Source organism: Roseateles sp., from assembly GCF_036404855.1.
GTDB lineage: Bacteria > Pseudomonadota > Gammaproteobacteria > Burkholderiales > Burkholderiaceae_C > Pelomonas.
In genome coordinates this window covers 1-82,292 of sequence record NZ_DASWYS010000301.1, presented here as the reverse complement: position 1 = coordinate 82,292, position 82,292 = coordinate 1, and the positions used below count along the sequence as shown (strand labels likewise).

Here is an 82,292-nt window from a genome sequence, read left to right as displayed (position 1 = left end):
CACCTCGGCCTGGAACTGTGCGGTGCGCGCCAAGGCCCAGCGGTCGATCTCCAGCAGGTCCTTCAGCGGCACGGCGTGCTTCGCGGCGTCGAAGTCGCTCAGGTTGGCGAGCAGGAAGCGCAAGGTGTTGCGGATGCGGCGGTAGCTGTCGACGACGCGGGCGAGGATCTTGTCGTCGCCGGCGATGTCGCCGGAGTAGTCGGACGCGGCCACCCACAGGCGGATGATCTCGGCGCCCAGCTTCTGGCTCACCTCCTGCGGCTGGATGCCATTGCCCAGCGACTTGCTCATCTTGCGGCCCTGGCTGTCGACGGTGAAACCGTGCGTCAGCAGGCCGCGATAGGGGGCGCGGCCCTGCAGCGCGCAGGACAGCAGCAGCGAGCTGTGGAACCAGCCGCGATGCTGGTCGTGGCCTTCGAGGTAGAGGTCGGCCTCGGGGCCGGTCTCGTGCGCAGCACCGGCATGGCTGCCCTTGAGCACGTGCTGGAAGGTCGAGCCGGAATCGAACCAGACGTCCAGGATGTCGTTGCCCTTGGTGTACTGGGCCGCTTCGTCACCCAGCCAGTCGCGTGCGTCCAGTTGCGACCAGGCTTCCACGCCGCCCTGCTCGACGATTTGCGCCGCGCGCTCGATGAACTCCAGCGTGTTCGGGTGCGCTTCACCAGTGTCCTTGTGCAGGAACACGGGCAGCGGCACGCCCCAGGAGCGCTGGCGCGAGATGCACCAGTCCGGCCGGCCGGAGATCATGTCGTGCAGGCGCGCGCGACCGTTCTCGGGGTAGAAGTTCGTGGCCTCGATGGCGGCCAGGGCCGTCTTGCGCAGCGAATCGGGCGCCTTGTCCTTCGTGAACAGGCCTTCACCCTCGTCCATGCGCACGAACCACTGGGCGGCGGCGCGGTAGATGACCGGCGACTTGTGGCGCCAGCAGTGCGGGTAGCTGTGCGTGAGCTTGGACTGCGCCATCAGGCGGCCGTTGTCCAGCAGCGTCTGCGCGATGACGGGGTTGGCCTTCCAGATGTGCTGGCCACCGAACAGCGGCAGGTCGGCGGCATAGGTGCCGTTGCCCTGGACGGGGTTCAGGATGTCGTCAAAGGCCAGGCCGTGGGCGACGCAGCTCTGGAAGTCGTCCAGACCGTAGGCGGGCGCGGAGTGCACCACGCCGGTACCGTCGTCGGCGGTGGCGTAGTCGGCCAGGTAGACCGGGCTTTCGCGGTCATAGCCGGGATGCACATGGGCCAGCGGGTGCTTGAACCTCAGCAGCTCCAGCTTGCGGCCGGGCACGACGGCCACGACGCTGCCCTCCAGCTGCCAGCGCGCGAGGCATTTCTCGACCAGCGCCTCGGCGACGACGAAATAGCCCCTGGGCGTGTCCACCAGGGCATAGGGCAGCTCGGGGTTGAGGTTGAGCGCCTGGTTGGCAGGGATGGTCCAGGGCGTCGTCGTCCAGATGACGGTGAAGGCCTCCTTGGCCAGCGGCGCCACGCCGAAGGCAGCGGCGAGCTTCTCCGGCTCGGCACTCAGGAAGGCCACGTCGACTGCGGGGCTGTGCTTGTCGGCGTACTCGATCTCGAACTCGGCCAGCGACGAGCCGCAGTCGAAACACCAGTAAACGGGCTTGAGGCCGCGATAGACGAAGCCGCGCTCGAACAGGCGCTTGAGCACCCGGATCTCGCCGGCCTCGTTGACGAAATCCATCGTCTTGTAGGGATGGTCCCACTCCCCAAGCACACCCAGGCGCTTGAAGTCCACGCGCTGCTGGTCAATTTGCTCGGCAGCGTAGGCACGGCTCTTGGCCTGCACCTCGTCGCGCGGCAGGCCGCGGCCGAAGGTCTTCTCGATCTGGTTCTCGATGGGCAGGCCGTGGCAGTCCCAGCCGGGGATGTAGGCCGCGTCGAAACCCGCCAGTTGGCGCGCCTTGACGATCATGTCCTTGAGGATCTTATTGACGGCATGGCCCATGTGGATCTGGCCGTTCGCATAGGGCGGGCCATCGTGCAGCACGAACTTGGGTGCGCCGCAGCGCGCATCACGCAGGCGCTTGTAGAGGCCTTGCTCCTCCCAGGCCTTGACCCAGCCCGGTTCGCGCTTGGGCAGGTCGCCGCGCATCGGGAAGGGCGTCTCGGGCAGGTTGAGCGTGGATCGGTAGTCCGGGGTGGTCATGGCGTGCGGCCAGGCGGCGGGCCTGGCGGTCAGAAGGCGAGGAAAGGGCGAATGAGAGCGGCTGGGCGCCGCTTCAAATTCGGTCGCGCGTGGTCTGGCGGCGCTGGGCGGCGTGGGTGGCCAGAAAGGCGCGCGCTGCCTCGGTATCGGCGGCGATCGCGGCCGTCAGCGCGTCCAGCCCGTCGTAGCGGGCTTCGTCGCGTAGTTTGTGCAGCAGTTCCACGCGGGCGATTTTACCGTAGCCCCCTTCCGGCCCCAGCGGCCACTGCAGGCAATGGACTTCGAGCAGCACCCGGCCGGCATCTTCCACAGTGGGCCGGCGGCCCAGGCTGGCCACGCCCGGCAGCGGTTCGGGCGTCAGGCCATGGACGAGCACCGCGAAGATCCCCTGGGCGGCCGGCTTGTCGTGCGTGAAGCGCAGATTCAGCGTGCGAAAACCATTGGCGGCGCCGGCGTGGGATTCGCCGAGCTGGCGCCCGAGCTTGCGGCCATGCGTGACGTGGCCGGAGATGGCATAGGGGCGGCCCAGCAGCGATGCGGCGGCGAGCATGTCGCCCGCTGCCAGCGCCTCGCGCACGGCCGAGCTGCTGACGCGCAGGCCATGCACCTCATAGCTCATCATGCGGGCGACGTCGAAGCCGCGGGCCTGGCCGGCGGCATCCAGCGTTGCGTAGTCCCCCTGGCGCTTGGCGCCGAAGCGGAAGTCGTCCCCGACGAGCACATAGCGCACGCCCAGGCCTTCTATGAGGACCTGGCGGATGAAGTCCTGCGCCGGCAGCGAAGCCAGCCTTTCGTCGAAGGGGAGGATGACGACCTGATCGATGCCGCAGCGCTCCAGCTCGACCAGCTTGTCGCGCAGCGTCGCGATGCGTGCGGGCGCCAGCTCGGGCTTGGCGGCCTTGGTGGCGAAGAAGTCGCGTGGATGCGGCTCGAAGGTCAGCACGCAGGTGGGCAGGCCGCGATGCCTGGCCTCGGACTGCAGCAGCGCCAGCATGGCCTGGTGCCCCCGGTGCACGCCGTCGAAATTGCCGATGGTCAGCGCACAGGCGGGTGCGATGCCGGGATGGTGGAAACCTCTGAAAACTCGCATGGGCGGGATTGTCGGGGCTTCGCCCCTCGCGGCAACGGCTCCCGTGAGCGGCAATCCGGACGGCACGCCGCGCAGACACCCCGCCGCGGGGCGGCGGTTCAGCTCAGCTGACCTCGGCGGGGCTGTCGATCCAGCGCCATGCCCCGGGCTCGAGATCCGCGGGCAGCTTGAGCAAACCGAACTGTGGCCGGTGCAGGGCCTCGACGCGGTTGCCGACGGCGGCGACCATGCGCTTGACCTGGTGGTATTTGCCCTCCAGCAGCGTCAGGCGCAGCAGCGTCTCGTCGACGATCTCGGCGGCGTCGGCCTTGCTGGTCTCCGGCGGACGCTGGAACTTGCCCTCGGGCTCGCGCAGCTCCACACCGGCCAGCAGCTGGTCCACCATCGCCGAGGTCAACGGGTGCTTGCAACGCGCCTCGTAGACCTTGGGCACATGGTGCTTGGGCGAAGTCAGCTTGTGAATGAGCGTGCCATCGTCGGTCAGCAGCAGCAGGCCGGTGGTGTCCTCGTCCAGGCGGCCGATTGGTTGCACGCCGCGCTCGCGCAGCGGTGCGGGCAGCAGGCTCATGACGCTGGGGTGGTGCTTGGGCTTCTGCGAGCATTCATAGCCGGCCGGCTTGTTGAGCAGGATGAGCGCTTTTTCGAAGCAGGGCCACTCCTGGCCGCCGACCGTGAAGCGCAGCCCCTGGGTCTCGAACTCCGCATCGGGGTCGTCGACCACGGTGCCGGCCACCGACACCTCACCGTTCCAGACCAGCCCTGCGCACAGCCTGCGCGTTCCGAAACCTTGGCTGAAGAGAATCTGCGAGAGCCGCTGTTTCAAGGCTTTGCCTGGTCTTTCATCGGTTGAACGGTGCCGCAGTCACTGCCCAGCCAGCGGCCCTCGCCACTGACCTTGCTGGTCTCGGTCTTGCCCTGGCGCTGGTGGCGCACGGTGACGTCGTTGGTGAATCCCTCATTGCCCCGCAACGTGACGATGGCGTCACCTTCGGAGGCGGGGTCGGTGCAGACAAAGTGGGTCTGGATGGTGTTGCCGCTGCGCTTGACGTCCTGGGAGCAATTGCCGTGATGGGTCATGGGCGCCATGTTGCGCTCGGCCTGCTCCTTGGTGATGCAGGTCTTGAGGGTCATGGCGCCGCCGGACATGCTGACGTTCATGCCTCTTTGCGCCATCATCTTTTCCATCATCTGGCGCTGCTCGACGGGCATGTTCTCCATGGCCTTCTGCGCCTGCTCCATCTGCGCCTTGCGGGCCGGGTCGAGCTGGGGCGTCTGCTTGAATTCCCACAGCCCGGGTTTCAGGGTCTGGGCATGAGCGGCGCCGGCCAGGAGGCCGGCGAGCAGCAGGGCGGGGACGAACTTCATGGGGAGACCTCCAAGGTCAGGCGAACACCCCCGCAGTGTCCTGCATCCGCGCGCTGACTTCACCCAGGTGATGCATCGTGTCACCCCACTGCATCTCCATGACGGTCAGGCGCTTGAAGTAGTGGCTGCCGGCGTACTCGTCGGTGACGCCGATGCCGCCGTGCATCTGCGTGCATTGCTGGCCGACGAAGCGCATGGCGTTGCCAAGCTGCACCTTGGCCTGGGAAACCGCACGTCGACGTACCGCCGCGGCGTCGCCCAGTCGCAGCGTGGCGTAATAGCTCATGGAGCGGGCCAGTTCGAGCTGCATCTTCACGTCGGCGGCGCGGTGTCGCAGGGCCTGGAAGCTGGCGATGGGGACGCCGAACTGCTTGCGTGTGTTCAGGTACTCGGCGGTCAGCGCGAGGTACTTCTCCATGACCCCGACAGCCTCGGCCGCCTGGGCGGCGATGCCGATGTCCGCCGCCAGCTCCAGCAGGGACAGGCCCTGGTCCGGGCCGGCGATGAGCTGGCCGGGCGTGTTGTCGAGGTGGACCTCGCAGGCGCGCGAGCCGTCGTACAGCGAGTAGGGGCGCGTGTGGACCCCGGCTGCCGAACGCTCGACCAGGTAGAGGGCAATACCCTCGGGGGCGTCGTCGGCGCCGGACACACGGGCCGGCACGATGAATGCGTCGGCCATGTCGCCGGCAGGAACCAGGCTCTTCACGCCGGTCAGCTTGCCGTCGACGAAGCGGGTCGTCACGCGGTTCAGGCGGTAGCGCGACCGGGCTTCCTGGTGGGCCAGCACGACCAGGGCGTCGCCGCCAGCAATGCGCGGCAGCCAGGCGGCCTGCAGTTCGTCGGGGGCCTGGCTCAGCAGCGCCGGCGCGATCAGCGCACCCTGGGCCACGGGCTCAAGGACGAGGCCGCGGCCGAGCTCTTCCATGACCACCATGGCCTCCACGGCGCCGAAGCCCAGGCCGCCGTGGGCCTCGGGCACGGCCAACGCGGTCAGTCCCAGGCCGGCCAGTCCTTCCCAGACGCCCTGGTCGAAGCCACCGGCCCGCTCGATCTGCGTGCGGCGCTCGAAGCTGTAGTCCTTGTCCACGAAGCGTTGCACGGCGTCGCGCAGGGCTTGCTGGTCTTCGCTGAAATCGAAATCCATTTTGTGTGTCTCCCTGTCAGCCGAGCACGGTCTGCGCGACGATGTTGCGCTGCACTTCGTTGGAACCGCCGTAGATCGTGGTCTTGCGGACGTTCAGGTAATTGCCGGTCAGCGGGATGGCGTGGTCGGCACCGCCGATCCAGGCGCCACCCAGCCATTGGTCGCCCTGCCAACCGGCCTCCATGGCCTCGTGGACATGAGGCAGGGCCAGCGGGCCTCCGGCCAGCATCATCAGTTCGGTGTAGCGCTGCTGCAGTTCGCTGCCACGGATCTTCAGCAGGCCGGCCACGTCCAGCGGCTGTTTGCCGGTGCGCTCGCCGGAGAGCACGCGCAGCACCATCATTTCCAGGGCCACGACGTCGACCTCGCACAGCGCGATCTGGTCGCGAAAGCGCGTATCGTCCATCAGCCCTTCGGCCTTGGCGATGCGCTTGAGGCGCTCCAGTTCGCGCTTGGCGCGGTTCACGTCGGCGATGTTGGTGCGCTCGTGCGACAGCAGGTGCTTGGCATAGGTCCAGCCCTTGTTCTCCTCGCCGATCAGGTTCTCGGCCGGCACCTCGACGTTGTCGAACCAGACCTCGTTCACCTCGTGCTCGCCGTCCAGCATGATGATGGGCTTGACGCTGACGCCGGGGGACTTCATGTCGATCAGCAGGAAGCTGATGCCGGTCTGCGGCTTGCCTTCGGAAGAGGTGCGCACCAGGCAGAAGATCCAGTCGCCGTACTGGCCCAGCGTGGTCCAGGTCTTCTGGCCGTTGACGATGTACTTGTCGCCCTGTCGTTCGGCACGACACTTCAGCGACGCCAGGTCGGAGCCCGAGCCGGGCTCGCTGTAGCCCTGGCTCCACCAAACCTCGCCGCTCATGATGCCGGGCAGGAACCGCTGCTGCTGCTCCGGCGTGCCGAAGGCCATGATCACCGGGGCGACCATCACCGGCCCGAACGGCACGATGCGCGGGGCGCAGGCGAGGGCGCATTCTTCCTCGAACAGGTGGCGCTGCACGGCGTTCCAGCCCGGACCGCCGAACTGCTTGGGCCAGGCCCAGCCATGCCAGCCCTTGGCGCCCAGGATCTTGGCCCAGCGCTGCAGATCGTCCTTGTTCAGGCGCAGCGCGTGGCGCACCTTGTGGGCGATGTCGGACGGCAGGTGGGCACGCACCCAGTCGCGTACCTCGGTGCGGAAGGCCAGTTCCGCCTCGGTGAAGTTGAGGTCCATGTCTCGCTGTGTTGTCGTGATGGGGATGCCGGGCTTTTTAGCACGGTCGTTCGCATCCTGGCTGTCCGGCCAGGGACAGCACAGCGAGCCAGGCCCGAGAGGGATGTCGAGCTGTTTCCGTGCTCCTCGCCTCTGGGGTGGCCATGCGCCATGCCAGAGCTTTCAAGGCAGGTGATAAGGCACTACTTGAGGCGCAAGCCGCGAAAACGTTCGACGGCCGAACGTCAATGGGTCTATGCCGTGGCGCACCACCAGGCCGTTCACCGTGAACTTGGTGGTTTCCTTGACGGGCCAAGCTGCGCGGGCGGCAGCGGTATGAGCGCAAGAAACCCCCTGTGCCACCGAAACTTCATGGGGCTTTCCCCAGCAGCCCACCTTGCACAGGTGGGCGACGGCGGCGGTCGATTGAACGGCGCTGAACGAGCGTAGAACCTGATGCCCGCGAGATTCCAGATAACGCGCAACGAGCAGGGCCGTTGTGCGATTGAGGGGATAGCACCAGCTGAAGTGGTCGCAGATGAAGGCCAACTGCACCGAGCCCCTCTCACGGCCCGACGTCACGTCGTCCAGCATCTCGAGCACCGCAGGCCAATCCCGAGACGTCGCGAGTTGTTCGACCGCCTCGGCGTGTCGTTGATGCAGTCGCTTGAGCACGTCGCACTCAGCGGGAGTGCCGGTGACAAAGCTCCTCGACCGCAGCGCGTTGTCTTCCCAATGCCAAAGTGCGGTGAAGCTCTCTTTCCATGCCGCGCGTTGAGTTGTGGCGCTCCATACGGCGCGGAGGACTTCGCGCGCTGATTGCGCCCCGGTCGACAATCTGATGAAGTCTTGAAGGGCGCCGTCGCCAGCACCGGAAACCAGAACGCCCGCATTCGGCTGAGGTAGCCCCAGACTCGGGAGTTCGAATTCGTCCGTGCTCCAAAAATCCAGACCTGAAAACCGCCTGCGACGGGGGTTGCTGTTTGGGAGTGAGGCCTGCTCGGTGCCGAAGCCAACAGCAATGATGAGGATGTCAGCGTCGACGCTTTGAACGGCGTTCGTCTTCAGGTCCGTGAGGTCCACCTCGACCCAGGCTCCCGAAGGAACGCGACGCCAGTCAGACGCTTGGGTGTGGAAGCGGCATTGGATGCCTGCAGCAAGGAGATTGAGTGTCCTGTTCTGGAACTCCAGCGCCCAGTCTTCTGCAAGGGCTGCATGAAGCGGGGGGAACGCAACGGTGACGGCAGTGAAGCGCCTCGGGTTCTCTTCCAGAGGCCACACTTCGTCAGCCCAGTGCGTCGCAGGCCAGTCGTACTGGACGGGATCCAACCAGCGTGATGCCGAACGCGCCTGCAGAGACATCACGGTGCCGGCCTTCTCGACCAGAACAATGCGCTGAACACCGAGCTTGGCGGCGGTCGCGGCGGCCGTCAGACCGGCTGCGCCAGCACCCAAAATCACCAGTCGACTCGTTTGCGCGAGCTCACCGCTGTTCGCGAGGTGCTCCATCAGAAAATTCGCCCGGATGACCTGGTCTCTGATGCTGACCGGTGCGAATTGCCCTAGGCGATAGACGTTCGGCTCAAGTCGAAATTGGTCCAGGGGCGAAGTCATGACGACGAAGTTCCATCATCGAACTTCATCATCCGAATCGTTGCGGTATGCGGCGTCCAGAAACTCCTGTCGTTCATCTGGCGTCAAATCCGGTGTTGTGCGCGGCTCACCCTGCGTGGGCGTCATGCGGATGGGCTTCATCCCGGCCTCAGGCCAGCCGCGCTGAAGTTGGGCCGCGGCTCTTCCGACTGCAATCGTCAGTTCATTTTCAGTGAACGCCTCGCGGAATCTGTTGGGAATGGCCAGCACGGGCCAGTTCCGGTGATCCGCGATGCGGAGGAAGCGTCCGCTCGCCATGTCTTGGCTGGCGAGCCGCAGCAGAAACGGCTGCTCCCCTCGTTCTTCGGCTGCATTGGCTTCGGCCAGCGCCTGATCTTCGTCATGTCGCCACGTGTAGATGAAGCACGGACTGCGCTCGCCCTGTTTTTTCGCCAGGCGCGGCTGCGCCTGACTCGCCAAGCCAGACAGTCGGTAGTTCACCATCACCATGGCGCCCATGCTACTCCCGTGGCTCGTGCAGCTGACCACGTCCCTGCCCCCCGGTTCTGACGACGGGTGCCTGCAAATCCAGGCGCCTGGGACCGCGGCCCATGCCCTTGCCTCCAACTGCCTTCCACTGCCTCTCGCTGAGAGGCAAAGCCCTAGAGCTCACGGGATTCTGGCCGTCAGCTTCTTTCCGCCCCCGAAAAGCAAAAAGGCACTCCGCAGAGTGCCTTTCGACGTCAGGCCGGAGCCGGGCTCAGGCGGCCTTGGACTGGCGGCGGCGCAGGCCGGCAACGCCGAGGAGTGCCACGCTGGCCAGCGCCAGCGTCGCGGGTTCGGGCACGCTGGAGCCACCGCAGACCCCGGTGGCACTGACCGTGCTCGTGCACTTGGTACCGGCGGCGGCGAACAGCTTGAAGTAGTCGTCGCTATTGGTCAGCGAGCCGCGGTTCTCGGTGCCGGAGCTTTGCGTGAAGCCGCTGTTGTAGGCCGTGATCAGCCACCAGCTGGACGTCTTGCCTTCGCTGTTGACCAGGTTGTACGGGTTGCTCGTGTCCTTGATCATGTCGCCGTAGTTGCCCACCAGCTCCCAGCCACCCATCGTGCCGGCCACGGTGCCGGCCAGCGTCGGGGCGGTGGTGCCGGTCCAGCGGAAAACGGAGATGTCGACCGTCACGTCGCTGGTCTTGCTGCCCTTCGCGCAGGATCCGCTGCCGGCGACGGTGCCGATCACGGCGCCACCGCTGACGCAGCCGTATTCCGCCGCGCCCGTGGTGGCGGTGAAGCCCAGGCCGATGCTGTTCAGCACGGTCGAGGCGCTGAAGCTCAGCAGCACGCCTTCGGTGTTCTGGTTATTGTCCAGCGCGTGATAGGGCGAACCGTTGTCGGTGCCGGAATACATGCCCTGGCCGTTGCCGGACCACTGCGTCAGGGAGCCGCTGGTCCACTTGCCAGTTAGCTTGTTGTTGGTCGTCGCATTGCCGACGTAGAAGCCGGACATCTTGACGGTGTACGGGTTCTGCGCAGTGGCGGCGCTGTCGTTGATCGTCGCGGTGGGCGTGGTGTCCAGGCTCCAGTAGGCCTGGGCCGCGCCGCTCCAGGCCAAGCCGGCGGTGAGCGCCAGGAGGGCGGTCAGGCGAATGGAGCGGTTTTTCATTTGTTTTCCTCGGTGGACGCCAAGCCGGCGGTCAAACTTCAAGTTAGCCGAAGCAAATTCAATGCCAGATTGAAAAACGCCTTGCCGTTCAACGGCGTACTGAATTTCCACGCCTAGCTTGCTAAAAATTGTAAGAACAACCGACGCCCGCGGGGGGGGTCCAAACCCCTCAGTTGAGGGTGGCCAGCAGCTTCCGGGCATCGGCGGCCGAGGCGAAATTCACACTCGTCCGCAATGCGGCGTTCAGCTCGTCCCGGGCCTCGCCCTTGCGCCCGGCCTTGGCCAGCACCGCGGCCAGGTGATAGCGGATCTCGGGGACATCCGGCGCCCGCAGGCGCGCCTCGCGCAGCAGTTGCAGCGCCCGGTCACCATTGCCGGCCAGGTGGTTGGCCCAGCCTGCGGTGTCCATCAGCATGGGGTTGCGCGTGTCGACCTTGTAGGCCCGCTCGGCCATGGACACCGCGCCCGGGTCCTTGGTCGCCATCAGCACGTTGGCGAGGTTGTTCAGCGTCTCGGCGTGGTTGGGGCGCTGCTTCAGGATGGCCTCGTATTGCAGGCGGGCCGATGCAAAGTCGCGGCCCAGCAGGTTCTGCTGTGCGACGGCGCTGCGCACGGCCAGGTCGCCGGGGTTGCGCTTGAGCCAGGCTTCGCCGAGCTCGGTGGCCGCCTTGGGGCCGCTGTGAGTGCCGACCACCTGCATCAGCCGCGTGAGGCTGGCCTGGGATTTGTCGATGTCATGCGCCTTGCGCAGCGCGTCGATGGCGGCCGGGGCCTGGGCACGCGAGAGCGCGACGTCGGCCAGCAGGTTGTAGCCGATGGCCGACTTGGGCGCCGCCTGGATGACCTGTTTGGCGCGCTGCTCGGCCTTGGCGGCGTCGCCCTGGGCCAGCTCGATGCTGGAGAGCATGGCCATGGCCGGCATGAAGTCGGGGGTGCCGCTGAGGGCCTTGTCCAGGCTGTAGGCGGCGCCGCTGTAGTCCTTGATGCCGACTTGCTGGCGGGCAACTTCGAGCAGCCGGGGCGCGTCGAACGCGGCGCGGCGGGCGGCCTGGGTCAGCGTGGACTTGGCACCGACCGGATCGCCGTTGGCCGCCTGGGCGCTGGCGTAGGCCTGCAGGGCCTCAACGTCCTCGGGCAACTTGGCCAGCAGGATCTTGGCCGCGTCGATGGCCCGCGCAGGCTGGCCCTTGCGAACCTGCCAGGCGACGAGTGCGAAATTGGCCCGCGTCTCGCGGGCGCCGGAGGCGTCGGCGGCACTCTCCAGCCACTTCAGCGCCTCGTCGTCCTTGCCCTGACGCTCGTGCAGCAGGGCCAGCTCGAACAGCACGTCGCTGTTGCGCTCGTCGCCCTTCAGGAGCTGGCGCAGCCGCTTGTTGGCCGCGTCGAAATTGCCGGCGGCAGCGTCGATGCGGGCCAGACCGAGCTGGGCTTCCGTCAGCTTGGGATCGAGCTTGAGGGCCTTCTCGTAGCCGAGACGGCCTCCCGCGGCGTCGCCGGACTGGGTCTTGGCATAGGCCTGGACCATCAGCACGGTGGCGTTGTTCGGGTTCGATCGTGCCAGCGTGTCGGCCACGGCGAGCGCCTTGGGCATCTGGCCTTCGCGCAGATACACGGTGATCAGCGCCAGGCCGGCATGGGTCTGCTTGGGATCGGCCTTGTACGCCTTGGCAAGCTCGTCGGCGGCCGAGGCGACCTTGCCGCTCTGCAGCAGCGACAGGCCCAGGGCCGTGCGGTACTCGGGGGCGTCCTTGGCCCGAAGTGCCTCCTGCATCAGCGCGACCGCGCGCGAGTGCCGGCCCTGGCTCATGTGCGTCGACGCCAGCATCAGCAGAGCCTGACCGTCGCCGGGGCGGGCCTTCACGTAGGCGTCCAGCAGCTCGACGGCTCGGTTGACGTTGGGCTCATTAAGCGCGATCTGGGCCAGCAGTTTGGTCAGCGGGCTGCCAGGTCCTTGCTGGCGCGCGGCGAGCTCCAGGAAGGGCTTGGCCTTTTCCAGTTCGCCCAGGCCGTAGTGCGCCAGGCCGTTGAGCATCAGCAACTGGGTGCGATAGCGGATGTACTCGATGGGGACGGGGTCCAGCAGATCGGTGACCCGCTTCAGCGCTGCGCGCGCCGTGGCCTTGTCGTTGGCGCGTTCGGCCAACACGGCGCGCAGATAGGCGCCGCGCGGGTCGTTGAGCTTGAGCGCCTGGAGTTCGTTGATCTCGGCCAGCGCATCGGCGTCGCGGTTCAGGTCGACCAGCAGGCCGGCGCGTGCCAGGTGTGACTCTGCATGCTTGGGCTGGAGCTTGAGGGCCCGCTCGTAGGTGGACAGGGCCTGGGTGACCTGGCCGGTGGCATGCAGGATGGAGGCCTTCTGGTAGAGCGCCTCGGCGTTATCGGGGGCGAGCCGGAGTGCCTGATCGGCGGCGGCATGCGCCTCGGTGAACTGGCGGCTGCGCACGCGCAGGGGCACTTCGGCGAGCCAGGCGTTCACTTCGCCGGCATGGATGGCGCGCGCCTCCATCACGCTGGCCAGCGCCGCCTTCGTGTCGCCGATGTCGGACTGGGCCAGTGCACGCTCCAGCAACATCTGCTGGCGGATGCCGGGTGGCAGGCCGGTCGGCTGCAGGCGGGGGTCTTCCAGCACCTGAGGCTGCTTGCCCTGGGCGTTCAGGGCCATGGCCAGTGCGACGGCGACCTCGGCACGGTCGACGCCCAGCCGGATGGCCTCGGAGAGTTCGAATTCCGCCGCCGACGGCTCGCTGTTGGCCAGCAGCGCCTTGCCCAGCAGCACGTGCACGGGCAGCTGGCTCTTGTCTGCCTGCAGCGCGTTCTTGAGCTGGATGATGGCGCCGGGGATGTCGTGCTTCTCGTAGCGCTGCAGTGCGTCTTCGTAGAAGCGCGAGGCCTTGGCGGCATCCTGGGCCTGAGCGGCCGGCGCGCCGGCGGTCAGCAGGGCGACCAGCAGGGCGGAGAGCAGGGCGGTGTGAGAGGTCATCGAAGGGGCCGGCGAAGGAAGGCGCCGGATTCTTGCAGAAGCCCCCCCGTTGCGATCAGTAGCGCAGCTCCAGAGTCATGACGTCGTTCTCGCGCCGCATCTGAAATCGGCTCAGGAAGCTGTTGCCCAGCAGAACATGGCTCATGACGCCGGGGATGACGATGGCTTCGACGTTGCGCACCTCGACCTCGCCGACGCGCACGCTGCCGAGCTGGACTTGATAGGCAGGCACGACGCCGTTGGCGGTCTGCGTGACGACGCGTTTGCCGTACATGTAGCGCAGGCCGAGCTTCTCGGCTTCGATCTGGCTGATGGCCACGCTGGTGGCACCGGTGTCGACGAGAAAGTTGGTGACCTGGCCGTTGATCGTGCCGATGGTCGTGAAGTGGCCGCCATGACCCATGGGCATGACGATCTGGCGCTGCGGCGGCACGGTGGTCTGAGAGACGACGCGGCCGGGCGCGGCACCCAGGGCCAGCGTCTGGCGCCGGCCGCCGTATTCGACGACGGCGCGGCCGTCCTCCAGCGAAACCAGCTTCACCCCCATGACGGTGGCGCCCACAAAGACGGTGCGGGGCTCGCCATCGATGATCAGCAAGGCCGCGCGCGTGCCCAACGTGCCGTTGAGGTGTACCAGCTCGGGCGGCTGCGCCTGCGCCTGGGCCAAGGCCAGGCCGCCTGCCAGCAGAAGCGGCGTCAGGCGGCGCATGCTCAGTCGCGGAAGTTGTTGTAGGTCAGCGGCGTCTCGGCAAAGCTCTTCTTCAGGTGGGCGATGGCCGCCTGAAGATCGTCGCGGTTCTTGCCGGTCACGCGCACCGCGTCACCCTGGATGCTCGCCTGGACCTTGAGCTTGCTGTCCTTCAGCGAACCGACGATCTTCTTGGCAAGGGTGGCCTCGATGCCTTCCTTGATCTTGTACACCTGGCGCACCTTGTCGCCGCCCAGCTTGTCGACCTTCTCGGCCTTGTCGAGGAAGCTGATCACGACGTCCTGTTTGGTCAGCTTGCCGTACAGCACGGCCTCGATCTGTTCGAGCTGGAATTCGCTGTCGCCGGTGGCATGGATTTCCTTGTCCTTGAGCTCGACCTTGGCGCCCGTGCCCTTGAAGTCAAAGCGGGTCCCGATCTCCTTGATGCTGTTGTCCACGCCATTGCGGATCTTGACGTGATCGGGTTCGAGAACGGTGTCGAAGCTGGGCATATGCGGTCCGGGGAAGATGTCTGCGAAAATTTTGCCGCTTGCGCGCCGCGCAAGGCAGCCAAAAGTGTCCCATGTCCGCCGCCTCCACGACCCCCTCGAACGAAGTCCCCGGTCTCCAGATCGAGACTGACGTCAATCTGAAGCCTTACAACAGCTTCGCCCTGCCGGCCATCGCCCGGCGCCTGGTGCGCATCCGCGAGGCGGCCGACGTGCGCCGTGTTGTCGACCACCCCGACCTCGGGCGTGCACCGAAGTTCGTGCTGGGCGGGGGCAGCAACCTGGTGCTGACCCGGGACCTGGAAGCCGTCGTGCTGAAGGTGGAGATCCCGGGCATCCGGCTGCTGGAGGAACGGGCCGACGCCTGGATCGTCGAGGCCGGCGCGGGCGTCGTCTGGCATGAGCTGGTCACCTGGACCCTGGATCATGGTTATCCCGGCCTGGAGAACATGGCCCTGATCCCGGGCACCGTCGGTGCCGCGCCGGTGCAGAACATCGGCGCCTACGGCATCGAGGTCAAGGACAGGCTGGAGGCGGTCGAGGTCATGGACCTCGTCACCGGCCGGCCGGCACTGTTGCCGGCGGAGGTCTGCCGCTTCGGCTACCGTGACAGCGTCTTCAAGCAAAGCGATTTCGGCGGCCTGGCGGGCAAAAGCGTCATCACACGGGTGAGGTTTCGCCTCCCCCGGCCCTGGAAGCCGGTTCTCGGTTACCTCGAGATCGAGCGCAAGATGGCAGAAACCGGCATTGCGGCGCCGCAGGCGCGCCAGATCTACGACTGGATTTGCGCTGTGCGCCGCGCCAAGCTGCCCGACCCGGCCGTCATCGGCAACGCCGGCAGCTTCTTCAAGAACCCGGTGGTCACCGCCGAGCAGTGCCGCGACATCATCGGACGCGACCCCGGCATCGTTCACTATCCCATGCCGGATGGCAGCGTGAAGCTGGCCGCCGGCTGGATGATCGATGCCTGCGGCTGGAAGGGGAAGACGGTGGGGGGCGCGGCGGTCTACGAGAAGCAGGCCCTGGTGCTGGTCAACAAGGCCGACGCGCGTGGCGCCGAGGTGGTGACGCTGGCGCGCGCCATCCAGGAAAGCGTCTACGGTCGTTTCGGCATCCGGCTGGAGCCGGAACCCGTGGTGATCTGACGCCCCTGCCGGTGCATGCCGCCGGCAGCGCTCGGCGGGCATGCGCGAATGGCGCCGCCACCGCCCATGGGCTCGACCGCGTCCCGTCGCTGTCTGTCGCGGCCGGATGCCCGCCCGCGAAGGCTCTCCGAGGGCGGCTTACAGCCAGCTCAGCAAGCGTTGGACCCACTGGGGCAGCGGGCGGCCGGGGATGTAGTTCTGGCGGTATTGGCTGTGCATGTCGGGCTCCTCGGTTGAGTACTGTTGATTTATACAGTATCCAACCGAGGCCGTACATGGCCCAGCGCGTTTCTACCTACTCGAGTCGCGGCAGGCCGCCGCCCGACAGCAGGCCGACGCCGGTGTAGATGCCCAGCTTGCCGCGCGTGTCGCTGATGTCGAGGTTGCGCATGGTCAGCTGGCCGATGCGGTCGGCGGGGCTGAAGGGGGCGTCCTCGACCTTTTCCATCGACAGTCGCTCGGGCGCGTAGGTCAGGTTGGGGCTCCTGGTGTCCAGCAGCGAGTAGTCGTTGCCGCGACGCAGCTCGAGAGCCACTTCGCCGGTGACGGCACGGGCCACCCAGCGCTGGGCGGTCTCGCGCAGCATGATGGCCTGGGGGTCGAACCAGCGACCCTGGTAAAGCAGGCGGCCCAGCTTGCGGCCGTTCTCACGGTACTGCTCGATGGTGTCTTCGTTGTGGATGCCAGTGACGAGGCGCTCGTAGGCGATGTGCAGCAGCGCCAGGCCCGGGGCTTCGTAGATGCCGCGGCTCTTGGCCTCGATGATGCGGTTCTCGATCTGGTCGCTCATGCCCAAGCCATGGCGGCCACCAATCTTGTTGGCCTCCGCCAGCAGGGCCACCGGGTCGCGGTACTCGACGCCGTTCAGCGCGACCGGCACGCCTTCCTCGAAGCGCACCGAGACCTCTTCGGCCTTGACGACGACGTCGTCGCGCCAGAACGCCACGCCCATGATGGGGTTGACGATGCGGATGCCGCTATTCAGGTGCTCCAGGTCCTTGGCCTCGTGGGTGGCGCCCAGCATGTTGGAGTCGGTCGAGTAGGCCTTCTCCGCGCTCATCTTGTACGCGAAGCCCTTTTCCGTCATGAAGGCCGACATCTCGGCGCGGCCGCCCAGCTCGTCGATGAAGGTCTGGTCCAGCCAGGGCTTGTAGATCTTCAGTGCCGGGTTGGTCAGCAGACCGTAGCGGTAGAAGCGCTCGATGTCATTGCCCTTGAAGGTCGAGCCGTCACCCCAGATGTTGACGCCGTCGGCCTGCATGGCGGCCACCAGCATGGTGCCGGTCACCGCGCGGCCGATGGGCGTGGTGTTGAAGTAGGTGACGCCGGCGGTGCTGATGTGGAAGGCGCCGGCCTGCAGCGCGGCGATGCCCTCGGCAACCAGTTGCGCGCGACAGTCCACTAGCACGGCCTTCTCGGCGCCGTACAGCATGGCCTTGCGCGGGATCTCGTCGTAGTCGGGTTCGTCAGGCTGGCCCAGGTTGGCCGTGTAGGCGTAGGGCAGGGAGCCCTTGAGCTTCATCCAGTGCAGGGCCGCGGAAGTGTCGAGGCCGCCGGAGAAGGCGATGCCGACCTTCTGGCCGACGGGAACGGATTGCAGGATCGTGGACATGGTGATGCTCTCAGGCGACGAGGTTCTGCCACTCGGGGTGGCGCTGGATGTAGAGATGGACGTAACTGCAGGCCGGCACGACCTTGAGCCCCTGCTCGCGGGCCCACTGCAGGCCGGCATGGACGAGCTGGGCGGCCAGACCTTGGCCGCGGTAGGCCGCCGGCACGCCGGTGTGGGTGAAGACGACGCGGTCGCCGCTCAGTTGGTAGTCGAGCACGCTGGTGGGCGTGGTCGGCAGCGTGAAGCGCTGGCGCTCGGGTTCGTGCTGGGGCGTCATTGGGCGGCCGTCTTCAACGCGACGGGATGGATCTCGACCGACGCATTCGCGGTCGACACGTAGATGCTGCCGTCCTGGATGCTGATCTGCAGCTGCATGCTGCGCTCGGCCAGGGCGGCCAGGGCCTGCGACTGGTCAGCCGGGATCTGCCAGACGGTCAGCTTGGGCGCGCGGGTCAGCTTGCCCTCAAGGTTGCGCCACCAGACGTCCGTGCTGGAGGCAAAGCTGTAGACGCTGACCCGCTCGCTGCGGCCATGGGCCTTCATCAGGCGGCGGTCGTCGGGCTGGCCGAGATCGATCCAGTGCACGACGTCGCCCGTCAGGTCGAGCTGCCAGAGGTCGGGCTCGTCGACGTCGGACAGGCCCTTGGTGAACTCCAGCCGGCCGCGCATTTCGTCGGCAGGCACGTTCAGCGCGAACGCCAGCACCCGAATCATCAGCCTCTCCTCGGTTTCGCTCGGGTGGCAGGCGAGGGTGAGGTTGTGGTCGCCGTAGACATGGCGATCCATGTCGGCGATCTGGAGCTGGGCTTTGTAGATGGTGGCTTTGAGCGCCATGAGGAGGAGGTAACCAAGAGCAGCCCGCGATTATCGCGGTGAAGCCCATGGCATGATTCCGCCTCCCGTTTGGAACCTTCGCAACCCGAGTTGCGCCCTCGACATGAAACGCATCCTTCTCCCGCTGGCTCTGGTCATCGCCGTTTCCGCCCAGGCACAGATCACCACCAATACCAAGGCCAAGGTCGACCCGAAGAACAACAAGGTCAGCAACCCGGTCGTGGAGAAACCCAAGGTCAAGCTGATGACGCGCGACGAACTGCGCTCGTGTATCGACCAGCAGGAAAACAACAGCAAGGAAGCCGAGTCCATCAAGGCCGAGCAGAACGCCTACAAGGCGGGCGCCGAGCAGCTCAAGGCGGAGAAGGCCACCCTCGAAGCCGGCGAGGCTTCGCTGGCCAAGCAGGTCGGCGAGGTGAAGGCGGAACGTGAGGCCATCCTGAAGACCCACGAGACGCTGACCGCCGAGGCGCCCAAGCTTTCGAAGGAAGACCTGAAGGCCCGCAATGAGGCCTACCAGGCCCGCGCAGCGGCCTTCGGCCCGATGGTCGATGCCGTGAAGGCTGCCGACGCCGAGCAGGGCGTCAAGCGCAAGGCTTTCGGCGAGAAGGTCGACGCACTGGAGGCGCAGTTCAAGGTCATCGAGGAGCGCACCGAGAAGCACTTCGACGCCAACGACAAGTGGAAGGCCGAATGCCAGAACAAGGCCTACGACGAGAACGACGAGAAGGCCGTCCGCAAGGAAAGGGCGGCCGCCGCGGGCAAGTGATCCGCGACGCACGTTGACGACCGATGACGGGCCGCTTCCGGCAGGACGCGGCCCTTCTTGCTTTTCCCACCAGGATTCCCCAGGAGGCCCCGCATGAGCAACCCGCTGCTGCAGGACTGGACCGGCCCACACGGCTTGCCGCCCTTCGCCGAGATCGACCCGGCCCATTTCCAGCCCGCCTTCGATGTCGCCCTCGCCGAGCACCGTGCCGAGATCGACGCGATCGCCACCCAGGTCGAGGCGCCGAGCTTCGCCAACACCCTGGCCGCCTTCGACGCCAGTGGTCGCCGGCTGTCTCGGCTCGAGCACCTCTTCTACACGCTGTCCGCGTCGGCCACGTCGCCCGAGCTGCAGGCGCAGCAGCGGCTGCTGGCCGCGCCGCTGGCCGAGCACGGCAGTGCCGTCTACATGCACCAGGGCCTGTTCGCCCGCGTCGAGGCGCTGTTCGAGCGGCGAGAGCAGCTCGACATGACGTCCGAGCAGCGCCGCTTGCTGGAGCGCGTGCATCTGGACTTTCTGCGCGCCGGCGCCCGTCTCGCGCCCGAGGCCAGGGCGCGCTACGCCGCCGTCATGGCCCGGCTGGCCGAGCTGAACACGAGCTTCGCCCAGAACGTGCTGGCGGCCGAAAGCGGCTACCAGCTGCGCCTGACCGGCGAGGCTGAGCTGGCCGGCTTGCCCGCCTTCGTGCGCGCCGCCGCCCGGCAGGCGGCGGTGGACCGTGGCCTGGGTGATTTGGAGGGCGGCAGTGTCCACGTCATCACGCTCTCGCGCTCGCTGATCGTGCCCTTCCTGTCCTTCAGCGCCCGGCGCGACCTGCGCGAGCAGGCCTGGCGCGCCTGGGTGGGCCGCGGCGATGCCACCGGTGAGACCGACAACCGCGAGATCTGTCGCGAGATCCTGGCGCTGCGTGCCGAGCAGGCGCTGCTGCACGGCCACGCCTGCTATGCCGACTATGCGCTGGAGGACACCATGGCGCGCAGCCGGGAGGCCGTTATGGGCCTGCTGCAGCGTGTCTGGCATCCGGCCCTGGCCGCGCAGGTCCGCGAGCGCGAGGCCGTGCAGGGCGCCATGGCGGCGGCCGGCGCCACGCACACGCTGGAGGCCTGGGACTGGCGCTTCTATGCCGAGCAGGCCAAGCGCGCCCGCTTCGAGCTGGACGAGGCCGAGGTCAAGCCTTATTTCTCGCTGGACCGCATGGTGGCCGCCATGTTCGACTGCGCCACGCGCCTCTTCGGCCTGCAGTTCAAGGCGCGGCCCGACATCGCCGGCTACCACGCCGACGTGCGCGCCTATGAGGTCTTCAACGCCGATGGTTCGCTGCGTGGCCTGTTCCTGCAGGACAACTTCGCCCGCCCCACCAAGCGCAGCGGCGCGTGGATGAATCCTTTGCGCAACCAGAGCCGCGCGCTGGGCGCGACGCCCATCATCCTGAACAACAACAACTTTGCGCGCGGCGCAGCGGGGGAGCCGACGCTGCTCAGCTTCGACGACGTGCGCACGCTGTTCCACGAGTTCGGCCATGGCCTGCACGGCCTGCTCTCCAGCGTCGAGCACGAGCGCCTCGCTGGCACCCAAGTGCTGCGTGACTTCGTCGAGCTGCCATCCCAGCTCTACGAGCACTGGATGGCCGAGCCCCAGGTGCTGAAGCGCTTCGCCCGCCACTGGCAGACCGAAGAGCCCCTGCCCGACGCACTGCTGGCCAAGCTGCAGGCGGCGCGCCAGTTCGGTCAGGGCTACGAGACGCTACGCTACACGGCCAGCGCCATCGTCGACATGGCCGCCCACACGCTGCCCGCGGCGCCGACCGACGTGGTCGCCTTCGAGCGTGACACGTTGGCGAGCTGGCAACTGCCCGCAGAGGTCGGCATGAACCACCGGCTGACGCACTTCCAGCACTTGTTCAGCAGCGCGGGCTACGCGGCGGGTTACTACGTCTACCTGTGGGCCGAGGTGCTGGACTGCGATGCCTTCGACGCCTTCGTCGAGGCCGGCGACGTCTTCGACCCGGCCGTGGCGGCACGGTTGCGCGAGTGCATCCTGTCGGCCGGCAACAGCCGCGAACCGGGTGAGGCCTTCCGAGCCTTCCGCGGCCGTGACCCGGTCGTCGAGCCCATGCTGAAGGACCGCGGCCTGCTGCCGGCCTGACCGCGGCGCTGCGCCGCCGCGTCAGCGCGGCGGCTGCACGCCCGCCAGGTGCATGCCGCTGTCCAGCAGCAGCAGTTCGCCCGTCACCGTCCGGGCGCCATCGACCAGCCAGGCGATGGCTTCGGCGACGTCCTCGGGTGAGCAGGCGCGCTGTAGCGGCACGCCGGCCTCGTAGGCCTTGAGGCCTTTCTCGTAGCCCTCCTGTCCCACGCCCTGGACGAACCAGCGCGTGGTGATGAGGCCGGGGCAGACGGCGTTCACGCGCACGGCCGGCGCCAGGGCACGGGCCAGGTGCAGCGTCATTGCATTGACGGCGCCTTTGGAGGCGATGTAGGGCATGGACGATCCCACGCCCAGCGCGCCGGCCACGGATGACACGTTGACGATGCAGCCCTGGGCGGCCTTCAGGTGCGCCACGCAGGCTCGCACCATCTGGAAGCTGCCCAGCGCGTTGACGCCCAGGATGTGCTGGAAGGTCTCTGCATCCAGCGCATCCCACTCGGCCGCCATGCCGAAGACCGAGACGCCGGCGTTGTTGACGAGCGCATCCAGGCGGCCCCAGCGGTCGATGACGGCCTGCGCGAGGGCGCGGCAGTCGGCGTCCTGCGAGACATCGCCCCGCATCACCCACACGTCGGCCCCCGCCTCGCGGCAGGCCGTGGCGCTGGCTTCGGCCTCCTCGGCACTGCGCGAGTAGTTGACGAGCAGGTTGTAGCCCCTGCGCGCCAGCAGCAGTGCGGTGGCGGCGCCGACGCCCGTGCCACCACCGGTGATCAGCGCGACCTTGCGTTCCATCGTCATGTGCGTTTCCCCGAGGTGTACTGCCGGGGCAGTCTAGGGCCTGCCCGTCGCTGGGGCGGCTAGCGTTCCGGCCGACACCAGAGCCAGGTGGCCACGGCAAGCATCAGCGCGGGCGCGCCGATCTTGGCCGCCAGGTGCACTGGCGACAGCACCAGCACGACCGCGCTGGCCACCATCATCCCGCTGGCCAGCCACTTGGCCCGGCGCGGCACGATGCCGCGCTCCCGCCAGGCGCGGATGCTGGGGCCGTGGCGCGGATGTTCGAGCAACCAGACCTCCAGCGCCGGCCAGCCCTTTCCGGCGGCCCAGGCGGCCAGCAGCAGGAAGGGCACCGTCGGCAACACCGGCAGCACCACGCCGAGCAACGCCAACGCGAGGCTCAGTAGCGCCAGCACCCGCCACAGCAGCTTGTGCACTGCGCTACTTCAACCCACCGCTGAGAAACTGCTGCAGACGCTCGCACTGCGGACGCAGCAGCATTTCCTTGGGGTTGCCTTCTTCCTCGACGCGGCCCTGGTGCAGGAAGAGGCAATGGTTGGAGACCTCGCGGGCGAACCCCATCTCGTGAGTCACGACGATCATCGTGCGGCCCTCGGCTGCGAGGTCGCGCATGACCTTGAGGACCTCGCCGACCAGCTCCGGGTCCAGCGCGGAGGTGGGCTCGTCGAAAAGCATGACTTCGGGGTCGACCGCCAGCGCGCGGGCGATGGCCACGCGCTGCTGTTCGCCGCCCGACAGCTGCGCGGGGTAGACGTCGGCGCGGTGCGCGACGCCCACGCGCGCAAGCAGCGCTCGTGCGCGCTCGATGGCTTCTGCCTTGGGCTTGCCCAGCACGTGCACGGGCGCCTCGATGACGTTCTCCAGCACCGTCATGTGGGCCCACAGGTTGAAGTTCTGGAACACCATCGCCAGCCGCGCGCGCCAGCGCTGCAGCTGCTTGGCATCGACGGCCTTCAGGCTGCCGTCACGGTCGCGTGCGAGCTTGAGGCTCTCACCGCCCAGGCTGAGCTGGCCCTCGTGCGGCTGCTCCAGCAGGTTGAGGCAGCGCAGAAAGGTGCTCTTGCCCGAGCCGGAGGAGCCGATCAGCGTGACGACGTCGCCGCGGCGGGCGCTCAGTGAGATGCCCTTGAGCACCTCGCGCTCGCCGAAGCGCTTGTGGATGTCGGTGGCCTGGAGTTGGATCGTCATGTCAGTTCTTCTTTACGGGCCGCGCGCTGGACCGTCGCCAAGCCAGCCCGCACGAGTGATGCCGGCGGCTCGATGTCGCGACCCTCGCCGTCCCCCCCGAGGGGCCGACCGGACCTGCCCGCGTTCAGCGGGGCCGGGTGGGGCGAGGGCGTCATGTCATGCGCCGAGCAGCTTGCCGGTGCGCTTGGCCTCGCGGCCCGAGACCTTGGCCACGCGCATGCCGGCAAACGCGAAGCGCAGGAAGTCGCGGGCGAACAGCAGCCCGTCGACGGGACTCTTCAGCTCCGTCACTTCCGCCGTGATGGGGTCGATGACATGGGCGAGCACTTCGCCAGCCTTGACCTCGGCGCCGACCTCCTTGAGGAAGGTCAGCACGCCAGGCTTGGGGGCGTAGATGGGCATGCTGCCGGCCAGCGGGCGCGCCTCTCCCTGTGGCGCGGGCAAGGCCGGCTTGTCGCCGGCGATCAGGCCGCGCCAGCGCAGGAAGTCGATGATGTTCTTGGCGTCGGCCGCCGCCAGTTCATGCGTCACGTCGGTGGCGCCGCGCAACTCCACCGTGACCGACATGCAGGCCTGCGGAATCGGGTGCTTGTCGCCGAAATGCTTGGCCCACTTCCACCACACCTGCGAGCAGGCTTCGTCGAAGGGGTTGTCGCCCGAGTCCTGGGCCAGCAGCGTCACGCGGGCGCCGAGGAAGCGCGCCAGCGGCTCGCAGTCGGGCCAGCAGGGCGTCTCGGTGTAGAGGTGCATCAGCGCCTGGGCGTCACAGTGCAGGTCCAGCACGATGTCGGCATCGCAGGACAGGCCCATCAGCGTGCGGCGAAGGGACTGCAGCTCGGTCTCCACGGGCGCCGCGGTCACGGCGGCCTTCAGCGCACGCCGCAGCGAGGCGACGTTGGCGGCTGCGTCGGCCCCCAGTTCAGGCGCTGCGGCGTCGGCCGCGGCGGCGATCTGGTCCGGGTAGTGGCGGTTGAAGTTCTCGCCCGTGGTCTGTTCGAAGCGGCCCAGGTGCAGGTGCAGCAGGTGCTGGCTCAGGCCGATGGGGTTGGCCATGGGCACCAGCACGATCTCGCCAGTGACCTGGCCGGCCGCGTCCAGCGCGTCGAGCTGCTGGCGCAGGTGGTAGGCGACCAGCATGCCGGGCAGTTCGTCGGCATGCAGCGAGGCCTGGAGGTAGGCCTTGCCTGCAGCGCTGCCGGGCTGACCGTAGTGCAGCGAGACCAGCTCGCGCTGGGTGCCGGGGGCGGGGGAGAGCAGGGGGTGTCGGGTGACTTGCATGGCGGTGTGCTTTAGCGGCTCATCATCGGCTTGAGCCAGCGCGCTTCGGCCCAGCGGAACAGGCCGACCAGGCCCAGCGTGAGAACGAAGTAGAAGGCGCCTGCCGTGATGAAGGCTTCGAAGGGCAGGTAGTACTTGGCATTGACGGCGCGAGCGGCGCCGGTCACGTCCAGCAGCGTGACGACGCTGGCCAGTGCGGTGCCATGCAGCATGAAGATGGCCTCGTTGCCGTAGGCCGGCAGCGCGCGGCGCAGCGCTGCGGGCAGCACGATGCGGCGCAGCATCAGGCTGCGGCCCATGCCCAGCGCCTTGGCGGCCTCGATCTCGCCAGCCGGTAGCGCGCGGATGCTGCCTGCAATGATCTCGGTGGTGTAGGCGGCCGTGTTCAGGGTGAACGTCAGCCAGGCGCAGAAGGAGGCCGACGACAGCCAGGGCCAGGCCCAGCTTTCGCGCACCGCATCGAACTGCGCCAGGCCGTAGTAGCACAGGAACAGTTGCACCAGCATGGGCGTACCGCGGAAGGCATAGGTGTAGACCCAGACCAGCCGCGACGCCCAGCCCCTGGAGACGGTGCGCACGACGGCCAGCGGCAGGGCCAGCAGCAGGCCGCAGGCCAGTGACAGCGACAGCAGCTTCAGCGTGACGAGCAGGCCCGACAGGTAGAGCGGGAGGTTCTCGACGATGGCTTCGAAGTTCACAACTGGCCCTCCTTCACGCCGATGGCCAGACGCCGCTGCGCCCAGCCGAAGGCGAGCTCGGACAAGCTCGTGAAGACGAGGTAGATCAACGCCACGGCGAGGTAGAAGCTGAAGGGTTCGCGCGTGGTGCCGGCGGCCTGCTGGCCGCGCGTCATCAGGTCGGACAGGCCGATGATGGACACGATGGCCGTGCTCTTGAGCAGCACCAGCCAGTTGTTGGAGACACCCGGTAGCGCATGGCGCAGCATCTGCGGCAGCGTGATGCGCCACAGCACCTGGCGCGGGCTCATGCCATAGGCAAGTCCGGCCTCGCGCTGGCCCGGCGGTACGGCCAGGAAGGCGCCGCGGAAGGCCTCGGTCAGGTAGGCGCCAAAGATGAACCCGATGGTCAGCACGCCGGCAAGGAAGGGATCGATGTCGATGTAGTCCTCGTGGCCCAGCATGGGCGCGACCGTGTTCACTGCCACCTGGCCGCCATAGAAGATCAGCAGCATCAGCACGAGGTCGGGCACGCCGCGGATCAGCGTCGTGTAGGTGGCCGCCACGCCCTGTGCGATGCGCGAGCGTGACAGCTTGGCCAGGGCGCCGCTCAGGCCCAGCAGGGCCGCGATGGCGAGGGAGGACAGCGCCACGGCCAGCGTGATCGCGGCGCCTTGGAGCAGGCTGGGGAGGAATCCGTGCAACAACATGGGAAGTGCGTCGGCGCCCGGGGGCGACCGTGTGGGAAGCGCCGTGCGCGGTCAGCGCCAGCGTCGCGCGTTACTGCTTGGTGCGTGGCGCGATGTCGTAGTCGAAGTACTTGCCGGCCAGCTTCTTGAACGTGCCGTTGGCCTGCAGCGCGTCGATGGCGGCGTTGAACTTCTTGCCCAGCGTGGCCTCGTCGGCCTTGCGCATGCCCACGCCCGTGCCGACGCCGAAGATCTTGTCGTCCAGGATGGCCGGGCCGGCGAAGGCGAAGCCCTTGCCCTCGGGCTTCTTCAGGAAGCCGAAATCGGCGGCGGGCGAGTCCATCAGCGTGGCGTCGATGCGGCCGCTCTTCAGGTCCAGGAAGACCTGATCCTGGCTGCCGTAGCGCACGATCTCGCTCTGCGTGAACGTCTTGGCCGCGTAGGTCTCGTGCGTGGTGCCGCGCTGGACGCCGATCTTCTTGCCCTTCAGGCCTGCGGCCGTGGGATCGAGCTTGGTGCCAGCCTTGGCGACAAGGCGGGCCGGCGTGTTGTAGTAAGGCTTGGAGAAGGCGATGGTCTTCTGGCGCTCCTCGGTGATGGAGACGCTGGCGAAGATGGCATCCACCTTGCGCGACTGCAGGGCGGGGATCAGCCCGTCGAAGTCCTGCTGCACCAGCGTGCACTGGGCCTTCATCTCGGCGCAATAGGCCTGCAGCAGCTCGATCTCGAAGCCCTTGAGCTTGCCGTCCGGCCCGATCTCGGAGAACGGCGGGTAGGCGCCCTCGACGCCAATGCGCAGCTTCTTCCACTCGGGGGCCTGGGCCTGGGCGAGGCTTGTTGCGGCCAGCAGGGCCAATGCGAGCAGGGAACGTTTCTTCATGTCGGACCTCTCGGGTGAGACGGGTTCAGCGGGCGACCTGAGGCAGCCAGTCGCGCAAGGCCGCAAGGGTAGCAGCCGGGTCCTCCTCCTGAGGCACATGGCCGAGGTTCGGGAAAACCACCAGCTGGCTGCCGGGGATGGCCTTTTCAAACGCCTGGCCCCAGCGCGGTGGGATCAGCCGGTCCTTGCCGCCCCAGAGGATGAGAGTGGGTACCTTGATCTCGGGCAGCCGCTTAACGGGGCCGGGTGCGACCTGGTCCATGCGCCGCATCAGCGCGACGCGGTTGCCCTCGCGCAACGCCAGCTCGTAGTAGCGGTCCACCAGCGCCGCGCTCACCTTGCCCGGGTCGCCGTAGACGTCGAGCACGCTGTCCTCGATGGCGCGGCGCGGCAGCAGCCAGCGCATGGGCTCGCGCAACACCGGCGTGCGCGCGATCCGGAAGCCCAACGGCAGGGACTCGGGCACGAAATCGAAGCCCGCCGCGTCCACCAGCACCAGGCCGGCGACGAGGGGTGGGTCGGCCAGGGCCAGTTGCCAGGCGATCTCGCCACCCAGCGAATTGCCACCGACGATGGCCCGGCCCACACCCAGGCGGGAGAGGAACTGGCGCATGAAGGCGATGTAGCGGGCGTCGCTGTAGTCGTTGTCGGCGTTCGGGCCCGTCAGGCCGAAGCCGGGCAGGTCGAGGGTGATGACGCGGCGCGTGGGCTTGAGCTCGGCCACCCAGCCTTCCCAGGTGTGCAGGCTGGCGCTGGTGCCGTGGATGAGGACCAGGGGCAGGGGATCGCCACTGGGGCCTTCGTCTCGGTAGTGGACGAGCAGGCCGTCCAGCTCAACGAAGTCGGACGGTGGCGGCGCCCAGCGCGGCACCAGGCTTTCCAGCGAGCGGTCGGGCGCCTTGCTGACGGCAAAGCCCAACGCCGCCAGCATCAGGAGGATGCCGACGGCCTTGAGCAGGAATTCCGTGACGCGGCTGCTCACTCGACGGGACTCAAGTCCGGCGCCAGCGACTCGCGCTCGTCGAAGACGAAACAGCCGCCGTGATAGTGCTTGCCGCCGGTGTCCTCGAAATACTTCAGGATGCCGCCGTCCAGTTGCCAGGCAGTCAGGCCTTGCTCCTCCAGCACCATGGCGGCCTTCTCGCAGCGGATGCCACCGGTGCAGTAGCTCACCACCGTCTTGCCAGCCAGTTCGTCGCGGTGGGCGGCCAGCGCGTCGGGGAAGTCGCTGAACTTGTGCAGGCGCCAGTCGATGGCACCGTCAAAGGCGCCATGGTCGACCTCGAAGCCATTGCGGGTGTCCAGCATGACGACCTCGCGGCCGGCGTCGTCATGGCCCTGGTCCAGCCAGCGTGCCAGCGTCGCGGGTGGCAGTGCGGGAGCCCGCGCCGCCCGGTCAGGGCGGACGGCGGGACGGTTCATGCGGATGATTTCGGCCTTGACCTTGACCTTCAAGCGCTGGAAGGGCTGGGCCTCGCTCCAGCTTTCCTTGGGCACCAGCGCCGCGAACCGAGGATCGGCGCGCAACTCGTCCACCCAGGCATTCACGGCGTCGGCCGGGCCCGCGAGAAAGAGGTTGATGCCTTCCTCGGCGATCAGCACCGTGCCCTTGAGGCCCAAGCTGTCGGCCCGCGCGTGCAGGCGCTCGCGCAGCGCGGCCGTGTCGGCCAGCGAGACGAAGAGGTAGCAGGAGATGTTGAGGATGGGTGCGGACTGCATGAGGGACTGGATTATCAATCCGCCCACCGGGAGGCGATGGCGCGTACCTGGTCCAGGCAGGCGTCCAGCGCTTCGACGACGCGCGGGTCGAAATGGCTGCCGGCACCGTCCCGGATGAAGGCCAGCGCCTCATCGTGGGTCAGGGCCTTCTTGTAGGGCCGCACGCTGATCAGCGCGTCGTAGACATCGGCCACGGCCATCAGCCGCGCGGCCAGTGGGATGGCCTCGCCGGCCAAGCCGTCTGGGTAGCCGCTGCCGTCCCATTTCTCGTGATGGTGCCGGGCGATCTGCTTGCCGAAGGTCAGCATCAGGCCGGCATCGTCGCCGAGGCGGTCGATGGCGCGTTGCAGCAAGTCGGCACCATGCTCAGCATGGGTCTTCATGATCTCCCACTCGTCGGGCGACAGCCGGCCCGGTTTGAGCAGGATGCCGTCCGGGATGGCGACCTTGCCGATGTCGTGCAGCGGCGCCGCCTTGGCCAGCTCGTCGATGGCGAGTTCGGTCAGGTCGGCTGGGCCATCCGGCTGGGCGGCAAACCACTGCGCCAGCGTGCGCACGTACTCCTGGGTTCGCTGAATGTGGTTCCCGGTGTCGGCGTCGCGGAACTCGGCCAGGCTCACCATGACGAAGAGCGTGGTGTCGCGCAGTCGCTCGACCTCGCGCCGGCGGGCGCCGAGCTCGCCGCTCAGCTCGGCGTTGTGGCGCAGCAACTGGTCCTCGGCGAGCTTGAGCTGCAGATGGGTGCGCACCCGGGCCCGCACGGTGGCCGGGTTGAAGGGCTTGTGGATGAAGTCGGCGCCGCCAGCCTCGAAGCCGGCGCTCTCGTCCTCGGGGCGGGTCAGGGCGGTCAGGAAGATGACCGGCACGCGGCGCGTGGCCGGGTCGGCCTTGAGCTGGCGGCAGACCTCGTAGCCGTCGAGCTCCGGCATCATCACGTCGAGCACCACGAGGTCGGGCGGCTGGCGACGGCAGATCTCCAGCGCCTTGGCGCCGCTGACGGCGAGCTGCACGCGGTAGCTGGGCTTGAGCACCTGGGCCAGCAGTGTCAGGTTGGCGGGCGTGTCGTCGACGACGAGGACAGTGGCCTGCGTGGTCGGCTGAGTGAAGGCATCGGCCGGTTGTGGAGGCTTGGGCGGCATCATCGTCATGGTTTCGCTGCGTCCTGCATTGCGCCGCGCAGCGCGGCCTGGGCTCCATCGAAATCGAAACGCTGCATGGCGCCGGCCAGGGCCTTGGCCTGGTGGGCAGGCAGGGCGTCGATGATGGCGGATTCGTGCTGTTCCCAGAGCGTCAGCGCCTGGCTGTCGGCTTCGCCGAGCAGGGCGTCGAGTTCGTTGAACAGCGCCGCCGAGGCCATGCCGCCAAGGGCCGGGGCGGGCGCGGTGGACAGTGGCTGCTCAGCCGGCAGCGGGCGCTCCAGGTCCAGAAGGCGGCGCAGCGTGTGCGGCAGCAGCGGTTTGGCCGCCAGCGTCTCGGCGCCCTGGCGCCGGGCGCGTTCGCGCAGTACCGGCGTGTCGAACGCGCTCAGCAGCACCGTGCGCCGCGCGCGCGGCGGGCCGCTCTGGGCGAGTCGCGCCAGCAGCTCGCCGCCCTCCATGTCCGGCAGCACCCAATCGATGAGGACGAGGTCGTAGGGCTGGTCGGCCGGCACGGCCACGAGGCGGGCCAGTGCCTGGCGGCCCTGGCCCAGCACGTCCACGCGGGTCGACGGCGCCAGCGACTTCAGCAGCGCCACCAGCGCATCGTGGCCGCTACTGTGCGCCGCCTGGACCAGCAACATGCGACGCGCCACCGGCAGCGGTGGCAGATTGAAGCCGGGGCAGGGCGAGGGCGGCAGCGTCAGCTCGAACTCGCTGCCCTGGCCCGGTGTGCTGCGTGCAGTGAGCGAGCCACCCATGCGCTCGGCCAACGCCCGACAGACGGCCAGGCCCAGGCCCGTGCCGCCAAAGCGCCGCGTCGCGCCGGCTTCCGCCTGGGCAAACGGCGTGAACAGCCGGGCGAGCTGCTCGGGTCCCAGTCCCACCCCGCTGTCGCGCACCCGCAGCACCCAGCCCCGGGCAGCGTCAAGGGCCACGCTGAGCCTGACCTGGCCGCTTGACGTGAACTTGACGGCGTTGACCAGCAGCTCCGTGACGAGCTGGGTCAGTCGCACTGCGTCGCCGCATCGTGCGCCCGCCTCACCCAGCAGCTCGGGTGCGATCTCGCAGATCAGGTCCAGGTGCTTGGCCTGAGCTGCCGGCCGGACGGCGTCGAAGGCGTGGGCCAGCAGCTGTTCCAGGTGCAGCGGGTCGGCACCCAGTTGCATGCGACCGGCATCCAGGTCGGCGTAGTCCAGCAAGCCGTCGATGAGCTTGACCAGCGATTCGCCCGCCGTGGCCACCTCCTGCAGCCGCGCACGCTGGTCGGCCGGCAGGCGGCCTGCCAGCAGCAGCCGTGTCTGGCCGAGCACGGTGTTCATCGGCGTGCGGATCTCATGGCCGATATTGGCGAGGAAGTTCGACTTGGCGCGCGACGCCGCCTCAGCCGCCGCGCGTGAGCGCTCCAGCTCGATCACGCGGGCGGCGACGAGGTCGTCGGCAGTGGCCAGGGCGCCCGCGGACGGTGCGAGCTGCGTCAGGCGCCCGAGCTGGCGCGACAGGCTCCACAGCGCGACGCAGAACATGGTCTGGCACAGCGCCAGATTGGCGATCAGCGGCCAGCCCTCGACGAGCCAGATCGGCGGCGTGCCAAGGAAGCGCACCAGCGTCGGGGGGGCCAGCATGATGGCGAGCAAGCCCAGCGAGATGCGCAGCGCTTCGCGGGCACGCCAGGTCGTGAACAGCAGCAGGGTGCTGACCATGGCCCAGGGCGCGAAACTGCCCAGGGTGTACAGGCTGGGCCCGGGGCCGTCGCCCAGCGTGAAAACCAGCATGGTGACGCTGAAATAAAGCGCAAGCAGCGTGACGCCGCTGCGCTGCCAAAGGGGCAGCCGCTGCGGCTGGCGCCACACCAGCAGCGTTAGGGCCGCGAAGGCGGTGACGATCAGCGGGTAGGCGATGCGGTCGCTCGGTTCGATGACGCCCGTCACCGCCTCGCTGGTCCAGGCGAGCAGCGCCGATGCCACGACGATGGCGAACAGCCAGCGCGTGCCCAGCGGGCCGAGGACGATGAGCCCGGCCCTCATGCGCCCCCCTGCGTCGAAGGCCCCAGGGCCTGGGCCGCGGCATCGAAGTCCAGGGCCGCCAGCGCGCGGTCCAACAGCTGCTGCCGTTCGGGGTCGAGGCCGCTGGAAGCGCCGTGGGCCTGCCACCAGTCCAGCGCCCGGCTGTCGCTGTGGGCCAGCAACTGCCGCAGCTCCTCGACATTGCCCGGCCCGCTGGCACGCGGCGCGGCCGTGTCCCAAGGGCGGACGAGGGCCGCCTGGATCTCGGCCTGCAGCAGCTCCAGACCGGCCCGGACGTGCTCCAGTTGCCCCGCCGCAGCGGCGTCGGCGGCGACCGCGCTGCGCTCCAGCGCCAGGGCGGCCTGCTGCAGCGGCCGGGCGCCCAGCGTCGCGGCCAGGCCTTGCAGGGTGTGTGCCGCGCGCCGCAGCTCCGCCCACTCCCCCCGCCCCAGCCAGCCGGGCCAGGCAGCCAGACCGTCCGCGTACTGGTCGGCAAACCCCTGCAGCGTGCGGTGATAGAGGGCAGTCTGGCCATCGAACTGGCGCAGGCCGAGCTGCAAGTCCAGCACCAGTGGGGGCGGCGTGAGTGGGGCGGGCGGGCGGTATCGCTGCAACTCACGCACCAGGCGACCCACGTCCAGAGGCTTGGCGATGTGCCCCTGCATGCCGGCGGCCACGCAGGCGGCCCGTTCCTCAGCGAGGGCGTGGGCCGTCATCGCGAGCACCGGCAGCTTCTCGAAGCCGGGGAGTTCACGCAACCGGCGCGTCGCACTGAGTCCATCGAGGACGGGCATCTGCAAATCCATCAGCACGAGGTCGTAGGCGCCCGGCCCGCGGGCCTGCAGCCGGTCCAGGCACTGCTGGCCGTTGGCGGCGAGATCGACCTGCGCCCCGCGGCTGCTCAGCAGGCGCAGCGCGATCTCCTGGTTGACGGGGTGGTCCTCGACGAGCAGCACCCGCAGCCCGTCCAGCGACTGGTGGTCCACGCTTGCGGTGCGGTCGCCGGGCCCGTCGCCCAGCAAGCGGCGCAGCTCCCCGGGCAGCAGTGGCTTGGGACAGAGGGCACGTGCACCGAAGGCGCGCGCCTGAGCCGGCTCATCGCCCTGGCCAGGCGGGCTCAGCACGGCGATGCGCAGGGCCGGGTGCTCGCGGCGCAACTGCGCCAGCAGTTCGGCGCGTGTGGCGCCCGGCCCGGGCAACTGCCAGTCCAGCAGCAGCCAGTCAAAAGGCTGGCCGGACTGGCGGGCCTCGGCCAGCGCCGCCAGCGTGCCGGCCACGTCGCTACTGGCGGCCAGCCCCGCGCCGAGACCGAGGTGGCGCAGCAGGGCCAGCGTCGCTTCGCGGCTATCGACGCGGGCCATGGCGAGCAGCAGACGCTGGGGGCGTAGCGGCGCCGGTGGCTGGCCGTGCGGATCCCGCGGCAGCGCGAGATGGATCTCGAAGCTGCTGCCGCGGTCTGGCTGGCTGCGCACTATCAGCCGGCCGCCCATCAGCTCGACGAGGCGGCGCGTGAGACCCAGGCTCAGGCCGGAGCTGCCATGGCGGCGCGTGAGGGATGGGCCACTCGGCGCCGGCTCGTGGAACAGGCCATCGAGTTGCTCGGCGCTCATGCCGACGCCGCTGTCCTGCACGGTGATGTCGAGCGGCACCGGGCACAGTTGGTCGCTCGGGCGGGTGGCCAGGCGCAGCAGCACGTGGCCGGACGGCGTGAACCTGAGCGCGTTGGACAGCAGGTTGACGAGCACCTGCTGCAGGCGCTGCGCGTCGCCGCGCAACTGGCCGCGCTCACCCAGCAGGCTGGCGTCGGGCCAGTCGCAGATCAGCGCCACGTCGGGGTTGCCGTGAAGCTGCCGCACGCGCTCGATGGCATGGGCGACGACGTCCTCCAGCCGCAGCGGCTGCGACTCGATCTGCATGTGGCCCGCCTCGATCTTGGAAACGTCGATGGCGTCGTTAATCAGGCCAAGCAGGCTGCGCGAGGCGGCATCGGCGCGGGTCAGCAGGTCGCGCTGCTCGGGCGTGAGCTGGGTTTGCAGGGTGAGCTGGGTCATGCCCATGACGGCATTCATGGGCGTGCGGATCTCGTGGCTCATCTGGGCCAGGAAGCGAGCCTGGGCCTCGGCCGCCCCGCCCCTGCCTCGTCGCCATGCGAACAGACACAAGGGCGGCAGCGTGAGCAGCAAGGCATTGATCACCAACGCGGCGTCGATGGCCGCGCCGCCATTGCCGCGGAGGCTCCAGAGCAGCAGGAAAAGCACGGCCAGCGCTGCCATGGCAAGCCAGAGGAGACCGAGCGTGAGCGTGCGCAGAGGCATTGGACGGTGGTGTGGACGGGACGATTATGGAAGTGCGCAATGCGCGAAATGTGCGACGGATTTCCTACACGGTCCCTGGGGAAAGCCCAGGGCTGGGTTGTGGCGTGGGGCTTGACGCTGCGGTTATCCTGGGCTGCCATGCCCCTCATCCTCGTCGTCGACGATCAACCCAGCAATATCCACGCGCTCTACCAACTGCTGGTGGATGAATGCGAAGTGTCCATGGCCACCGGCGGCGCCGAGGCGCTGGCCTATTGCGCCCAGCAACTCCCCGATCTCATCCTGCTCGACGTGCTGATGCCCGACATGAGCGGTTACGAGGTCTGTGACCGCCTGAAGGCCGATCCGCGCACGCGCGGCATCCCCATCATCTTCGTCACCGTTCAGGGCAGCGCCGACGACGAGGCCGAGGGCTTCGCCCACGGCGCTGTCGACTACATCCCCAAGCCCTTCGTCGACGTCGTCGTGAAGGCGCGCGTGCGGACTCAGCTCGCGCTCAAGCTGGCCTCGGAGAGCTTTGCGCGCTCGCAGATCGAGCTCTTCCAGCGCGACAAGCTGGCCTCTGTCGGCCGCACCATCGCTGGTATCGCCCAAGAGCTGAGTTCGCCGCTGGGCAACGCGTTGATCTCGGCTTGCACGCTGCAGGACGACCTGGCCCAGTTGCGCGGCCTGTCACAGGCCGGCAACATCAAGCGCAGCGACCTCGACAAGCACCTGCGCGTCAGCGAGGAGAGCGTTGGCCTGGTGCTGTCCAACCTGCAGCGCACGCTGTCCATCGTGGATTCCTTCCTGCAGTCCACGGCCGACAACTTTGGCGACCAGCGCCGCAGCTTCTCGTTGCTGGAACTGGTGCAGGAGGTCGTCGCTAGCCTGGCGCCGGTGCAGGAGACCCACCAGGTGCGCTGCGTGCTCGACGTCGGGGATGACCTGCACCTGCTGAGCTTCCGCGGCGCATTGGCCAAGGTGCTGACGACGCTGATCTTGAACGCCGTCAAGCATGCCTACCGTGAGGCCGGTGGCGAGGTGCACCTGCGCGTGCGGCCCCTGGGGGCCGACCAGCTCGTCATCACCGTGCAGGACCACGGCGTCGGCATTCCGGCGGGCATGCTGGGCCGCGTCTTCGACCCTTTCTTCTCGACGCGTTTCGGCCTCAATCGCAGTGAGCCGGGCCTCTATATCGTCCGCAACCTCGTCACCTTCGCGCTGGGGGGACAGATCCAGGTCGAGTCCACGCCCGGCGTCGGCACGACGGTGAGACTGACGCTGCCGATGATCTCGCCCGAGGCGCGGCGCTCCGCGGGATAGGCGATGCGGGCTTTGCGGCCACGATGGGCGCTGCTGGGCGGCCTGCTCCTGGTGCTGGCGCTCGGGCTGGTCATTTCACTCCTGCAGAAGTCGTCCGGCCAGGACGAGCGCAACCCCATCGTCATCGGCATGCTGCACGCGCTCAGCGGCCCGATGGCGAAGAGCGAGGCGCCGCTGGTGGCGGCCGTCAAGATGGCGGTGGAGGAGCTCAACGCCGGTGGCGGTCTGCTCGGCCGGCGCGTGGAGCTGAAGATCGAGGATTCGCGCTCCGACCCCCGTGTCGCGGCCGCCGCCGCCGAGCGCCTCATCGGCTCGGACCGTGTGGTGGCCCTCTTCGGCTGCTGGTCTTCGACCTGCCGGTTGGCCGTGAAGCCGGTCGTCGAAACCCACCGCCACCTGTTCTTCTATCCGGCCGCCCACGAGGGCATGGAGCAGTCCGCCCACATCGTGTACACCGGCCCGACGCCCAACCAGCAGGCGCTGCCGGCGACGGACTGGGCCATGCGCAGCTTTGGCAGGCGGGTCTACCTGGTCGGCACGGACGGTCTCTACCAGCGCCGCCTGGGGGCGGTGCTGCGTGATTTCGTCCAGTTGGGCGAAGGCCAACTGCTGGGCGAGCGCTATGTGCCGCTGGGTGCGAGCGACATGGGGGAGGTCGTGGCCGACCTGCGCCAGCTCCGGCCCGATGTCGTCCTCAGCGCGATCAGCGGCGACAGCAACCAGGCCTTCTTCGACGCCCTCGTCGCGGCCGGCCTGGGTGATCTACCCTTGTTGTCCCTCGGCGCCGCGGAGCCCGAGATGAAGGCCTTCGATGGCGGGCGGCTGGCCCGGCATTTCAGCGCCTGGAGCTATCTGCAGGCCCAGCCCGGGCCGGCCAACGAGGTCTTTCTGGCGCGGTTGCGGCGCAGCCAGGGCGAGGCCACCCAGGCCAGTGACCCGGCGGTGTCGGCCTATGTCGCCGTGCAGCTCTGGGCCGCAGCGGTGCGAGAGCTCGGCAGCCCGCAGACCGATGCCGTCAACACCAACGTGCTGCACCAGTCCGTGGTCGGGCCACAGGGCTCGGCGGCGGTGGACAGCCGCAGTCGTCACCTGTGGCGTCAGTTGCGCATCGCGCAGGTCAAGCCCGACGGCCGGCTCGACGAGGTCTTGGTCCTGCCGCGCTACATCAGGCCCGAGCCGTGGCCGACCTTCCGCTCCACCGAGCACTGGGTGACCGAGATGGTCCGGATCGAGGTGCAACATTGAGCGCCGCAGCGGCACCGACCGCCATCGAGTCGCCAGGGCCGGCCTGGCGCGTCGGGCCTGCGCTGTTGCTGGGCTTGGTGCTGCTGTCCATCCTGCCGCTGGGGGTGGTGGGGCTGTGGCAGCTCGTGAACTTCGAGCAGCGCTTGCGCGAGACCGTGACCGAGGGGCTGATCGTCCTGTCGCGCAAGAAGGTCTACGAGATCAACGAGTACCTCAACGAGGTCCAGATCGATGGCCGTCTCGTCGCGCAGGCCAGCGATGCCAGCGAGCTGCTGGCGCAGCGTGCTGATGCCGCGGCGAGCCGTGTCCCCGCGGCCAGTCGGGCCTTCTTCGAACGGCTCTACGACACCGGCAAATACCTCAACCTGATGCTGGTCCAGCCCGATGGCCGCATCAGCTTCGCGATGAAAGCGCCGACGACGCCGGGGCCGATGCGCCTGGACGCCAGCGACTTCGAGGGCAGCGAGTTGTTTGCGGCCCACCGCCGCGCGATCGGCCAGCTGGATGCGCAGCTGACGTCCGTGCAGCGCCTGCGCGGCGAGGAGGGGCAGACCCTCTTCTTCGTCCACCCGGTGGTGGTCAACGACCGGGTGCTCGGCAGCGTCGTGCTGCAGCTCGGCCTCGAGCGGCTGCTGCGCGTTGCGACCGAGCGTTCGGGTCTGGCGCTGGCCGGCGAGACGGTGCTGGTGCGGCGCGACGGTGACAAGGCCGCCTTCATCAACGACCTCCGGCGCGCACCGAGCCAGAGCCTGACGGGTTCCATCGACCTCGCGGCGCCCGACGCGCCGCCCGCGCTGCGGGCCCTGCGCGGCGAGAGCGGCAGCGGGCTGATGCGGGACTACGCGGGCGTTGAGGTCATCTCGTCTTGGCGCCATCTGCCTGCGCTGGACTGGGGCATCACCGTCAACCTGGACGCGGCCGAGGCCTTTGCGCCGGCGCATGCGCTTCGCGATCGCCTGTTCGTTGCCTTCGGTCTGGCCTTGCTGCTGGCGCCGGCGCTGGGGCTGCTTCTGAGGCGTCGCATCGTCGAGCCGGTGGAGATGCTCAACGCAGCCGTCGCCCGCATCGCCGGCGGCAAGCTGGACGAGCGCGCGCCGGTCTGCGGCTTCCGCGAGTTCCGCGAGCTGGCGCGAGGTTTCAACCACATGACCGAGCAGTTGGTCGTCGAGCGGCAGCTGCTGGAGGCGCGCGTGGAGCAGCGCACACGTGCGCTGAATGACAGCGAACAGCGCTTCCGCGGCGTCTTCGAACGGGCCCAGGTCGGCATCGCGCTGTGCGACGCGCAGGGCACCATCCTCGACGTGAACCAGGCGCTGACAGCCATGCTCTGCCGCGAGGCCGGCGAACTGCATGGCGCCAAGCTCGCCGACCTGCCCGACTTCCGCGCGGGGCGCGTGCTTGGCGGTGAGCTGAGCAGGCTGGCCGGCGGGCGGATGGAGCATGTGCGCTTCGAACGCGGCTTCGCACTGCCTGGCGGCGGCGAGCTGTTCGTCGACGCCAGCGCGAGCGCCATCCGCGACCGGCGGGGCCGCCTCGTCAACGTCGTGCAGATGCTTATCGACGTGACCGAGCGGCACCGCGCGGAGGTGGAGCTCGTGCGTGCGCGCGTCGCAGCCGAGGCGGCCAGCCAGGCCAAGAGCGACTTCCTGGCCAACATGAGCCACGAGATCCGCACACCGATGAACGGCGCGCTGGGCATGCTCAACCTGCTGATGCGCACCGAGCTGTCGCCGCGTCAGCATGACTACGCCAGCAAGGCCCGCACGGCGGCCCAGGCGCTGCTGGCCGTCATCAACGACGTGCTGGACTTCTCCAAGGTCGAGGCCGGCAAGATGGAGCTGGACCCGCACCGTTTCGAGCTCAGCGACTTCATGCGGGAGCTGGCCGTCATCCTGTCGGCCAACGTCGGCGCCAAGGACATCGAGGTGCTGTTCCGCCTCGACCCACACCTGCCGCCGGCCCTGGTCGGCGATGCGATGCGGTTGCGCCAGGTGCTGCTCAACCTGGCCGGCAATGCGCTCAAGTTCACCGAGCGGGGCGAGGTGGTGCTGGGCCTGAAGCTGCTGGGCGAGGAGGGCGGCCGGGCGCGGCTGCGCTTCGAGGTCAGCGACACCGGCATTGGCATTGCGCCCGACAAGCTGGAGCACATCTTCGAGGGCTTCAGCCAGGCTGAGCAGAGCACCTCGCGGCGCTACGGCGGCACCGGGCTGGGCCTGGCGATCAGCCGCCGCCTGGTCTCGCTGATGGGCGGCGAGTTGCGGGTGGACAGCCACGTCGGCGAGGGCAGCCGTTTCCATTTCGAGCTGTCGATGGAGAGTGCACCGGCCGGTGGCGACGAGGCCGACCCGGCCCAATGCGGCCTCAAGGTCCTCATCGTCGATGACAACCCCATGGCCCGCGAGGTGCTGCAAGGCATCGGCGCCAGCCTGGGCTGGGACTGCGACCTGGCGGCCAGCGGCGAGCAGGCGCTGGACCTGGTGCACGAGGCGGCCGAGCGGGGCGAGCCCCGTTACCAGCTCATCCTGATGGACTGGCGCATGCCGGGGCTGGACGGCTGGGAAACCGCGCGCCGCATCCGCGACAGCCACGAGTCGGATGCGCCGGTCATCATCATGGTCACGGCCCATGGCCGCGAGTTGCTGGCGGAGCGAAGCGAGCAGGACATGCAGAGCCTGGGCGGCTACCTCGTCAAGCCGGTCACGGCGTCGATGCTGTACGACGCCGTTGCCGAGGCCACCGGTGGGCAGCCCCTGCAGCCGCAGCGCGATGCGTCCGAGGAACAGCGCCTGGCGGGCATGCGGTTGCTTATCGTCGAGGACAACGCCTTCAACCAGCAGGTCGCCCAGGAGCTGCTGGAAGGCGAGGGCGCGGTGGTCACGCTGGCCAGTGGCGGGGTGGAAGGCGTGCACCTCGCCCTCGTGGCCGAGCCGGCCTACGACGCCATCCTGATGGATGTGCAAATGCCCGACATCGACGGCTTCGAGGCGACGCAGCGCATCCTCGCGCGTCGGCCGGACAGCCTCGTCATCGCCATGACGGCCAATGCGATGGAGGCCGACCGCCAGGCGTGCCTGGCCGCCGGCATGCGCGACCATGTCGCCAAGCCGGTGGATCTGGCGCAACTGGTTGCCTGCCTTTGCCGCTACGTCGGACCCGTCTCGCCGGCGACCCCCGCCAGCTGTGCCCTGCTGGAGCCCGAAGCGGCGCTGCGGCGGCTCGGCGGGCGACAGGCGTTGTACGACCGTCTGGTGAAGTCATTCGGCCAGGATGGGCCGGCGGAGATGGAAGCCCTGGACCGGCATCTGCGGCAGCAGGCCCGCAACGATGCCCTGCGCACGCTGCACACCTTGCGCGGCTTGGCCGGCGTCGTCGGTGCCAGCGCGTTGGCCGCCGAGGCGGGGCGGCAAGAGCAGGCGCTGCGTGACGGTGCCGCGGGGGAGGCCCTGGATCTGGCAGCCCTGCGTGCGCTGCTGGGCGAGAGCCTGGCCGCGCTGGCGGCGCTCACCGCGGCCGCACCGCCTGCGCCCGTCGGCCCGGCCGCGCCGTCCGGCGTCGGCGGCGACCCGCTCGCGGCCCTGCGCCGGATGCGTCAGCTGCTGATGGAGCGCAACATGCGCTCGGTCGCCGTCAGCGAACAGTTGGCGGCCGCCTATGCGGACGAGCTCGGCCCGGAGGTGGCGTCGCTCGCGGCCGCAGTCGCGCGGCTGGATTTCGCCAAGGCGCTGAAGGCCTGCGACCAGTTGCTGGATCGTCTCAATCCGCGCTGAGCTGTTCACGGGAACGACCTCGCGGGCAAAACCCGTTCCCACGTGCCGGACGGGGGTTGGTGGGAGTACAATGAGAATCATTCTCATCAAACCGACTGCCTGTCGATCTGCCCATGTTCGAGCCGCTGTCCTCCAGCCTCGCCGCCGCCCCTGCCGGACAGGCGCTGACCGTCGAGCAGGTGCGTGCCCCCCAGCATTCGCCGGAGTGGGCCGCCTGGCTGGCCGACCTGGGTTTCATGCCGGGAGAGGCCGTGCGCGTGCTGCGCCGCGGCGCCCTGCGCACGAGCAACCTGGTCGTGCGCGTCGGGCAGTCGACGTTTGCGCTGCGCCACGCCGAAGCCGATTGCATCGCCGTGACGACGCGCCGTCATGACTGAGGCGGTCGTCCACGTCCATCGCGGCGGCAAGCTCGTCGCCCTCGTCGGCAACCCGAACTGCGGCAAGACGGCTCTTTTCAATGGCTTGACCGGGAGCCACCAGAAGGTGGCCAACTACGCTGGCGTCACTGTCGAGCGCAAGGAAGGGCGCCTTGTCACGACCGCGGGCAAGACGCTGCGCCTGCTGGACCTTCCCGGCACCTACAGCCTGCATCCGCGCTCGCCCGACGAGCGCGTCACCTGCGACGTGCTGGCCGGACGGGCCAAGGGCGAGAAGCGGCCCGACCTCGTCGTCTGTGTGCTGGACGCGACCAACCTGCGCCGCAACCTGCGCCTGCTGCTGGCCGTGCGCCGCATGGGCATGCCCGTGGTGGTGGCCCTGAACATGGCCGACCTGGCTGCCCGCCGCGGCCTCAAGATCGATGTTGCGGCGCTGGGCGCGCAACTGGGCCTGCCCGTCGTGCGCACCGTCGCCATCCACAAGGAAGGCCTGGACGAGCTGCGTGCGCTGCTCGACAGGCCCGAGGTGTGGGAAGGTGCGCCCATCGCCGCCGGGCAGCCCGACGACGACCACGCCGTTGTCAAGACCTGGCTGCGCGCGCTGGACCTCGACCATGAACTGCCCACCCTGCCCAGCGACCGCGTGGACCGCGTGCTTCTGCACCCGGTGGCCGGCTCAGTCATCCTGGCGGTGCTGCTCTTCCTGCTCTTCCAGGCCGTGTTCTCCTGGGCCGAGAAGCCCATGGCGATGATCGAGGCCAGCATGGCCTGGCTGGGCGAACAGGTGGGCAACTTCATTCCGCCCGGCTGGTTCCACAGCCTCATCGTCGACGGGGTCATCGCCGGTGCCGGCGGCGTGCTGGTCTTCCTGCCGCAGATTCTGATCCTGTTCTTCTTCATCCTCGTGCTGGAGGAGTCGGGCTACCTGCCGCGCGCCGCGCTGCTGCTGGATCGGCTGATGGGCAGCGTGGGCCTGTCCGGCCGCAGCTTCATCCCGCTGCTGTCGAGCTTCGCCTGCGCCATCCCGGGCATCATGGCCACGCGCTCCATCGCCAACCCGCGCGACCGCATCGTCACCATCATGATCGCGCCGCTGATGACCTGCTCGGCGCGGCTGCCGGTCTATGCCTTGCTGATCGGCGCCTTCGTGCCGCAGCGCACGGTGGCCGGCCTGGAGCTCCAGGGCCTGGTGCTGTTCGGCCTGTACCTGGCCGGCATCGTGGGGGCGCTCGCCATCGCCTGGGTGCTGAAACGCTTCACCAGCGCGGGCCGACTCGTCCGGCCGCTGATGATGGAGCTGCCGAACTACCACTGGCCGCACCCCCGGTCCATCGCTGTCGGCCTGTGGCAGCGCGCGATGATCTTCATCAAGCGCGTGGGCGGCATCATCCTGGTGCTGACGCTCTTGCTGTGGCTGCTGGCCAGCTTCCCGGCGCCGCCCGAGGGTGCGACGGGCGCACCCATCCAGTACAGCGTTGCCGGCTGGCTGGGCGCGGGCCTGGCGAAGATCTTCGAACCTATCGGTTTCAACTGGCAGATCAGCCTGGCGCTGGTGCCGGGGCTGGCGGCGCGCGAGGTGGCCATCAGTGCGCTGGGCACCGTCTATGCGCTGTCCGCCACCGGTGACGAAGCCGCGCAGGCTCTGGCGCCGCTGATCGCCCAGAGCTGGAGCCTGGCGACGGCGCTGTCCCTGCTGGCCTGGTATGTGTTCGCGCCGCAGTGCATCGCGACGCTGGCCGCCGTGAAGCGCGAGACCGGCGGGTACCGGCTGCCGCTGATCATGCTGGCCTATCTGTTCGGGCTGGCCTACCTGGCCTCGTTCATCACGTACCGTGTGGCGCTGATGCTCGGTGCCGGCTGAGGCTCAGGGCGGTGTCGGCCGCGTCGGCACGCCGGCGCTGCAGACGTCGACGTGGCCCGGGCTGTGCACGAACCAGCCGCCGCGATAGCGCCGGGCGTCCAGCAACCGGGTCCAGGTGGCCGACTCGGTCTTCAGCACCTGCAGCGCCGGCCGCTCGGCCGCCGGCACTTCGGCCAGCAGGCGCACGCGCAGGATGCCGGTGCGCTGCTCGGGCTTGTCGTAGAAGCCCAGGGCAGCGCTGCCACGGGGCAGCGCGGACAGCAGCTCCATGCCCTTGATGACGCGGCCGACCACAGTGATGTTCAGGTCCAGGCCGCGCGGCGCATGGCCGATCACGACGTAGAGCTCGGTGCCGTTGCTGGAGTCGACGGCGTCGCTGCGGCCGGCACCGACCATGCCGTAGCAATGTGCCAGCCAGGCCTTGCCGGCCTTGGGATCGGCGGCGACGGGAAAGCCATCCGCGAACCCGGTACGCGGCGCCCAGCCGTCCACGTCGGGCAGCTTGGCGAAGCGGGCGGCCTTGCCCACGCGGTCCAGCGGCACCGAGAACTCGGCCGGCAGCTTGGCCGCCGCGCCCGCGGGCAGCGGCCTGGCCTTGGCGGCGTCCTCGCCGTCGGGGTCACCCCACTGGGTGACGAAGTTGTCCTGCACGCGCACGATTGCCAGGCCGTCCCAGTAGCCGCCCCGGGCGAGCGCGCGGATGTTGGCCGCATGGGCCGGCGCGAAGCGGGGTGCCAGCTCGATGAGGACCTGGCCCGAAGCGAGCTCCATGAGCAGCGTGTTGTCGGGATCCAGTGCGCGCCAGTCGCCGGCAGGCGATGAGGTCAGGATCTCCGCGGCGGTCTTCTTCTTGGCGGGGGGCTTGGCGGGCGCGGCCGCGGCGGCGCTGCACATCAGGCCGGCCAGGGCCAGAACGAGGGCGGTGTGTTTCATGGGCGCGGAGCTTAACGGCTGCCCCGGCGCGCGGGCCGCCTACAGCTGGGCCAGGCCCTTCCAGAGCATGTAGGCCGCGAGTGCGAACAGCAGGCCCGCAAACACCTTCTTCAGCTGACCCACGTCCATCGCGTGTGCCGCGCGGGCGCCCAGCGGCGCCATCGTCACGCTGGCCACGGCGATCACCGCCAGTGCCGGCAGGTAGAGATAGCCCAGGGCACCCGGCAGGGCCGGCGCCAGCCCCCAGCCGCCGACGACGTAGCCCAGCGTGTTCGCGACGGCGATCGGGAAGCCGAGGGCGGCGCTGGTCGCGACGGCCAAGTGCACCGGGATGTTGCACCAGACCATGAAGGGCACGCTGACGAAGCCGCCGCCGGCACCCACCAGGCCCGACAGCAGACCGATGCCGGCGCCGGCGCCGAGCTGGCCAGCCGTGCCGGGCATCTGGCGACTGGGCGCAGGGCGCCTGTTGCGCAGCATCTGCCAGCCCGAGAAGCTGACGAAGGCCGCGAACACGAGGGCCAGCCAGGCGCCCTTGATCAGCGCGAACAGGCCCGCGCCGGCCATCAGGCCGCCGAGCAGGATCCCCGGGGCGAGGCCCCGGACGAGGTCCCAGCGCACGGCACCGCGCTTGTGGTGGGCGCGCACACTGGACAGCGACGTGAACATGATGGTCGCCATCGAGGTCGCGATGGCCATCTTGACCGCCAGCCCGGCCTCGACGCCGCGCTGGCCCAGGATGAGAGTCAGGAAGGGCACCATCAGCATGCCGCCGCCGATGCCCAGCAGGCCGGCCAGGAAGCCTGCCCCGAGTCCGAGCGCCAGCAGCTCGATGACGAGAGGGGCCGTCACGTCGAATGCAGCCGCTTCAGCACCGCCCGCCATTCGTCTGGCGTGACCGGCGTGATCGACAGCCGGCTGCCCCGCTCCAGCACGCGCATAGAGGCCAGCTCGGGAGCCTCACGCATCTCCTTCAGGCTCAGCAGCCGCGTCGTCTCGCGCCAGCGCACGTCGACGTGCACCCAGCGTGGCGCCTCGGGTTTGGACTTGGCGTCGTGGTAGGGGCTGGTCGGGTCGAACTGCGTCGCGTCGGGATAGGCCGCGCTGCAGACCTCGGCGAGACCCGCGATGCCGGGCTCCGGACAGGACGAGTGATAGAAGAGCACACCGTCGCCGAGCTGCATGTCATCGCGCATGAAGTTGCGCGCCTGGTAGTTGCGCACGCCGGTCCAGGGCAGGGTGCCGGCCCGTTGCAGGTCGAGGATGGAGGCCTCGTCGGGCTCGGACTTCATCAGCCAGTAGCGCATTGCTCCTCCGCAGGGACAAGACGTCGTGCCTGCCCCAGCGGAACCCGAGGCACTGGCTTTGCCAGACCGCCGAGTTCAACCCCTGGCGGGGGCCGGCGAAGCCGGTAGGGGGGCTCGTGAAAAGAGGTGTCCACCGCGATCCGGGGGCCGAGATCCTGAACACCCAGGGGTAATCAGGTGGGCGAGGTCAGCCGGACTTCGGGTTCATCTGACGCGAGACGATCACGCCCGTCCGGAATTTTCCAAGCCCTTGCTCATAGAGCATCGGATGAAGGAAATAAAAGCCCGTCGGTGCGGTGGACGGGGGTGATTCTAGAACCTGCAAAGGTGGCTAGGATGCGGCGCCGAAAAGAGATGAGCTTCAGGGAGGGTTTCATGAATCAGGCGGACTTCGTGCACATGGTGCGCGTGAGCGAGCAGGCCAGTGCGCAGGACAGCCGCGCCTACCGCCGCGGCGTCGCCGCTTTCGCAGCCCTGGGCTACGTCTGGGTGCTGGGCTGCCTGGCGCTGGCGACCGCTCTGGTGGCCTGGTTGCTGCCGCAGTTGCTGCATGGGCGCTTTCGCATCGGGCTGCTGTGGGGCCTGCTGGGAGCCCTGGGCCTGCTGTGGGCGAGCCTGCGGGCACTGTGGGTGCGCCTGGATGCCCCCGACGGCATGCCCCTCACGGCGCGCGAGGCCCCGGTGCTGTTTGAGGCCCTGGAGCGCATCCGCAAGAAGATCCACGGGCCGCCCATCCATGCCGTCTACCTGGACGCCGAGTTCAATGCCAGCATCCGGCAGACGCCGCGTTGGGGGCTGCTGGGCGGTGCGGTGAACACGCTGACTGTTGGCCTGCCGCTGCTGATGGCGCTGGACAAGCCGCGCCTGTACGCCGTGCTGGCGCACGAATACGGGCATCTGCGTGGCAATCATGGGCGCTTTGCCGCGTGGATCTACCGCACGCGGCAGTCGTGGCTGCGCCTGCACGACAGCATGCGCAACGACTCCGGCATGGCCGCGGCCGCCACGCAGGCCTTCCTCAACTGGTACTTTCCGCGCTTCGCGGCCAAGACCTTCGCGCTGGCACGCCAGGACGAGTACGAAGCCGACCGCATCGCTGGCCGCCTGGTGGGTCACGAGGCGGCAGCGGCGGCGTTGGTGGAGATCGAGGTGCGGGGCGCCTGGCTCCAGCAGCAATTCTGGGGTGACCACTGGCGCGGCGCGGCCGAGGCGGCGCTGCCCGTCGGGCCATTCAAGGTGATGCGCGCGCAATTGCTGCAGCCGCCCGAGCCCGGCTTTGCGGGCGAGGCCCTGCGTCAGGCCCTGGCGCGCGTCAGCGACCTGGACGATACCCACCCCAGCCTGCGTGACCGCGTGGCCTCGCTGGGTGCCCAGGCGGTGCTGCCGGAGTGGTCACGACGTGGTGCGCTGTCGCTGCTCGGCGAAGGGACGGAACGCTGGATTGCGCATTTCGATCGCCAATGGTGCAAGGACAACGCCGGAGACTGGAAACAGCAGCACGCTTGGCTGGTTCGCGTGCGCGAGCGGCTGCAGGCGCTGGCGGCTGCGCGGGCGACCGGCAATGCCAATGACCTCGTCGAGGAGGCCAGGCTGCGCCGCTGCCTCGATCGCCATGCGGACGTGCGTCCGCTGTACGAGCTCGCGCTGCAGCGCAGCGCGGAGCACCCGGGCGCGCTGCTGGGGCTGGCGGCGACGCTGACCCAGGGTGACCGCGTGGCCCGGCTGCAGGTGCTGCAACGCCTGTGGGATGCGGGTGGCGACCACCGCTGGTGGGCCGCTCGCCAGGCCGTCGATGAACTGGAGACGCCGCGTGCGGGCCTGGTGCATGACGCCGCCGCGCTCAAGCTCTGGCGCGAGCGGGCCCGGCAGGCGGAGGCGGGGGAGGAGCGGGCCTGGGAGGAGCTGCGCCAGACACCGTACTTCGGCCAGATCACGCGGCACGATCTGTCCGCGTTCGAGCTGGGAGAGGTGCAGGCGGAGCTGGCACGTTGCAAGCCCGTCGCGCGCTGCTGGCTCGTGAGCAAGACCCTGCGCGAGTTCCCGCGCCGCCGGGCCTACCTCGTCTTCGTCGAGCTGCCGGGCATGGCGGACGAGGACCGCTTTGCGCTGTGCCGTTGGCTGGAGGGCAACCTCAGCCTGCCGGGGCCGGCGCTTGCGCTCTGGGCGGGGGAGTCGCCGACGCTGGACGAGATCCGCCGTGGCGCCTTCGAGCCCATCCACCCGCGCATGCAGGCGTAGGCCGGGCGCCTAGAGCAACTGTCCGTCGTGTTCCAGCGCCTCGTCCAGCCTCTTGACGAGGGCATCCAGCTCGGGCCCCGAGGCCGCCGAAGGAGCCGCGCGCGGCGCTGCCTCCCGGGGCGTCTCGGCGAGCTGGTAGGCGAGGTTGAGCGCCGCCAGCACGGCGATGCGCTCGCGTGCCTTCACCTTGCCGGCGTCTCGGATGGCGCTCATCTCGCGGTCCACCTGCGCCACGGCCGCGGTCAACGCGGCCTCGCCGCCGTCGGGGCAGCCAAGCAGATAGCTCTGGCCCATGATGGTCACTTCCATCTGCTTCATGGCTGCTCCTCCTTCGGGGTCTCGGCGGGCAGGCGCTCCAGCAGCGCGTCGACGCGCGCGCGCGCCGCGTTCAGGCGAGAGCGCAGGCTGTCGCGCTCCTGCGTGATGGCGGTCAGCTGCACCTGCAGCAGCAGGTTTGTGCGCAGGATTTCGTCGTGGCGAAGGAGCAGGCGCTCCACGCGGTCGGTCAGGTCGGTCAGGCTGGCCATGGATGGGCGGGTGTCAGGCGGCTGCTGATTTTAGGTGGCGACCGTAGTCGCATTCGTCGACCACGGCGCAAACGTTGCATAACGGCTTGCGCGCCTGGCAGACATAGCGGCCGTGAAGGATCAGCCAGTGGTGGGCATCCACACTGTAGGCCGGCGGTATGCGCTTGAGCAGGCCCAGCTCCACGGCCAGCGGCGTCTTGCCAGGGGCCAGGCCCGTGCGATTGCTGACGCGGAAGATGTGGGTGTCCACGGCCATGGTCGGTTCGCCGAAGGCGACGTTGAGTACCACGTTGGCCGTTTTGCGGCCCACCCCGGGCAGGGCCTCCAGCGCCTCGCGCGTGCGCGGCACCTCGCCGCCGTGCAGGTCGACGAGCATGCGGCAGGTCTGCAGCAGGTGCTTGGCCTTGCTGCGGTACAGGCCGATGGTCTTGATGTGGGACTCGAGCCCCTCCACCCCCAGCGCCAGGATGCCGGCCGGCGTGTTGGCCTGGGCGAACAGGCGCCGGGTGGCCTTGTTGACGCCGACGTCAGTGGCCTGCGCGGACAGCAGCACGGCCGTCAGCAGCTCGAAGACGCTGGCGAACTCCAGTTCGGTCTGCGGCGCCGGGTTGGCAGCCTTCAGCGTGGCGAAGAAGCGTTCGACTTGGGCGGCGTTCATGCCGGTCATTGTCGGCCGGCTTCGGCAGCGCTCAGCCGCGCTTGGCGCGGGCGCGCGCCAGCGCCGCCTCGATGACGGCGCGCTTGCGGTCCAGTTGCGCCGGATCCGTGATGACCGATGCCGCCGGCAGGTCGGCCAGCTTGGCCTCAGCCTTGGCCATCAGGCGCGCCTCGTTCTCCTCGGCCTCGCGATGGCGGCGGAACTGGCGGAAGGCGTAGCGCTCGCGGGCCTCGGCGGCTTGCGGCTGGCTCCAGGCGGCCCAGCCGGTGGCCGCGGTCACCTCGGGCATGGAGATGCAGTCCACCGGGCAGGCCGGCACGCAGAGTTCACACCCGGTGCACTGGGCGGCCACAACGACGTGCATGGCCTTCGGCGCTCCGACGATGCAGTCGGCCGGGCAGGCCTTGATGCACAACGTGCAGCCGATGCACCAGGCTTCGTCGATGACGGCCACACCGCGGGTGGCCTCGACGCCGTTGTTGGGGTTCAGCGGCAGAGCCGGGCGGCCGGTGAGGGCGGCCAGCCGGCGCACGCCCTCGGCGCCGCCGGGCGGGCACTGGTTGATGTCGGCATCACCCGCGCTGATCGCGTCGGCGTAGGCGCGGCAATCCGGGTAACCGCAGCGGGTGCACTGGGTCTGCGGCAGCGCGGCGTCGATCAGCTCTGCGAGGTTCACGCCTGGCGTCGCGTGCGCTTGGCGGCCAGCTTGGCGGCCGGCTTGGCGATCGGCTTGGCGACCGTGACCTTGGCGGTCTGCTTCAGCGGTGCGGCTTCGTACTTGGCGATGAAGTCGCGCACCTCGGGGTAGACCTTCTCGCGCCAGCGACGGCCCGAGAAGATGCCGTAGTGCCCCGCTCCGATGGCGTCGTAATGGAACTGGTGCTGCTTGGGCACGCCGGAGCAGAGGTCGTGGGCGGCCCGGGTTTGGCCGGCGCCGGAGATGTCGTCCAGCTCACCCTCGACGGTCAGCAGTGCCGTGGTCTTGATGTCCTGGGGCCGGACGTACTGGCCATCCACTTGCCAGGTGCCGTTGACCAGTGCGAAGTCCTGAAAGACAGTCTTGATGGTGTCGAGGTAGTACTCGGCCGGCATGTCCAGCACGGCGTTGTACTCGTCGTAGAAGCGGCGGTGGGCCTCGGCGCCCTCGTCGTCGCCGCGCACCAGATCCAGGAAGTAGTCGTAGTGCGAGGTGAGGTGGCGGTCCGGGTTCATGGCGACGAAACCGGTGTGCTGCAGGAAGCCCGGGTAGACCTCGCGGCCGGCGCCGGGGAAGTTGGTCGGCACGCGATAGATGACGTTGTTCTCGAACCAGCTGAAGCTGCGGTTCATGGCCAGGTTGTTGACGGCAGTCGGGCTCTTGCGGGCGTCGATGGGGCCGCCCATCATGGTCATGCTGCGCGGCGTGGCCTCGCCGACCGACGCCATCAGCGAGATGGCCGCCAGCACCGGCACGGTGGGCTGGCAGACGGAAATGACGTGGCAGTCGGCGCCGCCGACATGGCGGATGAACTCCTGGACGTAGCGGATGTAGTCGTCCAGGTGGAAGGGACCGACCTCCAGCGGCACCATGCGGGCGTCGGTCCAGTCGGTGATGTAGACCTTGTGCGACTTCAGCAACTGCTTGACGGTTTCACGCAGCAAGGTCGCGTGGTGCCCGGACAGCGGCGCGACGACCAGCACGGTGGGCTGGTCCTTCATCTTGGCCAGCACCTTCAGGTCGTCCGTGTAGCGCTTGAAGCGCAGCAGGCGGCAGAAGGGCTTCTCCAGCGGCACCAGTTCCTGCACGGCGACGTCCACGCCGTCGACCTCGACCGAGCGGATGTCGAACTCGGGCTTCTCGTAGTCCTTGGCCAGGCGGTGTGCCAGGTCCAGCCCGGCCGAGAGGCGCTGGGCCATCGGCGTGTGCGCGAAGGGCGACAGCGGGTGGCTGTAGAGCTTGGCCGACGCCGCCGCGAACTCGGAGAAAGGGCTGAGTAGGGCGCGCTGGGTTTCGAAGAGCTGATACAGCATGACCGGCCTTGAATCTGGGAGCGGGGAAGCGTCAATGGTGCCAGAAAACGCTTTCGCCGTTGTGCGGTGCAGCATCAGGATCGGCGGCCAAACCGCCAATCCTTCGCACTCCGTGAGGGCTTCAGCCCTTCATGACGGCCGCCATCGCGGCGGCCACTACGGGCAGGTTGCCTTCGTTCAGCGCCGCGACGCAGATGCGCCCCGAGTCCACGCCGTAGACGCCGAATTCGTTGCGCAGGCGCTGCATCTGGGCGGCGGACAGACCGGAATAGCTGAACATGCCCAGCTGCTCGGTGACGAAGGACAGGTCCTGGGTCACGCCGGCCGACTTCAGCGCCGCAACCAGGGCCGAGCGCATGGCCTTGATGCGCACGCGCATGCCGGCCAGTTCCTCTTCCCACAGACCCCGCAGCGCGTCGTCGGACAGCACCTGGGCGACGACCTGGGCGCCGTGCGTGGGTGGGTTGGAATAGTTGGTGCGGATCATGATCTTCAGCTGCGACAGCACGCGGGCGGCCTCGTCATCGCCGGTGCAGACCACGCTCAGCGCGCCGACACGCTCGCCGTACAGCGAGAAGCTCTTGGAGAAGCTGGTGGACACGAAGAAGCCCACGCCGGCGGCCATGAACTGGCGCACCGCCTCGCCGTCCTCCTTCAGGCCGAAGCCGAAGCCCTGGTAGGCCATGTCCAGGAAGGGCGTCAGGTGCTTGGCCTTGGCGGCGGCCACGACCTGGGCCCATTGCTCGGCGCTGATGTCGTAGCCGGTGGGGTTGTGGCAGCAGGCGTGCAGCACGACGACGGTGCCGGCGGGGGCTGCGTTCAGCGCGGCCAGCATGCCGTCGAAGTTGATGCCCTTTTTGGCTGCGTCGTAGTAGGGGTAGGTCTCGACCGTGAAGCCGGCCTGCGTGAACAGCGCGCGGTGGTTTTCCCAGCTCGGGTCGGAGATCAGCACCTTGGCGCCGGGGCTGAGGTGCTTGAGGAAGTCGGCGCCGATCTTCAGCGCACCGGTGCCGCCCAGCGCCTGCACGGTGGCGACGTGCTTGAGTTCGCTGCCGAACACCAGCTTCTGCACGGCCTTGTCGTAGGCGGCGATGCCATCGATGGGCAGGTAGCCGCGCGGCTTGAGCGTGGCGGCCATGGCGGCCTCGGCCTGCTGCACGCATTTCAGCAGCGGCAGCTTGCCGTTCTCGTCGTAGTAGACGCCGACGCCGAGGTTGACCTTGCCGGCGCGGGTGTCGGCATTGAACTGCTCGTTCAGACCGAGGATGGGATCACGGGGGGCAAGGGCGACATCGGCAAAAAGCGACTGGGACATGACGGGTTTCCTGAAAGGACGTTGGCAGCAGGGGAGGGCTTGAAGATCGGGGGTCTGCGCTAACCTGCCTGGTTTCGCAGCGCAGCAATTTTGCCCGTGAACCCAGGGAAGTCCCCATGCAAGAAGCCTTGAACGCCATGCCCGGCCCCGAAAGCGACTCGGAGGAACGCAAGGGCGAATTCGTCAGCTTCGAAGGCTCGCCGTTTCAGCTGTTCCAGCCTTTCCCGCCGGCGGGGGATCAGCCGGCCGCAATCGCGCAACTGGTGGAGGGCATCAACGATGGCCTGAGCTACCAGACACTGCTGGGCGTCACCGGCTCGGGGAAGACGTTCACGATGGCCAACGTCATCGCCCGACTCGGTCGGCCAGCTATCGTCTTTGCACCCAACAAGACGCTGGCGGCCCAGCTCTACAGCGAGTTCCGGGACTTCTTTCCCAAGAATGCGGTCGAGTACTTCGTCAGCTACTACGACTACTACCAGCCCGAGGCCTATGTGCCGCAGCGCGACCTGTTCATCGAGAAGGACAGCGCCATCAACGAGCACATCGAGCAGCTGCGCCTGTCCTGCACCAAAAGCCTGCTGGAGCGGCGCGACGTGGTCATCGTCGCGTCCGTGTCGGCCATCTACGGCATCGGCAACCCCAGCGACTACCACCAGATGGTGATGACGCTGCGCGTGGGTGACAAGATGGGGCAGCGCGACGTGATCGCCCAGCTGATCCGCATGCAGTACACGCGCAACGAGATGGAGTTCACCCGCGGCCACTTTCGCGTGCGCGGTGACACCATCGACGTGTTCCCGGCCGAGCATTCCGAGCTGGCACTGCGCATCGAGCTGTTCGACGACGAGATTGAGGGGCTGGCACTGTTCGACCCGCTGACCGGTCAGATTCGCCAGAAGATCCCGCGCTTCACCGTGTACCCCAGCAGCCATTACGTGACGCCGCGCGAACGCGTGCTGGCAGCCATCGACACGATCAAGGAGGAGCTGCGCGAGCGCGTAGGCTTCTTCGTCAAGGAGGGCAAGCTCGTCGAGGCGCAGCGCATCGAGCAGCGCACGCGCTTTGACCTGGAGATGCTGCAGGAGGTGGGCCATTGCAAGGGCATCGAGAACTACACCCGCCACCTGTCCGGCTCAGAGCCGGGCGACCCGCCGCCCACGCTGGTGGAGTACGGGTTTCGCCTGCCGTCCGCGCTGGACAACCGGCCGTTGAAGTTTGCCGAGTTCGAACGCAAGATGCGCCAGGCCGTTTTCGTGTCGGCCACGCCGGCGCAGTACGAGCAGGACAACGCCGGCCAGGTGGTCGAGCAGGTGGTACGGCCCACGGGCCTGGTGGACCCCCTTGTCGAGGTGCGCCCCGCCACGCACCAGGTCGATGACGTGCTGCAGGAGATTCGCCTGCGCGTGGAGGCCGGTGAGCGCGTGCTGATCACGACGCTGACCAAACGCATGGCCGAGCAGCTCACCGACTACCTCAGCGACAACGGCGTCAAGGTGCGCTATCTGCACTCCGACGTGGACACTGTCGAGCGCGTCGAGATCCTGCGCGACCTGCGCCTGGGTGCCTTCGACGTGCTGGTTGGCATCAACCTGCTGCGTGAAGGACTGGACATCCCCGAGGTGTCGCTGGTGGCCATCCTGGACGCCGACAAGGAAGGCTTCCTGCGGGCCGAGCGCAGCCTGATCCAGACCATCGGCCGGGCCGCGCGCAACTTGAACGGCAAGGCGATCCTGTATGCAGACCGCATCACCGAGTCCATGCGCAAGGCCATCAGCGAGACCGAGCGCCGTCGCGCCAAGCAGATGGCGTTCAATGAGGAACACGGCATCACCCCGCGCAGCGTGCAAAAGCGCATCAAGGACCTGATCGACGGCGTCTATTCCGAGGAGGCCGGCCGCGACGACGCGAAGTTGCTGGCGGCGGCCAAGGTCGAGGACCTGTCGGAGAAGGATCTGGCCAAACGCATGGCGCAGCTCGAAAAGCAGATGCTGGAACATGCCCGAAATCTCGAATTCGAGCAGGCCGCCCGCCTGCGCGACCAACTGGCGCAATTGCGCGAACAGGCCTTCGGTGCCCTGGTGCACGACAACATCGTGCCGCTAGAAAGTGCGCGCAAGCCAGGCACCGCGCGCTGACGCTGCTGCGCTGCAGCAAGAAACCCCTTGGCGGCTGTGGCTACCGAGGGGGATCCCGGAGTGCCGGCAGTAGTCGAGTAAAATCATCGGAAATGATTCGCTCGGCTATTGTCTGAGCTCCTCGGGTTAACCCGAATTCATTGCCTCGGACGACATCCGCCCGGGCGTCTCGCAAAGGAGTTTGTATGCGTCTCACCACCAAAGGCCGGTTTGCAGTCACCGCGATGTTGGACCTGGCGCTGCGCGAGAATACAGGCCCGGTGGCCCTGGCTGCCATCAGCCAGCGGCAGCAGATTTCGCTGTCCTACCTGGAGCAGCTGTTCGGCAAGCTGCGCCGCCATGAGCTGGTGGAGAGCACCCGCGGCCCAGGCGGCGGCTATTCGCTCGGCCGCAAGGCGGAGGACATTACCGTCGCCGACATCATCGTCGCCGTGGACGAGGCGCTGGACGCCACCGGCTGCGGCGGCAAGGAAAACTGCATGGGCGAGGACAGCGGCCGCTGCATCACCCATGAACTCTGGACCAACCTGAACGCCAAGATGATCGAGTACCTCGATTCCGTCTCGCTGCGCAAGCTCGCCGACGAGCAACTGGCCAAGGGCTTCGAGGTGGAGGCCGCACCGGTCAAGCGCGCGATTTCCAGCCAGCCGGTCCTCAAGCCTATCCGCGTGACGGCGCCGAACTCGGTGTTCGCCCTGGGCGGCGCGTTCAGCAAGTAAGAAGAAACAAAAGTAGCCGTTCCATGGACATGACCCCGCACTTCCCGATCTACCTCGACTACGGCGCCACGACGCCGTGCGATCCCCGCGTGGTGGACGCGATGATTCCCTGGCTGCGCGAGCACTTCGGCAATCCGGCGTCGCGCAGCCACGCCTGGGGCTGGGAGGCGGAAGAGGCGGTCGAGAAGGCCCGCGTCCAGGTGGCCGAGCTGATCGGCGCCGACCCGCGCGAGATCGTCTGGACCTCGGGCGCCACGGAGTCCAACAACCTCGCGCTCAAGGGCGCCGCGCAGTTCTACAAGACCCGTGGCAAGCACCTGATCACGGTGAAGACCGAGCACAAGGCCGTGCTGGACACCATGCGCGAGCTGGAGCGCCAGGGCTTTGACGTGACCTACCTCGACGTGCTGGAGAACGGCCTGGTCGACCTGGACGCCTTCAAGGCCGCCTTGCGCCCGGACACGATCCTGGCCTCGGTCATGTACGTGAACAACGAGATTGGCGTGATCCAGGACGTCGTTGCGCTGGGCAACCTGTGCCGCGAGCGCGGCATCATCTTCCACGTCGACGCGGCCCAGGCGACCGGCAAGGTCGCCATCGACCTGTCCAAGCTGCCCATCGACCTGTTGAGCCTGGCCTCGCACAAGACCTATGGCCCCAAGGGCATCGGTGCGCTGTACGTGCGCCGCAAGCCGCGTGTGCGTCTGGAAGCGCAGATGCACGGTGGCGGCCATGAGCGAGGCATGCGCTCGGGCACGCTGCCTGTGCACCAGATCGTCGGAATGGGCGAGGCCTTCCGCATCGCCCGCGAGGAGATGGGCGCGGAGAGCGAACGCATCCGTGCACTGCACAACCGCCTGGTGCAGGGCCTGTCCGGCATCGAGCAGACCTTCATCAACGGCGACCTGGAACAGCGGGTCCCGCACAACCTGAACATCTCGTTCAACTACGTTGAGGGTGAGTCGCTGATCATGGGCGTGAAGGGCCTGGCGGTGTCGTCCGGTTCGGCCTGCACCTCGGCCAGCCTGGAGCCCAGCTACGTGTTGCGCGCGCTGGGCCGCAGCGATGAGCTGGCACACAGCTCGCTGCGCATGACCATCGGTCGCTTCACGACCGAGGAAGAGATTGACTATGCGATCAGCGTGCTGACCGACCGCGTCGCCAAGCTGCGCGAGCTGTCCCCGCTGTGGGACATGTACAAGGATGGCATCGACCTGTCGACCATCCAGTGGGCGGCGCACTGATCGCGAACTAGGAGAACACCATGGCATACAGCGAAAAGGTCGTCGACCACTACGAGAACCCCCGCAACGTCGGCAACTTCGACAAGGGCGACGAGGATGTCGGTACCGGCATGGTCGGGGCCCCGGCCTGCGGCGACGTGATGAAGCTGCAGATCAAGGTCAACCCGGCGACCGGCCTGATCGAGGACGCCAAGTTCAAGACCTATGGCTGCGGCTCGGCCATCGCCTCCAGCTCCCTCGTCACCGAATGGGTCAAGGGCAAGAGCCTGGACGAGGCGCTGACCATCAAGAACACGCAGATCGCCGAAGAGCTGGCCCTGCCGCCGGTCAAGATCCACTGTTCCATCCTGGCCGAAGACGCCATCAAGGCGGCCGTGGACGACTACCGCGCCAAGCACACGAACTGATATGTCGGTGACCCTGACCGAGGCCGCTGCCCGCCACGTCAAGCGCTACATCGCCAAGCGTGGCAAGGGCATTGGCGTGCGCCTGGGCGTCAAGACCACCGGCTGCTCGGGCTTGGCCTACAAGCTGGAGTACGCCGACGAGGCCGCGCCCGAGGACGTCGTGTTCGAGGGGCACGAGGTCAAGATCCTCATCGACCCCAAGAGCCTGCCCTATCTCGACGGCACCGAGCTGGATTTCGTCCGCGAGGGCCTGAACGAAGGCTTCAAGTTCCGCAACCCACGCGAGAAGGACCGCTGCGGCTGCGGCGAATCCTTCCGTGTCTGATCGGCGCCGACGTTTTGCTGAGCGCGGCACCGGCCGCGCTTTTTGCTTTTTCACCTTGCCATGCGCCTGACCGACAACGACTTCCAGCTTTTCGGCCTGCCTGAGACGCAGGCACAGGTGCGCGCCGACATTGACGCACGCTGGAAGTTGCTGCAGGCCGAGGTCCACCCCGACCGGTTCGCGTCGGAAGGCGCCGCAGCACAGCGCGTGGCCATGCAGTGGGCCATGCGCGTCAACGAGGCCTACCAGCGCCTGCGCAATCCGCTGGCCCGCGCCGCCTATCTGTGCGAGCTGCGCGGTGCGCCGGTGCAGGCCGAGAACAACACCGCCATGCCGCCGGCCTTCCTGATGCAACAGATGGAATGGCGCGAGGCGCTGGACGAGGCCGCCGACGAGGCGGCGCTCGAGGCGCTGGATGACGACGCGGCCAGCGCCGAAGCCGCCGCGCTGGAGCAGGCCCGGCGCCTGCTTGACGAGGCGGGCGACGCGCCCGCCGCCGCTTCCCAGGTCCGTGCGCTGATGTTCATCCAGCGCTTTCGGGCTGACATCGACAAGCGCCTCGCGGCGCTGGACGCCTAATGGCCCTTCTACAGATTTCCGAACCCGGCGCCTCGCCCGACCCGCACCAGCGCCGCATCGCCGTCGGTATTGACCTCGGCACGACGCACTCCCTGGTTGCTGCCGTGCGCCATGGGGTGGCCGAATGCCTGCCCGACGAGCAGGGTCGCGTGATCCTGCCGTCCGCCGTGCGCTACCTGCCGGAAGGCCGTCGCCAGATCGGTGCCGATGCGTTCGCGGCCCAGGCGGAGGACCCCGAGAACACCATCGTCTCGGTCAAGCGCTTCATGGGGCGCAGCGTTGCCGACGTGGGCGACCGTGAGCATCTGCCCTACCGGTTCGAGGACCGCCCCGGCATGCTCGCCATCGCGACCCGCGATGGCGTCAAGAGCCCGGTGGAGGTGTCGGCCGAGATCCTCGCCACGCTGCGTTTTCGCGCCGAAGACAGCTTCGTGGACGACCTGTTCGGTGCCGTCATCACGGTGCCGGCCTATTTTGACGATGCCCAGCGCCAGGCCACCAAGGACGCCGCCGAGCTGGCCGGCATCCAGGTGCTGCGCCTGATCAACGAGCCGACAGCCGCGGCCATCGCCTACGGCCTGGACAACGCCGCCGAAGGCCTCTACGCCGTCTATGACCTGGGCGGCGGCACCTTCGACATTTCGCTGCTGCGCCTGACGCGCGGCGTGTTCGAGGTGGTGGCGACAGGCGGCGATGCGGCACTGGGCGGCGACGATTTCGACCGTGCGCTGGCGGATTGGGCGCTGGCCGGCCGGACCCTGGTGTCGGCCCACGACAAGCGCGCCATCCTCATCGCGGCGCGTGCCGCCAAGGAAGCGCTGTCTGGGGCTGACTCCACCGAGCTCGTGGCCGTGCTGGACGCGGGGGAGCTGCGAGTGACCATCACGCAGGCCCAGTTCGAAGCGCTGGCTCAGCCCTTGATCGCCAAGACCCTGTCGTCCGTGAAGCGCGTGCTGCGCGACGCCAAGGTCAAGGCGGCCGACGTGCAGGGCGCGGTCATGGTCGGAGGCTCCACCCGCATGCCGGTCGTGCGCCGGGCCGTCGGGGAGCTGTTCGGGCGCGAGGTGCTGACCAATCTCAATCCCGACGAGGTCGTCGCGCTGGGCGCGGCCGTGCAGGCCAACCAGCTCGCCGGCAATGCGGCCGATGGCGAGATCCTGCTGCTCGACGTGATCCCGCTGTCGCTGGGACTGGAGACCATGGGCGGACTGGTTGAGCGCATCATCGAACGCAATGCCACCATCCCCGTCGCCAAGGCCCAGGACTTCACGACCTTCAAGGACGGCCAGACGGCCCTGGCGCTGCACGTGGTGCAGGGCGAGCGCGAGCTGGTCAGTGAATGCCGTTCGCTGGCGCGTTTCGAGCTGCGGGGCATCCCGCCCATGGCCGCCGGGGCCGCGCGCATCCGCGTCAGCTTCCAGGTCGATGCCGATGGCCTGCTCAGCGTGTCGGCCCACGAGTTGACCTCGGGCGTCGAGGCGTCCATCGCCGTCAAGCCCAGCTACGGGTTGTCGGACGACCAGATTGCCGGCATGTTGAAGGACGGCTTCGCCAGTGCCGACGCCGACATGGCCGCACGCAAGCTGCGCGAGGCGCGTGTCGAGGCTGAGCGCATGGTGCTTGCCACGCGCAGCGCGCTGTCCGCCGATGGCGACCTGCTGCCCGCGGCCGAGCGCGAAGCGCTGGAAGCCCGTCTGTCGGTCCTGGCCGCCATGACCGACGACGCCGATGCCATCGAAGCCGCCACCAAGGCGCTGGCCGAGGCGACCGAAGGCTTTGCCGCCGAACGCATGAACCGCAGCATCGCCCGCGCGCTGACCGGCCGCGATGTCAGCCAGCTCTGAGATTCACACCATGCCCGTCATCAAGATCCTCCCGCACGCCGAGTACTGCCCCGAAGGCGCCAGCATCACGGCCGCCCCGGGCACGTCGATCTGCGAAGCCCTGCTGGACAACGACATCCACATCGAGCACGCCTGCGACCAGGTCTGCGCCTGCACGACCTGCCACGTCATCGTGCGCGAAGGCGGCCGCTCGCTGAGCGAGATGGAGGAGGACGAGGAAGACATGCTGGACCGCGCCTGGGGGCTGGAGCCCGATTCGCGCCTATCCTGCCAGGCGCTGCTGCGCCAGCAGGACATCACGGTCGAGATTCCCAAGTACTCGATCAACCACGCCAAGGAAGGCAAGTGAGCGCTGTCCAGCGCATCCTCGGCTTCGAGTCGTCCTGCGACGAGACGGGGGTGGCGCTCGTCGAGGTGGAAGGCGACAAGCCGCCTCGGCTGGTGGCGCAGGCGCTGCACAGCCAGATCTCCATGCACCAGGCCTATGGCGGCGTGGTGCCCGAGCTGGCATCGCGCGACCATGTGCGCCGCGTGCTGCCGCTGACGCGAGAAGTGCTTTCGCAGGCTGGCCTGGCGCTGCAGGACATGGATCTGGTGGCCTACACGCAAGGCCCCGGCCTTGCGGGCGCGCTGCTGGTCGGCGCCGGCGTGGCCGTGTCGCTGGCTGCCGCGCTGGACGTGCCGGCGTTGCCGATCCATCATCTCGAGGGACATCTGTTGTCGCCCTTTCTGTCGGCCGACCCGCCGGAGTTTCCCTTCGTCGCGCTGCTCGTCAGCGGGGGGCACACCCAGCTGATGCGCGTGGACGATGTGGGCTGCTACGAGATCCTCGGCGAAACCATCGACGACGCCGCTGGCGAGGCCTTCGACAAGAGCGCCAAGCTGCTGGGCCTGCCTTACCCGGGTGGCCCGCACCTGGCGCGCATGGCCGAGTTCGGCAACCCCGACGCATTCGAGCTGCCGCGCCCGCTGCTGCACAGCGGCAAGCCGGATTTCAGCTTTGCCGGCCTGAAGACCGCGGTGCTGACCCAGGTGAAGAAGATCGGCGACTCCCCCTGCGAGCAGACCAAGGCCGATCTGGCCGCGTCGACGCAGGCGGCGATCGTGGAGGTGCTGGTGAAGAAGTCGCTGATGGTGCTGAAGGAGACGGGCCTCAAGCGCCTCGTCGTCGCCGGCGGCGTGGGCGCCAACGCCAAGCTGCGCGAGCAGTTGAACGCCGCCTGCGCCAAGCGGGGTGTGCGCGTGCACTACCCTGAGCTGTCGCTGTGCACTGACAACGGCGCCATGATCGCGATGGCCGCAGCGCTGCGCGTGCAGCGCGGCATGGCCCAGCCCCGGCGAGACGGCGGTTTCGAAGTCCGCCCGCGCTGGGATCTTTCTGCGGCTTAGTTGATCGTCAGCTGGCCGCCGTTCTCGGCGACGCGCTTGACCAGGTTCAGCGTCAGAACGCCGTTCTCGAAGCGGGCCTGCGACTGGATCTGGTCGATTTCGACCGGCAGCGAAAAGCTGCGGGCGTAGCTGGCGGCGCGGCGTTCGCGATAAAGCACGCGGGAGCCATCGGTCGGCGCAGCGGCTTCAGCCGTTGCCGTCTCGATGTGCACACGTCGGCCTTCGACGCGGACCTTGACGGCGTCCTTGGCGACGCCAGGCATGTCGACCGTGACGCTGTAGGCCTTGTCGTCTTCGCTGATGTCCAGGGCCGGGGTGCGCGTGGTGTCGGCATCGAACTGGCGCAGGACACGGGTGACTTGGCGGGGGTGGGTCAGGTAGAACATGGCTGAAAACTCCGTTGGTTTGCGCTGCTGAACCGGTCGGGAGCAGCACCCGATGACCGGGAGATAGGGCGGCTGGAGTGCGCTTCAAGGGCTCTCCTGCGTCGCGGCGGGAGAAGTCACGCATTTGCGGGGCAGGGCGCTTGGGGCTCTTGAAAGCCCCGGGTGGCGGCCCTATGTCCGCTCGCTTGGCCTGCCGAGGTTTGGCCGTTCTCCGGCTTTACGCTAGAATCCGCAGGTTTTGCGCGCTGGGAAGATATCTCTTTCGCGCGTGCGAAATGCCAAGCACGGCTCGGGGCGGTTTCCCCCGTGTCCGCAAGTCAACCCCGGAAACCGTCTGCGGCAGCGCCTCGTGTGCGTCTCGCCCGGCCGGACTTCCGAAACCTTTTTGGAAAACAAAATGTCCGTCGCCGATCTGAACAAGGCCGATATCGTCAAGGCCAACGCCCGCAGCGCCAACGACACCGGTAGCCCGGAAGTCCAAGTCGCCCTGCTGACCGCCCGCATCAACGAGCTGACCCCCCACTTCAAGCTGCACGCCAAGGACCACCACGGCCGCCGCGGTCTGCTGAAGATGGTCAACACGCGCAAGAGCCTGCTGGCTTACCTGAAGCGTGTGGACTCCGCCCGTTACGTCGCGCTGATCCAGAAGCTGGGTCTGCGTAAGTAATCGAGCAAATCCGCCGAGGAGCCTGTCTGGTCCATCAAGCCCAGTACAGGCTCTTTGTCTTTCTACCCAGGAACCAAGCTGACGTGGTCGCGGATCATTCCAAGACGGCTCTTCGCTGAGCTGCCCTGGAATGGTATCTGGACCAAACCCAGCCTCGTTTCCGGTTCCCACGAGTGCCACTGTCTGATGACGTGCACTCTTAGCAATCAGGAGCAATGAGCATGTCCATGTTCAACAAAGTCACCAAGTCCTTCCAATGGGGCAACCACAACGTCGTGCTGGAAACGGGTGAGATCGCCCGCCAGTCCACCGGCGCCGTTCTCGTCAACATCGAAGGCACCGTCGTGCTGGCCACCGTGGTCGCCAAGACGGAAGCCAAGGCGGGCCAGGACTTCTTCCCGCTGACCGTCGACTACCTCGAGAAGACCTACGCTGCCGGCAAGATCCCTGGCAGCTTCTTCAAGCGCGAGGGTCGCCCCAGCGAGCACGAGACGCTGACCAGCCGCCTGATCGACCGCCCGATCCGTCCGCTGTTCCCCGAGGGCTTCTTCAATGAAGTCCAGGTCGTCATCCATGTCGTCAGCCTGAACCCCGAAGTGCAGGCCGACATCGCAGCCATGATCGGCACCTCGGCTGCGCTGGCCGTGTCCGGCATCCCGTTCAACGGCCCGATCGGCGCCGCCCGCGTGGGCTATGTCAACGGCGAGTACACGCTGAACCCCAGCAAGTCCGAGCTGGCCAACAGCCAGATGGACCTGGTTGTCGCCGGCACGCAAGCGGCCGTGCTGATGGTCGAGTCCGAGGCCTCCGGCCTGTCGGAAGAAATCATGCTGGGCGCCGTGGTCTTCGGCCACGAGCAGGGCAACGTGGCCATCGCCGCCATCAACGAGCTGGTCAAGGAAGCCGGCAAGCCGGCCTGGAACTGGACCGCGCCTGCCAAGGACGAGGCCTTCATCGCCAAGGTCAACGGCCTGGCCGAAGGCCCGCTGCGCGAGGCCTACCAGATCCGCTCCAAGCAGGCTCGCACCCAGGCTTGCCGCACAGCCACCGCAAACGTCTTCGCTGCACTGACCGCCGAGGGCGTCGCCTTCGACAAGGTCGAGGTGGAGGGCCTGCTGTTCGAGATCGAAGCCCGCATCGTCCGCAGCCAGATCCTGGCCGGCGAGCCGCGCATCGACGGCCGCGACACCCGCACGGTGCGCCCCATCGAGATCAGCAACGGCATCCTGCCGCGCACTCACGGTTCGGCGCTGTTCACCCGTGGTGAGACGCAGGCCCTGGTTGTCGCCACGCTCGGCACGGACCGCGACGCACAGCGCATTGACGCGCTGGACGGCGAGTTCGAAGACCGTTTCATGATGCACTACAACATGCCCCCCTTCGCCACCGGCGAGACGGGTCGTGTCGGTAGCCCCAAGCGCCGCGAAATCGGCCACGGTCGCCTGGCCAAGCGCGCACTGATCGCCGCGCTGCCGAGCAAGGAAGACTTCCCGTACTCGCTGCGCGTCGTCTCCGAAATCACCGAGTCCAACGGCTCCTCGTCCATGGCTTCGGTCTGCGGCGGCTGCCTGGCGCTGATGGACGCCGGCGTGCCGATGAAGGCCCACGTGGCAGGTATCGCCATGGGCCTGATCAAGGACGCCAACCGTTTCGCCGTGCTGACCGACATCCTGGGTGACGAGGACCACCTCGGCGACATGGACTTCAAGGTGGCCGGCACGACGACCGGCATCACCGCCCTGCAGATGGACATCAAGATCCAGGGCATCACCAAGGAAATCATGCAGGTTGCCCTGGCTCAGGCCAAGGAAGCCCGCCTGCACATTCTGGGCAAGATGGTCGAGGCCATGAGCAGCGCCAACACCGAGGTGTCGCAGTTCGCCCCGCGCCTGTACACGATGAAGATCAACCCGGAGAAGATCCGTGACGTGATCGGCAAGGGCGGCGCCACCATCCGCGCGCTGACCGAAGAAACCGGCACGACCATCGACATCGGCGAAGACGGCACGATCACCATCGCTTCGACGGACGCAGAGAAGGCCGAACTGGCGAAGAAGCGCATCGCCGAGATCACGGCCGAAGTCGAAGTCGGCAAGGTCTACGAAGGCCCGATCACCAAGATCCTGGACTTCGGTGCCCTCGTGAACCTGCTGCCGGGCAAGGACGGCCTGCTGCACATCAGCCAGATCGCGCACCAGCGTGTCGAGAAGGTGACCGACTTCCTGCAAGAAGGCCAGATCGTCAAGGTCAAGGTGCTGGAGACCGACGAGAAGGGCCGCATCAAGCTGTCCATGAAGGCGCTGATCGACCGCCCTGAGCGCGAAGCCGCTCCGGCCGCTGACGTCGCACCGCCCGCAGCCGAGTAAGTCGACGGGCGATGAAGGCCATCGCGATCACCCGCCCTGGCGGGCCCGAGGTGCTGGAGCTGGCGGAACGGCCGGATCCAGTCGCGGGCCCGGGTGAGTGCCTGATCCGCGTGGCAGCTTCCGGCATCAATCGGCCGGATGTGCTGCAGCGCAAGGGCGCCTACCCGCCGCCGCCGGGTGCCAGTGAGCTGCCCGGGCTGGAGGTCGCGGGCGAGATCATCGCTGGCGATGACCAGGCCCTGGCAGCGCATGGCTTCAAGCTCGGCGACAAGGTTTGCGCGTTGGTCAATGGCGGCGGCTACGCCGAGCTTTGCGCGGCGCCCGTGGGCCAATGCCTGCCGGTGCCCCTGGGCTGGACGCTCGCGCAGGCGGCCACACTGCCGGAAACCTGCTTCACGGTCTGGGCGAACGTCTTCGAACGCGCGGGCCTGAAGGACGGCGAAACGTTGTTGGTCCATGGCGGATCCAGCGGTATTGGCGTGACGGCCATCCAGATGGCCAAGGCGCTGGGTGCCCGCGTGCTGGTGACCGTGGGTTCGGTCGAGAAGGCCGAGGCCTGCAAGGCGTTGGGCGCCGACGTTGCGATCAACTACCGTGAACAGGATTTCGTCGCGGAAGCCATGGACGCCACCGGCGGTCGGGGTGTCGACGTGATCCTGGACATGGTGGCGGGTGACTACATCGGCCGTGGCGTGCAGGCGCTGGCCGATGACGGCCGCCTCGCGCTGATCGCAGTGCAGGGCGGGGTGAAGTCGGAGATCGATGCCGGCCTCGTGCTGCGCAAGCGCCTGACCATCACCGGCTCGACGCTGCGCCCGCGTTCGGCGGCCTTCAAGGCTCAACTGGCGCGTTCGCTTCGCGACAAGGTCTGGCCCCAGATCGAGGCCGGTCGCATCAAGCCCGTCATTGACTGCGAGCTGCCCGCGGCCCAGGCGGCCAAGGCGCACGCGCTGATGGAATCCAACCAGCACATCGGCAAGATCGTGCTGACCTGGTGATGGAGTGGAGATGAGAAAGAAACTCGTCGTCGGCAACTGGAAGATGCATGGCAGCCGCGCTGCCAACGCCCAGCTGCTTGCCGGCCTCAAGGAGGCTGGGCCCTGGAACGCTGACGTTGCCGTCTGCGTGCCTTTCCCCTACATCGCCGAGACGGCGCTGGCGCTGACCGGCACCGCCATTGCCTACGGTGCCCAGGACTGCTCCGCGCACGAGCAGGGTGCCTATACCGGCGAAGTGTCGTCGGCCATGCTGCACGACATCGGCTGCCGCTACGCCATCGTGGGGCACTCGGAGCGTCGCGCCTATCACGCCGAGAGCGACCAGCTGGTCGCCGACAAGGCCAAGGCCGCGTTGGCGCATGGCGTGACGCCCATCGTCTGTGTCGGCGAGACGCGTGCCGAGCGCGAGGCCGGGCAGACCGAAGCCGTCGTCAAGCGCCAGCTTGCCGCCGTCATCCACACGCTGGGCCATTGCTGCGGCGAGATGGTCGTGGCCTACGAACCCGTCTGGGCCATCGGCACAGGCCTGACGGCCACGCCTGAACAGGCCCAGGCCGTGCATGCCGTGCTGCGCGCCCAGTTGCAGGCGGCGACGGACCGCGCTTCGGCGATGCGCATCCTCTACGGCGGCAGCGTCAAGGCCGACAACGCCGTCGAGCTGTTCGGCCAGCCCGACATCGATGGCGGCCTGATTGGCGGCGCGTCCTTGAAGGTGGCCGACTTCGCAGCCATTTGCCTGGCTGCGGCCCACTGAGTTTTCCCGGCGTCCCAGCCGTAGGGCAGGGCGCCACAAGCGTTTTGATGGAGTGTTTGGAATGCAGGTCTTTGCGAATCTGGTGTTGATCGTTCAATTGCTGTCGGCTCTGGCGATCATCGGTCTGGTGCTGGTTCAGCACGGCAAGGGGGCCGACATGGGCGCCTCTTTCGGCAGTGGCGCCTCGGGTAGCCTGTTCGGCGCCACCGGCAGCGCCAACTTCTTGTCGCGCACCACGGCGTTTGCCGCGACGCTGTTCTTCGGTTGCACGCTGGGCCTGGCCTTCCTGTCCAACGGCCGCACCACTTCGCCGGCTGCGGCCGACAGCGTGCTGGATCGCGCTGCTGTCGTGGCTCCGGCGGCGTCGGGTGCTGCCGCCATTCCCGGTGCCGTCGTGGCGCCTGCTGCGCCGGCCTCTGTCGCCGCTTCGGCAGCGACGAACTGATCACTGACTAAAACCCGCGCTTCTTCGCCGGGGAGCGGGCTTTTCCGGTATAGAATGCGAGGCTGTCTGACAGGCAAAACCCTCATGAGTTGTCAGGCAGATATGAGTACCAGCCGTCGTGGTGAAATTGGTAGACACGCTATCTTGAGGGGGTAGTGGCGAAAGCTGTGCGAGTTCGAGTCTCGCCGACGGCACCAAACAATCGGCAGGGCTTCCGTTGATTCGGGAGTCGGCCAAAGCGGCCTGTCGCAGAAATCGCCCGGTGCGAACCGGAGGTGGATGCAAGGTTCCAGGCGGGCGCGATCCGCGAGCGATATCTTTCGATTCGCTGGTGGCGCGCCTGTTTGCTTTTGTGACACGAGAAAGCGCAGATGAATCTCGAACAATACCTGCCCGTCATCCTCTTCATCCTGGTTGGCGCAGTTGTCGGGATCGCGCCCCAGGTGCTCGGCGCACTCCTCGGTCCCAACCGGCCGGATCAGGCCAAGAACTCCCCCTACGAATGCGGCTTCGAGGCCTTTGAAGACGCGCGCATGAAATTCGATGTGCGCTACTACCTCGTCGCCATCCTGTTCATTCTTTTCGACCTGGAAATCGCCTTCTTGTTCCCCTGGGCCGTGGCGCTCAAGGAAATCGGTGCGACCGGATTCTGGGCGATGATGATCTTCCTCGGCATCCTGGTCGTGGGCTTCGCCTACGAATGGAAAAAAGGCGCCCTCGATTGGGAATAAGCGTCCGCCGACACAAGCTGGGAATTTCAAATGGGTATTGAAGGCGTCCTGAAAGAGGGCTTTGTCACGACTTCGGTCGACAAGCTCATCAACTGGTCCAAGACCGGCTCGCTGTGGCCGATGACGTTCGGCCTGGCCTGTTGCGCCGTCGAGATGATGCACGCGGGTGCCGCGCGCTACGACATCGACCGCTTCGGCATGCTGTTCCGTCCGAGCCCGCGTCAGTCCGATCTGATGATCGTGGCCGGCACGCTGTGCAACAAGATGGCACCAGCACTGCGCAAGGTCTACGACCAGATGGCCGAGCCGCGCTGGGTGCTGTCCATGGGCTCCTGCGCCAATGGCGGCGGGTACTACCACTACAGCTACTCGGTCGTGCGCGGCTGCGACCGGATCGTGCCGGTCGACGTCTACGTGCCCGGCTGCCCGCCGACGGCCGAGGCACTGCTGTACGGCATCCTGCAGCTGCAGGCCAAGATCCGCCGCGAAAACACCATCGCCCGCTGAGTACCACGGTATGAGTCACAACCTCGAAACCCTGGCCCAGCAGATTGGCGCCGTCCTGGGCGACCGTGTCGTCGAGCTGAAGAACGCCTTGGGCGAACTGACGCTGACCGTGCGAGCTGCCGACTACTTCGACGTCGCGACCACGCTGCGCGACCATCCCGAACTGAAGCTGGAGCAGCTGATCGACCTTTGCGGTGTCGACTACAGCAGCTACGGTGACGGCGCCTGGGAAGGTCAGCGTTATGCAGTCGTCAGCCACCTGCTTTCGGTCAGCAAGAACTGGCGCCTGCGCCTGAAGGTCTTCGCCACTGACGACGACTTCCCCTGCGTGGCCTCGGTCACGCCGGTGTGGAACTCGGCCAACTGGTTCGAGCGCGAGGCCTTCGACATGTATGGCGTCATCTTCGACGGCCACGATGACCTGCGCCGCATCCTGACCGACTACGGTTTCATCGGCCATCCGATGCGCAAAGACTTCCCGGTGTCGGGCCATGTCGAGATGCGCTACGACGCCGAGCAGAAGCGCGTGATCTACCAGCCGGTGACCATCGAGCCGCGAGAGATCACGCCCCGCATCATTCGCGAAGACAAGTACGGCGGTCTGTAAGCCATGGCAGAGATCAAGAACTACACGCTGAACTTCGGTCCTCAGCACCCGGCCGCCCACGGCGTGCTGCGTCTGGTGCTCGAGCTGGACGGCGAAGTCATCCAGCGTGCCGACCCCCACATCGGCCTGCTGCACCGTGCCACCGAAAAGCTGGCCGAGAGCAAAACCTTCATCCAGTCGCTGCCCTACATGGACCGCCTCGACTACGTGTCGATGATGTCCAACGAGCACGCCTACTGCCTGGCCATCGAGAAGATGCTGGGCCTCGAAGTGCCGATCCGCGCCCAGTACATCCGCGTGATGTTCGGCGAGCTGACCCGCATCCTGAACCACCTGCTGTGGCTGGGCTGCCACGGCCTGGACTGCGGTGCGATGAACATCCTCATCTACTGCTTCCGCGAGCGTGAGGACATCTTCGACATGTACGAGGCGGTGTCGGGTGCGCGGATGCACGCGGCCTACTTCCGTCCGGGCGGCGTCTATCGCGACCTGCCGGACAGCATGCCGCAGTACCAGGTCAGCAAGATCCGCAATGCCAAGGCCATTGCGCAGCTGAACGAGAACCGCTCGGGCTCGCTGCTGGACTTCATCGAGGACTTCTGCAAGCGTTTCCCGAAGAACGTCGACGACTACGAGACGCTGCTGACCGACAACCGGATCTGGAAGCAGCGCACCGTCGGCGTCGGTGTCGTGTCGCCGGAGCGGGCGCTGAACATGGGCTTCACCGGCGCCATGCTGCGTGGCTCGGGCATCGCCTGGGACCTGCGCAAGACCCAGCCCTACGACGTCTACGACAAGATGGACTTCGACGTGCCGATCGGCACCAACGGTGATACCTATGACCGCTATGTCGTGCGTGTCGAGGAAATGCGCCAGTCCTGCCGCATCGTCGAGCAGTGCGTGAAGTGGCTCAAGGCCAACCCCGGCCCGGTCATCACGGACAACCACAAGGTGGCACCGCCGGCCCGCGTGGACATGAAGTCCAACATGGAAGAGCTGATCCACCACTTCAAGCTCTTCACCGAAGGCTTCCACGTGCCGGAAGGCGAGGCTTATGCGGCCGTCGAACACCCCAAGGGCGAGTTCGGCATCTACATGGTCAGCGACGGCGCCAACAAGCCCTATCGCCTCAAGATCCGCGCCCCGGGCTTCGCCCACCTCGCGGCCCTGGATGAAATGGGCCGTGGCCACATGATCGCGGACGCCGTGGCCATCATCGGCACGATGGACATCGTGTTCGGCGAAATCGATCGTTGACAGGCAAGCGATGACGAGCAGCACCGACTACACCCTGAGCGACGCAACCCGCGCTCGCTTCGACCGCGAGGTCGCCAAGTACCCCTACGACCTGCGCCAGTCCGCCGTCATGGCCTGCCTGGCCATCGTGCAGCAGGAAGAGGGTTTCGTGTCCCGCGCCGCGGAAGACGTGATTGCCGCCTACCTCGGCATGCCGACCATTGCGGTCTACGAGGTGACGACCTTCTACAACATGTACAACCAGCGCCCGGTTGGCAAGTTCAAGCTGAACGTCTGCGCGAACCTGCCCTGCCAACTGCGCAACGGCCAGAAGGCCCTGGACCATCTGTGCAGCAAGCTTGGCATCGAGCAGGGCGGCACGACGGCCGATGGCCTCTTCACCGTGCAGAAGAGCGAGTGCTTGGGTGCCTGCGCCGACTCGCCGGTGATGCTCGTCAATGATCGCCAGATGTGCAGCTTCATGACGACCGAGCGTCTCGACGAGCTCGTCGACGTGCTGCGCGCTGAAGCCGCGAAGGCCTGAGGAAGACGATGCTGGACCTCTCCAAATTCCAATCGACCGGCAACGAGACCTGCTTCCACGGTCGCCACATCAGCCCGCAGATCTACGCGGACCTGAATGGCAAGAACTGGTCGATCAAGGACTACGAAGCGCGCGGCGGTTACGCGGCCCTGCGCAAGATCCTGGGCAAGGACGGCGGTGAAGGCCTGACGCCTGACCAGGTCATCGCTGAAGTCAAGACCTCGGCCCTGCGTGGCCGCGGCGGCGCCGGCTTCCCGACCGGCCTGAAGTGGAGCTTCATGCCCCGCCAGTTCCCGGGCCAGAAATACCTCGTCTGCAATAGCGACGAGGGCGAGCCGGGTACCTGCAAGGACCGCGACATCCTGATGTTCAACCCGCATCAGGTCATCGAGGGCATGGCCATCGCTGCCTACGCGATGGGCATCACGGTGGGCTACAACTACATCCACGGCGAGATCTTCGAGGTCTACGAGCGCTTCGAGGCGGCCCTGGAAGAAGCCCGCGCTGCGGGCTATCTCGGCGACAAGATCATGGGTTCGGACTACAGCTTCCAGCTGCACGCCCACCATGGCTTCGGCGCTTACATCTGCGGCGAGGAAACCGCGCTGCTGGAATCGCTGGAAGGCAAGAAGGGCCAGCCGCGCTTCAAGCCGCCGTTCCCGGCCAGCTTCGGCCTCTACGGCAAGCCCACGACGATCAACAACACCGAGACCTTCGCGGCGGTGCCCTGGATCATCCGCAATGGCGGCCAGGCCTACCTGGAGATCGGCAAGCCCAACAACGGCGGCACCAAGCTGTTCTCGGTGTCGGGCGACGTCGAGAAGCCCGGCAACTTCGAGATCCCGCTGGGCACGCCGTTCTCGGTGCTGCTCGAGATGGCCGGGGGCGTGCGCAAGGGCCGCAAACTCAAGGCCGTCATCCCCGGTGGTTCGTCGGCTCCGGTGCTGCCCGCCGAAGTGATGATGCAGTGCACGATGGACTATGACTCCATCGCGAAGGCCGGCTCCATGCTGGGCTCGGGTGCCGTCATCGTCATGGACGACTCGCGTTGCGCCGTGCAGAGCCTGCTGCGCCTGTCCTACTTCTACGCACACGAGTCCTGTGGTCAGTGCACGCCCTGTCGCGAAGGCACGGGCTGGATGCACCGTGTGCTGGAACGTATCTACCACGGCGAGGGCAGGGCAGAGGATCTCGATCTGCTGAACTCCGTGGCCGACAACATCCAGGGCCGCACGATCTGCGCGCTGGGCGACGCTGCCGCGATGCCCGTGCGCGCCATGATCAAGCACTTCAAGCACGAGTTCGTGCACCTGATTGAACACAAGAAGCCCCTGGTGGCTCCGACCTGAGCTGCCTAGGGAAACACCATCATGGTTGAAATCGAACTCGACGGTCAGAAGGTCTCGGTCCAGGAAGGCAGCATGGTCATGCATGCAGCCGAGAAGGCCGGCACCTATATCCCGCACTTCTGCTACCACAAGAAACTCAGCATCGCGGCCAACTGCCGCATGTGCCTGGTGGACGTGGAGAAGGCCCCCAAGCCCATGCCCGCCTGCGCGACCCCGGTCACGCAAGGCATGATCGTCCGCACCAAGAGTGACAAGGCGATCAAGGCGCAGCAGGGCGTCATGGAATTCCTGCTGATCAACCACCCGCTGGATTGCCCGATCTGCGACCAGGGTGGCGAGTGCCAGCTGCAGGATTTGGCTGTGGGCTACGGCGCCGGCAAGAGCCGCTACTCTGAAGAGAAGCGCGTCGTCTTCCACAAGAACGTCGGCCCGCTGATCTCCATGGAGGAGATGAGCCGCTGCATCCACTGCACCCGTTGCGTGCGCTTCGGTCAGGAGATCGCCGGCGTCATGGAGCTGGGCATGGCCCACCGTGGTGAGCACAGCGAGATCCAGACCTTCGTCGGTCGCACGGTGGACTCGGAGCTGTCGGGCAACATGATCGACATCTGCCCGGTCGGCGCCCTCACGAGCAAGCCTTTCCGCTACAGCGCCCGCACGTGGGAGCTGTCGCGCCGCAAGAGCGTCAGCCCGCACGATTCCACCGGTGCCAACCTGATTGTCCAGGTCAAGAACCACCAGGTCCTGCGCGTCGTGCCGCTGGAGAACGAGGACGTCAACGAGTGCTGGATCGCCGACCGCGACCGCTTCAGCTATGAAGCGCTGAACAGCGACGCCCGCCTGAACGCGCCCATGATCAAGCAGGGCGGTGCCTGGAAGCAGGTCGACTGGACGACGGCGCTGGAATATGTCGCCAACGGCCTGAAGGTCATCAAGGCCGACCACGGCCCCGCCTCCATCGGCGCCCTGGGCTCGGCCCACAGCACCGTCGAGGAACTGCACCTGCTGGCGCAAGTCGTCCGCGGCCTGGGCAGCGACAACATCGACCACCGTCTGCGCCACAGCGACTTCGGCAATGCCGCACCGGCAGGCCAGGCCCGCTGGCTGGGCACGAGTGTCGCGAGCCTCTCCGAGCTGGACCGCGCCCTCGTTGTCGGTTCCAACCTGCGCAAGGATCACCCGCTGTTCGCCGCCCGCCTGCGTCACGCCGCCCGTCGCGGTGCGGCCGTGCATCGTGTCGGCGTCAACAGCGACGACTGGCTGATGCCGCTCGGTGCCTCCGTGGCTGCCGCGCCGTCGGTCTGGGTGCAGGCGCTGGCCGATGTGGCCACCGCCGTGGGTGCAGGCGCGCCGTTGACCGGCACCGCCACTGACGAAGCCAAGGCGATCGCCGCCAGCCTGCAGTCCGGCCAACGCAAGGCCATCCTGCTCGGCAACGCCGCCGCCGAACATCCGCAGGCCGCCAGCCTGCTGGCGCTCGCGCAGTGGATTGGCCAGCAGACCGGCGCCAGCGTCGGCTACCTTTCGGCCGCTGCCAACACTGTCGGTGCCCAGCTCGTGAAGGCTCAGCCCGTCTCCGGCGGACTGAATGCCGGCCAGATGCTGAGCGGTACGTCGCTGAAGGCCGCGTTGCTGCTGAACACCGACCCGGTGCTCGACTCCGCCAACGCCGCCGCAGCCGCCAAGGCACTGGATGCGGCCGAGATGGTCGTCGTGCTGAGCCCGTTCAAGAGCGGCCTCGAGTACGCCGACGTGGTGCTGCCGATCGCGCCGTTCACCGAGACCTCGGGATCCTTCGTCAATGCGGAGGGACGCCTGCAGAGCTTCGTCGGTGTCGTCAGGCCGCTGGCCGAGACCCGCCCGGCCTGGAAGGTGCTGCGCGTGTTGGGCAACCTGCTGGGCCTCGAAGGCTTCAACCAGGACAGCTCGGAGCAGGTGCGTGAACAGGCGCTCGGCGGTGACATCACCAGCCGTCTCAGCAACGCCACCTCGGCCACGCCGCAAGCCGTTGCACGAGGGGAGGGCGTCGAGCGCTTCGCCAACCTGCCCATCTACGCGGCCGATGCGCTGGTTCGCAACTCGTCGTCGCTGCAACTGACCACCGACGGTCGCGAAGCCGCGATCGTGGGTCTGCCCACCAGCCTGTGGCAACAGCTCGGCCTGTCCGCCGGCGATCAGGTCCGCATCGTGCAGGACGGCGGTGCCGCGCAACTGCTCGCCCGTCTTGAAGCCGGTCTGCCGGAAGGTCTGGCCCGCGTCCCTGCCGGCGTGCCCGAAACCGCCAGCCTGGGTGCTGCCTTCGGCACGCTGAGCATCAGCAAGGTCTAAGAATGATCGACACCCTCTACCAAAACGGCGCCTCGCTGCTGGGGGCCTTGTGGCCCCTGGTCTGGAGCCTGCTGAAGATCATCGCGGTCATCGCGCCATTGATGATCTGCGTCGCTTATCTGACGCTGTGGGAGCGCAAGGCCATCGGCTGGTCGCAGATCCGTCCGGGGCCGAATCGCGTCGGCCCCTTCGGCCTGCTGACACCCATTGCTGACGCGGTCAAGCTGATCTTCAAGGAGATCATCAAGCCGACCGCCGCGAACAAAGGCCTGTTCTTCCTCGGCCCCGTCATGACCATCATGCCGGCGCTGGCCGCCTGGGCCGTCGTGCCCTTTGGCCCGGATGCCGCGGTTGCCAACGTCAATGCCGGCCTGCTGTTCCTAATGGCGATCACGTCGCTGGAGGTCTACGGCGTCATCATCGCGGGCTGGGCGTCCAATTCGAAGTACGCCTTCCTGGGTGCGCTGCGCGCATCGGCCCAGATGGTCTCCTACGAGATCGCCATGGGCTTCGCGCTCGTCGTCGTGCTCATGGTGACCGGCAGCCTGAACATGACCACGATCGTGCAGGTGCAGGAGAAGGGCATGTTCGCGGACATGGGCCTGAACTTCCTCTCCTGGAACTGGCTGCCCCTGCTGCCCATCTTCGTCGTCTACTTCATCTCGGGCCTGGCCGAAACGAACCGCCACCCGTTCGACGTGGTCGAAGGTGAATCGGAAATCGTGGCCGGCCACATGATCGAGTACTCGGGCATGTCGTTCGCGATGTTCTTCCTGGCTGAGTACGCCAACATGATCCTGGTGTCGGCGCTGGCCGTCGTCATGTTCCTCGGTGGTTGGAGCGCGCCGATCTCCTGGAGCCTGCTGGGCATGCAGACGCCCGACTTCATCCAGCACACGATGGCGTTCTGGAACTGGGCCTGGTTGTTCGGCAAGACCTTCTTCGTCGTCACGATGTTCTTGTGGGTGCGTGCCACGTTCCCGCGCTTCCGCTATGACCAGATCATGCGTCTGGGCTGGAAGATCTTCATTCCCATCACGCTGATCTGGCTGGTCGTTGTCGGTGCCTGGATGCAGACGCCGTTCAACATCTGGAAGTGAGGCGGCGCCCATGACTGCAATCACGAATTTCGCCAAGACCTTCTTCCTCTGGGAACTGCTCAAGGGGATGAAGCTCACCGGCCGGCACTTCCTGTCGCGCAATATCACGATCCAGTTCCCCGAGGAAAAGACGCCGCTGTCGCCGCGCTTCCGTGGCCTGCATGCGCTGCGCCGCTACGAGAACGGTGAAGAGCGCTGCATCGCCTGCAAGCTTTGCGAGGCCGTCTGCCCCGCGATGGCCATCACCATCGAGAGTGACGTCCGCGCCGATGGCAGCCGCCGCACCACGCGCTACGACATCGATCTGACCAAGTGCATCTTCTGCGGCTTCTGCGAGGAAAGCTGCCCGGTGGACTCGATCGTCGAGACCAGCATCTTCGAATACCACGGCGAAAAGCGCGGCGACCTCTACTTCACCAAGGACATGCTGCTGGCGGTCGGTGACAAGTACGAGCCGCAAATTGCTGCGCAAAAGGAGGCCGACGCCAAGTACCGCTGATCGCTGCCCGGCCCCGCGGCCGCAGCGGTCCAGCTCAGCTGGCCTGGATACGTATGGACATCACGACCATCCTCTTCTACGTCTTTTCCGGCATCCTGCTGGTGAGCTCGTTCCGTGTCATCACGGCGCGCAGCACCGTGCATGCCGCACTGTTCCTCATCCTGTCGTTCTTCACGGCGTCCTGCATCTGGATGCTGCTGAAGGCCGAGTTCCTGGCCATCGCGCTGGTGCTCGTGTACATCGGTGCCGTCATGGTGCTGTTCCTGTTCGTCGTCATGATGTTGGACCTGAACACGGACAGCATGCGTGAGGGCTTCTGGAAGCACTTGCCCGTGGCCGCCGTCATCGGAGCACTGATCGCCTTCGAGATGGGCATCGTGCTGATGGGCGGCTTCCAGCTGGCCGAGGCTCCCGTCGCGACGGCAGCGCAGATGCAGCTGGGCAACAGCAAGCTGCTCGGCATCGAGATCTACACCAACTACCTCTACCCGCTGCAGATCGCCGCCGTGCTGCTACTGGTCGCCATCGTCGCCGCCATCGCGCTGACGCTGCGCCGCCGCAAGGATTCTCGTGCGATGGACCCGTCCGAGCAGGTCAAGGTCACGAAGGCGCAGCGCCTGAAGATCGTGAAGATGGCGCCCACCGTGGCCGCCCCCGCTCAACCTGCTGCACCCACCGAAGGAGGCCAGGCATGATCGGTGCCGCTGGACTGACCCTGGGCCATTTCCTGACGCTCGGCGCGATGCTGTTCGCGCTGTCGGTGATCGGCATCTTCCTGAACCGCAAGAACCTGATCGTGCTGCTGATGGCCATCGAGCTGATGCTGCTGGCGGTCAACCTGAACTTCGTCGCCTTCTCGCACTACCTGGGCGACATGGCGGGTCAGGTCTTCGTGTTCTTCATCCTGACCGTCGCGGCGGCCGAATCGGCCATCGGCCTGGCCATCCTGGTCGTGCTGTTCCGCAACCGAGCCAGCATCAACGTCGAGGAACTCGACGCGCTGAAGGGCTGACCGAATGTCTGCACAACTCTCCCAGAACCTGCTGCTGGCGGTGCCGCTGGCGCCGCTCGCGGGCGCCATCGTCGCTGGCTTCTTCGGCAAGACGGTGGGCCGCCGCGGCTCGCACGTGGTCACCATCCTCGGCGTGCTCATCGCCTTCATCATCTCGGCGATGACGCTGTACAGCGTCGCCGTCGACGGGGCGCGCTTCAACGCGACCGTCTACGAGTGGATGACGCTGGGCAGCCTGAAGATGGAGGTTGGCTTTCTCGTCGACGGTCTGACGGCCATGATGATGTGCGTCGTGACCTTCGTGTCGCTGATGGTGCACATCTACACCATCGGCTACATGGAAGAGGACGACGGCTACCAGCGCTTCTTCTCGTACATCTCGCTGTTCACGTTCAGCATGCTGATGCTGGTCATGAGCAACAACATGCTCCAGCTGTTCTTCGGCTGGGAAGCGGTGGGCCTGGTGTCCTACCTGCTGATCGGCTTCTGGTACAAGAAGCCGACGGCCATCTTCGCCAACATGAAGGCGTTCCTGGTCAACCGGGTCGGTGACTTCGGCTTCATCCTGGGCATCGGCCTGCTGGTGGCCTTTGGCGGTTCGCTGAACTACGCCGAGACCTTCGCGAAGGCGGACGTCCTGTCGCAGATGATCTTCCCCGGCACCGACTGGGCCTTGCTGACCGTTGCCTGCATCTGCCTGTTCATCGGAGCGATGGGCAAGTCGGCGCAATTCCCGCTGCATGTCTGGCTGCCTGACTCCATGGAAGGCCCGACCCCCATCTCCGCGCTGATCCATGCCGCGACGATGGTGACGGCCGGCATCTTCATGGTGGCGCGCATGTCGCCGCTGTTCGAGCTGAGCGACACGGCGCTGAACTTCGTGATGGTCATCGGCGCGATCACTGCACTGTTCATGGGCTTCCTGGGCATCATCCAGAACGACATCAAGCGTGTCGTCGCCTACTCGACGCTGTCGCAGCTGGGCTACATGACCGTGGCGCTGGGTGCGTCGTCCTACTCGGTCGCCGTCTTCCACCTGATGACGCACGCCTTCTTCAAGGCGCTGCTGTTCCTCGGTGCCGGCTCCGTCATCATGGGCATGCACCATGACCAGGACATTCGCAACATGGGTGGCCTGCGCAAGTACATGCCCATCACCTGGATCACGTCGTTGCTGGGCTCGCTCGCGCTGATCGGCACGCCGCTGTTCTCGGGCTTCTACTCCAAGGACTCGATCATCGAGGCCGTGCACGCCAGCAACCTGCCTGGCGCGGGCTTCGCCTACTTCGCCGTCATCGCCGGCGTGTTCGTGACGGCCTTCTACTCGTTCCGGATGTACTTCCTGGTCTTCCATGGCAAGGAGAACTTCCACCACAAGCCCTTCCCGGGCGAGCACGATCACCACGATGATCACGGCCATGGTCACGACCACACGCCGCACGAGTCGCCCTGGGTCGTCACGGTGCCGCTGGTGCTGCTGGCCATTCCCTCGGTCGTCATCGGGTTCATGACCATCCAGCCGATGCTGTTCGGCGAGTTCTTCAAGGATGCCATCTTCGTCAACCTGCACGCCCACCCGGCGATGGAGGAACTGGCAGAAGGCTTCCACGGCGCAGCCGCGATGGCATTGCACGGCCTCTCCACGATGCCGTTCTGGCTGGCGCTCGCTGGCGTTGTCACGGCCTATGTGTTCTACATGGTCGCCCCCAGCATCCCGGCCACCCTGGCAAAGGTGCTGCGCCCGCTGATCATCGTCCTGGAGAACAAGTACTTCATGGACTGGATCAACGAGAACATCCTGGCCCGCGCAGCCCGCCTCATTGGCACGGGTCTGTGGAAGGGCGGTGATGCTGCCCTGATCGACGGCGTCATCATCAACGGGTCCGCGAAGACCATCGGTGGCATTGCAGGTCTGGTGCGTCGCGTGCAGACGGGCTATCTGTACTGGTACGCCCTGGTCATGATCCTCGGCGTCATGGGTCTGATGACCTGGCAGCTCTGGCCCTATATCAAGCCCCAGTTCAGTGCCCTGTTCGGGCTCTGATCGACGAGGCGGAGAACAAGAATGTTGCTGAGTCTTGCGATTTTTCTGCCCATCGCCTGCGGCGCGCTGCTGCTGGCGCTCGGGCGCGACGAACAGGCCCCGGCCGTGCGCTGGATGGCGCTGGTCGCGGCCGTGGCGAGCTTCCTCGTCACCCTCCCGCTGATCACGGGCTTCGACACGACGACGGCTGCGATGCAGTTCGTCGAGAACCAGTCCTGGATCGAACGCTTCAACATCCGCTACCACCTGGGTGTGGATGGCATCTCGATGTGGTTCGTGCCGCTGACGGCATTCATCACCATCATCGTCGTCATCTCGGCCTGGGAGGTCATCGAGACGCGCGTCAACCAGTACATGGGCGCGTTCCTGATCCTGTCAGGCCTGATGGTGGGCGTGTTCAGTGCGCTGGACGGCATGCTGTTCTACGTGTTCTTCGAGGCCACGCTGATCCCGATGTACATCATCATCGGTGTCTGGGGTGGCCCGAATCGCGTCTATGCCGCGTTCAAGTTCTTCCTGTACACGCTGGCCGGCTCGCTGCTGATGCTGGTCGCGCTGCTCTACCTGTACTACCAGTCGGCCGGCAGCTTCGACATCCAGACCTGGCACAAGCTGCCGCTGCCGGGCGGCGCGCAGACCTGGCTGTTCTTCGCCTTCCTGGCCGCGTTCTCGGTCAAGGTGCCGATGTGGCCGGTCCACACCTGGCTGCCCGATGCCCACGTCGAGGCGCCGACCGGCGGCTCCGTCGTGCTGGCGGCCATCATGCTGAAGCTGGGCTGCTATGGCTTCCTGCGCTTCTCGCTGCCGATCGCGCCGGACGCCGCACGCGAATGGGCCTGGCTCATCATCGCCATGTCGCTGATCGCCGTCGTCTACATCGGCCTGGTGGCCCTGGTGCAGAAGGACATGAAGAAGCTGGTGGCCTACTCGTCCATCGCGCACATGGGTTTCGTCACCCTGGGCTTCTTCGTCTTCAACGAGCTGGGCGTGTCTGGCGGCCTGGTGCAGATGATCTCGCACGGTTTCGTGTCGGGCGCCATGTTCCTGTGCATCGGCGTGCTGTACGACCGTGTGCATTCGCGTGAGATCGCGGCCTATGGCGGCGTCGTTAACACCATGCCCACCTTTACGGCCTTCGCCGTGTTCTTCGGCATGGCCAATTGCGGCCTGCCCGCCACGGCCGGCTTCGTCGGCGAATGGATGGTCATCCTCGGCACCGTCAAGGCCAACTTCTGGTTGGGCGGCATCGCTGCCACAGCCCTGGTGTTCGGCGCGGCCTACACCCTGTGGATGATCAAGCGCGTGTACTTCGGCGACATCGCCAACGACAACGTGCGCGGACTCACCGACATCAACCGCCGTGAATTCGTCATGCTGGGCCTGCTGGCCGTGGCCACGCTCTACATGGGCGTCTATCCCAAGCCCTTCACCGACGTGATGCACGTCTCGGTCACCGAGCTGCTGCAGCATGTCGCGCTCAGCAAGATCCCGGGTTGATGGCGAGCTGAGGCAAAACAATGAACGACATGAACTGGCTCGCGATCTATCCCGAAATCCTGCTGCTGGCGATGGGCTGCGTCGTCGCGCTGGTGGACCTCTGGGTCACCGATGAACAGCGCCGCCCGACCTACTGGCTGACCCAGCTGACGCTGGTCGCCGTCGCGGTCATGCATTTCTGCTACTTCAATGCCGGCATGACTACCTATGCCATGCAAGGCATGGTCGTCGCCGACCCGATGGGCCACCTGCTGGCCGGCTTTGCCTGCCTGGCCACGCTGGTCACCCTCGTCTATGCGCGCCCCTATGCTGGCGTGCGCGAGATGCTCAAGGGCGAACTTTTCATCCTCAGCCTGTTCTCGCTCCTGGGCGTCAACGTGATGCTGTCGGCGAACAACTTCCTCGTCGTCTACCTCGGCCTGGAACTGATGAGCCTGTCGCTCTACGCGCTGGTCGCGCTGCGCCGTGACCATGCGGTGTCGACTGAGGCCGCGATGAAGTACTTCGTCCTTGGCGCTCTGGCCAGCGGCTTCCTGCTGTACGGCCTGTCGATGATGTACGGTGCCACCGGCTCGCTGACCATCCCCGAAGTCTTCGACGTCATCTCCAAGGGCACGCCCAACCGCGCGGTGCTGGTGTTCGGCGTGGTCTTCGTCGTCGCCGGCCTGGCTTTCAAGCTCGGTGCCGCCCCCTTCCACATGTGGGTGCCTGACGTCTACCAGGGCGCGCCGACGGCCGTCACGCTGCTCATCGGCGCGGCGCCCAAGCTGGCCGCGTTCGCGATCACTGTCCGTCTGCTCGTCGAGGGCATGATCGGCCTTGCCGTGGACTGGCAGCAAATGTTGGTGGTGCTGTCCATCATGTCGCTGCTGGTGGGCAACCTGGCGGCCATTGCGCAGAGCAACCTCAAGCGCATGCTGGCCTACTCGACCATCGCCAACATGGGCTTCATGCTGCTGGGCATGGCCTCCGGTGTCGTCAACGACAACACGCTGTTCGCGGCCAACGCCTACAGCTCGGCGATGTTCTACGCCGTCACCTACGTGCTGACGACGCTGGGCACGTTCGGCATGGTCATCCTGCTGTCGCGCCAGGGCCATGAAGCCGAGGAAATCAAGGACCTGGCCGGTCTGGCCAAGCGCAGCCCCTGGTTCGCGCTGGTCATGACGATGTTCATGTTCTCGCTGGCCGGCGTGCCGCCCACCGTGGGCTTCTACGCCAAGCTCGCCGTGCTGCAGGCCCTGGTGTCCACGCATGAAACCGCCTACATCGTCCTCGCCGTCTTCGCCGTCGTCGTGTCGCTGGTGGGCGCCTTCTATTACCTGCGCGTCGTGAAGGTCATGTTCTTCGACGAGCCCACCGACACCTCGCCCATCACGGCGCCCGGTGACGTGCGCTTCGTCATGTCGCTGAACGGTGCCGCAGTGCTGGCCCTCGGCCTGCTGCCCGGTGGCCTGATGGCCCTGTGCGCCGAGGCCATCGTGAAGACCCTCGCAACCTGACCGCCGCCATGGACCAGTCTGCAGCTGTCTGGCTGGTCCTCGTCGTGGCCATCGTCGCGGCCAACCTGCCGTATTTCACCGAACGGGTGCTGTTGGTCGGCCCGCGCAGCGCCCGCAAGGCGGCGTGGTGGCGGGTGGCCGAGCTGGTGTTGATGGCTGCGCTGACCTTCGGTCTCGGCTCCCTGCTGGAGGCCCGCATCGGCCAGCGCCACGAGCAGGGCTGGGAGTTCTACGCTGCGGCGGCCTGCCTCTTCATCACGCTGGGCTTTCCCGGCTTCGTCTGGAGGTATCTGCGCCGTGGCCGGGACTGACGAGCATCTCGTTGAGCGCACGCTCGAATCCAGTCAGGTCTACCGCGGCCACTTTCTGGACGTCCGCCGAGACCGCGTGGCGCTGCCCGATGGCGCCAGCGCTCACCGCGAATACATCCGCCACCCCGGCGCCGTCATGGTCGTGCCCCTGCTCGACGATGGCCGGCTGCTGCTGGAGCGCCAGTACCGCTACCCCATGGGACGCGTCATGCTGGAGTTCCCGGCGGGCAAGCTCGATGCCGGCGAGGATCCGCTCACCTGCGGTCGCCGCGAGCTGACCGAGGAGACCGGCTACAGCGCCACCGAGTGGGCCCATGCCGGCGTGCTGCACAACGCCATCGCCTACTCGGACGAGGGCATTCACATCTACTTCGCTCGCGGCCTCACAAGAGGCGAGCAGAAGCTGGATGCCGGCGAGTTTCTCGAACTCGTCACGCACACCGCGGCGGAACTCGACCAGTTCGCTGCCCGCGGTGAACTGACCGATGCGAAGACGCTGATCGGATTGATGTGGCTGCAGCGCTGGCAGCAGGGCGCCTGGCCGCTGCACTGGCAGCCGGTGGCCTGACAGCCTGCGCCGCGCAAGCCTGCGCGGACGTGAATAAACCTGGTGCATGACCTCTGGCGAAGTATTGCCAGACCGTTAAGCTCGGCCGTTTTTTGAGCCGACCGACCCTTGTCCTCTGAAGAGAGCTTCTCCATGACGCGTGCAACGCCGATCCTCACTGCCCTGACGCTGGCCCTGATCCTCACCGCCTGCAGCAAGGGCGGCAAGCCCGACGACGCCAAGGCCGCGGCAGCCAAGACGGCAGCGCCTCTGCTGCTGGCCCCGGAAGACCTGCGACAGGTCGGCCAGAGCGGCCTGATCGGTGCCCCCGTCATCACCGGCGCGATCCAGCCGGCCCGTCGCGCCGACCTGCGCGCCGAAGTCGCGGCCGTCGTGCTGCAGGTGGCCAAGGACAACGGCGAGCGCGTGCGTACGGGCGATCTCATCATCCGGCTCGACCCGACGGCCATTCGTGACAGCATGACCTCCGCCGAGGAGGCGCTGCGCGCCGCTCAGCAGAGCTTCGAGCAGACCGAACGTGTGCTGGCCCGCCAGCGCACGTTGAACCAGCAGGGCATGATCTCCCTGCAAGGCCTGGAAGACGCCGAAGTGCGCCGCAACGCCGCGCAGAGCGAACTTGCGGCGGCCAAGGCCCGCGCCGTCACGGCCCGCCAGCAGGTTTCGCGCACCGAGGTGCGCGCGCCCTTCGACGGTGTCGTCAGCGAGCGCAAGACGTCGGTCGGCGACACGGTCCAGGTCGGTCGGGAACTCGTCAAGGTCATCGACCCGGCGTCCATGCGCTTCGAGGGCCAGGTTTCCGCCGACCGCCTGGGCGAGCTCAAGCTCGGTCAGCCGGTGGCCTTCCGCATCAACGGCTTCGGCGACGCCGAGTTCCGCGGCAAGCTGGCCCGCATCGACGCCGCCGCCAACGCGACGACCCGCCAGGTCGAGCTGATCGCCGAATTCAACGACCGCAGCAAGGCGCCGCAGGTGGCGGGTCTCTATGCCGAAGGCCGGGTCGAGAGCGCCGATCGCCGCGCGCTGGTGCTGGCCGAAGGCTCGGTGCAGCGCCAGGGTGATAACGCCTTCGTCTGGA

General features: G+C 67.4%; 77 protein-coding genes and 1 tRNA gene. 41 read left to right on the top strand and 37 right to left on the bottom strand.

The genetic code is table 11. The features are described from left to right. The 12 genes from ileS to VGF12_RS20360 form a co-directional block, all read right to left on the bottom strand. On the bottom strand, positions 1-2,160 hold a 2,160-nt coding region (ileS, locus tag VGF12_RS20415; RefSeq protein WP_331177887.1), incomplete at its 3' end, for an isoleucine--tRNA ligase. 73 nt (positions 2,161-2,233) lie between these two features. Next, on the bottom strand, positions 2,234-3,250 hold the full coding sequence (locus tag VGF12_RS20410; protein ID WP_331177886.1) for a bifunctional riboflavin kinase/FAD synthetase: 1,017 nt from the start codon (positions 3,248-3,250) through the stop codon (positions 2,234-2,236). Between the two features lie 103 nt (positions 3,251-3,353). Further along, on the bottom strand, positions 3,354-4,073 hold the full coding sequence (locus VGF12_RS20405; protein WP_331177885.1) for a pseudouridine synthase: 720 nt from the start codon (positions 4,071-4,073) through the stop codon (positions 3,354-3,356). Continuing rightward, positions 4,070-4,615, bottom strand: a complete 546-nt coding sequence (locus VGF12_RS20400; protein WP_331177884.1) for a DUF3617 domain-containing protein — start codon at positions 4,613-4,615, stop codon at positions 4,070-4,072. Before VGF12_RS20400 ends, VGF12_RS20405 begins: the two co-directional genes overlap by 4 nt. Positions 4,616-4,631: 16 nt before the next feature. Next, a complete protein-coding gene (locus VGF12_RS20395; protein WP_331177883.1) occupies positions 4,632-5,759 on the bottom strand; it encodes an acyl-CoA dehydrogenase family protein in 1,128 nt (375 codons plus the stop codon). 16 nt (positions 5,760-5,775) lie between these two features. After that, the gene (locus VGF12_RS20390; protein WP_331177882.1) at positions 5,776-6,975 is read right to left on the bottom strand and encodes an acyl-CoA dehydrogenase family protein; all 1,200 of its coding nucleotides are present in this window, start codon (positions 6,973-6,975) and stop codon (positions 5,776-5,778) included. Between the two features lie 162 nt (positions 6,976-7,137). Continuing rightward, positions 7,138-8,568 (bottom strand): NAD(P)-binding protein, encoded by a 1,431-nt coding sequence (locus VGF12_RS20385; protein WP_331177881.1) that lies wholly within the window; start codon positions 8,566-8,568, stop codon positions 7,138-7,140. Positions 8,569-8,583: 15 nt separating this feature from the next. Then, complete coding sequence (locus VGF12_RS20380) at positions 8,584-9,057, bottom strand: hypothetical protein (protein ID WP_331177880.1); 474 nt, start codon at positions 9,055-9,057, stop codon at positions 8,584-8,586. 250 nt (positions 9,058-9,307) lie between these two features. After that, on the bottom strand, positions 9,308-10,207 hold the full coding sequence (locus VGF12_RS20375; RefSeq protein WP_331177879.1) for a PEP-CTERM sorting domain-containing protein: 900 nt from the start codon (positions 10,205-10,207) through the stop codon (positions 9,308-9,310). Between the two features lie 169 nt (positions 10,208-10,376). Then, the gene (prsT, locus tag VGF12_RS20370; protein WP_331177878.1) at positions 10,377-13,187 is read right to left on the bottom strand and encodes an XrtA/PEP-CTERM system TPR-repeat protein PrsT; all 2,811 of its coding nucleotides are present in this window, start codon (positions 13,185-13,187) and stop codon (positions 10,377-10,379) included. Positions 13,188-13,242: 55 nt separating this feature from the next. Beyond that, positions 13,243-13,896: a retropepsin-like aspartic protease gene (locus VGF12_RS20365; protein ID WP_331177877.1), complete on the bottom strand. Its 654-nt coding sequence runs from the start codon at positions 13,894-13,896 to the stop codon at positions 13,243-13,245. A 2-nt stretch (positions 13,897-13,898) separates the two neighbouring features. Then, a complete protein-coding gene (locus VGF12_RS20360) occupies positions 13,899-14,387 on the bottom strand; it encodes a YajQ family cyclic di-GMP-binding protein (RefSeq protein WP_331177876.1) in 489 nt (162 codons plus the stop codon). A 71-nt stretch (positions 14,388-14,458) separates the two neighbouring features. On the opposite strand from VGF12_RS20360, the gene murB reads away from it, so the two are divergent. Beyond that, positions 14,459-15,529, top strand: a complete 1,071-nt coding sequence (murB, locus tag VGF12_RS20355) for a UDP-N-acetylmuramate dehydrogenase (protein ID WP_331177875.1) — start codon at positions 14,459-14,461, stop codon at positions 15,527-15,529. Between the two features lie 295 nt (positions 15,530-15,824). Here murB and argG read toward each other — a convergent pair whose 3' ends face one another. Genes argG through VGF12_RS20340 form a run of 3 tightly spaced genes read right to left on the bottom strand, consistent with a single transcriptional unit; the run spans position 15,825 to position 17,975 of the window. After that, positions 15,825-17,141 (bottom strand): argininosuccinate synthase, encoded by a 1,317-nt coding sequence (gene argG, locus VGF12_RS20350; protein ID WP_331177874.1) that lies wholly within the window; start codon positions 17,139-17,141, stop codon positions 15,825-15,827. 10 nt (positions 17,142-17,151) lie between these two features. Then, a complete protein-coding gene (locus VGF12_RS20345; RefSeq protein WP_331177873.1) occupies positions 17,152-17,418 on the bottom strand; it encodes a GNAT family N-acetyltransferase in 267 nt (88 codons plus the stop codon). Then, a complete protein-coding gene (locus VGF12_RS20340; RefSeq protein ID WP_331177872.1) occupies positions 17,415-17,975 on the bottom strand; it encodes a YaeQ family protein in 561 nt (186 codons plus the stop codon). The genes VGF12_RS20345 and VGF12_RS20340 overlap by 4 nt, the downstream gene beginning before the upstream one ends. Before the next feature lie 103 nt (positions 17,976-18,078). On the opposite strand from VGF12_RS20340, the gene VGF12_RS20335 reads away from it, so the two are divergent. Further along, positions 18,079-18,744 carry a hypothetical protein gene (locus VGF12_RS20335; protein ID WP_331177871.1) on the top strand — a complete coding sequence of 222 codons (666 nt, stop codon included), beginning with the start codon at positions 18,079-18,081 and terminating at the stop codon, positions 18,742-18,744. Between the two features lie 93 nt (positions 18,745-18,837). After that, positions 18,838-20,889, top strand: a complete 2,052-nt coding sequence (locus tag VGF12_RS20330; protein WP_331177870.1) for a M3 family metallopeptidase — start codon at positions 18,838-18,840, stop codon at positions 20,887-20,889. Between the two features lie 21 nt (positions 20,890-20,910). On the opposite strand, the gene VGF12_RS20325 is transcribed toward VGF12_RS20330, so the two are convergent. The 12 genes from VGF12_RS20325 to VGF12_RS20270 all read right to left on the bottom strand — a co-directional run bounded on the left by VGF12_RS20325 (position 20,911) and on the right by VGF12_RS20270 (position 33,578). After that, on the bottom strand, positions 20,911-21,690 hold the full coding sequence (locus VGF12_RS20325; protein ID WP_331177869.1) for an SDR family oxidoreductase: 780 nt from the start codon (positions 21,688-21,690) through the stop codon (positions 20,911-20,913). A 59-nt stretch (positions 21,691-21,749) separates the two neighbouring features. Next, positions 21,750-22,106: a YbaN family protein gene (locus VGF12_RS20320; protein ID WP_331177868.1), complete on the bottom strand. Its 357-nt coding sequence runs from the start codon at positions 22,104-22,106 to the stop codon at positions 21,750-21,752. Between the two features lie 4 nt (positions 22,107-22,110). After that, on the bottom strand, positions 22,111-22,878 hold the full coding sequence (locus VGF12_RS20315; RefSeq protein ID WP_331177867.1) for an ABC transporter ATP-binding protein: 768 nt from the start codon (positions 22,876-22,878) through the stop codon (positions 22,111-22,113). A 156-nt stretch (positions 22,879-23,034) separates the two neighbouring features. After that, positions 23,035-24,156, bottom strand: a complete 1,122-nt coding sequence (locus VGF12_RS20310) for a succinylglutamate desuccinylase/aspartoacylase family protein (protein WP_331177866.1) — start codon at positions 24,154-24,156, stop codon at positions 23,035-23,037. Positions 24,157-24,167: 11 nt separating this feature from the next. Next, positions 24,168-24,854, bottom strand: a complete 687-nt coding sequence (locus tag VGF12_RS20305; protein ID WP_331177865.1) for an ABC transporter permease subunit — start codon at positions 24,852-24,854, stop codon at positions 24,168-24,170. Continuing rightward, positions 24,851-25,543, bottom strand: coding sequence for an ABC transporter permease (locus VGF12_RS20300; protein WP_331177864.1), 693 nt, complete (start codon positions 25,541-25,543; stop codon positions 24,851-24,853). Before VGF12_RS20300 ends, VGF12_RS20305 begins: the two co-directional genes overlap by 4 nt. Positions 25,544-25,613: 70 nt before the next feature. Then, positions 25,614-26,402, bottom strand: coding sequence for an ABC transporter substrate-binding protein (locus VGF12_RS20295; RefSeq protein WP_331177863.1), 789 nt, complete (start codon positions 26,400-26,402; stop codon positions 25,614-25,616). A 25-nt stretch (positions 26,403-26,427) separates the two neighbouring features. After that, a complete protein-coding gene (locus VGF12_RS20290; RefSeq protein WP_331177862.1) occupies positions 26,428-27,384 on the bottom strand; it encodes an alpha/beta hydrolase in 957 nt (318 codons plus the stop codon). Further along, positions 27,381-28,121, bottom strand: coding sequence for a sulfurtransferase (locus VGF12_RS20285; protein WP_331177861.1), 741 nt, complete (start codon positions 28,119-28,121; stop codon positions 27,381-27,383). The genes VGF12_RS20290 and VGF12_RS20285 overlap by 4 nt, the downstream gene beginning before the upstream one ends. 14 nt (positions 28,122-28,135) lie before the next feature. After that, a complete protein-coding gene (locus VGF12_RS20280) occupies positions 28,136-29,269 on the bottom strand; it encodes a two-component system response regulator (RefSeq protein ID WP_331177860.1) in 1,134 nt (377 codons plus the stop codon). Beyond that, a complete protein-coding gene (locus VGF12_RS20275; protein ID WP_331177859.1) occupies positions 29,266-31,284 on the bottom strand; it encodes an ATP-binding response regulator in 2,019 nt (672 codons plus the stop codon). The genes VGF12_RS20280 and VGF12_RS20275 overlap by 4 nt, the downstream gene beginning before the upstream one ends. Beyond that, a complete protein-coding gene (locus tag VGF12_RS20270; protein WP_331177858.1) occupies positions 31,281-33,578 on the bottom strand; it encodes a hybrid sensor histidine kinase/response regulator in 2,298 nt (765 codons plus the stop codon). The genes VGF12_RS20275 and VGF12_RS20270 overlap by 4 nt, the downstream gene beginning before the upstream one ends. Before the next feature lie 138 nt (positions 33,579-33,716). On the opposite strand from VGF12_RS20270, the gene VGF12_RS20265 reads away from it, so the two are divergent. The 5 genes from VGF12_RS20265 to feoB all read left to right on the top strand — a co-directional run bounded on the left by VGF12_RS20265 (position 33,717) and on the right by feoB (position 42,133). Then, on the top strand, positions 33,717-34,883 hold the full coding sequence (locus VGF12_RS20265; RefSeq protein ID WP_331177857.1) for a hybrid sensor histidine kinase/response regulator: 1,167 nt from the start codon (positions 33,717-33,719) through the stop codon (positions 34,881-34,883). Between the two features lie 3 nt (positions 34,884-34,886). Then, a complete protein-coding gene (locus VGF12_RS20260) occupies positions 34,887-36,128 on the top strand; it encodes an urea ABC transporter substrate-binding protein (protein WP_331177856.1) in 1,242 nt (413 codons plus the stop codon). Then, positions 36,125-39,895: a hybrid sensor histidine kinase/response regulator gene (locus VGF12_RS20255; RefSeq protein WP_331177855.1), complete on the top strand. Its 3,771-nt coding sequence runs from the start codon at positions 36,125-36,127 to the stop codon at positions 39,893-39,895. The genes VGF12_RS20260 and VGF12_RS20255 overlap by 4 nt, the downstream gene beginning before the upstream one ends. A gap of 113 nt (positions 39,896-40,008) precedes the next feature. Beyond that, the gene (locus tag VGF12_RS20250; protein WP_331177854.1) at positions 40,009-40,272 is read left to right on the top strand and encodes a FeoA family protein; all 264 of its coding nucleotides are present in this window, start codon (positions 40,009-40,011) and stop codon (positions 40,270-40,272) included. Next, a complete protein-coding gene (gene feoB, locus VGF12_RS20245; protein ID WP_331177853.1) occupies positions 40,265-42,133 on the top strand; it encodes a ferrous iron transporter B in 1,869 nt (622 codons plus the stop codon). Before VGF12_RS20250 ends, feoB begins: the two co-directional genes overlap by 8 nt. A gap of 3 nt (positions 42,134-42,136) precedes the next feature. Here feoB and VGF12_RS20240 read toward each other — a convergent pair whose 3' ends face one another. From VGF12_RS20240 to VGF12_RS20230, 3 genes are read right to left on the bottom strand one after another with little or no spacing between them, the layout of a single operon-like run. Then, the gene (locus VGF12_RS20240; protein WP_331177852.1) at positions 42,137-43,066 is read right to left on the bottom strand and encodes a peptidylprolyl isomerase; all 930 of its coding nucleotides are present in this window, start codon (positions 43,064-43,066) and stop codon (positions 42,137-42,139) included. A gap of 39 nt (positions 43,067-43,105) precedes the next feature. Then, positions 43,106-43,951 (bottom strand): sulfite exporter TauE/SafE family protein, encoded by an 846-nt coding sequence (locus VGF12_RS20235; RefSeq protein ID WP_331177851.1) that lies wholly within the window; start codon positions 43,949-43,951, stop codon positions 43,106-43,108. After that, the gene (locus VGF12_RS20230) at positions 43,915-44,373 is read right to left on the bottom strand and encodes an EVE domain-containing protein (RefSeq protein ID WP_331177850.1); all 459 of its coding nucleotides are present in this window, start codon (positions 44,371-44,373) and stop codon (positions 43,915-43,917) included. Before VGF12_RS20230 ends, VGF12_RS20235 begins: the two co-directional genes overlap by 37 nt. A gap of 375 nt (positions 44,374-44,748) precedes the next feature. On the opposite strand from VGF12_RS20230, the gene VGF12_RS20225 reads away from it, so the two are divergent. Further along, the gene (locus VGF12_RS20225) at positions 44,749-46,611 is read left to right on the top strand and encodes a M48 family metallopeptidase (protein ID WP_331177849.1); all 1,863 of its coding nucleotides are present in this window, start codon (positions 44,749-44,751) and stop codon (positions 46,609-46,611) included. Between the two features lie 9 nt (positions 46,612-46,620). Here VGF12_RS20225 and VGF12_RS20220 read toward each other — a convergent pair whose 3' ends face one another. The 6 genes from VGF12_RS20220 to VGF12_RS20195 form a co-directional block, all read right to left on the bottom strand. Further along, positions 46,621-46,929, bottom strand: coding sequence for a cell division protein ZapA (locus VGF12_RS20220; protein WP_331177848.1), 309 nt, complete (start codon positions 46,927-46,929; stop codon positions 46,621-46,623). Next, entirely contained in the window at positions 46,926-47,138 is a 213-nt protein-coding gene (locus VGF12_RS20215; RefSeq protein WP_331177847.1) for a DUF904 domain-containing protein, read from the bottom strand. The genes VGF12_RS20220 and VGF12_RS20215 overlap by 4 nt, the downstream gene beginning before the upstream one ends. A 13-nt stretch (positions 47,139-47,151) precedes the next feature. Further along, positions 47,152-47,796 (bottom strand): endonuclease III, encoded by a 645-nt coding sequence (gene nth / locus VGF12_RS20210; protein ID WP_331177846.1) that lies wholly within the window; start codon positions 47,794-47,796, stop codon positions 47,152-47,154. A 31-nt stretch (positions 47,797-47,827) separates the two neighbouring features. Then, the gene (gene rsxB / locus VGF12_RS20205; protein ID WP_331177845.1) at positions 47,828-48,472 is read right to left on the bottom strand and encodes an electron transport complex subunit RsxB; all 645 of its coding nucleotides are present in this window, start codon (positions 48,470-48,472) and stop codon (positions 47,828-47,830) included. Further along, positions 48,469-49,806: a polyhydroxyalkanoate depolymerase gene (locus tag VGF12_RS20200; RefSeq protein ID WP_331177844.1), complete on the bottom strand. Its 1,338-nt coding sequence runs from the start codon at positions 49,804-49,806 to the stop codon at positions 48,469-48,471. The genes rsxB and VGF12_RS20200 overlap by 4 nt, the downstream gene beginning before the upstream one ends. Positions 49,807-49,927: 121 nt before the next feature. Then, on the bottom strand, positions 49,928-51,121 hold the full coding sequence (locus VGF12_RS20195) for an amino acid aminotransferase (RefSeq protein ID WP_331177843.1): 1,194 nt from the start codon (positions 51,119-51,121) through the stop codon (positions 49,928-49,930). A gap of 137 nt (positions 51,122-51,258) precedes the next feature. On the opposite strand from VGF12_RS20195, the gene VGF12_RS20190 reads away from it, so the two are divergent. The 9 genes from VGF12_RS20190 (at position 51,259) to tsaD (ending at position 59,766) form a co-directional block, all read left to right on the top strand. After that, on the top strand, positions 51,259-53,259 hold the full coding sequence (locus tag VGF12_RS20190; RefSeq protein ID WP_414710159.1) for an excinuclease ABC subunit UvrB: 2,001 nt from the start codon (positions 51,259-51,261) through the stop codon (positions 53,257-53,259). A 185-nt stretch (positions 53,260-53,444) separates the two neighbouring features. After that, positions 53,445-53,978, top strand: a complete 534-nt coding sequence (iscR, locus tag VGF12_RS20185; RefSeq protein WP_025563988.1) for a Fe-S cluster assembly transcriptional regulator IscR — start codon at positions 53,445-53,447, stop codon at positions 53,976-53,978. 23 nt (positions 53,979-54,001) lie between these two features. Beyond that, complete coding sequence (locus VGF12_RS20180; RefSeq protein ID WP_331177841.1) at positions 54,002-55,222, top strand: IscS subfamily cysteine desulfurase; 1,221 nt, start codon at positions 54,002-54,004, stop codon at positions 55,220-55,222. A 20-nt stretch (positions 55,223-55,242) separates the two neighbouring features. Further along, positions 55,243-55,629 (top strand): Fe-S cluster assembly scaffold IscU, encoded by a 387-nt coding sequence (iscU, locus tag VGF12_RS20175; RefSeq protein ID WP_331177840.1) that lies wholly within the window; start codon positions 55,243-55,245, stop codon positions 55,627-55,629. 1 nt (position 55,630) lies between these two features. Continuing rightward, entirely contained in the window at positions 55,631-55,954 is a 324-nt protein-coding gene (iscA, locus tag VGF12_RS20170; protein ID WP_233373042.1) for an iron-sulfur cluster assembly protein IscA, read from the top strand. Positions 55,955-56,014: 60 nt separating this feature from the next. Further along, positions 56,015-56,533, top strand: coding sequence for a Fe-S protein assembly co-chaperone HscB (gene hscB, locus VGF12_RS20165; RefSeq protein ID WP_331177839.1), 519 nt, complete (start codon positions 56,015-56,017; stop codon positions 56,531-56,533). Next, entirely contained in the window at positions 56,533-58,377 is a 1,845-nt protein-coding gene (hscA, locus tag VGF12_RS20160) for a Fe-S protein assembly chaperone HscA (RefSeq protein WP_331177838.1), read from the top strand. Before hscB ends, hscA begins: the two co-directional genes overlap by 1 nt. Before the next feature lie 10 nt (positions 58,378-58,387). Next, positions 58,388-58,726, top strand: coding sequence for an ISC system 2Fe-2S type ferredoxin (fdx, locus tag VGF12_RS20155; protein WP_331177837.1), 339 nt, complete (start codon positions 58,388-58,390; stop codon positions 58,724-58,726). Further along, the gene (tsaD, locus tag VGF12_RS20150; protein ID WP_331177836.1) at positions 58,723-59,766 is read left to right on the top strand and encodes a tRNA (adenosine(37)-N6)-threonylcarbamoyltransferase complex transferase subunit TsaD; all 1,044 of its coding nucleotides are present in this window, start codon (positions 58,723-58,725) and stop codon (positions 59,764-59,766) included. Before fdx ends, tsaD begins: the two co-directional genes overlap by 4 nt. Here tsaD and VGF12_RS20145 read toward each other — a convergent pair. Beyond that, complete coding sequence (locus VGF12_RS20145) at positions 59,763-60,152, bottom strand: Hsp20/alpha crystallin family protein (protein ID WP_331177835.1); 390 nt, start codon at positions 60,150-60,152, stop codon at positions 59,763-59,765. The two genes, tsaD and VGF12_RS20145, sit on opposite strands and share 4 nt — an antisense overlap. Before the next feature lie 397 nt (positions 60,153-60,549). On the opposite strand from VGF12_RS20145, the gene rpsO reads away from it, so the two are divergent. The 23 genes from rpsO to VGF12_RS20030 form a co-directional block, all read left to right on the top strand. After that, positions 60,550-60,819, top strand: coding sequence for a 30S ribosomal protein S15 (rpsO, locus tag VGF12_RS20140; RefSeq protein ID WP_331177834.1), 270 nt, complete (start codon positions 60,550-60,552; stop codon positions 60,817-60,819). Between the two features lie 221 nt (positions 60,820-61,040). Beyond that, positions 61,041-63,185, top strand: a complete 2,145-nt coding sequence (gene pnp / locus VGF12_RS20135) for a polyribonucleotide nucleotidyltransferase (RefSeq protein WP_331177833.1) — start codon at positions 61,041-61,043, stop codon at positions 63,183-63,185. Positions 63,186-63,196: 11 nt separating this feature from the next. Then, positions 63,197-64,183 carry an NAD(P)H-quinone oxidoreductase gene (locus VGF12_RS20130; RefSeq protein WP_331177832.1) on the top strand — a complete coding sequence of 329 codons (987 nt, stop codon included), beginning with the start codon at positions 63,197-63,199 and terminating at the stop codon, positions 64,181-64,183. Between the two features lie 10 nt (positions 64,184-64,193). Continuing rightward, positions 64,194-64,937 carry a triose-phosphate isomerase gene (gene tpiA, locus VGF12_RS20125; protein ID WP_331177831.1) on the top strand — a complete coding sequence of 248 codons (744 nt, stop codon included), beginning with the start codon at positions 64,194-64,196 and terminating at the stop codon, positions 64,935-64,937. Between the two features lie 61 nt (positions 64,938-64,998). Then, complete coding sequence (gene secG / locus VGF12_RS20120; RefSeq protein ID WP_331177830.1) at positions 64,999-65,382, top strand: preprotein translocase subunit SecG; 384 nt, start codon at positions 64,999-65,001, stop codon at positions 65,380-65,382. A gap of 112 nt (positions 65,383-65,494) precedes the next feature. Further along, a tRNA-Leu gene (locus VGF12_RS20115) sits at positions 65,495-65,579 on the top strand. A 174-nt stretch (positions 65,580-65,753) separates the two neighbouring features. After that, positions 65,754-66,113 (top strand): NADH-quinone oxidoreductase subunit A, encoded by a 360-nt coding sequence (locus VGF12_RS20110; protein WP_310270349.1) that lies wholly within the window; start codon positions 65,754-65,756, stop codon positions 66,111-66,113. Between the two features lie 30 nt (positions 66,114-66,143). Then, positions 66,144-66,620, top strand: a complete 477-nt coding sequence (locus VGF12_RS20105) for a NuoB/complex I 20 kDa subunit family protein (protein WP_046113908.1) — start codon at positions 66,144-66,146, stop codon at positions 66,618-66,620. A 10-nt stretch (positions 66,621-66,630) separates the two neighbouring features. Further along, a complete protein-coding gene (locus VGF12_RS20100; protein WP_331177829.1) occupies positions 66,631-67,227 on the top strand; it encodes an NADH-quinone oxidoreductase subunit C in 597 nt (198 codons plus the stop codon). Positions 67,228-67,230: 3 nt separating this feature from the next. Next, positions 67,231-68,484 carry an NADH-quinone oxidoreductase subunit D gene (locus tag VGF12_RS20095; RefSeq protein ID WP_331177828.1) on the top strand — a complete coding sequence of 418 codons (1,254 nt, stop codon included), beginning with the start codon at positions 67,231-67,233 and terminating at the stop codon, positions 68,482-68,484. A 10-nt stretch (positions 68,485-68,494) separates the two neighbouring features. After that, positions 68,495-69,007, top strand: coding sequence for an NAD(P)H-dependent oxidoreductase subunit E (nuoE, locus tag VGF12_RS20090; RefSeq protein WP_331177827.1), 513 nt, complete (start codon positions 68,495-68,497; stop codon positions 69,005-69,007). An 8-nt stretch (positions 69,008-69,015) separates the two neighbouring features. Beyond that, positions 69,016-70,356, top strand: coding sequence for an NADH-quinone oxidoreductase subunit NuoF (gene nuoF / locus VGF12_RS20085; RefSeq protein WP_331177826.1), 1,341 nt, complete (start codon positions 69,016-69,018; stop codon positions 70,354-70,356). Between the two features lie 21 nt (positions 70,357-70,377). Beyond that, entirely contained in the window at positions 70,378-72,684 is a 2,307-nt protein-coding gene (nuoG, locus tag VGF12_RS20080) for an NADH-quinone oxidoreductase subunit NuoG (protein WP_331177825.1), read from the top strand. Positions 72,685-72,686: 2 nt separating this feature from the next. Further along, positions 72,687-73,784, top strand: coding sequence for an NADH-quinone oxidoreductase subunit NuoH (gene nuoH / locus VGF12_RS20075; protein ID WP_331177824.1), 1,098 nt, complete (start codon positions 72,687-72,689; stop codon positions 73,782-73,784). A 10-nt stretch (positions 73,785-73,794) separates the two neighbouring features. After that, positions 73,795-74,283 carry an NADH-quinone oxidoreductase subunit NuoI gene (gene nuoI / locus VGF12_RS20070; RefSeq protein ID WP_119046407.1) on the top strand — a complete coding sequence of 163 codons (489 nt, stop codon included), beginning with the start codon at positions 73,795-73,797 and terminating at the stop codon, positions 74,281-74,283. A gap of 53 nt (positions 74,284-74,336) precedes the next feature. Continuing rightward, positions 74,337-74,978: an NADH-quinone oxidoreductase subunit J gene (locus tag VGF12_RS20065; RefSeq protein WP_331177823.1), complete on the top strand. Its 642-nt coding sequence runs from the start codon at positions 74,337-74,339 to the stop codon at positions 74,976-74,978. Continuing rightward, the gene (gene nuoK / locus VGF12_RS20060) at positions 74,975-75,295 is read left to right on the top strand and encodes an NADH-quinone oxidoreductase subunit NuoK (protein WP_310330822.1); all 321 of its coding nucleotides are present in this window, start codon (positions 74,975-74,977) and stop codon (positions 75,293-75,295) included. Before VGF12_RS20065 ends, nuoK begins: the two co-directional genes overlap by 4 nt. A gap of 4 nt (positions 75,296-75,299) precedes the next feature. After that, positions 75,300-77,339: an NADH-quinone oxidoreductase subunit L gene (gene nuoL, locus VGF12_RS20055; RefSeq protein WP_331177822.1), complete on the top strand. Its 2,040-nt coding sequence runs from the start codon at positions 75,300-75,302 to the stop codon at positions 77,337-77,339. A 21-nt stretch (positions 77,340-77,360) separates the two neighbouring features. Beyond that, entirely contained in the window at positions 77,361-78,836 is a 1,476-nt protein-coding gene (locus VGF12_RS20050; RefSeq protein WP_331177821.1) for an NADH-quinone oxidoreductase subunit M, read from the top strand. A 20-nt stretch (positions 78,837-78,856) separates the two neighbouring features. Continuing rightward, on the top strand, positions 78,857-80,338 hold the full coding sequence (gene nuoN, locus VGF12_RS20045) for an NADH-quinone oxidoreductase subunit NuoN (protein WP_331177820.1): 1,482 nt from the start codon (positions 78,857-78,859) through the stop codon (positions 80,336-80,338). 8 nt (positions 80,339-80,346) lie between these two features. Beyond that, entirely contained in the window at positions 80,347-80,649 is a 303-nt protein-coding gene (locus tag VGF12_RS20040) for a DUF2818 family protein (protein WP_331177819.1), read from the top strand. Then, positions 80,636-81,217 (top strand): NUDIX hydrolase, encoded by a 582-nt coding sequence (locus VGF12_RS20035; RefSeq protein ID WP_331177818.1) that lies wholly within the window; start codon positions 80,636-80,638, stop codon positions 81,215-81,217. The genes VGF12_RS20040 and VGF12_RS20035 overlap by 14 nt, the downstream gene beginning before the upstream one ends. A 132-nt stretch (positions 81,218-81,349) precedes the next feature. Continuing rightward, the coding region (locus tag VGF12_RS20030; protein WP_331177817.1) for an efflux RND transporter periplasmic adaptor subunit at positions 81,350-82,292 on the top strand (943 nt) is incomplete at its 3' end.

Bases quoted from the DNA above. Each gene is read 5' to 3' on its own strand.
- nuoK (WP_310330822.1), top strand. From the start codon at position 74,975: ATGATCGGTGCCGCTGGACTGACCCTGGGCCATTTCCTGACGCTCGGC.
- VGF12_RS20050 (WP_331177821.1), top strand. From the start codon at position 77,361: ATGTTGCTGAGTCTTGCGATTTTTCTGCCCATCGCCTGCGGCGCGCTG.
- argG (WP_331177874.1), bottom strand. From the start codon at position 17,141: ATGTCCACGATCCTGCAATCCGTTCCCGTCGGCCAGAAGGTCGGCATC.
- nuoI (WP_119046407.1), top strand. From the start codon at position 73,795: ATGACTGCAATCACGAATTTCGCCAAGACCTTCTTCCTCTGGGAACTG.
- VGF12_RS20215 (WP_331177847.1), bottom strand. From the start codon at position 47,138: ATGGCCAGCCTGACCGACCTGACCGACCGCGTGGAGCGCCTGCTCCTT.
- VGF12_RS20110 (WP_310270349.1), top strand. From the start codon at position 65,754: ATGAATCTCGAACAATACCTGCCCGTCATCCTCTTCATCCTGGTTGGC.
- nuoG (WP_331177825.1), top strand. From the start codon at position 70,378: ATGGTTGAAATCGAACTCGACGGTCAGAAGGTCTCGGTCCAGGAAGGC.
- VGF12_RS20330 (WP_331177870.1), top strand. From the start codon at position 18,838: ATGAGCAACCCGCTGCTGCAGGACTGGACCGGCCCACACGGCTTGCCG.
- VGF12_RS20365 (WP_331177877.1), bottom strand. From the start codon at position 13,896: ATGCGCCGCCTGACGCCGCTTCTGCTGGCAGGCGGCCTGGCCTTGGCC.
- iscR (WP_025563988.1), top strand. From the start codon at position 53,445: ATGCGTCTCACCACCAAAGGCCGGTTTGCAGTCACCGCGATGTTGGAC.
- VGF12_RS20385 (WP_331177881.1), bottom strand. From the start codon at position 8,568: ATGACTTCGCCCCTGGACCAATTTCGACTTGAGCCGAACGTCTATCGC.
- VGF12_RS20145 (WP_331177835.1), bottom strand. From the start codon at position 60,152: ATGTTCTACCTGACCCACCCCCGCCAAGTCACCCGTGTCCTGCGCCAG.
- VGF12_RS20270 (WP_331177858.1), bottom strand. From the start codon at position 33,578: ATGCCTCTGCGCACGCTCACGCTCGGTCTCCTCTGGCTTGCCATGGCA.
- hscB (WP_331177839.1), top strand. From the start codon at position 56,015: ATGCGCCTGACCGACAACGACTTCCAGCTTTTCGGCCTGCCTGAGACG.
- fdx (WP_331177837.1), top strand. From the start codon at position 58,388: ATGCCCGTCATCAAGATCCTCCCGCACGCCGAGTACTGCCCCGAAGGC.
- prsT (WP_331177878.1), bottom strand. From the start codon at position 13,187: ATGACCTCTCACACCGCCCTGCTCTCCGCCCTGCTGGTCGCCCTGCTG.
- VGF12_RS20280 (WP_331177860.1), bottom strand. From the start codon at position 29,269: ATGACGATGATGCCGCCCAAGCCTCCACAACCGGCCGATGCCTTCACT.
- VGF12_RS20230 (WP_331177850.1), bottom strand. From the start codon at position 44,373: ATGCGCTACTGGCTGATGAAGTCCGAGCCCGACGAGGCCTCCATCCTC.
- pnp (WP_331177833.1), top strand. From the start codon at position 61,041: ATGTCCATGTTCAACAAAGTCACCAAGTCCTTCCAATGGGGCAACCAC.
- VGF12_RS20410 (WP_331177886.1), bottom strand. From the start codon at position 3,250: ATGCGAGTTTTCAGAGGTTTCCACCATCCCGGCATCGCACCCGCCTGT.
- VGF12_RS20285 (WP_331177861.1), bottom strand. From the start codon at position 28,121: ATGCAGTCCGCACCCATCCTCAACATCTCCTGCTACCTCTTCGTCTCG.
- VGF12_RS20250 (WP_331177854.1), top strand. From the start codon at position 40,009: ATGTTCGAGCCGCTGTCCTCCAGCCTCGCCGCCGCCCCTGCCGGACAG.
- nuoH (WP_331177824.1), top strand. From the start codon at position 72,687: ATGATCGACACCCTCTACCAAAACGGCGCCTCGCTGCTGGGGGCCTTG.
- VGF12_RS20235 (WP_331177851.1), bottom strand. From the start codon at position 43,951: ATGGCGGGCGGTGCTGAAGCGGCTGCATTCGACGTGACGGCCCCTCTC.
- VGF12_RS20380 (WP_331177880.1), bottom strand. From the start codon at position 9,057: ATGGTGATGGTGAACTACCGACTGTCTGGCTTGGCGAGTCAGGCGCAG.
- VGF12_RS20375 (WP_331177879.1), bottom strand. From the start codon at position 10,207: ATGAAAAACCGCTCCATTCGCCTGACCGCCCTCCTGGCGCTCACCGCC.
- feoB (WP_331177853.1), top strand. From the start codon at position 40,265: ATGACTGAGGCGGTCGTCCACGTCCATCGCGGCGGCAAGCTCGTCGCC.
- iscU (WP_331177840.1), top strand. From the start codon at position 55,243: ATGGCATACAGCGAAAAGGTCGTCGACCACTACGAGAACCCCCGCAAC.
- VGF12_RS20395 (WP_331177883.1), bottom strand. From the start codon at position 5,759: ATGGATTTCGATTTCAGCGAAGACCAGCAAGCCCTGCGCGACGCCGTG.
- VGF12_RS20260 (WP_331177856.1), top strand. From the start codon at position 34,887: ATGCGGGCTTTGCGGCCACGATGGGCGCTGCTGGGCGGCCTGCTCCTG.
- VGF12_RS20340 (WP_331177872.1), bottom strand. From the start codon at position 17,975: ATGGCGCTCAAAGCCACCATCTACAAAGCCCAGCTCCAGATCGCCGAC.
- nuoF (WP_331177826.1), top strand. From the start codon at position 69,016: ATGCTGGACCTCTCCAAATTCCAATCGACCGGCAACGAGACCTGCTTC.
- VGF12_RS20095 (WP_331177828.1), top strand. From the start codon at position 67,231: ATGGCAGAGATCAAGAACTACACGCTGAACTTCGGTCCTCAGCACCCG.
- VGF12_RS20390 (WP_331177882.1), bottom strand. From the start codon at position 6,975: ATGGACCTCAACTTCACCGAGGCGGAACTGGCCTTCCGCACCGAGGTA.
- VGF12_RS20130 (WP_331177832.1), top strand. From the start codon at position 63,197: ATGAAGGCCATCGCGATCACCCGCCCTGGCGGGCCCGAGGTGCTGGAG.
- nuoL (WP_331177822.1), top strand. From the start codon at position 75,300: ATGTCTGCACAACTCTCCCAGAACCTGCTGCTGGCGGTGCCGCTGGCG.
- VGF12_RS20220 (WP_331177848.1), bottom strand. From the start codon at position 46,929: ATGAAGCAGATGGAAGTGACCATCATGGGCCAGAGCTATCTGCTTGGC.
- VGF12_RS20265 (WP_331177857.1), top strand. From the start codon at position 33,717: ATGCCCCTCATCCTCGTCGTCGACGATCAACCCAGCAATATCCACGCG.
- VGF12_RS20190 (WP_414710159.1), top strand. From the start codon at position 51,259: ATGCCCGGCCCCGAAAGCGACTCGGAGGAACGCAAGGGCGAATTCGTC.
- VGF12_RS20275 (WP_331177859.1), bottom strand. From the start codon at position 31,284: ATGAGGGCCGGGCTCATCGTCCTCGGCCCGCTGGGCACGCGCTGGCTG.
- VGF12_RS20335 (WP_331177871.1), top strand. From the start codon at position 18,079: ATGAAACGCATCCTTCTCCCGCTGGCTCTGGTCATCGCCGTTTCCGCC.
- VGF12_RS20315 (WP_331177867.1), bottom strand. From the start codon at position 22,878: ATGACGATCCAACTCCAGGCCACCGACATCCACAAGCGCTTCGGCGAG.
- VGF12_RS20345 (WP_331177873.1), bottom strand. From the start codon at position 17,418: ATGACGCCCCAGCACGAACCCGAGCGCCAGCGCTTCACGCTGCCGACC.
- rpsO (WP_331177834.1), top strand. From the start codon at position 60,550: ATGTCCGTCGCCGATCTGAACAAGGCCGATATCGTCAAGGCCAACGCC.
- VGF12_RS20200 (WP_331177844.1), bottom strand. From the start codon at position 49,806: ATGCTGTATCAGCTCTTCGAAACCCAGCGCGCCCTACTCAGCCCTTTC.
- murB (WP_331177875.1), top strand. From the start codon at position 14,459: ATGTCCGCCGCCTCCACGACCCCCTCGAACGAAGTCCCCGGTCTCCAG.
- VGF12_RS20225 (WP_331177849.1), top strand. From the start codon at position 44,749: ATGAATCAGGCGGACTTCGTGCACATGGTGCGCGTGAGCGAGCAGGCC.
- VGF12_RS20180 (WP_331177841.1), top strand. From the start codon at position 54,002: ATGGACATGACCCCGCACTTCCCGATCTACCTCGACTACGGCGCCACG.
- tpiA (WP_331177831.1), top strand. From the start codon at position 64,194: ATGAGAAAGAAACTCGTCGTCGGCAACTGGAAGATGCATGGCAGCCGC.
- secG (WP_331177830.1), top strand. From the start codon at position 64,999: ATGCAGGTCTTTGCGAATCTGGTGTTGATCGTTCAATTGCTGTCGGCT.
- VGF12_RS20360 (WP_331177876.1), bottom strand. From the start codon at position 14,387: ATGCCCAGCTTCGACACCGTTCTCGAACCCGATCACGTCAAGATCCGC.
- nuoN (WP_331177820.1), top strand. From the start codon at position 78,857: ATGAACGACATGAACTGGCTCGCGATCTATCCCGAAATCCTGCTGCTG.
- VGF12_RS20195 (WP_331177843.1), bottom strand. From the start codon at position 51,121: ATGTCCCAGTCGCTTTTTGCCGATGTCGCCCTTGCCCCCCGTGATCCC.
- nuoE (WP_331177827.1), top strand. From the start codon at position 68,495: ATGACGAGCAGCACCGACTACACCCTGAGCGACGCAACCCGCGCTCGC.
- VGF12_RS20310 (WP_331177866.1), bottom strand. From the start codon at position 24,156: ATGCAAGTCACCCGACACCCCCTGCTCTCCCCCGCCCCCGGCACCCAG.
- VGF12_RS20100 (WP_331177829.1), top strand. From the start codon at position 66,631: ATGAGTCACAACCTCGAAACCCTGGCCCAGCAGATTGGCGCCGTCCTG.
- VGF12_RS20065 (WP_331177823.1), top strand. From the start codon at position 74,337: ATGGACATCACGACCATCCTCTTCTACGTCTTTTCCGGCATCCTGCTG.
- VGF12_RS20295 (WP_331177863.1), bottom strand. From the start codon at position 26,402: ATGAAGAAACGTTCCCTGCTCGCATTGGCCCTGCTGGCCGCAACAAGC.
- VGF12_RS20240 (WP_331177852.1), bottom strand. From the start codon at position 43,066: ATGAAACACACCGCCCTCGTTCTGGCCCTGGCCGGCCTGATGTGCAGC.
- VGF12_RS20040 (WP_331177819.1), top strand. From the start codon at position 80,347: ATGGACCAGTCTGCAGCTGTCTGGCTGGTCCTCGTCGTGGCCATCGTC.
- VGF12_RS20300 (WP_331177864.1), bottom strand. From the start codon at position 25,543: ATGTTGTTGCACGGATTCCTCCCCAGCCTGCTCCAAGGCGCCGCGATC.
- nth (WP_331177846.1), bottom strand. From the start codon at position 47,796: ATGAACGCCGCCCAAGTCGAACGCTTCTTCGCCACGCTGAAGGCTGCC.
- VGF12_RS20325 (WP_331177869.1), bottom strand. From the start codon at position 21,690: ATGACGATGGAACGCAAGGTCGCGCTGATCACCGGTGGTGGCACGGGC.
- iscA (WP_233373042.1), top strand. From the start codon at position 55,631: ATGTCGGTGACCCTGACCGAGGCCGCTGCCCGCCACGTCAAGCGCTAC.
- VGF12_RS20105 (WP_046113908.1), top strand. From the start codon at position 66,144: ATGGGTATTGAAGGCGTCCTGAAAGAGGGCTTTGTCACGACTTCGGTC.
- VGF12_RS20400 (WP_331177884.1), bottom strand. From the start codon at position 4,615: ATGAAGTTCGTCCCCGCCCTGCTGCTCGCCGGCCTCCTGGCCGGCGCC.
- hscA (WP_331177838.1), top strand. From the start codon at position 56,533: ATGGCCCTTCTACAGATTTCCGAACCCGGCGCCTCGCCCGACCCGCAC.